The organism is Stenotrophomonas sp. GW821-FHT02D01 (assembly GCF_059421765.1).
Map to the genome: position 1 here is coordinate 169,345 of NZ_JBWKVP010000001.1, position 113,325 is coordinate 282,669.

Annotated in this window: 106 protein-coding genes and 5 tRNA genes (1 of these 111 only partly in view); 77 read left to right on the top strand and 34 right to left on the bottom strand. The window is 65.5% G+C overall.

Annotated elements, in window-relative coordinates:
* Positions 1-183: 183 nt before the first annotated feature.
* The 5 genes from AC07UW_RS00715 to ahpC form a co-directional block, all read right to left on the bottom strand.
* Positions 184-1,140, bottom strand: coding sequence for a transaldolase (locus tag AC07UW_RS00715; RefSeq protein ID WP_032977493.1), 957 nt, complete (start codon positions 1,138-1,140; stop codon positions 184-186).
* Between the two features lie 58 nt (positions 1,141-1,198).
* A complete protein-coding gene (rnk, locus tag AC07UW_RS00720) occupies positions 1,199-1,603 on the bottom strand; it encodes a nucleoside diphosphate kinase regulator (RefSeq protein ID WP_049468992.1) in 405 nt (134 codons plus the stop codon).
* A 123-nt stretch (positions 1,604-1,726) separates the two neighbouring features.
* A complete protein-coding gene (locus AC07UW_RS00725; protein WP_336024890.1) occupies positions 1,727-2,692 on the bottom strand; it encodes a LysR substrate-binding domain-containing protein in 966 nt (321 codons plus the stop codon).
* Positions 2,693-2,772: 80 nt separating this feature from the next.
* The gene (ahpF, locus tag AC07UW_RS00730; protein ID WP_495211229.1) at positions 2,773-4,365 is read right to left on the bottom strand and encodes an alkyl hydroperoxide reductase subunit F; all 1,593 of its coding nucleotides are present in this window, start codon (positions 4,363-4,365) and stop codon (positions 2,773-2,775) included.
* 214 nt (positions 4,366-4,579) lie between these two features.
* Entirely contained in the window at positions 4,580-5,143 is a 564-nt protein-coding gene (ahpC, locus tag AC07UW_RS00735; RefSeq protein ID WP_025877950.1) for an alkyl hydroperoxide reductase subunit C, read from the bottom strand.
* Between the two features lie 306 nt (positions 5,144-5,449).
* On the opposite strand from ahpC, the gene prmC reads away from it, so the two are divergent.
* The 3 genes from prmC (at position 5,450) to AC07UW_RS00750 (ending at position 8,060) form a co-directional block, all read left to right on the top strand.
* Positions 5,450-6,307: a peptide chain release factor N(5)-glutamine methyltransferase gene (prmC, locus tag AC07UW_RS00740; RefSeq protein ID WP_495211230.1), complete on the top strand. Its 858-nt coding sequence runs from the start codon at positions 5,450-5,452 to the stop codon at positions 6,305-6,307.
* Between the two features lie 49 nt (positions 6,308-6,356).
* Positions 6,357-7,298, top strand: coding sequence for a prolyl aminopeptidase (gene pip / locus AC07UW_RS00745; RefSeq protein ID WP_032977488.1), 942 nt, complete (start codon positions 6,357-6,359; stop codon positions 7,296-7,298).
* 165 nt (positions 7,299-7,463) lie between these two features.
* On the top strand, positions 7,464-8,060 hold the full coding sequence (locus tag AC07UW_RS00750; RefSeq protein WP_495211231.1) for a hypothetical protein: 597 nt from the start codon (positions 7,464-7,466) through the stop codon (positions 8,058-8,060).
* Positions 8,061-8,205: 145 nt separating this feature from the next.
* Here AC07UW_RS00750 and AC07UW_RS00755 read toward each other — a convergent pair whose 3' ends face one another.
* Positions 8,206-9,090: a LysR family transcriptional regulator gene (locus tag AC07UW_RS00755; RefSeq protein ID WP_495211519.1), complete on the bottom strand. Its 885-nt coding sequence runs from the start codon at positions 9,088-9,090 to the stop codon at positions 8,206-8,208.
* A 106-nt stretch (positions 9,091-9,196) separates the two neighbouring features.
* On the opposite strand from AC07UW_RS00755, the gene AC07UW_RS00760 reads away from it, so the two are divergent.
* Both AC07UW_RS00760 and AC07UW_RS00765 read left to right on the top strand, forming a co-directional pair.
* Positions 9,197-10,615, top strand: a complete 1,419-nt coding sequence (locus tag AC07UW_RS00760; RefSeq protein WP_313251275.1) for an MFS transporter — start codon at positions 9,197-9,199, stop codon at positions 10,613-10,615.
* Positions 10,612-10,791: a hypothetical protein gene (locus AC07UW_RS00765; RefSeq protein ID WP_495211232.1), complete on the top strand. Its 180-nt coding sequence runs from the start codon at positions 10,612-10,614 to the stop codon at positions 10,789-10,791. Before AC07UW_RS00760 ends, AC07UW_RS00765 begins: the two co-directional genes overlap by 4 nt.
* A 222-nt stretch (positions 10,792-11,013) precedes the next feature.
* Here the strand turns inward: AC07UW_RS00765 and AC07UW_RS00770 are convergent, their stop codons facing one another.
* The 4 genes from AC07UW_RS00770 to AC07UW_RS00785 are packed head-to-tail and all read right to left on the bottom strand — an operon-like array spanning position 11,014 to position 13,874.
* Positions 11,014-11,811, bottom strand: coding sequence for an N-formylglutamate amidohydrolase (locus AC07UW_RS00770; protein ID WP_495211233.1), 798 nt, complete (start codon positions 11,809-11,811; stop codon positions 11,014-11,016).
* On the bottom strand, positions 11,804-12,358 hold the full coding sequence (locus tag AC07UW_RS00775) for an NUDIX hydrolase (RefSeq protein ID WP_223494284.1): 555 nt from the start codon (positions 12,356-12,358) through the stop codon (positions 11,804-11,806). Before AC07UW_RS00775 ends, AC07UW_RS00770 begins: the two co-directional genes overlap by 8 nt.
* Positions 12,355-13,299 (bottom strand): 5'-3' exonuclease, encoded by a 945-nt coding sequence (locus AC07UW_RS00780; protein ID WP_313251270.1) that lies wholly within the window; start codon positions 13,297-13,299, stop codon positions 12,355-12,357. The genes AC07UW_RS00775 and AC07UW_RS00780 overlap by 4 nt, the downstream gene beginning before the upstream one ends.
* Positions 13,296-13,874 carry a nitroreductase family protein gene (locus tag AC07UW_RS00785; protein ID WP_223494286.1) on the bottom strand — a complete coding sequence of 193 codons (579 nt, stop codon included), beginning with the start codon at positions 13,872-13,874 and terminating at the stop codon, positions 13,296-13,298. Before AC07UW_RS00785 ends, AC07UW_RS00780 begins: the two co-directional genes overlap by 4 nt.
* Positions 13,875-14,206: 332 nt before the next feature.
* Between AC07UW_RS00785 and pacR the strand changes: the two genes are divergently transcribed.
* Together pacR and AC07UW_RS00795 are read left to right on the top strand one after the other, a co-directional pair.
* Positions 14,207-16,528 (top strand): PacR family protein, encoded by a 2,322-nt coding sequence (gene pacR / locus AC07UW_RS00790; protein ID WP_495211234.1) that lies wholly within the window; start codon positions 14,207-14,209, stop codon positions 16,526-16,528.
* Between the two features lie 52 nt (positions 16,529-16,580).
* Positions 16,581-17,660: an NAD(P) transhydrogenase subunit alpha gene (locus tag AC07UW_RS00795; RefSeq protein ID WP_032977478.1), complete on the top strand. Its 1,080-nt coding sequence runs from the start codon at positions 16,581-16,583 to the stop codon at positions 17,658-17,660.
* An 87-nt stretch (positions 17,661-17,747) separates the two neighbouring features.
* Here the strand turns inward: AC07UW_RS00795 and AC07UW_RS00800 are convergent, their stop codons facing one another.
* Genes AC07UW_RS00800 through AC07UW_RS00810 form a run of 3 tightly spaced genes read right to left on the bottom strand, consistent with a single transcriptional unit; the run spans position 17,748 to position 19,123 of the window.
* Positions 17,748-18,212, bottom strand: coding sequence for a DUF3106 domain-containing protein (locus AC07UW_RS00800; RefSeq protein WP_025877967.1), 465 nt, complete (start codon positions 18,210-18,212; stop codon positions 17,748-17,750).
* A gap of 3 nt (positions 18,213-18,215) precedes the next feature.
* Positions 18,216-18,542, bottom strand: coding sequence for a hypothetical protein (locus AC07UW_RS00805; protein WP_059066081.1), 327 nt, complete (start codon positions 18,540-18,542; stop codon positions 18,216-18,218).
* Positions 18,539-19,123 (bottom strand): RNA polymerase sigma factor, encoded by a 585-nt coding sequence (locus tag AC07UW_RS00810; RefSeq protein WP_495211235.1) that lies wholly within the window; start codon positions 19,121-19,123, stop codon positions 18,539-18,541. Before AC07UW_RS00810 ends, AC07UW_RS00805 begins: the two co-directional genes overlap by 4 nt.
* 97 nt (positions 19,124-19,220) lie before the next feature.
* Between AC07UW_RS00810 and AC07UW_RS00815 the strand changes: the two genes are divergently transcribed.
* Complete coding sequence (locus tag AC07UW_RS00815) at positions 19,221-19,541, top strand: NAD(P) transhydrogenase subunit alpha part 2 (RefSeq protein WP_223494292.1); 321 nt, start codon at positions 19,221-19,223, stop codon at positions 19,539-19,541.
* Positions 19,538-20,998, top strand: coding sequence for an NAD(P)(+) transhydrogenase (Re/Si-specific) subunit beta (locus tag AC07UW_RS00820; protein WP_495211236.1), 1,461 nt, complete (start codon positions 19,538-19,540; stop codon positions 20,996-20,998). Before AC07UW_RS00815 ends, AC07UW_RS00820 begins: the two co-directional genes overlap by 4 nt.
* Before the next feature lie 101 nt (positions 20,999-21,099).
* Here AC07UW_RS00820 and AC07UW_RS00825 read toward each other — a convergent pair whose 3' ends face one another.
* Positions 21,100-21,519 carry a hypothetical protein gene (locus AC07UW_RS00825; RefSeq protein WP_025877973.1) on the bottom strand — a complete coding sequence of 140 codons (420 nt, stop codon included), beginning with the start codon at positions 21,517-21,519 and terminating at the stop codon, positions 21,100-21,102.
* A 121-nt stretch (positions 21,520-21,640) separates the two neighbouring features.
* Between AC07UW_RS00825 and sufT the strand changes: the two genes are divergently transcribed.
* From sufT to AC07UW_RS00840, 3 genes are all read left to right on the top strand, one after another.
* On the top strand, positions 21,641-22,192 hold the full coding sequence (sufT, locus tag AC07UW_RS00830) for a putative Fe-S cluster assembly protein SufT (RefSeq protein WP_025877975.1): 552 nt from the start codon (positions 21,641-21,643) through the stop codon (positions 22,190-22,192).
* A gap of 59 nt (positions 22,193-22,251) precedes the next feature.
* On the top strand, positions 22,252-23,346 hold the full coding sequence (locus tag AC07UW_RS00835; RefSeq protein WP_117309605.1) for a branched-chain amino acid aminotransferase: 1,095 nt from the start codon (positions 22,252-22,254) through the stop codon (positions 23,344-23,346).
* A gap of 423 nt (positions 23,347-23,769) precedes the next feature.
* Positions 23,770-25,509, top strand: a complete 1,740-nt coding sequence (locus AC07UW_RS00840) for a S8 family peptidase (RefSeq protein WP_495211237.1) — start codon at positions 23,770-23,772, stop codon at positions 25,507-25,509.
* A 150-nt stretch (positions 25,510-25,659) separates the two neighbouring features.
* On the opposite strand, the gene AC07UW_RS00845 is transcribed toward AC07UW_RS00840, so the two are convergent.
* From AC07UW_RS00845 to wrbA, 3 genes are all read right to left on the bottom strand, one after another.
* Entirely contained in the window at positions 25,660-26,145 is a 486-nt protein-coding gene (locus AC07UW_RS00845) for an asparaginase domain-containing protein (RefSeq protein WP_033830416.1), read from the bottom strand.
* Positions 26,146-26,224: 79 nt separating this feature from the next.
* Positions 26,225-26,560 (bottom strand): DUF2069 domain-containing protein, encoded by a 336-nt coding sequence (locus AC07UW_RS00850; protein WP_025879136.1) that lies wholly within the window; start codon positions 26,558-26,560, stop codon positions 26,225-26,227.
* Positions 26,557-27,150: an NAD(P)H:quinone oxidoreductase gene (wrbA, locus tag AC07UW_RS00855; protein WP_025879137.1), complete on the bottom strand. Its 594-nt coding sequence runs from the start codon at positions 27,148-27,150 to the stop codon at positions 26,557-26,559. The genes AC07UW_RS00850 and wrbA overlap by 4 nt, the downstream gene beginning before the upstream one ends.
* Positions 27,151-27,227: 77 nt before the next feature.
* On the opposite strand from wrbA, the gene AC07UW_RS00860 reads away from it, so the two are divergent.
* Both AC07UW_RS00860 and AC07UW_RS00865 read left to right on the top strand, forming a co-directional pair.
* Complete coding sequence (locus AC07UW_RS00860; RefSeq protein ID WP_032977469.1) at positions 27,228-28,502, top strand: YihY family inner membrane protein; 1,275 nt, start codon at positions 27,228-27,230, stop codon at positions 28,500-28,502.
* Positions 28,499-29,062, top strand: a complete 564-nt coding sequence (locus AC07UW_RS00865; RefSeq protein ID WP_223494295.1) for a TlpA family protein disulfide reductase — start codon at positions 28,499-28,501, stop codon at positions 29,060-29,062. Before AC07UW_RS00860 ends, AC07UW_RS00865 begins: the two co-directional genes overlap by 4 nt.
* Before the next feature lie 663 nt (positions 29,063-29,725).
* On the opposite strand, the gene ppk2 is transcribed toward AC07UW_RS00865, so the two are convergent.
* Genes ppk2 through hemA form a run of 4 tightly spaced genes read right to left on the bottom strand, consistent with a single transcriptional unit; the run spans position 29,726 to position 34,610 of the window.
* The gene (gene ppk2 / locus AC07UW_RS00870; protein ID WP_223494296.1) at positions 29,726-30,508 is read right to left on the bottom strand and encodes a polyphosphate kinase 2; all 783 of its coding nucleotides are present in this window, start codon (positions 30,506-30,508) and stop codon (positions 29,726-29,728) included.
* A gap of 46 nt (positions 30,509-30,554) precedes the next feature.
* Complete coding sequence (locus AC07UW_RS00875; protein WP_495211238.1) at positions 30,555-32,261, bottom strand: O-linked N-acetylglucosamine transferase, SPINDLY family protein; 1,707 nt, start codon at positions 32,259-32,261, stop codon at positions 30,555-30,557.
* A gap of 5 nt (positions 32,262-32,266) precedes the next feature.
* On the bottom strand, positions 32,267-33,349 hold the full coding sequence (gene prfA / locus AC07UW_RS00880) for a peptide chain release factor 1 (protein WP_223494298.1): 1,083 nt from the start codon (positions 33,347-33,349) through the stop codon (positions 32,267-32,269).
* The gene (hemA, locus tag AC07UW_RS00885; RefSeq protein WP_223494299.1) at positions 33,327-34,610 is read right to left on the bottom strand and encodes a glutamyl-tRNA reductase; all 1,284 of its coding nucleotides are present in this window, start codon (positions 34,608-34,610) and stop codon (positions 33,327-33,329) included. Before hemA ends, prfA begins: the two co-directional genes overlap by 23 nt.
* A gap of 63 nt (positions 34,611-34,673) precedes the next feature.
* On the opposite strand from hemA, the gene AC07UW_RS00890 reads away from it, so the two are divergent.
* The 8 genes from AC07UW_RS00890 (at position 34,674) to ychF (ending at position 41,670) form a co-directional block, all read left to right on the top strand.
* On the top strand, positions 34,674-36,359 hold the full coding sequence (locus AC07UW_RS00890; protein ID WP_495211239.1) for a tetratricopeptide repeat protein: 1,686 nt from the start codon (positions 34,674-34,676) through the stop codon (positions 36,357-36,359).
* Entirely contained in the window at positions 36,356-37,015 is a 660-nt protein-coding gene (lolB, locus tag AC07UW_RS00895) for a lipoprotein insertase outer membrane protein LolB (protein WP_495211240.1), read from the top strand. Before AC07UW_RS00890 ends, lolB begins: the two co-directional genes overlap by 4 nt.
* The gene (ispE, locus tag AC07UW_RS00900) at positions 37,012-37,881 is read left to right on the top strand and encodes a 4-(cytidine 5'-diphospho)-2-C-methyl-D-erythritol kinase (RefSeq protein WP_495211241.1); all 870 of its coding nucleotides are present in this window, start codon (positions 37,012-37,014) and stop codon (positions 37,879-37,881) included. The genes lolB and ispE overlap by 4 nt, the downstream gene beginning before the upstream one ends.
* A gap of 11 nt (positions 37,882-37,892) precedes the next feature.
* Positions 37,893-37,969: transfer RNA gene (locus AC07UW_RS00905), tRNA-Gln, on the top strand.
* Positions 37,970-38,107: 138 nt separating this feature from the next.
* On the top strand, positions 38,108-39,067 hold the full coding sequence (locus AC07UW_RS00910) for a ribose-phosphate diphosphokinase (protein ID WP_025879147.1): 960 nt from the start codon (positions 38,108-38,110) through the stop codon (positions 39,065-39,067).
* A 106-nt stretch (positions 39,068-39,173) separates the two neighbouring features.
* Entirely contained in the window at positions 39,174-39,791 is a 618-nt protein-coding gene (locus tag AC07UW_RS00915) for a 50S ribosomal protein L25/general stress protein Ctc (protein WP_223494303.1), read from the top strand.
* Between the two features lie 50 nt (positions 39,792-39,841).
* Positions 39,842-40,420 carry an aminoacyl-tRNA hydrolase gene (pth, locus tag AC07UW_RS00920; RefSeq protein ID WP_089238967.1) on the top strand — a complete coding sequence of 193 codons (579 nt, stop codon included), beginning with the start codon at positions 39,842-39,844 and terminating at the stop codon, positions 40,418-40,420.
* A gap of 158 nt (positions 40,421-40,578) precedes the next feature.
* On the top strand, positions 40,579-41,670 hold the full coding sequence (gene ychF, locus AC07UW_RS00925; RefSeq protein ID WP_089238969.1) for a redox-regulated ATPase YchF: 1,092 nt from the start codon (positions 40,579-40,581) through the stop codon (positions 41,668-41,670).
* A 541-nt stretch (positions 41,671-42,211) separates the two neighbouring features.
* On the opposite strand, the gene AC07UW_RS00930 is transcribed toward ychF, so the two are convergent.
* The 6 genes from AC07UW_RS00930 to AC07UW_RS00955 form a co-directional block, all read right to left on the bottom strand.
* Entirely contained in the window at positions 42,212-45,466 is a 3,255-nt protein-coding gene (locus AC07UW_RS00930) for an autotransporter family protein (RefSeq protein WP_495211242.1), read from the bottom strand.
* Positions 45,467-45,728: 262 nt separating this feature from the next.
* Positions 45,729-46,370 (bottom strand): response regulator, encoded by a 642-nt coding sequence (locus AC07UW_RS00935; RefSeq protein ID WP_025879152.1) that lies wholly within the window; start codon positions 46,368-46,370, stop codon positions 45,729-45,731.
* Positions 46,367-49,567, bottom strand: coding sequence for a hybrid sensor histidine kinase/response regulator (locus tag AC07UW_RS00940; protein ID WP_495211243.1), 3,201 nt, complete (start codon positions 49,565-49,567; stop codon positions 46,367-46,369). Before AC07UW_RS00940 ends, AC07UW_RS00935 begins: the two co-directional genes overlap by 4 nt.
* A 126-nt stretch (positions 49,568-49,693) precedes the next feature.
* Positions 49,694-50,911, bottom strand: coding sequence for an EAL domain-containing response regulator (locus AC07UW_RS00945; RefSeq protein ID WP_025879154.1), 1,218 nt, complete (start codon positions 50,909-50,911; stop codon positions 49,694-49,696).
* Positions 50,908-53,673: a response regulator gene (locus tag AC07UW_RS00950; protein WP_495211244.1), complete on the bottom strand. Its 2,766-nt coding sequence runs from the start codon at positions 53,671-53,673 to the stop codon at positions 50,908-50,910. The genes AC07UW_RS00945 and AC07UW_RS00950 overlap by 4 nt, the downstream gene beginning before the upstream one ends.
* 177 nt (positions 53,674-53,850) lie before the next feature.
* A complete protein-coding gene (locus AC07UW_RS00955; protein ID WP_495211245.1) occupies positions 53,851-56,589 on the bottom strand; it encodes a TonB-dependent receptor plug domain-containing protein in 2,739 nt (912 codons plus the stop codon).
* Between the two features lie 170 nt (positions 56,590-56,759).
* Here AC07UW_RS00955 and AC07UW_RS00960 point away from each other — a divergent pair, with 170 nt between their 5' ends.
* The 47 genes from AC07UW_RS00960 (at position 56,760) to AC07UW_RS01190 (ending at position 93,347) form a co-directional block, all read left to right on the top strand.
* A complete protein-coding gene (locus tag AC07UW_RS00960; RefSeq protein ID WP_223494310.1) occupies positions 56,760-57,779 on the top strand; it encodes a cyanophycinase in 1,020 nt (339 codons plus the stop codon).
* Between the two features lie 111 nt (positions 57,780-57,890).
* Entirely contained in the window at positions 57,891-58,901 is a 1,011-nt protein-coding gene (locus AC07UW_RS00965) for an isoaspartyl peptidase/L-asparaginase family protein (RefSeq protein ID WP_223494311.1), read from the top strand.
* 142 nt (positions 58,902-59,043) lie between these two features.
* Positions 59,044-59,129: transfer RNA gene (locus AC07UW_RS00970), tRNA-Tyr, on the top strand.
* Positions 59,130-59,155: 26 nt separating this feature from the next.
* A tRNA-Gly gene (locus tag AC07UW_RS00975) sits at positions 59,156-59,229 on the top strand.
* Between the two features lie 48 nt (positions 59,230-59,277).
* Positions 59,278-59,353: transfer RNA gene (locus AC07UW_RS00980), tRNA-Thr, on the top strand.
* 39 nt (positions 59,354-59,392) lie between these two features.
* Positions 59,393-60,583: an elongation factor Tu gene (gene tuf, locus AC07UW_RS00985; RefSeq protein WP_032977440.1), complete on the top strand. Its 1,191-nt coding sequence runs from the start codon at positions 59,393-59,395 to the stop codon at positions 60,581-60,583.
* Between the two features lie 101 nt (positions 60,584-60,684).
* Positions 60,685-60,760, top strand: a tRNA-Trp gene (locus AC07UW_RS00990).
* A gap of 48 nt (positions 60,761-60,808) precedes the next feature.
* The gene (secE, locus tag AC07UW_RS00995; protein ID WP_100463179.1) at positions 60,809-61,222 is read left to right on the top strand and encodes a preprotein translocase subunit SecE; all 414 of its coding nucleotides are present in this window, start codon (positions 60,809-60,811) and stop codon (positions 61,220-61,222) included.
* Positions 61,223-61,232: 10 nt separating this feature from the next.
* Positions 61,233-61,793 carry a transcription termination/antitermination protein NusG gene (gene nusG, locus AC07UW_RS01000; RefSeq protein WP_025879350.1) on the top strand — a complete coding sequence of 187 codons (561 nt, stop codon included), beginning with the start codon at positions 61,233-61,235 and terminating at the stop codon, positions 61,791-61,793.
* 196 nt (positions 61,794-61,989) lie between these two features.
* Complete coding sequence (gene rplK / locus AC07UW_RS01005) at positions 61,990-62,418, top strand: 50S ribosomal protein L11 (protein WP_004145248.1); 429 nt, start codon at positions 61,990-61,992, stop codon at positions 62,416-62,418.
* 4 nt (positions 62,419-62,422) lie between these two features.
* Positions 62,423-63,121: a 50S ribosomal protein L1 gene (gene rplA, locus AC07UW_RS01010; protein ID WP_223494312.1), complete on the top strand. Its 699-nt coding sequence runs from the start codon at positions 62,423-62,425 to the stop codon at positions 63,119-63,121.
* Between the two features lie 387 nt (positions 63,122-63,508).
* Positions 63,509-64,045, top strand: a complete 537-nt coding sequence (gene rplJ / locus AC07UW_RS01015; RefSeq protein ID WP_223494313.1) for a 50S ribosomal protein L10 — start codon at positions 63,509-63,511, stop codon at positions 64,043-64,045.
* A gap of 63 nt (positions 64,046-64,108) precedes the next feature.
* Positions 64,109-64,474, top strand: a complete 366-nt coding sequence (gene rplL / locus AC07UW_RS01020) for a 50S ribosomal protein L7/L12 (protein ID WP_025879347.1) — start codon at positions 64,109-64,111, stop codon at positions 64,472-64,474.
* Between the two features lie 325 nt (positions 64,475-64,799).
* Positions 64,800-68,954, top strand: coding sequence for a DNA-directed RNA polymerase subunit beta (gene rpoB, locus AC07UW_RS01025; protein WP_025879346.1), 4,155 nt, complete (start codon positions 64,800-64,802; stop codon positions 68,952-68,954).
* Between the two features lie 89 nt (positions 68,955-69,043).
* The gene (rpoC, locus tag AC07UW_RS01030) at positions 69,044-73,285 is read left to right on the top strand and encodes a DNA-directed RNA polymerase subunit beta' (protein ID WP_223494314.1); all 4,242 of its coding nucleotides are present in this window, start codon (positions 69,044-69,046) and stop codon (positions 73,283-73,285) included.
* Positions 73,286-73,680: 395 nt separating this feature from the next.
* A complete protein-coding gene (gene rpsL, locus AC07UW_RS01035; protein ID WP_025879344.1) occupies positions 73,681-74,055 on the top strand; it encodes a 30S ribosomal protein S12 in 375 nt (124 codons plus the stop codon).
* Between the two features lie 12 nt (positions 74,056-74,067).
* Positions 74,068-74,535, top strand: coding sequence for a 30S ribosomal protein S7 (gene rpsG / locus AC07UW_RS01040; RefSeq protein ID WP_089238997.1), 468 nt, complete (start codon positions 74,068-74,070; stop codon positions 74,533-74,535).
* A gap of 138 nt (positions 74,536-74,673) precedes the next feature.
* On the top strand, positions 74,674-76,815 hold the full coding sequence (gene fusA / locus AC07UW_RS01045) for an elongation factor G (RefSeq protein WP_100463193.1): 2,142 nt from the start codon (positions 74,674-74,676) through the stop codon (positions 76,813-76,815).
* Positions 76,816-76,866: 51 nt separating this feature from the next.
* Positions 76,867-78,057 carry an elongation factor Tu gene (tuf, locus tag AC07UW_RS01050; protein ID WP_032977440.1) on the top strand — a complete coding sequence of 397 codons (1,191 nt, stop codon included), beginning with the start codon at positions 76,867-76,869 and terminating at the stop codon, positions 78,055-78,057.
* Positions 78,058-78,390: 333 nt separating this feature from the next.
* Entirely contained in the window at positions 78,391-78,702 is a 312-nt protein-coding gene (gene rpsJ / locus AC07UW_RS01055; RefSeq protein WP_010341589.1) for a 30S ribosomal protein S10, read from the top strand.
* 11 nt (positions 78,703-78,713) lie between these two features.
* Entirely contained in the window at positions 78,714-79,364 is a 651-nt protein-coding gene (rplC, locus tag AC07UW_RS01060; protein WP_025879301.1) for a 50S ribosomal protein L3, read from the top strand.
* A 12-nt stretch (positions 79,365-79,376) separates the two neighbouring features.
* Positions 79,377-79,982 (top strand): 50S ribosomal protein L4, encoded by a 606-nt coding sequence (gene rplD, locus AC07UW_RS01065; protein ID WP_025879302.1) that lies wholly within the window; start codon positions 79,377-79,379, stop codon positions 79,980-79,982.
* Complete coding sequence (rplW, locus tag AC07UW_RS01070; RefSeq protein ID WP_025879303.1) at positions 79,979-80,278, top strand: 50S ribosomal protein L23; 300 nt, start codon at positions 79,979-79,981, stop codon at positions 80,276-80,278. The genes rplD and rplW overlap by 4 nt, the downstream gene beginning before the upstream one ends.
* Before the next feature lie 10 nt (positions 80,279-80,288).
* Entirely contained in the window at positions 80,289-81,116 is an 828-nt protein-coding gene (gene rplB, locus AC07UW_RS01075; RefSeq protein WP_025879304.1) for a 50S ribosomal protein L2, read from the top strand.
* Between the two features lie 6 nt (positions 81,117-81,122).
* Entirely contained in the window at positions 81,123-81,392 is a 270-nt protein-coding gene (gene rpsS, locus AC07UW_RS01080) for a 30S ribosomal protein S19 (protein ID WP_004145340.1), read from the top strand.
* Positions 81,393-81,404: 12 nt separating this feature from the next.
* On the top strand, positions 81,405-81,740 hold the full coding sequence (rplV, locus tag AC07UW_RS01085; RefSeq protein WP_004145348.1) for a 50S ribosomal protein L22: 336 nt from the start codon (positions 81,405-81,407) through the stop codon (positions 81,738-81,740).
* An 18-nt stretch (positions 81,741-81,758) separates the two neighbouring features.
* On the top strand, positions 81,759-82,493 hold the full coding sequence (gene rpsC / locus AC07UW_RS01090; RefSeq protein ID WP_004145350.1) for a 30S ribosomal protein S3: 735 nt from the start codon (positions 81,759-81,761) through the stop codon (positions 82,491-82,493).
* 5 nt (positions 82,494-82,498) lie between these two features.
* Positions 82,499-82,912, top strand: coding sequence for a 50S ribosomal protein L16 (gene rplP / locus AC07UW_RS01095; RefSeq protein ID WP_025879305.1), 414 nt, complete (start codon positions 82,499-82,501; stop codon positions 82,910-82,912).
* On the top strand, positions 82,912-83,097 hold the full coding sequence (rpmC, locus tag AC07UW_RS01100) for a 50S ribosomal protein L29 (RefSeq protein WP_025879306.1): 186 nt from the start codon (positions 82,912-82,914) through the stop codon (positions 83,095-83,097). Before rplP ends, rpmC begins: the two co-directional genes overlap by 1 nt.
* 11 nt (positions 83,098-83,108) lie before the next feature.
* On the top strand, positions 83,109-83,378 hold the full coding sequence (gene rpsQ / locus AC07UW_RS01105; protein WP_004145355.1) for a 30S ribosomal protein S17: 270 nt from the start codon (positions 83,109-83,111) through the stop codon (positions 83,376-83,378).
* A gap of 12 nt (positions 83,379-83,390) precedes the next feature.
* The gene (rplN, locus tag AC07UW_RS01110; RefSeq protein WP_025879307.1) at positions 83,391-83,759 is read left to right on the top strand and encodes a 50S ribosomal protein L14; all 369 of its coding nucleotides are present in this window, start codon (positions 83,391-83,393) and stop codon (positions 83,757-83,759) included.
* Between the two features lie 16 nt (positions 83,760-83,775).
* On the top strand, positions 83,776-84,093 hold the full coding sequence (gene rplX, locus AC07UW_RS01115; RefSeq protein WP_025879308.1) for a 50S ribosomal protein L24: 318 nt from the start codon (positions 83,776-83,778) through the stop codon (positions 84,091-84,093).
* A gap of 11 nt (positions 84,094-84,104) precedes the next feature.
* On the top strand, positions 84,105-84,647 hold the full coding sequence (gene rplE, locus AC07UW_RS01120; RefSeq protein WP_025879309.1) for a 50S ribosomal protein L5: 543 nt from the start codon (positions 84,105-84,107) through the stop codon (positions 84,645-84,647).
* An 18-nt stretch (positions 84,648-84,665) separates the two neighbouring features.
* A complete protein-coding gene (gene rpsN, locus AC07UW_RS01125) occupies positions 84,666-84,971 on the top strand; it encodes a 30S ribosomal protein S14 (RefSeq protein ID WP_032977438.1) in 306 nt (101 codons plus the stop codon).
* A 235-nt stretch (positions 84,972-85,206) separates the two neighbouring features.
* Entirely contained in the window at positions 85,207-85,605 is a 399-nt protein-coding gene (gene rpsH, locus AC07UW_RS01130) for a 30S ribosomal protein S8 (RefSeq protein WP_025879311.1), read from the top strand.
* Positions 85,606-85,622: 17 nt separating this feature from the next.
* Positions 85,623-86,147 (top strand): 50S ribosomal protein L6, encoded by a 525-nt coding sequence (gene rplF, locus AC07UW_RS01135; protein WP_099782946.1) that lies wholly within the window; start codon positions 85,623-85,625, stop codon positions 86,145-86,147.
* 32 nt (positions 86,148-86,179) lie between these two features.
* Positions 86,180-86,533 (top strand): 50S ribosomal protein L18, encoded by a 354-nt coding sequence (gene rplR, locus AC07UW_RS01140; protein WP_025879313.1) that lies wholly within the window; start codon positions 86,180-86,182, stop codon positions 86,531-86,533.
* Positions 86,534-86,694: 161 nt separating this feature from the next.
* Complete coding sequence (rpsE, locus tag AC07UW_RS01145; protein ID WP_025879314.1) at positions 86,695-87,237, top strand: 30S ribosomal protein S5; 543 nt, start codon at positions 86,695-86,697, stop codon at positions 87,235-87,237.
* Complete coding sequence (gene rpmD / locus AC07UW_RS01150; RefSeq protein WP_025879315.1) at positions 87,230-87,421, top strand: 50S ribosomal protein L30; 192 nt, start codon at positions 87,230-87,232, stop codon at positions 87,419-87,421. The genes rpsE and rpmD overlap by 8 nt, the downstream gene beginning before the upstream one ends.
* Positions 87,422-87,425: 4 nt before the next feature.
* On the top strand, positions 87,426-87,869 hold the full coding sequence (gene rplO / locus AC07UW_RS01155) for a 50S ribosomal protein L15 (RefSeq protein ID WP_089239007.1): 444 nt from the start codon (positions 87,426-87,428) through the stop codon (positions 87,867-87,869).
* A 7-nt stretch (positions 87,870-87,876) separates the two neighbouring features.
* Positions 87,877-89,244, top strand: a complete 1,368-nt coding sequence (gene secY, locus AC07UW_RS01160) for a preprotein translocase subunit SecY (RefSeq protein WP_025879317.1) — start codon at positions 87,877-87,879, stop codon at positions 89,242-89,244.
* Positions 89,245-89,590: 346 nt separating this feature from the next.
* Complete coding sequence (rpsM, locus tag AC07UW_RS01165; protein ID WP_025879318.1) at positions 89,591-89,947, top strand: 30S ribosomal protein S13; 357 nt, start codon at positions 89,591-89,593, stop codon at positions 89,945-89,947.
* An 11-nt stretch (positions 89,948-89,958) separates the two neighbouring features.
* Entirely contained in the window at positions 89,959-90,348 is a 390-nt protein-coding gene (rpsK, locus tag AC07UW_RS01170; RefSeq protein ID WP_004145443.1) for a 30S ribosomal protein S11, read from the top strand.
* A 15-nt stretch (positions 90,349-90,363) separates the two neighbouring features.
* On the top strand, positions 90,364-90,993 hold the full coding sequence (rpsD, locus tag AC07UW_RS01175; protein ID WP_025879319.1) for a 30S ribosomal protein S4: 630 nt from the start codon (positions 90,364-90,366) through the stop codon (positions 90,991-90,993).
* A 55-nt stretch (positions 90,994-91,048) separates the two neighbouring features.
* On the top strand, positions 91,049-92,047 hold the full coding sequence (locus AC07UW_RS01180) for a DNA-directed RNA polymerase subunit alpha (protein ID WP_025879320.1): 999 nt from the start codon (positions 91,049-91,051) through the stop codon (positions 92,045-92,047).
* A gap of 197 nt (positions 92,048-92,244) precedes the next feature.
* Complete coding sequence (rplQ, locus tag AC07UW_RS01185; RefSeq protein ID WP_025879321.1) at positions 92,245-92,628, top strand: 50S ribosomal protein L17; 384 nt, start codon at positions 92,245-92,247, stop codon at positions 92,626-92,628.
* Positions 92,629-92,840: 212 nt separating this feature from the next.
* Positions 92,841-93,347 (top strand): disulfide bond formation protein B, encoded by a 507-nt coding sequence (locus AC07UW_RS01190; RefSeq protein WP_049470033.1) that lies wholly within the window; start codon positions 92,841-92,843, stop codon positions 93,345-93,347.
* A 165-nt stretch (positions 93,348-93,512) separates the two neighbouring features.
* Here the strand turns inward: AC07UW_RS01190 and AC07UW_RS01195 are convergent, their stop codons facing one another.
* The gene (locus tag AC07UW_RS01195; protein WP_495211246.1) at positions 93,513-95,639 is read right to left on the bottom strand and encodes a TonB-dependent receptor; all 2,127 of its coding nucleotides are present in this window, start codon (positions 95,637-95,639) and stop codon (positions 93,513-93,515) included.
* A gap of 223 nt (positions 95,640-95,862) precedes the next feature.
* Here AC07UW_RS01195 and AC07UW_RS01200 point away from each other — a divergent pair, with 223 nt between their 5' ends.
* Positions 95,863-97,254 carry a class II 3-deoxy-7-phosphoheptulonate synthase gene (locus tag AC07UW_RS01200; RefSeq protein ID WP_025879324.1) on the top strand — a complete coding sequence of 464 codons (1,392 nt, stop codon included), beginning with the start codon at positions 95,863-95,865 and terminating at the stop codon, positions 97,252-97,254.
* 657 nt (positions 97,255-97,911) lie between these two features.
* On the top strand, positions 97,912-99,051 hold the full coding sequence (locus AC07UW_RS01205) for a mechanosensitive ion channel family protein (protein ID WP_495211247.1): 1,140 nt from the start codon (positions 97,912-97,914) through the stop codon (positions 99,049-99,051).
* Between the two features lie 29 nt (positions 99,052-99,080).
* Here the strand turns inward: AC07UW_RS01205 and AC07UW_RS01210 are convergent, their stop codons facing one another.
* Genes AC07UW_RS01210 through typA form a run of 3 tightly spaced genes read right to left on the bottom strand, consistent with a single transcriptional unit; the run spans position 99,081 to position 103,071 of the window.
* On the bottom strand, positions 99,081-100,703 hold the full coding sequence (locus tag AC07UW_RS01210; protein ID WP_495211248.1) for an amidase: 1,623 nt from the start codon (positions 100,701-100,703) through the stop codon (positions 99,081-99,083).
* Positions 100,704-100,744: 41 nt separating this feature from the next.
* Positions 100,745-101,212 carry a DUF2127 domain-containing protein gene (locus tag AC07UW_RS01215; RefSeq protein ID WP_025879438.1) on the bottom strand — a complete coding sequence of 156 codons (468 nt, stop codon included), beginning with the start codon at positions 101,210-101,212 and terminating at the stop codon, positions 100,745-100,747.
* Between the two features lie 11 nt (positions 101,213-101,223).
* Positions 101,224-103,071, bottom strand: a complete 1,848-nt coding sequence (typA, locus tag AC07UW_RS01220) for a translational GTPase TypA (protein WP_025879437.1) — start codon at positions 103,069-103,071, stop codon at positions 101,224-101,226.
* 239 nt (positions 103,072-103,310) lie between these two features.
* Between typA and AC07UW_RS01225 the strand changes: the two genes are divergently transcribed.
* The 6 genes from AC07UW_RS01225 (at position 103,311) to AC07UW_RS01250 (ending at position 110,007) form a co-directional block, all read left to right on the top strand.
* A complete protein-coding gene (locus AC07UW_RS01225) occupies positions 103,311-103,802 on the top strand; it encodes a peptidylprolyl isomerase (protein ID WP_025879436.1) in 492 nt (163 codons plus the stop codon).
* Between the two features lie 126 nt (positions 103,803-103,928).
* On the top strand, positions 103,929-104,915 hold the full coding sequence (locus tag AC07UW_RS01230) for a malate dehydrogenase (RefSeq protein ID WP_025879435.1): 987 nt from the start codon (positions 103,929-103,931) through the stop codon (positions 104,913-104,915).
* A gap of 123 nt (positions 104,916-105,038) precedes the next feature.
* Positions 105,039-105,653, top strand: a complete 615-nt coding sequence (locus AC07UW_RS01235) for an RluA family pseudouridine synthase (protein WP_495211249.1) — start codon at positions 105,039-105,041, stop codon at positions 105,651-105,653.
* Between the two features lie 656 nt (positions 105,654-106,309).
* On the top strand, positions 106,310-108,190 hold the full coding sequence (gene prpE, locus AC07UW_RS01240; protein ID WP_495211250.1) for a propionate--CoA ligase: 1,881 nt from the start codon (positions 106,310-106,312) through the stop codon (positions 108,188-108,190).
* A 223-nt stretch (positions 108,191-108,413) separates the two neighbouring features.
* Entirely contained in the window at positions 108,414-108,917 is a 504-nt protein-coding gene (locus AC07UW_RS01245) for a hypothetical protein (RefSeq protein ID WP_495211251.1), read from the top strand.
* 46 nt (positions 108,918-108,963) lie between these two features.
* Positions 108,964-110,007, top strand: a complete 1,044-nt coding sequence (locus tag AC07UW_RS01250) for a suppressor of fused domain protein (RefSeq protein ID WP_495211252.1) — start codon at positions 108,964-108,966, stop codon at positions 110,005-110,007.
* A gap of 65 nt (positions 110,008-110,072) precedes the next feature.
* Here AC07UW_RS01250 and AC07UW_RS01255 read toward each other — a convergent pair whose 3' ends face one another.
* The 3 genes from AC07UW_RS01255 to AC07UW_RS01265 form a co-directional block, all read right to left on the bottom strand.
* Positions 110,073-110,684 carry a glutathione S-transferase N-terminal domain-containing protein gene (locus AC07UW_RS01255; protein WP_333623010.1) on the bottom strand — a complete coding sequence of 204 codons (612 nt, stop codon included), beginning with the start codon at positions 110,682-110,684 and terminating at the stop codon, positions 110,073-110,075.
* 86 nt (positions 110,685-110,770) lie between these two features.
* Positions 110,771-111,229: a cell wall hydrolase gene (locus AC07UW_RS01260; protein ID WP_025878087.1), complete on the bottom strand. Its 459-nt coding sequence runs from the start codon at positions 111,227-111,229 to the stop codon at positions 110,771-110,773.
* 298 nt (positions 111,230-111,527) lie between these two features.
* Positions 111,528-113,325, bottom strand: partial view of an FAD-dependent oxidoreductase gene (locus tag AC07UW_RS01265; protein WP_495211253.1) — the 3' portion only. The gene runs 233 nt beyond the window's last position; only the last 1,798 of its 2,031 coding nucleotides appear in the window; its start codon lies off the right edge, out of view — the gene reads right to left on this strand; the stop codon is at positions 111,528-111,530.

Genomic DNA, 113,325 nt, shown 5'->3' on the forward strand with positions numbered 1-113,325 from the left:
CAGGAAACTGTCGAAGGCAGGGTGGGTAGGCCGTGCAGGGGCGTGAGCCGCATGGATGCGGCGACCGAGCTTACATGGACGTACTTGCAGCGTCCCCTGCACGGCCTACCCACCCTGCCAAACGCATGACCCGCTCTTCGCGACCCAGCCCCCCGCCACGAGGGGCTCAGCCGTTGGCTGGAATCACAGTTCCGAGCGAATGCGCTCGCGCAGCGCCTGCAGATCCTTGGCAAACGCATCGATACCGGTCGCCAGCTTCTCGGTCGCCATCGGATCGGCCGCCAGGTCGGCTGCGAACTTCGCCGCGTCGATCGGCGTCACCTGCACCGCTTCAGCGGCACCGGCCACCAGCTTGCGCGGCAGCGCGCCGTGGTCGGCGTCGAGCTTCTCAAGCAGGTCCGGCGAAATGGTCAGGCGGTCGCAGCCGGCCAGCGCTTCGATCTGCGCGGTCGAACGGAACGAGGCGCCCATCACCACGGTCGGCGAACCGCGGCGCTTGAATTCGGCATACACCCCACGCACGAACACCACGCCCGGGTCCTCGTCGATGTTCGCCGGGGTCTGGCCGTTGGCCACGTACCAGTCCAGGATGCGGCCGACGAACGGCGAGATCAGGAACGCACCGGCTTCGCTGCAGGCCAGCGCCTGGGTGGGGTTGAAGATCAGGGTCAGGTTGCAGTCGATGCCTTCGGCCTGCAGCACGCGCGCGGCTTCCACGCCTTCCCAGGTCGCAGCGATCTTGATCAGGATCTTCTCGCGCGGCACGCCGGCATCGGCGTACATCTGGATGAACTGACGGGCCTTGGCCACGGTCGCGGCGGTGTCGTGGGCCTGGTCGGCATCCACTTCCGTGGAGACGCGGCCCGGCACCAGCGTGCTCAGCAGCGCACCGACGCCGATGGTCAGGCGGTCGGCCACGGCGTGCACCACGGCCTCGCGGTCGCCGCCCTGCTGGCGGCCCCAGGCCAGTTCGCGTTCGATCAGTTCCGCATAGACCGGCAGGTCCAGCGCCTTCTTCACCAGGGTCGGATTGGTGGTGCAGTCCACCGGCTGCAGGCGCTTGATCGCCTCGTAGTCACCGGTATCGGCAACGACCACGGACAGTTCGCGCAGCTGGGACAGTTTGGACGGGGTACTCATTACGGCTCCTGGTGCGGGGATTGCAGGGAAACTGATCGCGCGCGGTACGCAGCGCAGGTCAGGGACGGTCGTTGTGGACCGCGCTCACGCGCAGCCGCAGCTTGCGGCCGCCCGGGGCGGTCCAGTCGATGCTCTGGCCAACGGCCAGGCCAAGCAGGGCGCTGCCGACGGGCGCCAGCACGGACACCTTGCCTTCATCGACATTGGCTTCGCGGGGGAAGACCAGGGTCAGGACATGCTTCTCGCCCGACACTTCATCTTCGCACTCCACGCGCGAATGCATCATGACGATGCCTTCGGGAATCTGGTCTGGCGGCAACACGGTTGCCCGGTTGAGCTCATCGGCAAGCGCACGCGCGGCCGGCGTCTGGCTGTGTGCCGGGGATTCGAGCATGGCGTCCAGGCGGTCCATGTCGAGGGTGGAAACAGTGATCGACGGCGGCAGGCCGCTGGCGGTGTTCATGGTGACGCTCCTTGGTTGAAAGCCATGCAAAAGGCGGCACCTGCTGGCGCCGCCTGACTGTATTGTGGGGACAAATGCGGCCGGAATCGACTCCCGGCGGTTTCGATGCCCGGCTGCGGTGTCTCAGCCGTTCAGCACCGGCGTGGGCGGGGTAGCAGTATTGCCGTTTGCCGGGGCCAACGCCTCCAGCGTAAACAGCGCATCGGGCAGGCGCTTGAACTGCTCGGCCAGCTCCATCAGGAACTCGTTCATCGCCGAGCTGCGCCGCCAGATCATGGCGATGCGACGGCTGGGACGGCCCTCGCCGACGAAGTCGATCAGGCGGATGTTGTTCGAGCGTGGCACCGGCGGCTGTACCGACAGGCTGGGCAGCAGGGTGATGCCAACGTCGGCGGCGACCATCTGTCGCAGCGTTTCCAGGCTGGTGGCGCGGAATTCCGACTTTTCATTGGCGCCGAACAGGCGACAGACTTCCAGCGCCTGGTCACGCAGGCAGTGGCCGTCTTCCAGCAGCAGCAGCTTCTGCGTGGCCAGTTCCTGTACGTCCAGATGCTCGCGCGTGGCCAGCGGGTGGCGGCCGGAAACGGCCAGCAGGAACGGTTCCTCGAACAGGAATTCGGCGTGCAGCTGGTCGTCGATCACCGGCAGTGCCAACAGTGCAGCGTCCAGTTTGCCCTCGCGCAGGCGCTCCAGCAGCACATCGCTCTTTTCTTCCACCAGCAGCAGTTCCAGCTCGGGGAAGCGCGTGCGGATGCGCGGAATCACGTGCGGCAACAGGTACGGGCCCAAGGTCGGGAAGATCCCCAGGCGCACGGTACCCGCTTCGGGATCGCGGCTGCGTCGAGCCGCTTCCTTCAACTGCTCCACTTCGGCCACGATCACCCGTGCCCGCGCGGCTGCTTCGTGGCCAGCGGGGGTCAGCATCACCTTGCGCGGCGCGCGTTCCACCAACGGCAGGCCCAGCTCCTCTTCCAGCTTGCGGATCTGGGTCGACAGCGTGGGCTGGCTGACGAAGCAGGAGGCGGCGGCCCGGCCGAAGTGCTTGTGATCGGCCAGGGCCACCAGGTATTTCAGGTCACGCAGGTTCATCCTCAGACCTCTCGGGGTACTGCACCGGCAGGGCGTGCCCTGCCGGCTGATGGTGCTCCCGATGGCCTGGGAACATTGGATCAGGCCGCTTCGGCCACCGCGCCGCTGCTCTTGGGAACCGAGGAGCGGATCAGGTGATCGAAAGCGCTCAGTGCGGCGGTCGAACCGGCGCCCATCGCGATGATGATCTGCTTGTAGGGTACCGTCGTGCAATCGCCCGCGGCGAACACGCCCGGCAGATTGGTCTGCCCACGGTCATCGATGACGATCTCGCCACGCGGCGAAAGGGCCACGGTGTCCTTCAGCCATTCGGTGTTCGGCAGCAGGCCGATCTGCACGAAGATGCCTTCCAGTTCGACGCGATGGGAATCACCGCCGACACGGTCCTTGTAGACCAGGCCGGTGACGCGGCTGCCGTCGCCCAGCACTTCGGTGGTCTGCGCGCTGGTCAGCACGGTGACATTGGCCAGGCTGCGCAGCTTCTTCTGCAGCACTTCGTCGGCACGCAGGCTGGAATCGAATTCCAGCAGGGTCACATGCGACACGATGCCGGCCAGATCGATGGCCGCTTCAACGCCGGAATTGCCGCCGCCGATCACCGCCACGCGCTTGCCCTTGAACAGCGGGCCGTCGCAGTGCGGGCAGTACGCCACGCCCTTGTTGCGATACTGGTCTTCGCCGGGCACGTTCATCTGCCGCCAGCGGGCGCCGGTGGACAGGATCACCGAGCGCGACTTCAACACCGCGCCGTTTTCCAGCTGCACCTGCACCAGGCCGTCTTCGCCGGCCGGCACCAACGCACTGGCGCGCTGCAGGTCCATGATGTCGACCTCGTATTCGCGCACGTGCTGTTCCAGCGCCGTGGCCAGCTTCGGGCCCTCGGTCTCCTTCACCGAAATGAAGTTCTCGATCGCCATGGTGTCCAGCACCTGGCCACCGAAACGCTCGGAGGCGATGCCGGTACGGATGCCCTTGCGCGCGGCATAGATCGCCGCAGCGGCACCGGCCGGGCCACCACCGACCACCAGCACGTCGAAGGCGTCCTTGGCGGCGATCTTCTCGGCATCGCGCTTGCTGGCATTGGTGTCCAGCTTGGCCACGATCTGCTCGAGGGTCATGCGGCCCTGGTCGAACACCGCGCCGTTGAGGTAGACGGTCGGCACCGACATGATCTCGCGCTGCTCGACTTCCTCCTGGAACAGCGCGCCGTCGATGGCCACGTGCTGGATGCGCGGGTTGAGCACCGCGGCCAGGTTCAGTGCCTGCACCACGTCCGGGCAGTTCTGGCAGGACAGCGAGAAATAGGTTTCAAACCGGTAGTCGCCTTCCAGGTTCTGCACCTGCTCGATCAGCTCGGCAGTGGCCTTGGACGGATGCCCGCCGACCTGCAGCAGGGCCAGCACCAGCGAAGTGAACTCGTGGCCCATCGGCAGGCCGGCGAAGGTCAGGTGGATGTCCTGGCCCGGCGTGCCCAGGTCGAAGGATGGCACGCGGCCCTGACCGTCGCGCAGCACCTGCAGCGAGATCTTGTCCGACAGGCTTTCCAGGGTCTGCAGCAGTTCCAGCATCTCCTGCGACTTGGCACCGTCGTCGGCATGCGCGGTGATCTGGATCGGGCGGGTCACGCGCTCCAGATAGGTCTTCAGCTGCGACTGCAGGTTGGCGTCCAACATGGTCTTCTCCTGGCTTCAGGCAAAACGGGGGCGTGGCACCGCTGTAGAAGGTAGCGGACCAGCGAGGGGGTAGGGGTGAACCCAAGAGGGCAGCGCGGACCTGTGGAAGGGGCGATGCGGGCGCGGCCGTCTTGGGTTCACCCCCACGCCGGCGATGTGGCCGGCACGGGGGTGGGCGCGCCGCAGCGTGGGGCTGCGGCAGGCCGGTGCTGCTTTAGATCTTGCCGACCAGGTCCAGCGACGGGGTCAGGGTCTTCTCGCCTTCCTTCCACTTGGCCGGGCAGACCTGGTTCGGGTTGGCGGCGGTGAACTGGGCAGCCTTCAGCTTGCGCAGGGTCTCGGAGACGTCACGGGCGATCTCGTTGGAGTGGATCTCCAGGGTCTTGATCACGCCTTCCGGGTTGATGATGAAGGTGCCGCGCAGGGCCAGGCCTTCTTCTTCGATGTGCACGCCGAAGGCGCGGGTCAGCTGGTGGGTCGGGTCGCCGACCAGCGGGAACTGGGCCTTGCCCACGGCCGGCGAGGTTTCGTGCCAGACCTTGTGCGAGAAGTGGGTGTCGGTGGTGACGATGTAGACCTCGGCGCCGGCCTTCTTGAACTCGGCGTAATGGTCAGCGGCGTCTTCGATCTCGGTCGGGCAGTTGAAGGTGAAGGCTGCCGGCATGAAGATCAGGACCGACCACTGGCCCTTCAGGGTGCTGTCGGAGACCTTGATGAACTCGCCATTCAGGTAAGCGTTGGCTTCGAACGGCTGGATCTGGGTGTTGATCAGGGACATCGTTTTTCCTCTGGGTGAAGGGGAGTGGGTGAATCGACAGGACCTAGGTTACTGGTTCCATTTCGATAAAGACAATGAATTGATTACATCTATTTGATAGATGCAGTCTATTGATTTGCGCTGAGCCGACAATGAATCAGGCCACCTGCATCCTGCAACCCGCTGTATGACAAGGGAAATCGTCAGCGGCTGCGGAAACCGGTCGATAGGTCTCTCATATCCCACCGCAGCGAATCCCGCCCCAGCGAACCTGAACGGTTTCCAGACTCTACAATTGCGGGCCCACCGCCCGCGCCAGTGCCTGCCATGCCCGCCGATTCCGAACCGTCCCTGCGCCAGGTCGTGGCCGACGCCAGCGGCCGCCTGGGGGGCGCCGAGGCCCGTCATGAAGCGGAGCTGCTGCTGCTGCATGTGCTGCAGCGACCGCGCAGCTGGTTGTTCGCGCACGCTACCGATCTACTGCCCGCCGCCGAGCAGGCCGCGTTCGAGGCCTTGCTGGACCGGCGCCTGGCTGGCGAACCGGTGGCCTACCTGACCGGCCGTCGTGGTTTCTGGACCCTCGATCTGGAAGTCGACCCGGCCACCCTGATTCCGCGGCCGGAAACCGAACTGCTGGTGGAGCTGGCGCTGGATCGCCTTCCGCCGGACCGCACGCTGCAGCTGGCCGACCTCGGTACCGGCAGCGGCGCCATCGCCCTGGCCCTGGCCAGCGAGCGGCCGCAAGCGCAGGTGCTGGCCACCGACGCCAGTTCCGCTGCGCTGGCGGTGGCGGCCCGCAACGCCGCGCGCCACGAGCTGGGCAACGTGCGTTTTGCCGAAGGTGGTCTCGACTGGTACGCGCCGCTGCACGGTGAACGCTTCGACCTGATCGCCAGCAATCCTCCCTATATCGCCAGCGACGACCCGCACCTGCAGCAGGGCGACCTGCGCTTCGAGCCGGCCACGGCGCTGGCCTCGGGCGTTGATGGGCTGGACGACATCCGTCGCATCATCGTCGGCGGCGGCGACTACCTGCAGCCCGGCGGCTGGCTGCTGATCGAGCACGGCTGGGACCAGGGCGATGCCATCGGCGCGCTGTTCGAGCAGGCCGGCTACATCGACGTGCAGACCGTGCAGGACCTGGAGCAGCGCGACCGGGTCACCCTGGGCCGGCGACCGGCCTAGAATGGGGGTTCTCCTGCCAAGGGCAGGGCACCACCACGGAGCTGCAAGCATGCGTACGCTGTACCCCGCCATCACCCCTTATGACGTCGGCACCCTGAAGGTCGACGACCGCCACACGCTGTACTTCGAACAGTGCGGCAACCCGGACGGCAAGCCGGTGGTGATGCTGCATGGTGGGCCCGGCGGTGGCTGCAGCGACAAGATGCGCCAGTTCCACGACCCGGCCAAGTACCGCATCATCCTGTTCGACCAGCGCGGTGCCGGTCGTTCCACCCCGCACGCCGATCTGGTGGACAACACCACCTGGGACCTGGTGGCCGACATCGAGAAGCTGCGCGAGCACCTCAAGGTCGATCGCTGGCAGGTGTTCGGTGGCAGCTGGGGCTCGACCCTGGCGTTGGCCTATGCGCAGACCCATCCGCAGCGCGTGACCGAACTGGTGCTGCGCGGCATCTTCATGCTGCGCCGCTGGGAGCTGGAATGGTTCTACCAGGAAGGCGCCAACCGCCTGTTCCCGGACGCGTGGGAGCATTACCTCAAGCCGATTCCGGCAGTAGAACGCCATGATCTGATCTCCGCATTCCATCGCCGCCTGACCAGCGAAGACGAAGCAACGCGCCTGGACGCAGCCAAGGCCTGGGCGGTGTGGGAGGGCGCAACCAGCTTCCTGCACGTGGACGACGACTTCATCAACAGCCATGAAGACCCGCACTTCGCGCTGGCGTTTGCCCGCATCGAGAACCACTACTTCGTCAACGGCGGTTTCTTCGAAGTGGAAGACCAGCTGCTGCGCGACGCGCACCGCATCGCCGACATCCCGGGCGTGATCGTGCACGGCCGTTACGACGTGGTCTGCCCGCTGGCCAACGCTTGGGACCTGACCAAGGTGTGGCCGAAGGCGAAGCTGGAGATCACCCCGGCCTCGGGGCATTCGGCGTTCGAAGCAGAGAACGTCGACGCGCTGGTGCGTGCTACCGATAGTTTCGCCTGATCGGGCCGTGGTAGTGCCGGCCGCTGGCCGGCAACGCCTTACCGGTAGCGCCGGGCCATGCCCGGCGGCGATTCTCCCCTTGTTCAAGGCTGTCGCAATTTGCCTTGAACCGGGGCGAGGCGGGCTGGCACCGTGGACGTCTGTGCAATTTTCGGCGACCCCACCATGTACACCCGCCTGCTGTTGACCACGGGAAAGGCCTCTCCAACCGATGCATACGTTGGCGGCGGTGCGTTTCTTCCAGAGAACATACCTTGGCCAACCTGTGTTGAAGGTCGTGCGTTCTTTCACCTGATGGCACTCCCTGCACATTGGTTCTATCCGCAGGGCGTTGCTGAGGATTTCTGGTTCTCAGTCTTCATCCCCACCGATACCCAGGATCATTCCCACTTCCGTCGGCTGCGCGCGGTGCAGGGAACCAGCGAAGCAGTTGTGCTCGCATACAGGCGTGGCGCCGCATCCAGAAGCCGATGCATGAGCGACTCGCTTGAGCGCGGCCGTATCGAGCGTGTGGAGTGTTTGGAACCTGACGATGATGAGAACCTGGATTCCAAGCTGGATGGAGTCGATGCATGGCTGCAATCAACTTTGACGTGGAATGGCGGTCGCCGTCGCTTGATGCTCTACGGAGCGGACATCGACGGCATTCTGCCTTCGCACAAAGGCGTACTGTCCGACGGCATGGCGTATCTGTTCCTCCAGGATAAGCCTGATTTTTCTCTGGGAGGACGCGCCGGGGCGTTCTTTCTCCAATTGGGCTGAATCAGTTTTTGCTATGCCGCGCGCTGGCTCTGCACCGAAGTCCACATCCACGCGCGGCGTGGATTTAATGCGCTCCGTAGTGCCGGCCGCCGGCCGGCAATCCTTGAATGAGTGGATTTCTGCAGACGCCGGCCAGCGGCCGGCGCTACCAATCCCCGGCCAACAACGCGTTGGCCAGCACCTGCAGCTTCGGTGAGTGCTGGCGCGACGGCGGGTAGATCAACGACAGCGCACGGCTGCGGCCTTCGAACGGCTGCAGCACGCGCTGCAGGCGGCCATCGGCCAGCGCGTCGGCTACCGCGAAATCCATCACCTGCACGATGCCGATGCCCGCAATCGCTGCCTCCACCAGCGGGTCGCCGCAGTCAAACACCATCCGCGTCGGCGGCGTGACCTCGCGCAGCTGCCCGTCCTGCAGGAACTGCCAGTCCACCAGCCGGCCGCTGCGCAGGTTGCGCACCGCCAGGCAGGCATGGTTCTGCAATGCCGCCACATTGGCCGGCTCACCCTGCGCGGCCAGGTAGGCCGGGCTGGCCACGGTCACCCAGCGCAGTGGCTTCAACGGACGCGCCACCATGCGCTGGTCGGCGATGGTGCCAGTGCGCAGGGCGGCGTCGAAGCCTTCCTCCACCAGATCCACCAGGCGGTCGCTGAGCACCGCTTCCACCTGCAGCTGCGGATGCTGCTGCAGCAACGGTCCCAGCAACGGCACCAGCACCTTGCGCCCGAACATCGACGGAGCGCTGATCTTCAACGTGCCCGATGGCGTGCAGGGGCGGTCGGCCAGCAGCCGCTCGGCGTCTTCCATCCCGCACAGCAACGGTCCCACCTGCTCGACGAACTGCTGGCCATCCGGGGTCAGCGCGACATTGCGCGTATTCCGCTGCAGCAGCTTTACCCCCAGCGAGGCTTCCAGCCGGCCGATCGCGCGTGACAGCCCGGACTGGCTCAAGCCGAGCTGGCCGGCGGCGACGGTGAAGCTGCGCGCCTCAGCCACCTGCACCAGCATGCGCACCGCGTTGAGGTCCATCGAGGATCCATTCATGCGGAAAATCATGACAGAAATCGCGCTGAGGGGGTTTATTGATTCACCTGCATCAATGAGACTGCCGTCCCCCCTCCGAACCGGGCGCCGCATGCCTCCCCTGAAATACCCGCGCTGGGCGCTGACCCTGCTGGCCACCGCGCAGCTGATCATCGCTCTGGACGCCACCATCATCTTCGTCGCCCTGCACGACATGGGCCGCGCGCTGCAGATCAATGCGCAGCAGCTGCAGTGGGTGGTCAGCGCCTATACGGTGGCCTTTGGCGGCAGCTTGCTGCTGGGCGGGCGTGCGGCCGATCTGCTGGGCCGCCGCCGCTTCTACCGGCTGGGCATGCTGCTGTTCGCGCTGGCCTCGCTGCTGGGTGCGCTGGCGCCCAATGCCACGCTGCTGATCGTGGCACGTGCGGCGCAGGGCATCGGTGCGGCGCTGCTGTTTCCGGCCACCCTGGCCCTGATCAATACGCTGTATGCAGAAGGCCCGGTGCGCAACCGCGCGCTGGCAATCTGGAGCATGGCCAGTGCGGCGGGCCTCGCGCTGGGGACGCTGCTGGGCGGTGTACTGACCCAAGCCTTCGGTTGGCCGGCGGTGCTGGCGGTGATCGTGCCGTTGGCCGCCGCCTGTGCAGTTGCCGCGGGCGCGTGGCTGCCGGCCGATGGCCCGCGCGTGCGCGGCCGTTCCTTCGATCTGGCCGGTTGCCTCACCGTCACCGCCGGCGGCAGCCTGCTGGTCACCACCCTGGTGCAGGGGCCGGAATGGGGCTGGACCGCGCCGGCCACGCTCATCTGCCTGTTGCTGTCAGCCGTGCTGCTGACGGTGTTCGTGCAGATCGAAAAGCGCAGCCGCGACCCGCTGATGCAGTTCGCGCTGCTGCGCCTGCCCGGCCTGCGTGCAGCACTCGGCCTGACCTTCGCGTTCATGAGCAGCTATGGCGTGCAGTACTACTTCCTGGCGCTGTACTTCCAGGATGGCTATGGCTGGAGCCCGCTGCAGGCCGGCATGGCCTTCCTGCTGCCGACGCTGGTGTGCACCTTCGGCATCCGCATTGCCGAGCGCATGCTGCAGCGCCGTTCGCCGCGGCAGGTGCTGGCTTGGGGCTTCGCCGCCGGTGCAATCGGCATCACCGCAGTGGCGCTGGCGATGCCGCACGGCGCCAGCTACTGGCCGCTGCTGCCGGGCATCGTGGTGCTCAGCGTGGGCCAGGGCATGAGCTGGACGGCGATGTGGATCGTGGCCGGGCAGGGTGTGCCGGGGCCGCAGCAGGGTGTGGCGTCCGGCATGGCCGCTACCGCACAGCAGATCGGCGGCGCGTTGGGACTGGCAGTACTGGTGATGGTGGCCAACGCCGCACGCGGCACGCAGGCGGCAACCAGTCCTGATGCCCTGCAGGGCATGGTCAATGCACAGTACGGTGCTGCGCTGTTCGCCGCGCTCGGCGTGGTCATCGCGCTGGGCCTGCGTCCGGCACGGATAGACTGCAGCTCTCCCGACGCGCTGCCCAACGACGCATGATTGCACTGCTTGATCTTCGCCAGACGCTGGGCGCGTTTGCCGCCTGCAATGACGACCACGACGTATGGGAATCGTTCGGCTGGGTGCATGCCAGCGAGGGCGATCTGCTGACAGCGCGTTTCTGGTTGCCGGCAGATGAAGACGCCGCGTTCGATGATGACGGTGAGGTGCCCTAGGTCGTGCAGGCGTTCCCGTGGATGGATGTGCCGCTGCTGCGGTAGTGCCGGCCGCTGGCCGGCAACTGCAATGATCCAGCTGCCCTGAGGTTGCCGGCCAGCGGCCGGCACTACCAATCCCGGGCAGATCCACACCATGCGTGGATGTACCAATCCCGGGCAGATCCACACCATGCGTGGATGTACCGATCCCGGGCAGATCCACGCCATGCGTGGATGGGGTCATCCGAACGCCAACAACTGCGGCTGCAACGCGCTGAAAATACGCGCCAGCCGCTCCGCCCACGCCTGTTGCCCGGCGGCATCGGCGATCAGGTCCTGGCGGATCTCCAGTTCCACATGCACCAGGCCGCGACCTTCGCCATGCACCGGCACCGCGTAGTCGCTGCTGCTGTTGACCGAATACGGTTCGTTGTCGCCCACCACCAGGTCGCCTTCATCGCGCAGCGCCTGCAGCAAGGCGTGGGCAAAGCGGGTGTCCTGGTGGTACAGCACGCCGGCATGCCACGGACGCTGCATGCCGTTCATCACCGGGGTGAAACTGTGCATCATCACCAGCAGCGTCGGCCGTGCCGCATCGCGGCGTGCATCCAGTTCGGCATCGATGCGTGCATGGTAGGGCGCGTGGATCGCATCGATGCGCTGCTGCCGCTGTGCGGGCGACAGCCCGGCATTGCCCGGCACCACGGTATGGTCGCTGACCTCGGGGATCAGCGTCGGCGAAACCAGCGGGCGGTTGCAGTCGATCAGCAGCCGCGAATAGGTCTGCTCGATCGCCCACGCATCCAGCCGCTCGGCCAATGCACGGGTGGTGCCGCCGATGCCGATGTCCCAGCCGATATGCCGGTCCAGTTCGGCCTGCGGCAATCCAAGGTCGGCCAGTGCACGCGGCACCTGTTGGCCGGCATGATCAGCCAGCAGCAGGAACGGCGAGGCGCCCTGCGCACGGTGCACGCTGAAGATCGCCGGATCGTCGGCGCCCAGCAGTGCCGGCAGCGCGTGCAGGCCGGCGTCAGCCACGGGGCCGTCCATCCAGGTGGTGCTCGATCATCCACAGGCCGGCCCACAGCTTGGCATCGGCTTCATAGCCTTCGGCCATTTTCTGCACCAGCCAGGCGGCCGCCTGCGTGCGCGGCACTTCATGCACGGTGATGTCCTCGCTCTCGTCGCCGCCGCCTTCGCCGATGCGACGCAGGCCGGTGGCACGCACGAAGGCGATCTTCTCGCTGCTGGCACCGGAGGAGGTGGGGCCGATCATCAGCACTTCGGCGTGCTCGGCGGTCCAGCCGGTTTCCTCTTCCAGCTCGCGTACAGCGGAAACTTCGATGGACTCGCCCGCATCGATGTCGCCGACCAGCCCGGCCGGCATCTCGATGGTCGACGCCTGCAGTGGTACGCGGAACTGTTCGACGAACAGCACGTTGTCCTCGGGGGTGACGGCAATGATGATCGCGGCCAGGCCGCCGGCGTGGGTGCGTTCGCTGTATTCCCAGCTGCCGCGCACGACCATGCGCTGGTACTTGCCTTCGTAGACGACACGCGGTGCTTCGGTGTTGCGCTGGCTCATGCGGGCTCGCTGGAAGTAGGGACGGGGTCGGAAATGCCGGCGGCACTGAACAGCCGGCGGCGGGTCATGGGGCCGAAGCGCAGGGTCTGGCACAGGCCGCCGAGCAGCTCTGGATCGGCCGCCTGGCGCGGCATGCCGGGCTGGCAACCTTCCAAGGGTGCGTCCAGGGCGATGGTGGTCAGCTGGCGCCAGAGCTGGGCGTGCTCGCGCTGCTCGCGCAGGCGCACGGCCATCTGGGCCGCGCCGCGCAGGCGCAGGAACGGCACTTCGTCCAGGCGTTCGTACAGCACGTCCATGCTGCCGAAATGGGCCAGCAGCACGGCCGCCGACTTGGCGCCGACACCGCTGATGCCCGGAATGTTGTCGACCGCATCGCCGCACAGCGCCAGGTAATCGGCAATCTGGTGCGCGTGCACGCCGTGCCGGGCCTTGACTCCGGCCACGTCCCAGCGCTGGTTGCGTGCGTAATCCCATTGCTCGTCATGGTCGAGCAGCAGCTGCGACAGGTCCTTGTCGGCGGAAATGATCATGCCGCGATGGCTGCTGCGGTGGCCATGCAGGGCGCTGCCGATCAGGTCGTCGGCTTCGTAATCATGATGCGCCAGTACCACCAGGCCGAGCGCTGCGCACAGCGCCTTGCAGTGCACGAACTGGCGCTTGAGCGCTTCCGGCGCCGGGTCCCGGTTGGCCTTGTAGGCCGGGTACAGGCGGTGACGGAAGCCACTGTCCAATGCCTCGTCGAAGGCGATGGCGATGTGCCGGGGGCGTTCGCGCTCCAGCAGGTCCAGCAGGAAACGGGCGAATCCATGCACGGCGTTGGTCGGCCAGCCCTGGCTGTCCTGGAATTCGTCCGGCAGCGAATGCCAGGCGCGGAACACGTAGATGCTGGCGTCGACCAGGTACAGCGGCGGCGGTATCGCCACGGGAATCACGGCGCTCACTGGCCGGTCCAGTCCTGCAGCAGGGCCGCGGCATCGGGGCGCTCGCGTTCGGGCACTTCGGCCTTGGGCGTGCCGATGTGGATGAAACCGGCAATGCCTTCGCCCTCGGCCAGCCCGAGATGGGCGTGCACGGCGGGATCGAAGGCCATCCATGCGGTCAGCCACTGCGCGCCGAAGCCCAGCGCCTGGGCGGCCTGCAACAGGGCAAAGCACACGCAGCCGGCGGTCATCAGCTGTTCCTGTGCGGGAACTTTCGGGTCCGGGCGGGGGCTGGCCACCACCACGATCACCAGCGGTGCATGGCTGAAGCGCTGGCGGTCCTTCTCGAACACGGCGTCGCCGGCATGTGGATCGCGCTCACGGCTGCGCGCGGCCAGGAAGTCGCCCAGAGTGTGACGCGCATCGCCGGCGATCTTCAGGAAGCGGAACGGTACGCGCTTGCCGTGGTCGGGCACGCGGACCGCCGAGGTCAGCATCCGCTGCAGGGTGGCCGGATCCGGTCCGGGCTCGCCCAGTTGCCGCGAGGGCACCGAGCGGCGGGCATCCAGGGCAATCAGGGCAGCAGGGTCGGGCATGGAGTCTGAACCGGTCATCACGGGTCGCTGATTATAGTCGGGGAGGTAGATGACGCCGTTTGTGTCGCGTCAGACCCCTGAATAGCAAACTGTGATGAACATCATGCCACTGGCGGATCACGGAGCCCCGCTTCCCCTCGCCTCGCAGGCCCTGCACGGCTTACGATACGTAATATTGCCGGGCCGCCGTTCATGAGGTTTGAAGTGAGGACTGTTTCACTGTCCGCGATGGGCTGGGCGGCCTACCATCGAGGGACCGGTGCATGGGGTGTACCGGCCGTCGCGATGTCCATGATGTCTGTCGCACCAGAGAAGGTGGGGAGCCTTCCCGAATGATGAGCGCGCCCACTCCGATGGGATCGCCGGGCCGTGACCCGGCCCAGCTCCAGCTTGCCCGGGACATCGTCCTGCCGGCGTTGTGCCAGGCCTTTGGCGCGGCACTGGCCCGCTTCGATGATGCCCTGTTCGACCGTGCCGGCAATGCCGGCTCGTCGCAGTTGCTGTTCCTGGACGCGATGCGCGAGCTGCGCCGCCGCCGTGAGGAGATTGCCGGTGCTTTTGCCGCCCATCTTGGCCATGCCTGGGCCGGTCTGGCTGCGGGCGAGCCCGTCTCCGCCGAGCTGACCCTGTCCGGGCAGGCCCAGGACGGCCTCAGCCTGGTGCCGGAACATGTACTGGAATCGCGGTTGGCGGTGCGCAACTTCGCCACCGTGCTGCTGCGCGACTTCAAGCCGGTGCTGGCGCGGCTCGACCGCCGCCTGGGCTGGCTGGGCGGCGGTATCGAACTCGACGCCGACCGCAACCCGATCAGCCCCGAACACCTGGGCGTGGCCATCCACGAAGCCTTTGCCGGCTGCGAGCTGGCCCCGGAAGTCCACCTGGTGCTGATCAAGCTGTGCGAGCGCGATATGCGTGCGCCGGTGGGCCGCATCTACGAGAAGCTGGACGAGCACCTGGCCGCGGCCGGGGTGATGTCGCAGATGGGTGCGCCGCGCCGACCACTGGCGTCGGCCCCGGCGCAGCACGTTCCGCATGGCCTGGATGATCTGGTCGAGCAGCGCGCGGCACCGGGCGTTGACAACGAATTCAAGGACGACGAACAGGCCGCCCCGGCTTGGGCGCAGCGTTTCGCCGCGCGCTGGTCCGAGCGTCGTGGCCATATGCAGCAGCATGCGGGTGGTGAAGAGAGCCCTTCCGGTGAAGCCTATTCCGGCCAGCAGGGCATGTTGCTGGAAGCCCTGCACGAACTGCTGCAGCAGACCCGCCACGTGCGCGAGGACGCAACCTCTGCGGCTCAGGTCGCGGTCGGCCAGCATCGTCCGTTGAGCCAGCGCGAAATGATGTCGGTGCTGTCGCTGCTGCAGGCCACGCCCAGCGCAACCCTGCGTGCGGCGATCGGCGAGGACGGCGAATCATTGGCGCAGCGGCTGAAGAGCGAAGTGTTGTCCAGCGCCACGCGGCTGGGTGTCGATCCGGGCCAGACCCGGCTGGACGCGCAGGACGAGGATGCGATCGACCTGGTCGGCATGCTGTTCGACGTGATGCTCGATGAGCGCGAACTGGAAGGCCGCTCGCGTGAGCTCATTGGCCGCCTGGTGGTTCCGTTCGTGAAGGTGGCGATGCTGGACCGCCGCATGTTCGTGCAGAAGACCCACCCGGCGCGCAAGCTGCTGAACTCGCTGGCCGAGGCCTGCGAGGGCAACACCGGGGAAAGCCAGGCCGAGCGCATGCTGATGGCCAAGGTGGAAGAGATCGTCGAGCGGTTGGTGGCCGAGTTCAACGAGAACCTGGCGATCTTCCTGACCCTGGAAGAAGAATTCCGCGATTTCCTGGTGCAGCACCGCCGTCGCGTGGAAATCGCCGAGCGGCGGGCCGCCGAGACCCAGCGCGGCCAGGAAAAGCTGGAGATGGCCCGTACCCGTGCCGGTGCCGAACTGGATCGCCGCATCGGCGATGCCACCCTGCCGTCGGCGATCGCCGAATTCCTGCGCCAGCCCTGGCAGCACCATCTGACCCTGGCGCTGCTGCGCGAGGGCGAGGAGGGGGCTTCGGTGGCCGAGGCGCTGACGTTGGCCGATGGCCTGCTGGAGGAAGTGGCCGAGGCCCGCCGGCAGATTGTCGGCAAGCCGTGGCTGCAGGCCTGGCAGCCGTTGCTGGCCAAGGTGTTTGCCAGCGTCGGCGTGCATGGCGACGCAGCCACCGCAGCCATCGATGCGCTGCACGACACATTGCAGGGCATCGCCGAATCGCGACCGGAGCTGCAGCGCGCGTTGCCCGAGCTGCCGCAGGTGGTGCTGCCCGCACCGCCGGCTCCGGAAACGCCGGCTGTCGAGCTGGGCGGTACCTTCAATACCGACGATTTCGACAACGCCGATGCCGATCGCTTCCGGCGGATGGAGATCGGCAACTGGCTGGACTTCGTCGACAAGGACGGCAAGGTGCAGGCGGGCAAGTTGTCCTGGATCAGCCCGATTTCCGCGCGCCTGCTGTTCGTCAACCGTCGTGGCGTGCGCTTCTGCGTGGCCTCGCCCGAGGAGCTGGCGGTGATGGTGCGGTTGGGTCGCTTGCGTCCCCATATCGACGATGGCGCCTTCGACAGCGCCATGCAGGGCGTGCTCGACCGCCTCGACCCGGGTGGTGCGACGCTGCACTGAGCCACGTACGCCTGCTAGGATCGGACCCACTCACCGATCAGCGGGAATCTGCATGGCCGTGGCGTTGCTGGGGATCAAGGAGACCGCGCCGGGCGAACGACGCGTTGCGCTCACGCCGGAAACGGCGCGCAAGCTCGGTGCGCTGGGCATCACCGTGTGGTATCAGCCGGGTGCGGGCCAGACGGCCGGTTTCACCGATGCCGCCTACGACGACGCAGGTGCCCGCGCCTTCGACGCCGCCCGTTGGGCCGAGATCGACATCCTGCTGTGCGTGCAGGCGCCACCGGCCGAGGTGCTGGCCCAGCTCAAGCCGGGCGCCAGTGTGGTCGGCCTGCTGACCCCGGCGGCCGACCCTGCGTTGGCCGCATTGGCCTCCGATGACCGCCTGCACCTGTTCCCGCTGCAGCAGTTGCCGCGCACCACGCGCGCACAGGCGATGGACGTACTCAGTTCGCAGGCCGGCATGGCCGGCTACAAGGCGGCATTGATTGCTGCCGAACGCGCGCCGCGCTTCTTCCCGATGCTGACCACGGCGGCCGGTACCGTGCGTCCAGCCAAGGTGCTGGTGATCGGCGCCGGTGTCGCCGGCCTGCAGGCCATTGCCACCTCGCGCCGCCTGGGTGCGCAGGTGGAGGGCTTCGACGTGCGCCCGGAAACCCGCGAACAGATCCAGTCGCTCGGTGCGCGCTTCCTCGACCTGGGGGTGAGCGCGGTAGGCGAGGGCGGTTATGCGCGGGCGCTGACCGATGAAGAGCGTGGTGAACAGCAGCGCCGTCTTGGCGACCACCTGCGCAGCGTGGACGTGGTGATCTGCACTGCCGCGGTGCCGGGGCGTCAGGCGCCGACGATCGTCACCGCCGCGATGGTCGAAGGCATGGCCGCCGGCAGCGTGATCGTCGATCTGGCCGCCGAGAGCGGTGGCAACTGCGCGTTGACCGAGCCCGGCCAATGCATCGAGCACCAGGGCGTGACCATCGATGGCCCGCTGGGTCTGGCCAGCCGAGGTGCAACCCAGGCCAGCGAGATGTATGCGCGCAACCTGATGAACTTCGTCGCTCTGTTCGTACGTGATGGCCAGCTGGGCTTCGACTGGGAAGACGAGCTGCTGGCGAAAACGCGCTGGCAGGCCTGAGTCGGTAGCGCCGGGCCATGCCCGGCGAGCGCAGCGGCATCCGGTGAATCCGCCGGGCATGGCCCGGCGCTACCGCTTCGATAGGGGTTACCGCGGCTTCGCCGGCGGCGGGTTGTCCCGCACCCATTCCCTGCGTTCGTCTGCGGTCATCTGCGACCAGCGCTCGCGCATGGCATCGCGCTGGGCCGGGCTGAGGTCACGCATCTGGCCGAACAACGCCCGGGCCTGCTCGCGCTGCTCCGGGCTCATGTGTTCGAAGCGGCGCAGGCCACGGCGGGCCTTGTCGCGCTCTTCCGGGCTCATCGACTGCCAGCGCTGGCCGTGCGACAGCATGCGCTGGCGCTGCGCGGGATCGGCGCCGTTCCAGCGGTCACGCAGCGGGGCCAACAGCGCTTCGCGCTGGGCCGGGCTCAGCTGTTCCCAGTTCGGCAGCGGCGCGGCAGCAGGTGCCGGCCGCGCGGCAGGCGCCGGCGCGGTGGCCTGCGCCAGTGCCGATGCAGCGGGCAGCAGGGTCAGGGCGATCAGCAGGGGCAGGGAGGGGTATCGCAGCATGGTTCACTCCATCGCCAGGTCGTTGTCGCCCAGCCACAGGTACAGATCGGGATTCTCGTCGTACAGCACGCCATTGTCTTCTTCCGCAGCGACGATCGGCGTGCTGATCGGGCCCTGATGATCGCCCGGACCGACGAACTGGACGCCGATGCCCAGCGCGATCACCAGCGAACAGGCGCTGGCCAGCCACCAGCGCCAGCGACCGGCGTGCGCCGCACCGGCGTTGTGACGGGCACTGCGCAGGCGTGCCAGGGTGGCCGGCGACAGCGCCTGCAGCGACTGCGCGTGCAGGCTGCGCAGGGCGTCATCGGAAGGCAGGGGGCGGTTCACGGGTGCATCTCCAGTTGATTCTGCAGCGCCTGTCGGGCGCGCGCCAGATGGGTCTTTACCGCGCCTTCGCTGCAGCCCATGGCGCGGGCGGTGGTGGCCCCGTCCAGGTCCTGCAGCACGCGCAGGGTGAATGCCTCGCGCTGGCGGGCGGGCAGGTCGCGCAGTGCCCGCACCAGCTGCTGGTACTGCTGGCGCTGCTCGTGCGCCTGCGAGGGGTCCGGGCCGGGGTCGGCCCAGTCGATCTCGCCACCGTCGGCGTCCTGGTTGTCGCGCCAGAACGGCAGGCGGAAGCGGCGGCGGCGCTGCACGTCAATCACCCGCCGGCGCAGGATGCTCCAGAACAACGGCGCCCACTCGGCGGCCGGCTTGTCGGCGTAGTCCAGCATGCGCAGCAGCGCGTCCTGCACCGCATCCAGCGCGTCATCACGCTGGCGCAGGCCGGCCTCGGCGAAGCGGAAGGCGCGCGGCCCGACGCTGGCCAGGAACGCTTCCAGCGAGGCCGGAACGGTGTCGGCATCGGTGGTTGAGGGGACAGGGCTGCTCACCAGCACAGGGTACGGTTCCTCGGCAGGGGTCACCATCGACAACGCGTGAGCGCGGCCGTGGTTGACCGGAACGCGCGCAGGGTTCAGCCCGTGGTTATGATGGGACGACGAAGACAGAGCAGGAGCGTTGCCGGTGAGTGACGGGTTCGTGGCGCTGTACATCTTCATGCTGGCCGCCATTGCCGGCCACGTGATCATTTCCCGGGTCCCGGTGATCCTGCATACCCCGCTGATGTCGGGCTCCAACTTCATCCATGGCATCGTGCTGATCGGCGCGATGGTGGTGCTGGGGCACGCGCAGACGCCGTTGGAGAAGGTGCTGGGGTTCATTGCCGTGGTGCTCGGCGCCGGCAACGCAGCCGGTGGCTATGTGGTCACCGCGCGCATGCTGGAAATGTTCAAGCCGAGCGTGCGCAAGGCCGGCAACGATGAACCGAAGGAGCCGCAGGCTTGAACATCAGCACCGTCGAACTGCTCGATTGGCTGGTCAAGGCCAGCTACCTGGTCGCCGCCACCCTGTTCCTGCTCGGCCTGCAGCGCATGGCCTCGCCGATGACCGCGAGCAGCGGTATCCGCTGGGCGGGGCTGGGCATGCTGCTCGCCACGGTGGCGACCTTCTTCCTGCCCGAACTGCACAACGTGCCGCTGATCCTGGTGGCACTGCTGCTGGGGGCCGGCCTGGCCTGGTGGTCGGCGGGCAAGGTCGCCGTCACCGACATGCCGCAGATGGTCGCGCTGTACAACGGCATGGGCGGCGGCTCGGCGGCCGCCATCGGTGCTGTGGAACTGCTGCGTTATGCGTTCCTGGCCAACCGCGATACCACCCACTGGAGTGCGCAGGCGCTGGCCGATCTGGCCGCGCGGCAGCCGTCCGGCACGGTGCTGGTGCTGGCGGTGGTGGGCGCGGCGATCGGTGCGGTGTCGCTGTCCGGCTCGGTGATCGCCTGGGCCAAACTCGATGGCCGCCTCGACAAGCGCGTGACCTGGCCGGGCCAGCAGGTGATGAACCTGCTGGTGGCGCTGGCCGTAGTGGTGCTGGGCATCATCGCCGCCAGCACGCTCAGCACCTGGGCCATCGTTGCCTTCTTCGTGCTGGCACTGGCGCTGGGCGTGTTGATGACGTTGCCGATCGGTGGCGCCGACATGCCGGTGGTGATCTCGCTGTACAACGCGTTCACCGGCCTGGCGGTGTCGTTCGAAGGCTACGTGCTGGGCAACGAGGCGTTGATCATTGCCGGCATGATGGTCGGCGCAGCGGGCATCCTGCTGACCCGGTTGATGGCCAAGGCGATGAACCGGCCGATCCGCAACGTGCTGTTCTCCAACTTCGGTGGTGGCGCCGGGGGAGAAGCGCAGGCGATCTCCGGTGCGCAGAAGCCCATCGAAGCGGCCGACGTGGCGGCGATGATGGGCTTTGCCGAACGCGTGGTGATCGTGCCCGGTTATGGCATGGCCGTGGCCCAGGCCCAGCACAAGATCTGGGAGCTGGCGCAGCGGCTGATCACGCGCGGGGTGAAGGTCAAGTTCGCCATCCACCCGGTGGCCGGGCGCATGCCCGGGCACATGAACGTGCTGCTGGCCGAAGCGGGGGTGCCGTATGACCTGATCGCGGACATGGACGACATCAATCCCGAGTTCGCCACTACCGACGTGGTGCTGGTGATCGGTGCCAACGACGTGGTCAACCCGGTGGCGCGCACCGATCCGGCCAGTCCGATCTACGGCATGCCGGTACTGGACGTGGTCAATGCCCGCAACGTGGTGGTGATCAAGCGCGGCAAGGGCACCGGCTTTGCGGGTATCGAGAATGCGCTGTTCTACGCCGACAACACCCGCATGCTGTACGGCGATGGTGCAGGGGCGGCGGCGTCACTGGTCAGCGAACTGAAGGCGCTTGACGGCGGGCATTGAGGGTTGGGGTCGGATCCCTTTCCGCAGGAAAGGGCTCTGACCCCGGATCCAACCACCCCATCCACGCATGGCGTGGATCTACCAGGGCATCACCGGCGCGATCAACGCGCCAGCCAGGCGCCTACGGCGACGCCCACCGCCAGCCACAGCCACTCGACCACGCCATTGGCCAGGGTGATCAGCGTCCAGGCCAGGTGCGGGCCCATCCGCAGCGAGGCGTCCCAGGGGTTCAGGCCCATCGAGCCGCCCATCCAGGCACTGGCGATGGCCCAGTTCGAGATCGCGGCCACCAGCAGCGTGCCCAGCACGACCAGGGCGATACGCAGCTTGCCGGGACCGAGCGTGCCCAGGCGCAGCATGAACACCAGTTCCAGGGCGGTCAGGACCGCCATCCAGCCGACGGGGCGGCCGGTGAACAGGGCGATCAGCATCCAGGCGAGGGGGGCGGTGGCCAGCGCCAGCAACAACATGAAGGGCCAGAGCCAGGTAACGGTCCTGGCGCGTGCGGCATTGGAGGACATCGAAGCTCCTGAAGGTCGCCCACAGGATACTGTGGTTTGCCGCAGTGCACCGGCGAGGGCGGGGCGCCTACGCTAGAATGGCCGCTTGCGTGGCTTATGCCGCAGCCCCATATCGGTCCCCATGTATTCCCGTAGCAGCGAACCTGTCCACTTCGAACGCGATTGCGAGGCCGTGATGGTCCCGCAGGGCGACACCGTGACCTTGCCCGCCGGCAGCTATGGGTACATCACCCAGGCGCTGGGCGGCAGCTATTCGGTGTTCGTCGAGGGCAATCTGTTCCGCATCGCCGGCAAGGATGGCGATGCCATCGGCAAGGAGGCGCCGGCACCGCTGGAGCTGCCCGACGATGCCAGCGACGAGCAGGTTGAACAACTGGTGTGGCAGCAGCTGCGCACCTGTTTCGACCCGGAAATTCCGGTCAACATCGTCGAACTGGGCCTGGTCTACGAGGTGGAGATCAAGCACCTCGACGAAGGGCAGCGCGAGATCGACGTGAAGATGACCCTGACCGCGCCTGCGTGCGGCATGGGCGACATCCTGGTCGACGACGTGCGCAGCAAGCTTGAAATGATCCCGACGGTGGCCGAGGCCGACGTCGAGCTGGTCTTCGACCCGCCGTGGAACCAGCACATGATGTCCGAGGCCGCGCGCCTCGAAACCGGCATGCTTTGACCCACGGCCCGCAGTGACGCGGGCCCGGCATTACCCGCAACCAGAACAGGAAATCTCCGGTGTCCCAGTCCATTCCCAGCTTCGCCGTCACCCGTTCGGACCACCCGCGCAGCGCTGAAGAGCGCGCCCAGATCCTGGAGAAGCCGGGCTTCGGCCTGCACTTCACCGACCACATGGTGGAAGTGCGCTGGGACAAGGATGCCGGCTGGCACAACGCCAGCGTGCGTGCCTATGGTCCGCTGCAGCTGGACCCGGCCGCGGCCGTGCTGCACTACGGCCAGGAGATCTTCGAGGGCATCAAGGCCTACCGCCATGCCGATGGCTCGATCTGGACCTTCCGCCCCGATGCCAACGGCCGTCGCCTGCAGCGTTCGGCGCAGCGCCTGGCGCTGCCGGAGCTGCCGGTGGAGATCTTCGTCGAATCGCTGAAGCAGATGATCGCCGTCGACAGCGCCTGGGTGCCGTCGGCCGATGAGTCGAGCCTGTATTTCCGTCCGTTCATGATCGGCGATGAAGCGTTCCTTGGCGTGCGCGGCGCGCACAAGGCCGGCTACTACGTGATCGCCAGCCCGGCCGGCCCGTACTTCGCCAAGGGCGTCGCCCCGGTGTCGATCTGGCTGTCCACCGAGTACGCGCGTGCGGCCAAGGGTGGCACCGGTGCGGCCAAGTGCGGTGGCAACTACGCCGCCTCGCTGCTGCCGCAGCAGAAGGCGCAGGCACAGGGCTGCTCGCAGGTGCTGTTCCTGGACCCGGTCGAAGGCAAGTACCTGGAAGAACTGGGCGGCATGAACGTGTTCCTGGTCTACAAGGACGGCACGCTGGTCACGCCGGAACTGTCCGGCAGCATCCTCGAGGGCATCACCCGCGAGAGCATCCTGCAGCTGGCCCGCGACCGCGGCATGAAGGTCGAAGAGCGCAAGGTCACCATCGATGAGTGGAAGCAGGGCGTGACCTCCGGCGAGATCGCCGAAGTGTTCGCCTGCGGTACGGCGGCGGTGGTCACCCCGATCGGCCAGCTCAAGGGCGAGGGCTTCTCGGTGGGCGATATCAACGCGCCGGCCGGTGAAGTGACCATGTCGCTGCGCAAGGAACTGACCGACATCCAGTACGGTCGCCTGCCGGACCGCCACGGCTGGCTGGTCAAGCTGGGCTGATCGCCTGCGCTGAATATCGGAGCCGGGCCATGCCCGGCTGCCTTCCTGGAAAGCCCGTCCTCGTGACGGGCTTTCTGCGTTTGGGGAGGCGCGCGCCATGCCTTGCAAATCACACCCGCCGATGTCGGCAAAGACATGGCGGGACAGGACATTCCGCAGTCAGGTACGTGCAGCTGACGCGAAAGTTCCTTCACCTTCACAAACCCTCGACCCGGAAAGTCTCAGATCCAACATTTCATCTTGCTGAAAAGACGCTGAAAATCTTGTGGTGTCCGGTTTGAGCCACTAGCGTCATCAACACAGCGGATGGACAGGGGAATCCGCTGGCTCGCCGGACCCGAACCTCGCCATCGCAAGCCAGCCCACGGTTCAGGCCGGTGCTTCTGCCGATTCCGGCATTCCTACCATTAGAAGGGAAATCCGATGTCCCAGGTAACGCAACCGCGTGTGCGTCGTGTGTGGGTGGTCCTTGGTGCGTCCGTCCTGTCATCGCTGCTGCTGGCCACGCCTGCGCTGGCCGGTGATGTCCAGCTCAGCGGCCTGCAGTCCGCGCAGACCCACCAGCGCTTCATCGTCAAGTTCCGCGACGGCAGTGCGCCGGTGGCCAACACCACCGCGCTGGCCTCTTCGCTGAAGACGGCCGCTGCCGGCATCGCCAGCAGCCAGGGCCGCGCGCTGGGCCTGCAGCAGGTCCGCAGGCTTGCCGTCGGCTCCACCGTGGTCAGGACCGACCGTGCGCTGGACCAGGCCGAATCCGAGCTGCTGATGCGCAAGCTGGCCGCCGACCCGAACGTCGAATACGTCGAAGTCGACCAGATCATGCGCGCGACGCTGACCCCCAACGACACCCGTTTCAGCGAGCAATGGGGCTTCGGTACGTCCAACGCCTCGATCAACGTGCGTCCGGCCTGGGACAAGGCCACCGGCACCGGTGTGGTCGTGGCCGTGATCGATACCGGCATCACCAACCATGCCGACCTCAACGCCAACATCCTGCCCGGCTATGACTTCATCAGCGACGCGGCGATGGCGCGCGATGGCGGTGGCCGTGACAGCAATCCCAACGATGAGGGTGATTGGTACGGTGCCAACGAGTGCGGCTCGGGCATTCCGGCCTCCAACTCCAGCTGGCATGGCACCCACGTGGCCGGCACGGTCGCTGCGGTGACCAACAACAGCACCGGCGTGGCCGGTACCGCATTCAATGCCAAGGTCGTGCCGGTGCGCGTGCTCGGCAAGTGCGGCGGCTATACCTCCGACATCGCCGATGCCATCGTCTGGGCCTCGGGCGGCACGGTCAGCGGTGTGCCGGCCAACGCCAATCCGGCCGAGGTCATCAACCTCTCGCTCGGCGGCGGCGGCAGCTGCTCGACCACCTACCAGAACGCCATCAACGGCGCGGTCGGCCGTGGCACCACCGTGGTGGTCGCTGCCGGCAACAGCAACACCAACGTATCCTCGTCGGTACCGGCGAACTGCCCGAACGTGATCGCGGTGGCGGCGACCACCTCGGCAGGCGCACGTGCCAGCTTCTCCAACTACGGCACCGGCATCGATATCTCCGCACCGGGCCAGAGCATCCTGTCCACCCTCAACAGCGGCACCACCACCCCGGGCAGCGCCAGTTACGCGTCCTACAACGGCACCTCGATGGCGGCGCCGCACGTGGCAGGCGTGGTTGCACTGATGCAGTCAGTGGCACCGAGCCCGCTCAGCCCGGCGCAGGTGGAGAGCATCATCAAGAGCACCGCGCGTCCGTTGCCGGGTGCGTGCTCGGGTGGTTGCGGCGCCGGCATCATCGACGCCGATGCCGCGGTGACTGCCGCGATCAACGGCACCACGCCCAACCCGGGTGGCACCGTGCTGCAGAACAACGTGCCGGTTACCGGCCTCGGCGCAGCCAGCGGCGCATCGCTCAGCTATACCGTCAACGTCCCGGCTGGCAGCACGCAGCTGCGCGTGGCGATCAGCGGCGGCAGCGGTGATGCCGACCTGTACCTGCGCCAGGGCAGTGCCCCGACCGACACCGTCTACACCTGCCGCCCGTACCTGAGCGGCAACAACGAGACCTGCACCGTCAACAGCCCCACCGCCGGTACCTGGTACGTGCGGGTGAAGGCGTACAGCACCTTCTCGGGCGTGACCGTCAACGCCCAGTACTGAGCCCAAGCCCCTCTCCATGGGCACGCCCCGGCTTCGGCCGGGGTGTTTTTTTGACCTTGCTGGCCGCGCACCGGCATCTGTCTGGAGAGCCTGAGCCTCTCACCAGTACAGCAACCGAAACGCCGACGCGCGACAGCGCGCCTTAATCCCTCAAACCGACTCGAACCGGTTCGCCGCCACGTTCTTGCGCACATGCTGCGGGTCGAAGATCCGGCCGTTCATCGCGATGAACACTCCCGCCGGCAGCGACTGCACCGCACCGATCGCACAGCCGATGTTGAACTCCGCATCCGAACCACGGAACCGTGCCGGGCTCAGCGCACCGGTCATCACGATGGTCTTGTCCGGGATCGTCGCCAGCACCTTGCCGGTCTGCACCATCGAATCGGTGCCGTGGGTCACCAGCACGTGGCGGGTGGGCTGCGCAGCGATCGTCGCGCGGATCAGCTCACGATCGTCGTCGTTGATGTGCAGCGAATCCTTGCGCAGGATCGGAATCACGTTGAAACGGAACGTAACCCCCAGTTCGCGCAGGATCATGCCGATCTGCGGGTCGCCGATCTGGTAGTCCGACTTGTCGTCGAAATAGATCTTGTCGATCGTGCCACCGGTGGTGACGACCAGGAGCTCTTCCATCATGTGCATGCGCGAAACCAAGGCAGGTACAGCGGCGCGGGGCCGGGAACGCAGATGATACGGCCCACCGGGCGCAGCGTCAGCGCCGCCGCCCGAAACGGGCGCGCAGGCCGGGCAGGCTGGCCGAAAAGATCACCAGCAGCGCCAGCACGATTTCGATCAGTGCCAGCCAGCGGGTCTCGGGATGGCTCCAGGCGCTCATCACGCCGTGGCTGAACCAGCCCAGCGCCAGCACCGCCGCCCAGAACCCGGCCTTGCGCCAGCCCAGCCGCAGGGCGATGGCCAGCGCCAGCGGCGGCGCAGTGAACACCAGCTGGGTGGCCAGCCAGTGCCTGTCGTTGATGAACCAGCCGGCAAACAGCGCCGCCAGCCCCATCAGGGCCAGCAGCAGCACGGTGCGCGGAGCGGTGCTCATCGCGCCAGCCGCTGCGCGATGTCGGCCACGCGCCGGCCCAGCGCCCGCGCCAGTACCGCCTCATCGTCGGTGGGTTGCGGGTCGTCGGCGGCGCCGGCCACGTGGCTGGCGCCATACGGCGTGCCGCCACTGGTGGTGTGGCTCAGCGCCGGCTCGGTGAACGGAATGCCGACGATCAGGCAGCCGTGGTGCAGCAGCGGTACCTGCATCGACAGCAGGGTCGACTCCTGGCCGCCATGCATCGACGCAGTGGACGTGAACACCCCGGCCGGCTTGCCGGCCAGCGTGCCGTTCACCCATTCGGCGCCGAGGCCGTCAAGGAAATGCTTGACCGGCGCGGCCATGTTGCCGAAACGGGTGGGGCTGCCCAGCAGCAGTCCCTGGCACTCCGCCAGGTCCTGCACGCTTACATAGGGCGCGCCATCGTCCGGCACCGGAGGTTGTGCAGTCTGGGTGACGGCAGCCACCGGCGGCACCGTGCGCAGCCGCGCAGCCATGCCCGGCACCTCGCCGATGCCCCGCGCGATCTGGCGCGCCAGCCGTGCCACCGAACCGCCGCGGCTGTAGTACAGCACCAGGATTTCGCCCATCGCGCCCAGCTCTCCTCATCGTGTGGACGCCAGTATGGCTATCCTGCATCGATTCCGCATCGGGTACCCTTGCGCCGATGGAACCTTTGGATACGCTCAATTTGTGGATGGAGCGCGCGCGGGATCGCGCACGCGCCGCCAGCTTCGGCCGCTTCCTGTGGCGCCGCTTCCTCGATGACCGCCTGTTCCAGGCTGCCGCGGCGCTGGCCTACACCACGGTGTTCGCGCTGGTGCCGCTGGCGATCGTGGTATTTGGCGTGCTCTCGGCCTTCCCGGTGTTCGATCGCTGGAGCGACCAGCTCAGTGACTACGTCTTCTCCAACTTCGTGCCCAATGCCGCGCGCGCCGCCGAAGGCTACCTGCGGCAGTTCTCGGCCAGCGCGGGCCAGCTCACTGCCGCTGGCTTCATCGCCTTGGTCATCTCGCTGCTGATCACCCTCAACAGTGTTGAAGAGACCTTCAACCAGATCTGGCGCGTCGGCAGCAGTCGGCCGCGGCTGACCCGCTTCCTGGTCTACTGGACGGTGCTGACGCTCGGCGCGATGCTCGCCGCTGCGTCGCTGGCGGTGTCTGCGCGGGTGTTCGCGATGCCGTTGTTCGGCACGCAGGAGGGACGCTGGCTGGCCGATCTCGCCTTGCGGCTGGCGCCGATCCTGATCGAATTCGTCTGCATCACCCTGATGTTCCGGGTGGTGCCACATCACACCGTGAAATGGCGCCACGCGGTTCCGGGTGCGATTCTCGCCGCGGTAATCCTGGAGCTGGTGAAGTGGGGCATCGGCGCCTACCTGGGCAGCTTCCAGTCCTACCAGAAGCTGTATGGCACGGTGGCCTTCGTGCCGATCCTGCTGCTGTGGATCTACCTGTGCTGGGTGGCCGTGCTGCTGGGTGCATCACTGGCGTCGTCGATGGCGGCCTTCCGCTACCAGCCGGTGGAACTGCGCCTGCCGCAGGGCTACGAGTTCTATGGCCTGCTGCGCCTGCTCGGGCGCTTCCAGCACGCACGCGCCAAGGGCAGGGGCCTGGCCGACGACGAGATCCTGCGGCTGGAACCGATGCTGACCGACTCGCTGCTGCAGGACCTGGCCTGCCACCTGGAGGGCATCGGCCTGCTGCGCCGCGATGAGCGCGGCGAATGGCTGCTGGCCCGTGATCTGGACCAGGTCAGCCTGGGCGATCTGTACGAATGCACGCAGCTGCGCATTCCGGTGGCCGAACAACACCTGCCTTACCGCGATGACAGCCTCGGCCGGGCTGCCTTGGCCGCACTGGATGAACTGCGCCTGCCGCTGCGTGAACGCCTCAAGCGTCGCGTCAGCGACATCTACCCTGATTCTGGAGACGCCCCATGACCTGCAAGACCCCGTTGCTGCTGGCTGCGCTGCTGGCCCTGGCCGCCTGCAAACCCGCGCAGGAGCCGACCCCGGCCAGCAGCCAGCCGCCGGCACAGGCACCGACCCCGGCCGCGCCGGCGACGGTCGAGGACACGCCCGCCGAACGCGTCACTGCCGAGTTCCCGTCGCTGAAGATGAAGGCGGTCGATGGCAGCGATTACGACCTGGCCGCGCATCGTGGCAAGTGGGTGGTGGTGAATTTCTGGGCGACCTGGTGCGCGCCCTGCCGCAAGGAAATGCCCGAGCTGTCGGCGTTGCATGCCATGCGCAGCAACATCGAAGTGGTTGGCCTGGCCTACGAGGACATCGAGACGCCGGAGATGCAGGCGTTCCTGACCAAGCATCCGGTGACCTACCCGATCGTGATCGTTGATCCGTTCGACCCACCGGCCGACTTCGCCACCCCGCGTGGCCTGCCGCTGACCCATCTGATTGACCCGCAGGGCAAGCTGGCCCACAGCTTCCTGGGCCCGGTCACCGCGGCGGACATCGAAAAGCAGATTGCTGCTGCCAAATAAGGGGAGGGGCAGGGCTGCGCCCTGCACCTGCTGTAGTGCCGGCCGCTGGCCGGCAACCTCAACAGCAACAGCAACAGCAACAGCAACAGCCAAAGCGGGTTTCCTGAGGGTAGGCGGGGTGGGTCCGGTTACGGGGGACGCCGTAAATACGTCCTTGTAGGTTCGGTCGCCGCTTGCTCGTGTGCGCTGTCCTGCGCACACGGCAAGACCCGGGTTGGGCGTCCTGCCCAACCCGCCCGAGGCATGCCTCGGGCCCATGGCGCTCACGCCCCCGCAACCGGACCCACCCCGCCTTCGACAGTTTCTGGCGACCTGCCGGAATGACATGGCCTGCTCTTGGTGGGTGTCGACCTTGGTCGACACGTAGATCCACGCCATGCGTGGATGCTCTTCGTTCAATTGTCGAAATATTCGATTTCGATGGACATACATTCACGCGTGGCGTGAATCCATCACCCACCGGAAATCTGTCGAAGGTGGGGCGGTGTCGGATTGCGGGGTGTCAGCCGCATGGATGCGGCTGCCAAGCCTACAGGGACGTACTTGCGGCGTCCCCGCAGTCCGACACCGCCCCGCCATCCCACGCAATGCCGCTTTTGCTGTTGCTTCGGCCGTTGCTTGAAGCCTCTGCAGGTGCAGGGCCGCAGGCCCTGCCGACCAACCCTATTCTTCGACCGGGAAATCCTCGATCGGCTTCAGCACGTCGTAGTGCTCGCGATGCAGCTTGCCCTTCAGTTTCGGCAGCTCCGGCAAGGGCGCATCCACCCGTGTGTCCGGCAGCCGGTCCAGCAGATTGCGGACCAGAGTCAGGCGACCCAGCCGCTGGTCGTTGAAATCCACCAGCGTCCACGGCGCACCGTCGCGATGGGTCGCGCGCAGCATCGCCTCGCGCGCTTCGGTGTACGCGCTGTACTTGCTGCGCGACTTCAGATCCACCGGCGACAGCTTCCACCCCTTCAACGGATCAAGATGGCGTTCGGCGAAACGCTTCTCCTGCTGCTCCTGGTCCACGCACAGCCAGTACTTGAACAGCAGGATGCCGTCATCCACCAGCAGTTGTTCGAACACCGGTGCCTGGCGCAGGAACTGCTGGTATTCGGTCTCGCTGCAATACCCCATCACCCGCTCAACGCCGGCGCGGTTGTACCAGCTGCGGTCCATCAGCACGATCTCGCCGGCGGCCGGCAGATGCGTGGCATAGCGCTGGAAGTACCACTGCGTGGCTTCGCGGTCGGTGGGTTTGGGCAGCGCCACCACCCTGCATTGGCGTGGGTTGAGGTGCTCGCTGATGGTCTGGATCGCGCCACCCTTGCCGGCGGTATCGCGTCCTTCAAACAGCACCAGCAGGCGTTGTCCGCTGTGCTGCACCCAGCGTGCCATCGCCGCCAGTTCCAGCTGCAGCGGCTGCAGCAGCTCGTCGTATTCCTTGCGCTTGAGCTTGGCCATCGTCATACCACGCGGGAAGAAAGCCCGAGCGTAGCGCAGGGCGATGTCAGGGCGTGTCGAGGCCCTGCCAGCCCTGTTCGCGGGCCAGCTGCTGAAGCAGTGAGGACAGATCGCGCGCGAAGGCCGTCATGTCGAACAGGCCGCTGCGCTCGCGTGCCTGCGCCAGTTCGGCACGCAGGGCAGCCAGCGCGGCCGGGTCGTTGCCGAGTGCACTGGCGGTGGCGACGAAGGCCGCATCGTCGGCGACGTTCATGTGCTCCAGCCCCAGCTGATGGTTGAGGCTGCCGGCCACGCGCGCAGCGAAGGTAGCGCCGGGGCAGGCCAGCACCGGGCAGCCGGCCCACAGTGCATCCGATGCGGTGGTGTGCGCGTTGTACGGGTTCGTATCCAGGAACAGGTCGGCCAGCTGATAGCGGGCCAGATACTGCGGATGCGGCAGCTTGGCCATGAACACCAGGCGCGCCGGATCCAGTCCTGCAGCCTGGGCGGCGGAACGCAGCCGTGCATCGGCCTGGCCGGGGCCGGACAGCAGCCACAGCACGCTGCCAGGTACTGCCTGCAGCACCGCGAACGCGCGGCCCATGCTGCGCGGGTTGAGTTTGTAACTGTTGTTGAAGCAGCAGAACACCGTGCCCTGCGCGGGCAGCCCACACGCCGCACGGTCCGGCGCCGGTTCCAGCACGCGGGTGTTGTCGGAGGGCTGGAACGCGCGCGGCAGGCGCAGCACGCGTTCGCTGTAGTGCGGTTCCAGCGAGAACGGCAGCGCGAAGTCGTCAGCGATCACTGCATCCAGCCACGATGCACCGGAGGTGCCGGGGTAGGCCAGCCAGTTCAACTGCAGCGGGGCAGGGCGCATCGCCAGTACTTCCGGCGTGCCGCCACCGCCCCAGCCGCGCAGGTCCAGCAGCAGGTCGATGCCCTGTGCACGGATGCGCGCGGCCGTATCGGCGTGGCGCAACCCCACCACGTCATGCAGCCGGGTGGCGGCCTGCAGGCGTTGGCGGATGCGGCTGCCATCGTCCGCGTTGAGCGCGAACAGATGCAGTTGCAGGGCCGGGTCCTGGCTCATGTGCTCCAGCAGCGCCACCGTCAGCAATCCGGTGGGGTGGGCGCCGAAGCCGTTGGACAGGAAGCCCACGCGAAGTGGGCCTCGTTCGCGCAGCTTCGCCGGCGGCAGTGGCCGTACCGATGCCGCCACCGAGGCGGCACGTGCACGTGCGCAGGCCAGCTGTTCGGCCGCGCTGGCGTCTTCGCTGAGAAACGCGAAGGGTTCTACTACGCCCTGGCCGGACACCAGTGCACCGCGCACCTGATCGGCCAGCGCATCCACGTCCTGCCAATCGCACAGGCGACGCTGCCAGGCGAGGCGCTGCGCGGCGATATACGGCTCATCGGGCATCAGTGCATGTGCGCGGCGATAGGCCGCTGATGCGCCTTCTGCATCGTTGGCATCTTCCAGCGCGTGCCCCAGCCACAACGCGATGCCCGGGTGCTCCGGTGCCAGCGCCGAGGCCTGGCCCAACAGCTTGGCGGCGTCGGCATGCGCTCCTGCCATCCACGCTACCCGGCCCAGCCGGGCAAGTGCTTCAGGATGATTGGGCCGCAGCTGCAGCGCGCGTCGCGCGGCCTGCTCGCCGGCCGCAATGTCGCCGGCTTCCAGTTCCAGGTCGGCCAGCATCACCCAGGCGACAAAGTCGCCGGGCTGGCGCGTGATCGCCTGCTGCAGTTGCTGCCGCTGCTGCCAGGCCGACATGCTGGTCAACCCGCCGAAAGCTGGGCCAGGGCGTCGACCTGGTGCTCGTGGCTCAATCGCTGCAGCAGCGGGTCCAGGTCGCCGGCCAGTACGTTGGGCAGGTCGTACAGGGTCAGCCCTTCCACGCGGTGGTCGGTGATCCGGCCCTGCGGGAAGTTGTAGGTGCGGATGCGCTGGCTGCGGTCGCCGCTGCCGACCTGCAGGCGCCGTGATTCTGCCTGCGCCGCGTCGTGGCGCTGGCGTTCGGCATCGAGCAGCTGCGCCTTCAGGCGTTTCATCGCCTTGTCCCGGTTGGCGTGCTGGCTGCGCTCGGTCTGGCATTCCACCACCACGCCGCTGGGCACGTGGGTGATGCGGATCGCCGATTCGGTCTTGTTGACGTGCTGGCCACCGGCGCCGGAGGAGCGGTAGGTATCAACCCTCAGGTCAGCCGGGTTGATGACGATTTCATCGACTTCGTCGGCTTCCGGGATGATCGCCACGGTGGCCGCCGAGGTGTGGATGCGGCCCTGCGATTCGGTGGCCGGCACGCGCTGCACGCGGTGCGTGCCCGATTCGAATTTCAGGCGCGAGAACGCGCCGCGGCCGACCACGCGTGCCACCACTTCCTTGTAGCCGCCATGTTCGCCGGGGTTGTCCGATTCGATCTCGACCTTCCAGCCCTGTCGCTCGGCGTAACGGGCGTACATGCGGAACAGGTCGCCAGCGAAGATTGCCGCCTCGTCGCCACCGGTGCCAGCGCGTACTTCCAGGAACAGGTTGCCTTCATCGCGCGGGTCGCGCGGCACCAGCAGCAGTGCCAGCTCCTGCTCCAGTTCCTGCAGGCGGGCCTGTGCGGCAGCGATTTCCTCGTCGGCCAGTTCGCGCAGGTCCGGGTCCGCACGCATGCTCTCGGCCGCGGTCAGGTCGGCCTTGGCGCGTGCTTCATCGGCCAGCGCGGTGGCGATCGGTTCGAGCTGGGAAAACTCGCGCGAAAGATCGCGGAAGCGCGCGTTGTTGGCGACCACCTCCGGTTCGGCGAGCAGACGTTCCAGTTCTTCGCGGCGCTCGGCCAGCGCTTCCAACTTACGGCGCAGGGTCGGCGTCATCGGTTCTCACAGGTGGGTGGCGGTAACCCGGCGTCGCCGGGAACAGGCGCTCGGCGGCGCGGGTCAGGTCGGCATCGCCGCTGAGCGCGGCCGCACGCAGGGCGGCGGTCGGCGGGTGCAGCAGGCGGTTGGTCAATCCATGGGCAAGCAGTTCCAGCACTTCGTCGGCCGGCTTGCCGTTGGCCAGCTGCTGGCGCGCGCGCTCCAGCAGTTCGGCACGGGTGGCCTCGCCGAAGGCGCGCAGTTGCCGCAGCGGTGCCTGGTGGGCACTGGCCTGCAGGGTTTCGACGAAGCGCGAGACCTGCAGGTCGATGATCGTTTCCGCTTCCGCGGCCGCCTCGCGGCGGCTGCGGCGGTTGTCTTCCACCGCACGCTCGAGATCGTCCACGGTGTACAGGAACGCATCGTTGAGACTGGCAACGTCGGCTTCGATGTCGCGCGGCACGGCCAGGTCGAACAGCAGCATCGGTTTGTGCCGGCGTGCACGCAGGGCATTGGCCACCGCGGCACGGTGGATCACCGGTTCACGGGCAGCGGTGGCCGAGAACACCACATCGGCCTCGGCCAGGTGGCGCTCCAGTTCGGTCAGCGGCAGCGCCACACCGCCATGGCGGCTGGCCAGTTCCTGCGCATGGGCGAGGGTGCGGTTGGCGATCAGCAGCCGCCGCACCTTGCCTTCGCTGAGGTGGCGTGCGGCCAGTTCGATGGTCTCGCCGGCGCCGACCAGCAGCACGGTGGAATCGTCCAGGCGGGCAAATGCGTTCTGTGCCAGGCGTACCGCTGCCGAGGCCACCGATACAGGGTTGGCGCCGACCTGGGTATCGGTACGCGCGCGCTTGGCCACCGAGAACGTCTGCTGGAACAGCCGGTCCAGGCGCTGGCCGAGCAGGCCGTGGTCGCGCGCGGTCGACCAGGCGTCCTTCACCTGGCCCAGGATCTGCGGCTCACCCAGCACCATTGAATCCAGCCCCGTCGCCACCCGGAACAGGTGGCGCACGGCATCGGCATCGGCGTGCTGGTACAGGTAACCCTGCAGGTCGCCGGCCTGGCTCTGCAGCCACTGGTCCAGCGCCTGCGCGGACTCGGCCACGGCATACAGTTCGGTGCGGTTGCAGGTGGACAGCAGCACCGCCTCGGCGATCTGCGGGGTATCGCGCAGCGAACCGAGCGCGCGCGGCAACGCGTCACCGGCGAAGGCTGCGCGTTCGCGCAGTTCCACCGGTGCGGTCTGGTGATTCAGTCCGAGCACCCACAGGGTCATTGTTCAGTTGCTTGCGATAAGCTGCTGGCCATTGGACGACATTTTAAGGCCCCGATGCCGACGATGCCCGCATTGATTCGCATCCCCAGTGTTCTGCTGCTGTCTCTGGCCTGTGCCCAGGCCCTGGCGGCGGTGCCCGCCAAGGCGCCTGCACAGCCTGCGGTGACTGAGGAACTGGCGCTGGAACCGGTCCTGGCTGGCGAGTTCGCCCTGCAGGCGGGCAAGCTGGCCGAGGCCGCGCGCTGGTACCTGCAGGCCGCCCAGCAGACCGACGGCGACGCCGGCTTGGCCGAGCGGGCGACCCGCATCGCCATGCTGGCCAACGAGGATGATGCTGCGGCCAAGGGCCTGGCCCTGTGGCAGCAACGTGCGCCGCGCTCATTGGCGATGCGCAGCGCCGCCGGTGCGCTGGCGATGCGCCAGGGCGATGTGAAGGCCGCGCGCAGCGAGCTTCAGGCCTTGTTGCAGGACCCGGGGGATGAGGGCTGGAAGTTCGCCCTGGGCGCCTTGATCGGCGGTGGCCGCGATCCGGCCGTGCCGGCCCAGGTACTGGGCGACCTGGTCGATGCCAACGCCATTCCCCAGAAGATCGAGGCCTGGCAGGAGTTTGGACGCCTGGCGTTGCGCATGGAAAAGCCCGAGCTGGCGCGGCGCATGATCGATGAGGTGGTCAAGCGCTTCCCCGAGGAGCCGCGCGTCGCCTTGCTGCGCGCCAGCCAGCTGCAGCAGGCCGGGCAGACCGACCAGGCACTGTCGCTGCTGCGTGGGGTGGAACCGAAGACCCGTCAGGATCCGGAACTGCGCAATGCGGTGGCCATCGCCTATGACAGCCTTGGCCAGCCGGCAGCGGCCGAGCGCGTGCTGGCGGTCGGACCGCAGAATGTGCAGACGTGGGGGATGCGCGCGTCGCTGCTGGCCAAGCAGGGCGACAAGGCCGCGCTGTCCAATCTGTATAACGAACTGTCGCGGCAGGCGGCCAAGCCGGACCCGGCGCAGCGCCTGTTGCTGGGCAAGATCGCCGAGTACCTCAAGCGCTACCCGGAGGCGGTCAACTGGTATCACAGCGTTCCTGGCGGCGATGAGCTGAATGAAGCGCGCCTGCGCGCGGCCAATGCGCAGGGTCTGGCGGGCCGGCAGTCGCTGGCGCTGGATGAAGTGCATGCCATCCAGTCCGATGCCAGCGTGGATGACGATGTGCGGCGCGATGCGTATCTGCTGGAAGCCGAGCTGCGCCAGCGCGCTGACGACCTTCCCGGCGAGATCGATGCACTGGCCCGTGGCCTGGCTGCGTATCCGGACGAAAACGGTCTGTTGTATGCCCGTGCGCTGGCCTGGGAGCGCCGCGATGACATCGCCCGTGCCGAGGCCGACCTGCGCAAGATCCTGGTGACCGAGCCGGAGAACGTGCCGGCACTGAACGCACTGGGCTACACCCTGGCCGACCGGACCGGTCGCTACCAGGAAGCGCTCGAACTGATCGACCGCGCGCGCGTGGCCGAGCCGGACAACGCCGCCATCGTCGACAGCTATGGCTGGGTGCTGTATCGGCTGGGGCGCAACGCCGACGCGCTGGTGCAGCTGCGCCACGCCTGGACGCTTGCCAAGGATCCGGAAATCGCCGCCCACGTGGGCGAGGTGCTGTGGGTGCTGGGCAAGCACGATGAAGCCCGTCACTTCTTCGAGGAAGCGGCCAGGCTCGACCCTGAAAACCGCGCGCTGCTGCGCGCCCGCGAGAAATTCAATCCATGAGCGTTTCCACGATCCGGCCGTTGCTGCTGGTGGCCGTGACCCTGGCCCTGAGTGCCTGTACCACCGTTGGCCGGCAGAAAACGCCGGCGCCGGCCGTGGTCACCGCCGTTTCCGCCGAAGCGGCCGCCGCCGAGGCCGCGCGCGTGGACGCGCTGCGATCGGCGTCGGAGTGGAATTTCCAGGGCCGGGTGGCGGTCAGCAAGGGCAAGGATGGTGGCAGCGGCCGCATCGACTGGAAACAGGAAGGCCAACGCTATGTCGTCGAACTGAGCGCGCCGGTCACCCGCCAGAGCTGGAAGTTGAGCGGTGACAGCCATCATGAAGCCGGCCGTCTGGAAGGACTGGCCGGTGGTCCGCGAGACGGTGAAGACGCGCAGGCCCTGTTGCTGGAAGCTACCGGCTGGGACATCCCGGTCAACCAGCTGCCGGACTGGGTACGCGGCCTGGTCGCCGGCGACAGCGCTGGGCCGGAAAAGATCGAGCGTGATGCCGATGGCCGTCCGCGGCGCATGCAGCAGATGGGGTGGGTGATCCAGTATCTGGACTGGTATCCGGCCGAAGCAGGGCGTCCGGCCCTGCCGCGCAGGGTCGAGGCGGTCAATGGTGACGCCAAGGTGCGCCTGCTGGTCGACCAGTGGGGGCAGGGCGCGCCATGAACGCGCGGGTGGATGACGCGGGCTGGTCCTGGTGGCCGGCCCCGGCCAAGCTGAACCTGTTCCTGCATATCACCGGCCGCCGTGCCGACGGCTACCACGAGCTGCAGACCGTGTTCCGCCTGCTCGACTGGGGCGACCGGATCGGCCTGCACCTGCGTGAAGACGGCCAGGTGCGGCGGCAGGGCGATGGCCTGGCCGGTGTCGCGGAGGCGGATGATCTGGCGGTTCGCGCAGCGCGATTGCTCAAAGAGGTGGCGAATGTCGAGAAAGGTGTCGATATCGTCGTCGAAAAGCACGTTCCTGCGGGCGGCGGTTTCGGCGGCGGTTCGTCCGATGCGGCCACCGTGCTGGTGGTGCTGAACCGGCTCTGGGGCGCGGGGCTGGACGAAAATACGCTGGCGGCGCTGGGCTTGCGCCTCGGCGCCGATGTGCCGGTGTTCGTGCGTGGCCACAACGCCTGGGCCGAGGGGGTGGGCGAGCGGCTGCGGGCGATCACCCTGCCGCAGGCCTGGTATGTGGTCGTTGATCCGGGCGTTCATGTGCCGACCCCGCTGCTGTTCGCAGATCCGGATTTGACGCGCGACAGTCCACAGGCGAAAATAGAGGACTTCGCTTCCGGCTTGCTGGTCGGGAACGTGTTCGAACCGGTGCTGCGCCGCCGTGAGCCTGCCGTCGAGGCGGTGCTTGCTGCGTTGAGCGACATCGGCACGGCACGACTGACCGGTTCGGGAAGTGGTTGTTTCGTCGAGTTCGATTCGCAGGCTGCCGCCGAGCAGGGACGAGCGAAGTTGTCGAAGGAGTTGCGGGCAAGGGTGGCTGCGGGCGTTGCACGTTCGCCACTGCTGGATGCACTCGAGCAACACTGATTCATCAATGCAGGGGCGTCGCCAAGAGGCCCAAGGCACCAGGTTTTGATCCTGGCATTCGGAGGTTCGAATCCTCCCGCCCCTGCCAATGCGGCTGCGTCCGCGCCTTCCAGCGCATCACCTGCGCGGGACGTGGGAACAGCCGCGGTGTTGTCAGCAGCAGGGGCCGACGTGGTCCTTGCCGCTACCGGATCCCCGCCACTCGTCCCCGCCCGAGACAATCATGATGCAAGAGTCCCCGAACCTGCTGGTCTTTTCCGGCAACGCCAACAAACGTCTGGCGCAGAACATCTGCAAGGAACTGGGAGTCCGCCCGGGCAAGGCGCTGGTCTCGCACTTCTCCGATGGTGAAGTGCAGGTGGAAATCGAAGAGAACGTCCGCAAGCAGGACGTGTTCGTGATCCAGCCGACCTCGGCGCCGAGCGCGGAAAACCTGATGGAACTGCTGGTGCTGATCGACGCGCTCAAGCGCGCATCGGTGGCCAGCGTGACTGCCGTGGTGCCGTACTTCGGCTACTCGCGCCAGGATCGCCGCATGCGTTCCTCGCGCGTGCCGATCACCGCCAAGCTGGCGGCGAAGATGTTCAGCACCGCCGGCGCTGATCGCGTGCTGACCGTCGACCTGCACGCCGACCAGATCCAGGGCTTCTTCGATATTCCGGTCGACAACGTATATGCCTCTCCGCTGCTGCTGGCCGACATCTGGCGCGCCTACGGCACCGAGAACCTGATCGTGGTGTCGCCGGACGTGGGCGGCGTGGTCCGCGCCCGTGCAGTGGCCAAGCGCCTGGATGACGCCGACCTGGCGATCATCGACAAGCGCCGTCCGCGCGCCAACGTCTCCACCGTGATGAACATCATCGGTGACGTCGAGGGCAAGACCTGCGTGATGGTCGATGACATCGTCGACACCGCCGGCACCCTGTGCGCCGCTGCTGCTGCCCTGAAGGCGCGCGGTGCGCTGAAGGTCGCCGCTTACTGCACCCACGCGGTGCTGTCGGGCCCGGCGGTGGACAACATCACCAATTCCCAGCTCGATGAGCTGGTGGTGACCGACACCATCCCGCTGAAGGACGCCGCGCGGGTGTGCAGCAAGATCCGCCAGCTGAGCGTGGCGGAAATGCTGGCCGAAACGATGCGCCGCATCGCCTTCGGCGAGTCGGTCAGCTCGCTGTACGTGGATTGATTTTTCGTCCCCGCCGGCAACGGCAGGGACACACCGGGCGCTTCTGGTCGCGGAAGTGCCTTCAACCGCCAAGCCGGAAGGCAAGGCAACAACCGAGTAGTCGAAAATGTCGAAGACCCATGAAATCAAGGTCACCAAGCGTGAACTGCAGCGTAAGGGTGCGAGCCGCCGCCTGCGTACCGCTGGTGTGATCCCGGCAATCGTGTACGGCGGCAACGCCGAACCGGTCGCCATCAGCCTGGACCACAATGAAATCTGGCTGGCCCAGCAGAACGAGTGGTTCTATGCCTCGATCCTGGACCTGAACCTGGACGGCCAGGTGCAGAAGGTGCTGCTGCGTGACATGCAGCGCCATCCGTACAAGCAGCTGATCATGCACCTGGACTTCCTGCGCGTGAACGAGAACGAGAAGCTGACCGCTTCGGTTCCGCTGCACTTCATCAACGAAGACACCTCGCCGGCTGGCAAGGCTGCCGACGTCGTGGTCACCCACGAACTGAAGGAAGTGGCCATCAGCTGCCTGCCGAAGGACCTGCCGGAGTCGATCGAAGTCGACCTGGGCGAGCTGAAGGCTGGCGACGTGGTGTACCTGTCGGACATCAAGCTGCCGAAGGGCGTGGAAATCCCGGCGCTGGCGCTGGGCAAGGACCACGACGACGCCATCGTCACTGCCAAGCACGGCAAGCAGGACGCTGCCGACGCTGAAGAAGCAGCGGCCGAGTAATACCCCGCGGCGCCTGTCCTTCGGGGCAGGCGCCGTATCTGGATGGAACGATGGCAGGATTGCGACTGATCGTCGGTCTGGGCAACCCCGGATCGGAGCACGCCCGGACCCGGCACAATGCCGGGTTTCATTTCGTTGAGGCCCTGGCTGAAAAGGCCGGTGCGCGATGGAACGTGGACAGCAAGTTGTTTGGCGAGACTGCCAAGGTCGACATTGCCGGACAGACCGTGTGGCTGCTCAAGCCGGCCACCTTCATGAACCTCAGCGGCAAGTCGGTCACCGCCGCGCAGCGGTTCTGGAAGATCGAGCCGGAGGAAACCCTGCTGGCCCACGACGAACTGGACCTGGCGCCCGGCGTGGCGCGCTTGAAGTTCGACGGTGGACACGGTGGACAGAACGGTCTGCGTGACACCATCCGGTTGCTCGGCCACGGCAAGTTCCATCGCCTGCGCGTGGGCATCGGCCATCCCGGCCACAAGGATCGCGTGGTGGGCTGGGTGCTGGGACGTCCCTCCAAGGACGATGAAGTACTGATCTCGCGCGCCATCGACGATGCGATCGACGTGCTGCCGTTGGCGGTGCAGGGCGATTTCAGCGAAGCGATGAAGCGGCTGCACACCCCGAAATAGCCGGTAGTGCCGGCCGCTGGCCGGCAACGGGTGCCAACCGGCCCCGGTAGGTGCCAACCTTGGTTGGCACAGATGTTGATCGACGACACCGAGATGGATTGGCCAAGCGGCGCGTGCGCTGTTTCACCAATCACTTTCACCCCAGAGAGCTGTCACCCATGGGTATCAAATGCGGCATCGTCGGCCTGCCCAACGTCGGCAAGTCGACCCTGTTCAACGCGCTGACCAAGGCGGGCATCGCCGCGGCGAACTTCCCGTTCTGCACCATCGAGCCCAACGTCGGCATCGTGCCGGTGCCGGATCCGCGCCTGAACGAGCTGGCGGCGATCATCAACCCGCAGAAGGTCATCCCGACCGCGGTGGAGTTCGTCGACATCGCCGGCCTGGTGGCCGGTGCGGCCAGCGGCGAAGGCCTGGGCAACAAGTTCCTGGCCCACATCCGCGAAGTGGATGCGATCACCCACGTGGTGCGTTGCTTCGAGAACGCTGACGTCATCCACGTCAACAACAAGGTCGACCCGATCTCGGACATCGATACCATCGATACCGAGCTGGCCCTGGCCGATCTGGACAGCGTCGAGAAGGCACTGAACCGCGCCGAGCGTGCGGCCAAGGGCGGTGACAAGGACGCAGCGGCACGCAAGCCGGTGCTGGCCAAGCTGCAGGCTGCGCTGGCCGACGGCAAGGCCGGCCGTTCCGCTGGTCTGGACGAGGAAGAGAAGGCGCTGGTGCGCGATCTGTTCCTGCTGACCCTGAAGCCGGTGATGTACATCGCCAACGTGCTGGAAGACGGTTTCGAGAACAATCCGCACCTGGACGCCGTGCGCGCCCGTGCCGCCGAAGAAGGCGCGCAGGTGGTGCCGGTGTCGGCGGCGATCGAAGAAGAGCTGTCGCAGCTGGACGACGAAGACCGCGATACCTTCCTGGCCGACCTCGGCCTGAGCGAGCCGGGCCTGAACCGCGTGATCAACGCGGCTTACAGCCTGCTCGGCCTGCAGACCTACTTCACCGCTGGTGTGAAGGAAGTCCGCGCGTGGACGGTGCGCAAGGGCGCCACCGCGCCGCAGGCTGCCGCGGTCATCCACACCGACTTCGAGAAGGGCTTCATCCGCGCCGAAACCATCGCGTATGACGACTTCATCAAGTACAAGGGCGAAGCCGGTGCGAAGGAAGCGGGTCGCCTGCGCCTGGAAGGCAAGGAATACCGCGTGCAGGAAGGTGACATCCTGCATTTCCGCTTCAACGTCTGATCGACGCAGCGCAGTGATTGCCCACAGGACCCCGCAATGCGGGGTCTTGTTGTATCGGGCGCCTGTCAGAACGGGCGCACGACGACTGTGGCATTGCACGTTTCCGCTGCGGAAGCGCCAGCCCACTGCTGCGGGTGGCAGTGGACAGAAATTCACCACGCGTTGAAACGCTTGGCCTGCATGGCTCGCGGCTACTTGTCCACATCAAACCCCCACGGCTTTCCACGTGGCGTGTGGAAAACCGATGAGGCCACTGGACAAAAAACAGCCACGCCTTGAAACGCTTGCGGCGTAATGTTCAAGGCGGGTTGTCCACATCAAGTTCGCATCGCTTTCCACCTGTCGTGTGGAAAACACACACCTGCCCGCATTCTGGGTAGGCTGGACAAAAAATGACCAGTGCTGAAAACGCTTGTGGTGCATGGCTCATGGCCACTTGTCCACATCCAACCCCCATCGATTTCCACGCATGGTGTGGAAAACAACAAGGGGCCCGACGACGCATCGCCGGACCCCTCTCTGGGATCACCCGTCGCAGCGCTTACCAGCGGTAAGAGACACCCAGCTGACCGCTGGTATCGCGGAAGCCCATGCCGCCGGTCTGGTGGCTGATCTCACCCCAGCCGCGCCAGCCACCCGACAGATTCACCTGCACGCCGGCCTTGGCTTCGTAGATGTCACGCGGTAACTGCCGGCGCAGGCGTTCTCCATCCACCGCGATGGTCGCGTCGTTGCCACCGGACCACCAGTTCACCGCGACGAACGGCTGTACCTGCCCCTGGCGCTGCGTCAGCGAACGCGTGTACAGGCGCAGTCCCACACGCGTGGTGGTGCTGTCCTTGTCGCGCCCTTCAACCACCGTGCCGTTGGCCTCGACCACGCGGTCGGCGTCGTAGCGGCTGTGGATCACCTGCAGCTGCGGTTCCAGGTAGACACCGCGCTGGGCCGTGCGCTGCACGGGCAGCACGTAGCCCGCCTCGGCCGAACCGGTCCAGCTGTGCGAACGATAGTGCTCCTTCTGCAGCCCTTCGCCCTGCACGCTGTTGCGGAAACGCCCGTACTGCAGCCAGCCGTCCACATACGCACCGTGCTCCATCCGCGCGTCCTGCAACCAGGTGGCATACAGGCCCAGGCTGGTGCCGTTGACCACGCCGTGCGCGGTGTAACCGGTCACCTGCGAACGACTGTCATTGCGTGCCCGGCCCTGGCCAGCCATCACACCTGCCTGCAGCTGGCCGCCGGCATTGGCTTCGAAGCGACGACCGACGCCCAGCAGTACGCTGTTGAGTTCGCTGTCCACATCCACCTGGTGGCCGCGGCTGCCGGGCGCGCTGCTGCGCACCTGTGCCCATGCAATGGCGTCGCTGCCACCGTCGGTCGCAGCGGCAGGATCACCGCTGCGGTCGTACAGGCTGTGCCGGAACATGCCCAGCGCACTGCTCTGGTTGGCCATGTACACCGCCGGCTCCGGTCGCTCCACGCGCGGCGGGGTCGGCGGAAGCGGCGGATCGACCGGCGGGACCACTGGCGGATCGATCGGCGGATCGATCGGCGGAGTCGGCGGATCAATCGGCGGATCAATCGGTGGCTCCGGCGGGTCGGGCGGTTCCGGCGGATCGACCGGCGGTACGTATTCCGAGCGCAGGTACCAGTTGCCGTCGTTCGGCGTGGAGACGCCACCCTTGTACAAGAAGTAGTCGTAAGCGCCGGCCACCGCGCGTCCCTGCAGCGAGAACTGCGCATCGGACTGGCCGCCCACGCTGATCAGGCGGATGCCTTCGCTGGTCAGGGCGCCTGCGCCCCCTGCGTTGCGCACGCTGACGGAGGCGGTGCCACTGCTGTTGCCCTGGATCACCAGCTGGTCACCCAGCGAGGCATCGTCGCCCAGCGCGCGGTTGAACAGCCAGTGGCCATCGATGCCGACATAGTCGCCGGTGACGGTCAGGGTCTTGAAGTCGTCGGTGGTGGGGGCGACGAAGGCGATGGTGCCGGCATGGTCCAGCGAACCGACGCTGGAACTGGAACGCACGTTCCATTGGCTGCTGCCGTCCATCGCCAGCTGCGCGACCTGGTAGCCCGAATCGTTGCGCAGCGCGCCGTTGAACACGGTGCCGTTGCGCAGCGTCATCTGCACGTTGGCGGTGGCGCTGTCGACCACCACATCGCCGGTCAGGCGGCTGTTGTCGGCAGTGAACAGAATGTCTGCGGTGGCGACCGAGCTTCCGTCGGTGAACACCGTGTCGCTCACCCGCAGCAGGCGGCCACCGTCGAGGTTGCCCTGCTGGCGCGCGATGACATCGGTGTTGTTGAGCGTCAGCTCGTGGTTGCTGCCCTGCAGCCACAGCGCGGGGCCGTCCTGGGTCTGCAGGCTGCTGTTGTTGAACACCAGACGGTCCCAGTACGGCCCGAACACGGTGATGTAGGAGCGATAGGCACCCGAATTCGTGCCCTGCGCATGGATGCTCAGGTTGTCGGCGGTGAGCTTGGCCGTGTTCATCTGCACGATGCCGAACGAGGATGCACCCAGTGTGGTGATCGAGCCTCCGTCCAGCTGCGCATCGGCCGTGCTGCCGCCAAGGAAGACGCCGCCGCCGCCGGTGCCGTAAGTGGTGATGTCCAGGTTCTTGGCGCGGATGCGCGAGTAGGGCGTCGGTGGATTGCTGCCCGAGGCGCGCAGGCCGTAGACACCATCGCCGTGGGTATCGATGCTGCCGCCGGTGATCGTGGCGGTACCACCCCAGACGTCCACGCCATGGCCGTAGCCGTTGTCGCCATAGGTGCTGATCGTGGTATCGGTGAGGTCGGCCAGCGAGTCCGCGCCGGACAGCCAGATGCCGGAATAGCCGTCGCGTACGGTGAAGTGGGCACCGTTGGTGGTCAGCTTGGACCAGCTGTTGACGTTGACCCCGTAGCCGCCGACGGTTTCGAAACGGCCGCCGGTGATATCGGCGGTGGAGTACACGCGGTTGCCACTGTTGCCGAGCAAGCGGATGCTGCTGCCGCTGCTGCTGGCACTGCCGCCCACGATCTGCAGCCTGCCACCGTTGTCGATGTCGAAGTAGCCGTTGACCACGTCCACGTCGCGCAGCGAAAGCACGCTGCCGCTGCCGCTGGAGGACAGACGGCCGCTGTAGCCGCTGCTGGCTTCGGCGAAGGTCATCTCCAGCGATTCCAGCGACAGCAGCGCGCCACCCTCGGCGTACACCGCGCTGTTGGCACCGTTGTTGATCTCCGTACCGGTCACGTGCAGTTCGCTGCCACGCCCAGTGGAGTACAGAGCATGTCCGGCGCTGCTCACACTGCCGCCATTCAACCAGAGCTTGCCACCACCGGTGGCATTGACCGTGCCGTAGCCCGAACCGTTTCGGTAAGCATTGATGACCAGGTTGTTGGCCCGGATCACGCTACCCGCACCGCTGGCGTTCAGCGCATAGCCGACGGTGGTGCTGCCATTGCCGACCTGCAGGATGCCGCCCTCGATCACGACGCTGCCACCGGCGCTGGCAAGGATGCCGCTGCCGCCGCCGGTGCTCGAGATCCAGCTGCCATCGACCGTAATGGTGCTGCCCACACCGTTGGCCTCCAGCGCGTAGCCGCTTGCACTGTGCTGCAGGGTGTCGTCGGCGCCCAGCTGCAGGCTGCCACCATCGGTAACCTTCAACGGCCCCTGCAGTTCGGCCGCATGCACGGGCAGGGCGGCCCACAAGGCGCTGGCCAGCAGGCTGGGAATCAGGGGAAGGCGCGCAACGCGCGCGCAGGCGGGCGCACGGCGGCGCCGTTGGGGAGAGGCGTTCATGCTGTTGGATTCCTGTGGCAGGGCGCAGCGCGGCTGCGCGATCTGGCGCGGCAGGGCCGCGTCGCTGTGGAAACCGCGTGCGATGGCCGCTGCAGGCGCCATCCGGTTTCCCTCCCGCCGGTAACGCGATGACGATGGGACGTCGTCACCGTGGCGGGATGCATCCAGACTAGAAATCAGCCCTGTCCTATGGAATCAGGCGTTTCCTAAAGCACTTCGTGCCCGGCGCATGGGCCGGGCACGGTTCAGCGTTGTGGACGCCTCAGGCGAACAACGAGGCCTGCAGGCAGTACTCGATCAGCGCCTGGTCGCTGTCCACTCCCAGTTTGCGCATCGCGCTGATCTTCTGGGTGCTGACCGTCTTCGCGCTGCGCTGCAGTTGGCGGGCGATGTCGCCCACGCTCATGCCGCCGGTGAACAGGCGGATCACTTCCAGTTCCCGTGGGGAAAGGCGCGCCAGCACCACCGCGGCATCGGCCGGTTCCGCCGCGGCAACCGGCATCAGTCCGGGCGGGCGATAGATGCGGTCGGCCAGCACCGTGCGCAGCGCCTGCACCAGGCTGCCCAGGCCGTGGCTCTTGAGCACCACGCCGCCCGCGCCAGCGGCATACATGGCTGCCACCAGCGAAGGGTTGGAGACCATCGTCAATACCAGTACATGCGTGTCCGGGAAGCTGCGGCGCAGGAACGAGATCAGCTTGATGCCATCGCCGAAGCTGTCACCACCGGGCATGCTGTAATCGGTGATCACCGCATGGGGCTGGGTGCTCGTCATCAGCTCGATCAGGGTCGCCGGATCGGCGGCCTCGCCGACCACGTCCAGGTCCAGTTCGCCGGCCAGGACATCGCGGATGCCGGCAAGCACGATCGGGTGGTCGTCAGCGATGAGGATGCGGGTGGTCATGGCAGTGTCGGGTTGCGGGAAGGTGAGGGGGCGGCGACGTGCGTCAATGGTTCCAGCAGCCGCTGCAGGCGCCGTTGGAAATGGTCGAGCGCCCCGGCCAGCGCAGGCAGCGTGTCGCCGTCGCCGATCTGTTGTTCGATCTGCTGGCCGTGTGCCACCAGTGCCGGTGCGCCGACGATCACCAGTGCGCCGCGGATGCGGTGCAGCACCTGTGCCACGCGTTCGGGCGAGGCATCGCCGATCGCCCGCTGCAGGCTGTCCAGGTCGGCCTGCATGGTCTGCACGAACAACGCCTGCATCTTTTCCGGAACCTGCAGGGGAGCATCGGCCTGGTCGTTGCTGGGTTCGCTGTGCGGCCCGGCCGCAACCTGGGTCAGCAGGCGCTGCAGTGCTGCCAGGGTGATCGGCTTGACCAGCACCCCCTGCATCCCCGCCTCATGGCAGCGTTGCCGTTCGGCCGGGTCGGCGTTGGCGGTTGCGCCATGGATCGGTACGCCAACCCCCCGCGAGCGCAATGCACGGGACAGACCGTAACCATCCAGTCCCGGCATGTTGAGGTCGGTCAACACCAAGGCGAAGGGACGCTGCGGCCAATAGTGCAGGGCTTCATTGCCGTCACTGGCGACCACGGCGTGGCAGCCGAGCTGCTCCAGCTGGCCACGCAATATCGCTTGGTTGATCGGGTTGTCTTCGGCGACAAGTACCTGCAGCCCGAACCTGCGTGGCGCCGGCAGACGCCCGTTGACCTCGGCGGTCAGTGCCCGCCCGGCCGCAGCCGCCAGCGCCATCACGATCGCATCCAGGCGATGCACGCCAACCTGCCAATGCCCCTGAACGTGCTGGGGCTGCATTCCGCCTTCGCGACAGGCCACCACCTGCGGTCCACTCCACGCAGGCGCACCCTCGTCCAGCACAAGGTCGAGCATCACCGTGGCAGGGTCGGCAAGCGCCGGCGCATCGTCGCGGTGCACGCTGGCCTGTGCGCCACGCTGCTGCAGCCGATCGCATATCGATTGTGCAAACTCGCGAACGCTGCCGCGAACCTGCACCGGCAGCCCTGCCGGCAACCGCGGTGAGGCCGCCTGCAGCGGATCGGGTATTGCCTCAGGCAGCGGCAGTTCGACCGAGAAACTGCTGCCCAGGCCGCTTTCGCTGACCACCCGCAGGTGGCCGTCCATCATCGCGGTCAGGTGTGCACAGATCGCCAGGCCCAGTCCGGTGCCACGCATGGCATCGGTGCCCGGGTTGGCCTGGAAGAACGGTTCGAACAGATGTGCCTGGTGCTCGCTGGCGATGCCGATGCCGGTATCGGCCACCTGCCAGCGCAGCCAGCAGCGATCGTCGACGTGCTGTGCACCCAGGCGCACCACGACCCGACCGCTGTCGGTGAACTTCAGCGCATTGCTGATCAGGTTGTTGAGGATCTGGCGGATGCGCGCGGCATCACCATTGACCGCAGCCGGCACGTCCGGGTCGATGCAGGCGTAGAACTGAAGGCCCTTGTGCGCGGCGGCTGCGGCGTAGGAGTCCAGTGCGTCCTCGGTCAACCGCACCGGATCGAACGCGCCGGGTTCCAGGCTCAGTTGGTCGGCCTCGGCCTTGCTGACATCCAGAATGTCGCTGATCAGCTGCATCAATGTCGATGACGAGCGCTGGATCGTGTCCAGGTAGTCCTGCTGGCGCGCATCCAGCGGGGTCAGGCCAAGCAGTTCCAGCGTGCCGAGCACACCGTACAGCGGGGTGCGTATCTCATGGCTCATGGTGGCCAGGAACTGGCTTTTGGCGCGATTGGCCTGGTCGGCCGCACGCCGTGCCTGCTGCAGCACCTGCTCGGCCTCGTGCTGGCTGCTGAGGTCGATGAACAGGCACAGCACAGCGGGTTCGCCGCGATAGCGCGCGGGCGTGGCGGTGATCAGCAGGTGGCGGTTGTCCGGCGTGGTGTAGGCCAGGCCGTCGCCCGTGGCGGTGCCGCCGGCGGCGAGCACGCTGCGTCGCCAGGGCCCGTGCCAGCCACCCTCGTCGTGGTCTTCCCCCAACCACTGACGCGCCAGCGCGTTGTCCAGCAGCACGCGGCCATCGGTGCGACGCAGCAGGCACAATCCGATCGGTGCGTTGTCGAGGATGGTACGGCTGAAGGCTTCGCTTTCCAGCAACCGCGCATGGTTGCGGCGCAGGGGTTCGATCACCGAACGCCGGTAGGCACGCAGGATCAGCACGCCACCGGTGGCCAGCAGCAGTGCCACCACCATGCTGCCCAGCAGGGGCCCGCGCGGGTGCTGGAACACCTGTTGCCAGCCCACGTGATACACCGCCAGCCAGCCGTGTTCGCTGCGCATGCGGAACAGCAGGCCGTCCAGTCCCGCGCGCCAGGACGTAGCGGCGCGGCTGGCATCGCTGGCATCACCGAGCAGCAGGCGGCCGTTGCCATCGAACAGTGACATCCGTTCGAACACCGGCGCACCCATCACCTGGCGGTAGTCATCGACGCGGCCGGGATCCAGCAGGCAGGCCACGGCGGCCAGTGACTCGTCCTCGTTCTCGCCCCACAGGCGGGCATCCTGCGGCGCGTGCGCGATGGCAAGCAGCCGGGTCTGGCCTTCGCGCCAGGCCACCGGTGTCCAGACCACGCTGCCGCGGCGCAGCGCTGGACGTTCGCGCAGGACCTGGTGGATGGCGGCCAGTGCCGGATGCAGGTGATGCGGGCTGCTCTGGCCCGGATCACCACGCGTTGTCTGGATCGGCGCAAGCAGGCCACGGCGGCCCTGGCCATCGACCAGCAGGCATTGCGGAGGCGGAAACCGGGAAGCCGCCCAGAAGGCGCCGTAGAAACGCAGGAAGCGGTCGCCCAGTTCGTCCGCTGCCTGTGCCGAAGCGCCGCTGTCGGCACCGATCCGGGCGAAACTGGCGAACAAGGGGCTGGGCGGCGCACGCGAGGCAGATTCGTCCACTGGCTGCCCGCGACTGCCCACGTCATGCAGGCGCCATTGCCGCAGGAAGCGGTCCTGTTCCTGCAGCGTGCCGTCCAGGCGACGGAAGTGATAGCGGATCTTGCTCTGTTCTTCGTTGAACAGCTGGCTGCCGGTGGACAGCAGCAGGCCGGCCTGCAGGGTTGCCAGCACCACCACGCCAATCAGCAGGGCATGTACGCGCAGGGAGCGGCGGGCGAGTCGGCGTACGGGAGCGGCCTCGGCCGGCATGGGCAGGTCTCGGAGCAGTAGGCGGTCGATGGCGGCCCGAAGGGCCCGGGGCACGGCCGGTACCGCCGCGCAGAGAGGATCGTCAATGACTCTTGATGGGATTGTGAAGCCTTTCAGCCTCGACTGTCAGCGCGATGCTGCACGGCTGCCGCGCGCGCCCTCATCCGGAGCATCTTCGTCCAGCAGTCGAGTGAAGTCGTCCGAGGGCAGCGCCTGCGAAATCAGGAAGCCCTGCACCTGGTTGCAGCCGAGCTGGCGCAGCGCGGCCAGATCGGCATCGCTCTCCACGCCTTCGGCAACGATGGTCAGGCCGAGCTGGTTGGCCAGCGCGATCACGGTGGTCAAGGTCAGGTGCAGGGCGGGATCACGCGCGCAGCCGCTGACCAGCGCACGATCGATCTTGACCTCGGTGAAGGGGGTGTTGACCAGGTTGTGCACCGAGCTCAGGCCTTGGCCGAAGTCGTCCTGGGCCAGGCCGAACCCCTTCATCCGCAACCGGCACGCGCCTGCATAGAAGTCGCTGACGTGGCGGGTGGTGCTGTTCTCCATCAGTTCGAAGCACAGGTCAGCCGGGTTGCCGCCGGCGGCCAGGGTCAATGCCAGCAGCTCATCGGGAAGATCGGACTGCTCCAGCAGATGCGGCGGCAGGTTGATCGATACCGGCACGCGGAATCCCTGGGAGCGCCAGCGCGCCTGCGCCTGGATGCTGGCGGTGAGCATCGCGCGCAGCAGTTCGCCCTCCAGGCCATGGCGGCACAGTGCCGGCAGGAAGCTTCCAGGCGCCAGTGTTCCGAGCTGCGGATGGCGCCAGCGCACCAGTGCCTCGGCGGCAACCACGCGCCCGGACTGCAACGATTTCTTCGGCTGGAACCAGGCAGTCAGGCTGCCGTCGGCCAGCGCCTGCCGCAGCTGCACCGCGTCCGGCTCGGGTGTCAGCGCGGCCGGGCTGGTGCGCACGGCTGGCCGGGTCTGCGCCAGTGCATCGAGCAGCGCATCGACATCGCTGGCGGCGACCGGCTTGGCCAACAGCCCGACCACGTCCAGGCCCAGTGATTCAGCCATCAACCGTGCCGAACTCATCATCCGCCGCGAGGCTGCGCTGACCACGGCAAGCCGAGGCGGACGCGGCTGCGCGGCCAGTGCCTGGATGAACTGGATGCCATCCTGGCCGGGCATCAACAGATCGCTCACCACCAGGTCATAGGCCTGGCAGGCACACAGGGCGATAGCCGCGTCCACATCTTCGCAGGCGTCGACCTGCACGCCGGCGCGCGCGCTGAACAGATTGACGAGATAGCCGCGTTGGAACGGCTGGTCTTCCAGGATCAGGACACGGCGGGTCATGCGGGATCTCCTTGGCGAACGGCGGAAAGCGCCTGACGCAGGCGTGCGATGTCGATGGGTTTGCTCAGATAGCCCTGCATGCCACTGGCCAGGCAGCGCTCGCGCTCCTCGGCGGTAGCGTTGGCGGTGGCGCCGATCACCGGCAGCAGAACGCCCTCCGCCCGCAGCCGGCGCGCCAGGGTGTGGCCGTCCATGCGCGGCATGTTGATGTCGGTGACCACCAGGTCGAAGTCATGGGTCTGGCACAGCTGCAACGCCTCGACCCCATCCTGCGCAAGCTCCACCTCGCAGCCCAGGGCCTGCAGCTGTTCGGCCAGGATCACCCGGTTGATGGGATTGTCTTCCACGGCCAGCACCCGTAGTCCCAGCGGGCCTGGCTGCACATCGCGCGCTGCGGTCGGCAGCGTTGCGCATTGGCGCTGCTGGCGTGCCACCGCCAAGGCGATCGAGGACATGCCATGCAGGGTGACCAGCAGCGCGCCATCGGCGGCAGGTGCCGGTTGGTCGCCACCATCGATCGAGGCCAACACCCGCGGTCCCTGCCAGGCCAACGGCTGTTCCGCCTCGCCATCCATCAGGATCGCGCCGGCGTGGTCGAGCAGGGCAGGATCGCCCCGCAGCGGCTGCGCATTGGCACCCCAGCGGCGCAGCCAGCCACAGGCACTATCGACCAGCTCGCGATCGCGGCCGCGCACGTACACCGGCGGTTCGGCCAGCAACGCGGGGCCATCCTCGGTCGCGGCCAGCACCGGCAAGGGCAGGCGCACGGTGAAACTGCTGCCCAGTCCCGGCTCGCTGACCACGCGCAGTTCGCCACTCATCAAGCGCACCAGACGATCGCTGATCGACAGGCCCAGCCCGGTGCCCTGCGCACTGGCAGCGCCACGGACCTGACGGAAGGGCTCGAACAGGCGTGCCTGTTCCTCGGTGGCGATGCCCACGCCGGTATCGGTGACCTGCCAGGCCAGCACGCTCGACTCGCCTTCGCGCTGCACCAGTCGTGCGCGCAGCACCACCCGGCCATGCTCGGTGAACTTGATGGCATTGCTGAGCAGGTTGCCGAGCACCTGGCGGATCCGGTCGGCATCACCGAGCACCCGTGTCGGCAACCGGGGATCGGTGCAGACCAGTACCTGCAGGCCCTTGCGCGTCGCCGCAGCGGCGAAGCTGCGCAGCACGCTCTCGGTCAGCTCGCGCGGCGAGAACGATGCCGGCTCCAGGCTCAGCTGGCCCGACTCGATCTTGGACACATCCAGCACGTCGCTGATCAGTTGCAGCAGCACCGACGAGGAACTCTCGATGGTGCGCAGGTACTGCGACTGGCGCGCATCCAAGGGCGTGCGGCCGAGCAGTTCCAGCGTGCCAAGCACCCCGTACAGCGGCGTGCGGATCTCATGGCTCATGGTCGCCAGGAACGCGCTCTTGGCCTGGTTGGCGGCGTCGGCCGCCTGCCGCGCCGAGGACAGCGCCGCCTGCGCCTGGCGATGGCGTGAGATGTCATGGAACACGCACAGCAGCACGTCGTCATCCTGGTAACGGCAGGCCGCATGCAGTACCTGCAGCTGGCGACCGTCGCGTGCGGTGAACTCCAGCCCGCGACCGCGTTCGCCGGCATGCCCGCGCCACGGTGCCTGCCAATCGCTGTCCGTGCCTTCCTCGCCCAGCCAGTCGCGCAGCAGCTGGTTGGACAGCAGCAGCTGGCGGTCGCTGCGGCGCAGGACACAGATGCCGACCGGCGCCAGGTCGATCACGGTGGAACTGAAATCCAGGCTTTCCAGCAGTCGTCGGTGCTGCAGCAGGGCCGGCTGGATCAACTGGCGGTCGACACGATGCCGCAGCAGGCGCAGCGCGATGCCCGCCAGCAGCAGCAACGCACTGCTGATCAGCAGCGAGGTCGCCATGTCGCCGAGCAGCAGGCGTGGAGGCAGGTGATAGACCAGCCGCCAGCCGTCATTGCCTACGCCCTTCACCAAGGCCACGCCGCGTGGCAGGCCTGTGCTCCAGAGCACGCCGAAACTGTCGTCCTGGCGCTGCTGCAGTGCTTTCCAGCCTGCGCTGTCCAGGCGCGGAGCCAGGCTCGACAGGGCGGGCTGCCCGTCGCGGTCCAGCAGGGCGTAGCCGCCGATGCCCTGGCCATCGATCATGTCCGAGGCGGCCGCACTGTCCAGCAGCAGCATCAACCACTGGCCCGGTTGCGGTCCGGCCTGTACCGGTTGTGCCAGGGCGACCCCGGCGTCGCCCGCGCGCAGCCAGTACACCGGGTCGGTACCGGCAGGCGTGCCGCTGCGCTGCTGCAGTACATGCAGCGTGGGCAGGCCGGCGATGTCCACGTCGGCCTGGCCGCCGGCCAGCCAATGCGTTCCCTGCGCGTCGACCAGCAGCAGATGGGTCTGCAGGGTCTGCAGCGTGTGTTCTGCGCGTGGGGACAGCAGCAGGCGCTGGCCCGGCTTTCCACCCGGCCCGTCCAACGGCAGCTGGCGTACGCCCTCGCTGGACGGCGCTGACGGATCACCCACCACCACCGAATCGCCCAGATAGCGCAGCAGGGCCTCACGCTGGTCGAAGTAGATCTGCGCCCTGTACGCGGCGGCATTCATGTCGCGGCGGTGGCTGGAGATATCTTCGGTCAACGCGGTCAGCAGGTAGAAGCCGGTGGCGGCAGCCAGGCACAGGAACACACACACCGTCAGCCAGCGCAGCAGCACCGAGGCGGTGGTCGGCGGTGCGACCAGGGGCAGGGAAGGGCGAGGGAATCGGAACATGCACCGATCCTAGGGAGGACGGTCACCCGCCCGGAATCAGCCATGTCCTAAAAAGCGGCGCGCCCGCCGTGGAGGCCGCCGCCGGCGGGGAACCGTTCAGGCTGGGGCAGCGGCAGGCGGTCAAAAAAAGACCCCCGCCGAAGCGGGGGTCTGTGGCGAGCCAGCAGCAGGGCGTCCTTACAGCGCGCTGCCACCGAACTTGTGGGTGTACTGCAGGTTGATGGTACGGCCGACGCTGTCGAACCAGGACACGTCGTAGTACGGGTACGCCGTATAGGTCTTGTCCTTGGGCGGCATCTTGTTGAACACATTGACCACCGACAGCGACAACCGCGAGTGATCGTCGAAGCGGTACTGCAGCGAAGCGTTGTAGCGGTAGGTCGCCTTGATCCACGGGCTGTCGCCGCTTTCCTCGTCGAACACCTGGTCGTAGCTGTCCGAGGTCGGCAGCTTGCCCAGGCGCGAGCCGTACACGGTGGCCGACCAGGCGTCCTTTTCCCAGGTCACGCTGACGCTGGTCTTGGTGCGGGGAATATCGAAGCCGCTGTTGATCGCGAACTGGTCTTCGGTCACATCGCCGGCATAGCGCTGGAAGTCATGCTTCTTCACCCAGGTGTGGGTGCCATTGAAGATGAAGTCGCCGATGCCGGTCTGCAGGCGGTAGCGCAGGCCGACGTCGATGCCAGAGGTGGACTCGCGCGCCACGTTGATCGGATTGACGTGCACACCGTACAGACGGCCGTCGGCGGTGCGGGTGATGCGGGCCAGGGCATCCACGCAGGTCGGCGAGCCGATGTCGGCGCTGCCCAGCCGGCAGTTCGCTTCGTTGGCCAGGATCGTACGCACGTCCATGTCCTGCACCTGGTCGCGCATGTCGATGTTGAACCAGTCGGCCGACAGATCCAGGCCGGTGGCCGGCGACCACACGAAGCCCGCGCTCCAGGAGGTGCTGGTTTCCGGTTCCAGCTCGCGGTTGCCACTGCGGCTGCGGATCACGTTGCGCTCGTAATCGGCGCAATCATCGGCGGCGTCGGCGCGGCAGTTGTACAGATCTTCCGCGCTGGTCTCGTCGTTGCCCGGGCCGGCGAACACATAGTGCAGATCCGGCGCACGGAACGCGGTGCCGTACGAGCCGCGCACCAGCAGCGTGTCGATCGGGCGCCATTCCAGGCCGCCGCTCCAGGTCGCCTTGCCGATGGTGTGGCCCGAATAGCGATACTGGTCGTAACGGCCGGCCACGCTCAGGTTGACCGTCTCATGCAGCGGCATGCGCAGCTCGGCGGCAGTCGCCCAGCGGTTGCGCGAGCCCTTGCCGTCCGAATCCTTCCAGCTGTAGTAGTAATAGCCGGTCGCCAGCGGGTCCGGGTTGAGCGCGTAGGCCTGCTGGCCCACTTCCACCGTCGCGGCAAAGCCGGCATCGCCACCGGGCAGGGTGAACAGCGACCCATTGGTCAAGGTCAACGCAGCCGTCTCGGTGCGCGACTTCGGCGTATAGGTGGTGCGTGCGGCGATCGAATCGTACTCGGCACGGGTCAGCGGCCGGTACAGGCGCGACGGATCGGCGTTGTAGATCGGGAAGCCGTCCTCGTCCTCGCCTAGCTGCGGGCCCAGGAACAGGTCGTTGGCCTTGGATGCGATGATCTGCGCCCAGCTGATCCGCGACTGGTACTGCGAATGGCTCAGTGCTGCTTCGTAGTCCCAGTTGCCGGTCAGGTTGCCCTTGAAGCCGGTGGTCACGCTGAAGGTCTTCTGCGTGCTGCGCACCATCGCATTGTCCAGCCCGCCCATTTCCTCGGGCGAGAACTGGCGCTGCCAGAACTCGATCTCGCCGGTGGCTTCATTGTTGAAGTAACCCGACTCATCGCCGTCGGCGGCCATGCGGCCCCACTTGGTGACATCGCGCATCAGCGACATCGTGTGGTAGCCCAGCTGCACGTCGGCGAACCACTGCTGGCCGTTGTCGAAGTCGTAGCTGAGCGAGGCATAGCCGTTGGTGCCGCGGCGCTTGCTGAGGATCGTGCCGTAGCCGATCGAGCTGTCGCTGCCGCAGTAGTAGCCGTAGCGCGGACGGAACGCGCGGTAGGTGCTGCCCTGGTTCTGCCCGGCCAACGCCTCGCAGGTCGCCGCGCCCGGGTCCAGGTAGTCATCGTTGTAATCGGTGCGCAGGTAGGAACGACGGGCGATGCGCGCGCCTTCGGTCGGGCCGTCCTGCGTCGAGTCCTGGATGTCGCGGTCGTAGGCCCACAGCGGCGTCTGCGACTGCAGTTCGACGCTGTACACCGCGTTGAAGTTGCCGCTGCTGAAGCCGCTGGCCAGGCTCATGTCGAACGACTCACCACCGCCTTCGGTGGTGGTGCCCATGCGCATGTCGATGGTGGTGCCATCGGCCTTCTTCTTCAGGATGAAATTGACCACGCCGGCGATTGCATCCGAGCCGTAGATCGCCGACGCGCTGCCGGTCAGCACTTCAATGCGGTCGATCATGCCCAGCGGAATGTTGGACACATCGGTGAAGTTGCTGCGGCCCTTGAACGGCATCGGGAAGTCGGCGATGCGACGGCCGTTGACCAGCACCAGGGTGTGGTTCGGGCCCAACCCGCGCAGGTCGACCTGCTGCGCACCCGGCGAGAAATCGGCCCCTCCGGAGGATTGCTGGCTCTGCGTCTCACCGCCGTTCTGGGTCATCGCGCGCAGCACGTCCGGCACGGTGGTGAAGCCGCTGGAGCGGATCTGCTCTGCGTTGATGACAGTGATCGGCGCCGGTCCTTCCACCTGGGCGCGCGGGATGCGTGAGCCGGTCACCTGTACCGCATCCAGCTGTTGTACCGAAGAGGAAGCGGGAGTCTGTGCCGCCGCCGAAGCAGCAACGCCCATCAACGCCAGCTGGATCGACCACGCCATCGCCTGTCTACGCATGAGAAATTCTCGGAAGTAATGCCGGCCCACAGAGGAGGGGCCCTGTCCCCCATTCACATTTCAGGAATGGGCGCGCGCATTTAACGCCTTTTTCATGTCCTTGACTACTGGGGATATGTCTGGCAAAGAGTGAAAACGGTTGCAGGTCGTTTTTGTTCAGGGAGATCAAAATGCGACGCCTTCGCTACGGGCTGCGTGGCCCGCTCATCGCCTTGCTGCTGTCGGCGCTCTTCTGGTCATCGCCAGCGGCGGCACAGGAACTGATGGACCCGGGCTTCGCCTACTACGAAGTGGGCGATCTGGATGCACCGCGGCCTGGCCCGCGAGCCCCCGCGATGATGCTGATGGGCGGTGGCGAATGGGTGCCTGAAGCCTTCCAGTGGTGGCTGCGCCAGGCCGGCAATGGCCGTGTGCTGATCCTGCGCGCCTCCGGTACCGATGAGCTGCAGGACCGTCTGTACCGGGAGATTGGCGGCACCACCGCCGTGCAGACCCTGGTGTTCGACAACCGCCGCGGCGCCGATGACCCGGCCGTGCTGCGGGTCGTGGCCGCAGCCGATGCGATCTTCATCGCCGGCGGCGATCAGTCCCGCTACATCCGCTTCTGGAAAGGCACCGCGCTCAATCGCGCGCTGAATGCCCACGTGCGCGCCGGCAAGCCGATTGCCGGCACCAGCGCCGGGCTGGCCATCCTCGGCGGCTACGCCTATGGCGCGCTGGACGGCGGCAGCATCGATTCGGCCAGCGCCATGGCCGATCCGATGGGCGAGGCCGTCACCCTGGATCGCGGCTTCCTGCAGTTGCCCTATCTGCAGCGGGTGGTCACCGACACCCACTTCGACAAGCGCGACCGTCTCGGTCGCCTGATCGTGTTCGTGGCCCGCGCCGCGCATGACAGTGGTGACCCGGACATGGTCGGTATCGGCGTCGACGAAAACACGGCTCTGTGCGTAGAGCCTGATGGCCAGGCCCAGGTCTACAGTGCCGACGGCGAAGGCAAGGTCTGGGTGGTCAGCCCCGGACGCGATGCCGATCGGTTGGTGGAAGGTGAACCCCTGCGCTTCCATGCGGTGCCGGTGACTGTGGTTGCCAGCGGCAGTCGAATGCGCCTGGATGACCTGCAGGCCGACGCGGCCTACGAGGCCTTGGCTGACATCAACGACGGCGAGATTGAGGTGGTCCGCCGGTAGTGCCGGCCGCTGGTCGGCCGCCCCTGGATGCATCATTGGCAAGGCGTTGCCGGCCAGCGGCCGGCACTACCAGCACAGCCCATTCCCTGAACTACCCTGGAGACGTACCCGATGAAACTGCGCCTGGCGTTGTCCGCGCTGTTGTCCCTGCCACTGCTGGCCCAGGCCGCACCAGCTGCATCACCGCTGCTGGTCATCCACGGCGGTGCCGGCGTGGAGCGCAAGGATCTCTCTCCGGCAGAAGAGCAGGCCGCGCGCGCTGCGCTGAAGGCTGCATTGCTGAAGGGCCATGCCGAACTTGCAGCCGGGCGTCCGGCACTGGCGGCGGTCACCGCGGCCATCACCGTGCTCGAGGACGATCCGACCTTCAACGCGGGCAAGGGCGCGGTGTTCACCCACGAAGGCCGCAATGAACTGGACGCGGCAGTGATGGACGGTGCCACCCAGGCGGCCGGAGCAGTGGCCGGCGTGCAGCGCGTGCGCAACCCGATCCTCCTGGCGCAGGCGGTGATGCAGAAGTCCAGGCACGTGATGATGGTGGGGCAGGGCGCCGAAGCCTTCGCCACCGAACAGGGCGTGACCCTGGTCGACCCCTCCTACTTCCGCACCGACAAGCGCTGGCAGCAGCTGCAGCGTGCATTGAAGGAAGAGGCGGGCGGGCAGGCGCATGCCGACCTGGAAACCGCAAAGCACTTCGGCACGGTCGGTGCGGTCGCCCTGGATGCACAGGGGCATCTTGCTGCAGGCACCTCCACCGGCGGCATGACCAACAAGCGCTATGGACGTGTCGGCGATTCGCCGATCATCGGTGCCGGCACCTGGGCCGATGCGCGTTGTGCGGTGTCGGGTACCGGTTGGGGCGAGTACTACATCCGTACCGCGGCAGCCCATGAGATCTGCGCGCGCATGCGCTACCTCGGTCAGTCGCCGGAACAGGCGGGCAAGGGCGTGATCAACGACGCGATTCCGCAGATGGGCGGCGACGGCGGGGCGATCGTGCTCTCTGCAGATGGAAAAGCGGCAGCGCCGTTCAACACCCAGGGCATGTATCGGGGCTGGATCGGGGCCGATGGCGTTGCCCATGTGGCCATCTTTGCCGACGAGACAATCGCGCTGCCTTGAGCAGACCCTTGCGTATCAAGGGGTTTGCGACGCGCGTGAAAAAAAGTGAAAAAAAGCGTTGACAGACCCCCGCTTCATCTCCAGAATTGCGGGCTCACCACCACACACCGCAACGCTTCGGCGGCACGGAATGGGGTGGTAAGGAGGGATACCCAAGCGGCCAACGGGGGCAGACTGTAAATCTGCTGGCTTACGCCTTCGGTGGTTCGAATCCACCTCCCTCCACCAGCTTCACGTTGTGGCACATTCCCGGTGCGGGAGTAGTTCAATGGTAGAACCTCAGCCTTCCAAGCTGATGGTGCGGGTTCGATTCCCGTCTCCCGCTCCATTGAATGAACTTTGAATATTATCGAGTTCATGCCATAATGCAAAACTCGCTCACATAGCTCAGTCGGTAGAGCACTTCCTTGGTAAGGAAGAGGTCGAAGGTTCGATTCCTTTTGTGAGCACCATCTTCAGCACCACACCAGACGAATTCGAGATAAGCAGCCATGGCCAAGGGTAAGTTCGAGCGCACCAAGCCGCACGTCAATGTCGGCACCATCGGTCACGTCGACCACGGCAAGACCACGCTGACCGCCGCACTGACCAAGATCGGTGCCGAGCGCTTTGGTGGCGAGTTCAAGGATTACTCCGCGATCGACGCTGCGCCGGAAGAAAAGGCACGTGGCATCACGATCTCGACCGCGCACGTCGAATACGAATCCACCGTTCGTCACTACGCCCACGTCGATTGCCCGGGCCATGCTGACTACGTCAAGAACATGATCACCGGTGCTGCCCAGATGGACGGCGCGATCCTGGTGTGCTCGGCCGCTGACGGCCCGATGCCGCAGACCCGCGAGCACATCCTGCTGTCGCGTCAGGTCGGCGTGCCGTACATCGTCGTGTTCCTGAACAAGGCCGACATGGTTGACGATGCCGAGCTGCTGGAACTGGTCGAAATGGAAGTCCGCGAGCTGCTGAGCAAGTACGACTTCCCGGGCGACGACACCCCGATCATCTCGGGTTCGGCCCGCCTGGCGCTGGAAGGCGACCAGAGTGACATCGGCGTGCCGGCCGTCATCAAGCTGGTCGAGGCGCTGGACACCTGGATCCCGACCCCGGAGCGTGACGTCGACAAGGCATTCCTGATGCCGGTCGAAGACGTGTTCTCGATCTCGGGCCGCGGCACCGTGGTGACCGGTCGTATCGAGCGCGGCGTGATCAAGGTCGGCGAAGAAATCGAAATCGTCGGCATCCGTCCGGTGCAGAAGACCACCGTGACCGGCGTGGAAATGTTCCGCAAGCTGCTGGACCAGGGTCAGGCAGGCGACAACGCCGGTCTGCTGCTGCGCGGCACCAAGCGTGACGACGTCGAGCGTGGCCAGGTTCTGGCCAAGCCGGGTTCGATCAAGCCGCACACCAAGTTCGACGCCGAAGTGTACGTGCTGTCGAAGGACGAAGGCGGCCGTCACACCCCGTTCTTCAAGGGCTACCGTCCGCAGTTCTACTTCCGTACCACCGACATCACCGGTGCGGTCGAGCTGCCGGAAGGCGTCGAGATGGTGATGCCGGGCGACAACGTGAAGATGGTTGTCACCCTGATCAACCCGGTCGCCATGGACGCCGGCCTGCGCTTCGCCATCCGCGAAGGTGGCCGTACCGTCGGTGCTGGCGTGGTTGCCAACATCCTCGAGTAAGCCTGCATGCCGGCGGTCGCATAGCGCTGCCGGTCTGGCGAGTGGCGGGCCGGGAACCTCGGTCCGCCTTCGCCGTCTAAGGGAAGGCAAGTTTTCTACGTACGCCAGTAGCTCAATTGGCAGAGCAGCGGTCTCCAAAACCGCAGGTTGGGGGTTCGAGTCCCTCCTGGCGTGCCATCTGCCCACCTTACCGAGCGGCCCTGCCGCTAAAGCAGACACAGCCTGATGAATAGCAAGATCGAACATTCCAAGGACACCTCCGCGCAAGGCGGGGATATCGTCAAGTACGTCCTCGCATCGTTGCTGGTGCTGGCAGGTCTGTTCGTCTGGTTCTGGTTCTCCGCCGATTCCGGTCGCGCCGCCCAGCTGGGCTCGTGGACGGGTCAGCTGCGTGCGTTGGCGGTCGTGGTCGGCCTGGTTGGCGGTATCGGCGTGTTCATGCTGACCGGCAAGGGGCGCGATACCCGCGAATTCCTCTCCGAGTCGCGTTTCGAACTGCGTAAAGTGGTTTGGCCGACCCGCCAGGAAGCCATCCGCATGACCTGGGTGGTGATTGTCGTCGTCCTGATTCTCAGCTTGCTGCTGGGCGGGTTCGACTTCTTCATCCAGAAACTGACTCAGTGGTTCCTGAGCCGCTAAGGAGAAATGCATGAAGCGTTGGTACGTCGTTCACGCCTATTCGGGCTTCGAGAAGTCGGTGGCGCAGGCTCTGCGCGATCGCATCGTCCGTGACGGCATGGAAGAGCGCTTCGGCGACGTCCTGGTTCCGACCGAGGAAGTGATCGAAATGCGCGCCGGCCAGAAGCGCCGTTCCGAACGCAAGTTCTTCCCGGGTTACGTGCTGGTCCAGATCGAGACCCACGAAGAAGCTGGCATTCCGCGCATCGACAACGAAAGCTGGCATCTGGTCAAGGAAACCCCGCGCGTCATGGGCTTCATCGGCGGAACCGCTGATCGCCCGCTGCCGATCGCCGATTCCGAGGCCGAGGCAATTCTGAACCGTGTCCAGGAAGGCGTCGAGAAGCCGCGTCCGAAGGTGCTGTTCGAGCCGGGCCAGATGGTCCGCGTCACCGAGGGTCCGTTCAACGACTTCAACGGTGTCGTCGAAGAAGTCAACTACGAGAAGAGCCGTCTGCGCGTCTCGGTGCTGATCTTCGGTCGCGCCACTCCGGTCGAACTCGAGTTCGGCCAGGTCGAAAAGGCCGTCTGATCTGTATTCACATGCTGCTTCAGGCATGTGAAGAAAAAACCTGATATGCTGCGCGGCTCCCGTTGGGAAGCTGGCGGGACGAGGCCACCGAAAGGTGGCCTTCGGCATGATTTCAAAACGCGATGCCGGGACGCGTGATTCCCGGTCCGATGGGGAGCCTGTTGTCGCAAGGCGCTAGCACCCGGAGAGTACTCACATGGCAAAGAAAGTTGTCGGTTATATCAAGCTGCAGGTGAAGGCCGGTCAGGCCAACCCCTCGCCGCCGGTCGGTCCTGCGCTGGGTCAGCGCGGCCTGAACATCATGGAATTCTGCAAGGCCTTCAATGCCGCCACGCAGAAGCTCGAGCCGGGTCTGCCGGTTCCGGTGATCATCACGGCCTATTCGGACCGTACGTTCACCTTCATCACCAAGAGCACCCCGGCCACCACCCTGCTGAAGAAGGCCGCTGGCATCTCGTCGGGCTCCAAGCGCCCGAACACCGAGAAGGTCGGCAAGGTCACCCGTAAGCAGCTGGAAGAGATCGCCAAGGCGAAGGAACCGGATCTGACTGCCGCCGACCTGGACGCCGCCGTGCGTACCATCGCTGGCTCTGCCCGTTCCATGGGCCTCGTGGTGGAGGGTTAAGAAGATGGCACAGACCAAGCGTGAGAAGGCCATCAAGGCCGCTATCGTTCCGGGCAAGGCATACGCCTTCGAGGACGCAATCAACATCCTGAAGACCGCCACCAAGGCCAAGTTCGTCGAGTCGATCGACGTTGCTGTGCGCCTGGGCGTCGACGCGAAGAAGTCCGACCAGCAGGTCCGTGGCTCCACCGTGCTGCCGGCTGGTACCGGCAAGTCGGTCCGCGTCGCTGTCTTCGCTCCGGCCGGTGCCAAGGCTGATGAAGCCCTGGCCGCTGGCGCCGAAGCCGTCGGTATGGACGACCTGGCCGAGAAGATGCAGGCCGGCGATCTGAACTACGACGTCGTGATCGCGACCCCGGACGCAATGCGCGTCGTCGGCAAGCTGGGTACCGTGCTGGGCCCGCGCGGCCTGATGCCGAACCCGAAGGTCGGCACCGTCTCCCCGAACCCGGGTGAGGCTGTGAAGAATGCCAAGTCGGGTCAGGTGCGTTACCGCACCGACAAGGCCGGCATCATCCACTGCACCATCGGCAAGGCCGACTTCGCCGAAGACGCGCTGAAGTCGAACCTGACCGCGCTGCTGCTGGACCTGATCAAGGCCAAGCCGGCTACCTCGAAGGGCCTGTACCTGCAGAAGGTGTCGGTCAGCTCGACGATGGGCCCGGGCGTCACCGTCGACCAGTCGTCGCTGTCGCTGAAGTAATTGTTTGAGACGGTCACGGGTCCCTCGGGCTCCGTGACCGTGACATTTGAAGGCATCGCCGGCAACCCATCGCCGGTGGTAGCCGTCAAAGACCGCAGGTGCGGTCGTGGCATGTCGGCGACGGGCACGGAAGCTCGAATTGGCAGGGAGTCGCCGCCGAAGCAGCCATGACCGCTTAATCGATTCCCCGGAATCACCCTGCGTAGATGGTGCCCTTCTGGAGTTTTTCTGGTTCACGCACGTCTGGGATTTCCCAGGTTGGCCCACTCCAGGTCTAGAACGGCCCACCCCCGGAACATCATTCCGATGTTCCCGGCGTCCAGGACGGATGCTGCACAGGACCGCACACGGCAGGAGCCGTAAGCGGAGTTCAATTGGAGGAGTGCAATGGCTCTCAATCTGTCCCAGAAGCAAGAAGTAGTCGCGGAGCTGGCAGAAATTGCTGGTAAGGCACACTCCTTGATCGCAGCCGAATACGCTGGCACCACGGTCGCTCAGATGACCGCGATGCGTAAGCAGGCGCGTGAAACCGGCGTTTTCTTGAAAGTTGTCAAGAACACCCTGGCGTCGCGTGCTGTTGAAGGCACCGAGTTCGCAGTCGCACAGGACCAGATGGTTGGTCCGCTGCTGTACGCGTTCTCGCTCGAGGAGCCCGGTGCTGCCGGTCGCCTGATCAAGGATGCCGCCAAGGGCAACGACAAGCTGAAGGCCAAGGTCGTCGCAATCGGTGGTGAAGTGTTCCCGGCAAGCCATGTCGACGTGTTGGCCTCGCTGCCGACCCGCGACCAGGCCCTGGCAATGCTGGCCCGCGTCCTGACCGAGCCGGTCACGATGTTCGCCCGCGCCATCAAGGCAATCGGCGACAAGCAGAATGGTGGCGACGTCGCCGCCGACGCTGCTGAACCGGCCGCCGAGACCGCCTGAGTTTCGACTAATCGTGGTTCCTGACGGAACCTCAATCCAGAAAAACATCCAAAGGTAATTATCATGTCCCTTACCAACGAACAGATCGTCGACGCCATCGCCGAGAAGTCCCTGATGGAAGTGATGGAGCTGGTCAAGGCCATCGAAGAGAAGTTCGGCGTCTCCGCCGCTGCTCCGGTCGCCGCTGCTGTGGCTGGCCCGGCTGCCGTCGTTGAAGAGCAGACCGAATTCGTCGTCACCCTGAAGACCGCTGGCGACAAGAAGGTCGAAGTCATCAAGGCCGTCCGCGCCATCACCGGCCTGGGCCTGAAGGAAGCGAAGGACCTGGCCGAAGCCGGCGGCGTCCTGAAGGACAACGCTTCGAAGGACGAAGCCGAGAAGATGAAGAAGGACCTGGAAGCTGCTGGCGCGACTGTCGAAGTCAAGTAAGCACTTCCTTTGCGTCGCCATCGAAATCCGGCGATGCAGCCAAGGCTGGGGGCGTAAGCCCCCGGCCTTTGGTCGTTGTTGTAGGGCCGGCCAATCGTGGCGCGGTTCTACGGAAATACGGTGAAAAGCCCAACACGGGCTGCGGTCAAACCCTGGTCGGCCAGCGCTACGCGCGGCGGCGGGGGAGTGGATGCAGACGAGTTGGCAGTTGGAAGTAGCGGGAGAAGGCGTGCTGGTGCCGGCAATACCAGCGACTTCCAACTGACAATTTCAAGTTCCCTTCGGGTCGTGGGCGCACGACTCGCACAACAAGGTGGAAGACCTCATGACGTCCTATTCGTTCACCGAAAAAAAGCGTATCCGCAAGGATTTCGGCAAGCAGCGTTCGATTCTCGAAGTGCCGTTCCTGCTCGCCATCCAGGTGGATTCCTACCGTGAATTCCTGCAGGAAAACGTCGATCCGGCCAAGCGCACGGACCACGGCCTGCACGCTGCACTGAAGTCGGTCTTCCCGATCGCCAGCTACAGCGGCAATGCCGCCCTGGAATACGTCGGCTACAAGCTGGGCGATCCGGTCTTCGACGAGCGTGAATGCCGTCAGCGTGGCATGAGCTACGGTGCGCCGCTGCGCGTGACCGTGCGCCTGGTGATCTACGACCGCGAGTCGTCGACCAAGGCCATCAAGTACGTGAAGGAGCAGGAGGTCTACCTCGGCGAAATCCCGCTGATGACCGACAACGGCACCTTCATCGTCAACGGCACCGAGCGCGTCATCGTCTCGCAGCTGCACCGCTCGCCGGGCGTGTTCTTCGACCACGACCGTGGCAAGACCCACAGCTCGGGCAAGCTGCTGTACAGCGCCCGCATCATTCCTTACCGCGGCTCCTGGCTGGACTTCGAGTTCGACCCGAAGGACGCGCTGTTCACCCGTATCGACCGTCGCCGCAAGCTGCCGGTGTCGATCCTGCTGCGTGCGCTGGGCTACAGCAACGAAGAGATGCTGGCCGAGTTCTTCGAGATCAACACCTTCCACATCAACCCGGATGAAGGCGTCCAGCTGGAGCTGGTGCCCGAGCGCCTGCGCGGCGAAACCCTGGGCTTCGACCTCGCCGACGGCGACAAGGTCATCGTGGAAGCCGGCAAGCGCATCACCGCGCGCCACATCAAGCAGCTGGAAGCCTCGGGCATCGCCGCCCTGGCCGTGCCGGACGACTACATCGTCGGCCGCATCCTGTCGCACGACGTGGTCGATGCCTCGACCGGCGAACTGCTGGCCCAGGCCAACGACGAAATCACCGACGAACAGCTGCAGGCCTTCCGCAAGGCCGGCGTCGATGCCGTGGGCACCCTGTGGGTGAACGACCTGGATCGTGGCCCGTACCTGTCCAACACCCTGCGCATCGATCCGACCAAGACCCAGCTGGAAGCCCTGGTCGAGATCTACCGCATGATGCGTCCGGGCGAGCCGCCGACCAAGGATGCCGCGCAGAACCTGTTCCACAACCTGTTCTTCACCTTCGAGCGCTACGACCTGTCCGCAGTCGGCCGCATGAAGTTCAACCGTCGCGTGGGCCGCAAGGAAACCACCGGCGAAGCCGTGTTGTACGACCGCAAGTACTACGGCGAGCGCAACGACGAAGAGTCCAAGCGCCTGGTTGCCGCACACGGCGACAGCTCGGACATCCTGGACGTGATCAAGGTCCTGACCGAGATCCGCAACGGTCGCGGCGTGGTCGATGACATCGATCACCTGGGCAACCGTCGCGTGCGTTCGGTCGGTGAAATGGCCGAGAACGTGTTCCGCGTGGGCCTGGTCCGCGTCGAGCGCGCGGTCAAGGAACGCCTGTCGATGGCAGAGTCGGAAGGCCTGACCCCGCAGGAGCTGATCAACGCCAAGCCGGTGGCTGCGGCGATCAAGGAATTCTTCGGCTCCTCGCAGCTGTCGCAGTTCATGGATCAGAACAACCCGCTGTCGGAAGTCACGCACAAGCGTCGCGTCTCGGCCCTGGGCCCGGGCGGCCTGACCCGTGAGCGCGCCGGCTTCGAAGTGCGCGACGTGCACCCGACCCATTACGGCCGCGTCTGCACCATCGAAACGCCGGAAGGCCCGAACATCGGCCTGATCAACTCGCTGGCCGTGTACGCACGCACCAACCAGTACGGTTTCCTCGAGACCCCGTACCGCAAGGTCGTGGACGGCAAGGTCTTCGACGAAGTCGAGTTCCTGTCGGCCATCGAAGAAAACGAGTACGTCATCGCCCAGGCAAACGCCCTGACCGATGCCAACAGCGTGCTGACCGAGCAGTTCGTCCCCTGCCGTTACCAGGGCGAATCGCTGCTGAAGCCGCCGGCGGAAGTCCACTTCATGGACGTCTCGCCGATGCAGACCGTGTCGATCGCGGCCGCGCTGGTTCCGTTCCTGGAGCACGATGACGCCAACCGCGCACTGATGGGCGCCAACATGCAGCGTCAGGCCGTGCCGACCCTGCGTGCGCAGAAGCCGCTGGTCGGTACCGGCATCGAGCGCGCCGTGGCGCGTGACTCGGGCGTGACCGTGAACGCCCGTCGTGGTGGTGAGATCGTGCAGATCGACGCCGCCCGCATCGTGGTCAAGGTCAACGAAGCCGAGATCACCGACGCGTCCGACGCCGGCGTCGACATCTACAACCTGATCAAGTACACCCGCTCCAACCAGAACACCTGCATCAACCAGCGTCCGCTGGTGGAAGTGGGCAACGTGGTGGCGCGTGGCGACGTGCTGGCCGATGGTCCGTCCACCGACATCGGTGAACTGGCCCTGGGCCAGAACATGCTGATCGCCTTCATGCCGTGGAACGGCTACAACTTCGAAGACTCCATCCTGCTCTCCGAGCGCGTGGTGGAAGAGGATCGCTACACCACGATCCACATCGAAGAGCTGACCTGCGTTGCGCGTGACACCAAGCTGGGGCCGGAGGAAATCTCGGCCGACATCCCGAACGTTTCCGAGCAGGCGCTGAACCGCCTGGACGAAAGCGGCGTGGTGTACATCGGTGCCGAAGTCCGCGCCGGCGACATCATGGTCGGCAAGGTCACCCCGAAGGGCGAAAGCCAGCTGACCCCGGAAGAGAAGCTGCTGCGCGCGATCTTCGGCGAGAAGGCTTCGGACGTGAAGGACAGCTCGCTGCGCGTGCCGCCGGGCATGGACGGCACCGTCATCGACGTGCAGGTCTTCACCCGCGATGGCATCGAGAAGGACAAGCGCGCCCGTCAGATCGAAGAATCTGAAATCAAGCGCGTCAAGAAGGACTTCGACGACCAGTTCCGCATCCTGGAAGCAGCCATCTATGCCCGTCTGCGTTCGCAGATCGTCGGCAAGGTGGTCAACGGCGGCGCCGGCCTGAAGAAGGGCGACGTCATCTCCGACGCCTACCTGGATGGCCTGAAGAAGGCCGACTGGTTCGTGCTGCGCATGAAGGACGAGGACGCTGCCGAAGCCATCGAACGCGCCCAGAAGCAGATCCAGGCGCACGAGAAGGAATTCGAGCGTCGCTTCGCCGACAAGCGCGGCAAGATCACCGCGGGCGACGATCTGGCTCCGGGCGTGCTGAAGATGGTCAAGGTGTTCCTGGCAGTGAAGCGCCGCATCCAGCCGGGCGACAAGATGGCAGGCCGCCACGGCAACAAGGGTGTGGTGTCCAACGTGGTGCCGGTCGAGGACATGCCGTACATGGCCTCGGGCGAAACCGTGGACATCGTGCTGAACCCGCTGGGCGTGCCGTCGCGTATGAACATCGGGCAGATCCTGGAAGTGCACCTGGGCTGGGCAGCCAAGGGTCTGGGTCGCAAGATCCAGGCAATGCTGGAAGCCCAGGCCGCGGTCGCCGACCTGCGCAAGTTCCTGGACGACATCTACAACCACGATGACACCAACGTGGCCAACCGTGTCGACCTGTCGCAGTTCAGCGACGAGGAACTGCTGCGCCTGGCCCGCAACCTGTTCGACGGCGTGCCGATGGCAACGCCGGTGTTCGACGGTGCCACCGAAGCGGAAATCAAGCGCATGCTGGAACTGGCCGACCTGCCGAGCAGTGGCCAGACCCAGCTGTATGACGGCCGCACCGGTGAAGCCTTCGATCGCCACACCACCGTGGGCTACATGCACTACCTGAAGCTGAACCACCTGGTCGACGACAAGATGCACGCCCGTTCGACCGGTCCGTACTCGCTCGTCACCCAGCAGCCGCTGGGCGGCAAGGCGCAGTTCGGCGGTCAGCGCTTCGGTGAAATGGAAGTCTGGGCGCTGGAAGCCTACGGCGCGGCCTACACCCTGCAGGAAATGCTGACGGTGAAGTCCGATGACGTGCAGGGCCGCAACCAGATGTACAAGAACATCGTCGACGGTGAGCACGAGATGGTCGCGGGCATGCCGGAATCCTTCAACGTCCTGGTGAAGGAAATCCGCTCGCTGGCCATCAACATGGAACTGGAAGACAACTGATCCATGCCGGCGCGGCGGCCACTGCCGCCGCGCCGCTGGCAGTCAACTGAAAGCCCATCGACACAGCATTCCTCCTTCTGGAGAACACCATGAAAGACCTGCTCAACCTCTTCAACCAGCAGCGCCAGACGCTGGACTTCGACGCGATCAAGATCGCGCTGGCTTCGCCGGACCTGATCCGTTCGTGGTCCTTCGGCGAAGTGAAGAAGCCGGAAACCATCAACTACCGTACCTTCAAGCCGGAACGTGACGGCCTGTTCTGCGCCGCCATCTTCGGACCGGTCAAGGACTACGAGTGCCTGTGCGGCAAGTACAAGCGCATGAAGCACCGCGGCGTGGTCTGCGAGAAGTGCGGCACCGAAGTGACCCTGGCCAAGGTGCGTCGTGAGCGCATGGGCCACATCGACCTGGCCTCGCCGGTCGCGCATATCTGGTTCCTGAAGTCGCTGCCGTCGCGCATCGGCCTGATGCTGGACATGACCCTGCGCGATATCGAGCGCGTGCTGTACTTCGAAGCCTACGTGGTGACCGAGCCGGGCCTGACCGCCCTGGAGCGCCGCCAGCTGCTGACCGAAGAACAGTACCTGCAGGCCCGCCAGGAGCATGGCGACGACTTCGACGCCGCCATGGGCGCCGAGGCCGTGTACGAACTGCTGCGCACCATCGACCTGCAGTCGGAAATGACCCGCCTGCGCGAAGAGATCGCCAGCACCGGTTCGGAAACCAAGCTCAAGCGACTGACCAAGCGCATCAAGCTGATCGAAGCCTTCCTGGAATCGGGCAACCGTCCGGAGTGGATGGTCATGACCGTGCTGCCGGTGCTGCCGCCGGACCTGCGTCCGCTGGTTCCGCTGGATGGTGGCCGCTTCGCGACCTCCGATCTGAACGACCTGTACCGCCGCGTCATCAACCGCAACAACCGCCTGCGCCGCCTGCTCGAACTGAGCGCGCCGGACATCATCGTGCGCAATGAAAAGCGCATGCTGCAGGAATCGGTCGATGCGCTGCTGGACAACGGCCGTCGCGGCCGTGCCATCACCGGCACCAACAAGCGCCCGCTGAAGTCGCTGGCCGACATGATCAAGGGCAAGCAGGGTCGCTTCCGTCAGAACCTGCTCGGCAAGCGCGTGGACTACTCGGGCCGTTCGGTCATCGTGGTCGGTCCGTACCTGCGCCTGCACCAGTGCGGCCTGCCGAAGAAGATGGCGCTTGAGCTGTTCAAGCCGTTCGTGTTCGCCAAGCTGCAGCGTCGTGGCCTGGCCACCACCATCAAGGCCGCCAAGAAGCTGGTCGAGCGCGAAGAAGCCGAAGTCTGGGACATCCTGGAAGAGGTCATCCGCGAACATCCGGTGATGCTGAACCGTGCGCCGACCCTGCACCGTCTGGGCATCCAGGCGTTCGAGCCGGTGCTGATCGAAGGCAAGGCCATCCAGCTGCACCCGCTGGTCTGCACCGCGTTCAACGCCGACTTCGACGGTGACCAGATGGCCGTCCACGTGCCGCTCTCGCTGGAAGCCCAGCTGGAAGCGCGTGCGCTGATGATGTCGACCAACAACATCCTGTCGCCGGCCAACGGCGAGCCGATCATCGTGCCGTCGCAGGACGTCGTGCTGGGTCTGTACTACATGACCCGCTCGCTGGAAAACAAGAAGGGCGAGGGCATGGCCTTCGCCAACATCGCCGAAGTCAAGCGCGCCTACGACAACCGCGTGGTGGAACTGCACGCGCGCGTCAAGGTCCGCATCACCGAGGTGGTGACCGACGAGGAAGGCAACAAGCAGAGCAAGACCTCGATCGTGGATACCACCATCGGTCGCGCCCTGCTGGCTGAAATCCTGCCGGAAGGCCTGCCGTTCGCGCTGGCCAACACCGAGCTGACCAAGAAGAACATCAGCCGCCTGATCAACTCCAGCTACCGCCAGCTGGGTCTGAAGGACACGGTCGTGTTCGCCGACAAGCTGATGTACACCGGCTTCGCCTACGCGACCCGTGCCGGCGTCTCGATCGGCATCGACGACATGCTGATCCCGGACGAGAAGAAGGGCATCCTCACCGAGGCCGAAGCCGAAGTGCTGGAAATCCAGGAGCAGTACCAGTCGGGTCTGGTCACCGCCGGCGAGCGCTACAACAAGGTGGTCGACATCTGGTCGCGCACCAATGAGCGCATCGCCAAGGCGATGATGGACACCATCGGTACCGAGAAGGTCATCAATGCCAAGGGCGAGACCATCGACCAGAAGTCGATGAACTCCCTGTACATCATGGCCGACTCCGGTGCACGAGGCAGCCAGGCGCAGATCCGTCAGCTGGCCGGCATGCGTGGCCTGATGGCCCGTCCCGATGGCTCGATCATCGAGACGCCCATCAAGGCGAACTTCCGCGAAGGCCTGAACGTGCAGGAGTACTTCAACTCCACCCACGGTGCCCGTAAGGGTCTGGCCGATACCGCGCTGAAGACGGCGAACTCGGGTTACCTGACCCGTCGTCTGGTCGACGTGGCGCAGGACGTGGTGATCACCGAGGTGGACTGCGGTACCTCCGAAGGCCTGATCATGACCCCGATCGTTGAAGGCGGCGACGTGGTCGAGCCGTTGAAGGATCGCGTGCTGGGTCGCGTGGTTGCCGAGGACGTGTTCCTGCCGGGCAACGACGAAGATCCGATCGTCACCCGCAACACCCTGCTCGACGAAGCATGGGTCGCCAAGCTTGAAGAGGCCAGCGTGCAGACCATCAAGGTCCGCTCGACGATCTCCTGCGAATCGGCCTTCGGCGTCTGCGCTCGCTGCTACGGCCGCGATCTGGCCCGTGGCCACCTGGTCAACATCGGTGAAGCGGTCGGCGTCATCGCCGCGCAGTCCATCGGTGAGCCGGGTACCCAGCTCACCATGCGTACGTTCCACATCGGTGGTGCGGCATCGCGAGCTGCTGCGGTCGACAACATCACCGTCAAGACCACCGGCTCGGTCAAGTTCAGCAACCTCAAGTCGGTTGCCCATGCCAACGGCTCGCTGGTCGCGGTGTCGCGCTCGGGTGAAATGTCGGTGCTCGATGCGCACGGCCGTGAGCGTGAGCGTTACAAGCTGCCGTACGGTGCGACCATCACCTCCAAGGACGGTGATGCGGTCAAGGCTGGCCAGACCGTGGCCAACTGGGATCCGCATAACCATCCGATCGTTTCGGAAGTGGCCGGTTTCATCCGCTTCATCGACTTCGTCGACGGCATTACCGTCATCGAGAAGACCGATGAGCTGACCGGCCTGGCGTCGCGCGAGATCACCGACCCGAAGCGCCGCGGCGCCCAGGCGAAGGATCTGCGCCCGATCGTCCGCATCGTCGATGGCAAGGGTAACGACCTGTCGATTCCGGGCACCGACCTGCCGGCGCAGTACCTGCTGCCGCCGCGCTCGATCGTCAACCTGCAGGACGGCGCTGCCGTCGGCGTGGGTGACGTGGTTGCCAAGATCCCGCAGGAAGCTTCGAAGACCCGCGACATCACCGGTGGTCTGCCGCGCGTGGCCGATCTGTTCGAAGCCCGCAAGCCGAAGGATCCGGCAGTGCTGGCCGAGCGTTCGGGCATCATCAGCTTCGGCAAGGACACCAAGGGCAAGCAGCGCCTGATCATCAAGGACACCGATGGTTCGGAGCACGAAGAGCTGATTCCGAAGTACCGTCAGGTCATCGTGTTCGAAGGTGAGCACGTGACCAAGGGCGAAACCATCGTCGACGGCGAGCCGAGCCCGCAGGACATCCTGCGTCTGCTGGGTGTCGAGCCGCTGGCCGCCTACCTGGTCAAGGAAATCCAGGACGTGTACCGCCTGCAGGGCGTGAAGATCAACGACAAGCACATCGAGGTGATCACCCGCCAGATGCTGCGCAAGGTCGAGATCACCGATCAGGGCAGCAGCAAGTTCCTGAACGGCGAACAGGTCGAGCGCCAGCGCGTCATCGAGGAAAATGCACGCCTGACCACCCGCAACGAGCTGATTGCTCGCTTCGATCCGGTCCTGCTGGGCATCACCAAGGCATCGCTGGCTACCGAATCGTTCATCTCGGCTGCTTCCTTCCAGGAAACCACCCGCGTGCTGACCGAGGCTGCCGTCCGCGGCACCAAGGACAACCTGCGCGGCCTGAAGGAAAACGTGATCGTCGGCCGTCTGATTCCGGCCGGTACCGGTCTGACCTACCACGCCAACCGCCGCCGCAACGCGAGCGGGCTGACGGACTCGGAAATGCAGACCCTGGCCGGCACCCCGGCAGCTGCAGCCGCCGTGGCCGTGGCAGCACCGGAAGTGGTGGTGGAATCGACCGACGCCGAGCAGGCCGAGGATTGATCGGCCGGTCCGGCTCAGGCCGGACCTCGATCGGGCAGGGGGCGGCCATCGGCCGGTCCCTGCTTCATGGTCCGGCCCCGTGCCGGACACGTATCACGCAGGACCCGCTTCGGCGGGATCTGCACTCGAGGGCCCAGGCCGCTGGTCTGTTCGCCGTCGATGAGGTAGGATGCCGCCCCGGCCCAGCGATGGGTCGGGCGACAACCTGAACGGGGGGCATGGAGAAGGCTCCCCTGTAACGGCCCAGGATCAGGGCTGGCTTGGCGCGTGCGCATTTGACCGCGTTTTCGCCAGGTTGCTACAATCGTCTGTCTCAGCAGGCCGGTCTTTCGCCTGCTCGCACATATCCGCATTCATGGCCGGTTTTTTTCGGCCTCTCTCAGAAGAACATACTGATGGCGACGATCAATCAGCTTGTCCGCAAGCCGCGGCAGGCAACCACTTATAAGAGCGCCTCGCCGGCTCTCGAAAAGTGCCCCCAGCGCCGTGGCGTCTGCACGCGCGTTTACACCACTACTCCGAAGAAGCCGAACTCGGCCCTTCGCAAGGTTGCCAAGGTTCGCCTGACCAACCAGGAAGAAGTGATTTCCTACATCGGCGGTGAAGGCCACAACCTGCAGGAGCACTCCGTGGTCCTGATCCGTGGCGGTCGCGTCAAGGATCTGCCGGGTGTGCGTTACCACACCGTTCGTGGTTCGCTCGACGCCTCCGGCGTTGCCAAGCGTCGCCAGGGCCGTTCCAAGTACGGCGCCAAGCGTCCGAAGAGCTAAGGGAAAGCACACATGTCTCGTAAAGGTAATACGCCGCAGCGCGCAGTCCTGCCGGATCCGAAGCACGGAAGCGAAACCATCGCCCGTTTCATCAACATGGTGATGCTGAGCGGCAAGAAGTCGGTCGCTGAAAAGATCGTCTATGGCGCCATGGACGTGATCGGTGAGAAGAACCCGAATTCCGTCGAGCTGGTTCAGAAGGCTCTGGAAAACGTGGCTCCGTCGGTCGAAGTCAAGTCCCGCCGTGTCGGTGGTGCCACCTACCAGGTGCCGGTCGAAGTGCGCGCCTCGCGCAAGATGGCCCTGGCCATGCGTTGGCTGATCGACTCCGCGCGCAAGCGTGGTGAGAACACCATGCCGAAGAAGCTGGCCGCTGAACTGATCGACGCTGCGGAAAACCGTGGCGGCGCCATCAAGAAGCGCGAAGAAACCCACCGCATGGCCGAAGCCAACAAGGCATTCGCCCACTACCGCTGGTGAGTTTGACGGCCTTGTAAAACAGGCAGGGCAGCACCATCTCGGTGCTGCCTCGCGGCCCCAGAAGGGCTGCGCCAATCCGAAGGCCGCCGAAAGGCGGCGTTCGGCCATCCGAAATCCAAGAAATCTGAGAGGCTCCCCGTGGCCCGTTCCACTCCCATCGAGCGTTACCGCAATTTCGGCATCATGGCTCACATCGATGCCGGCAAGACCACCACGTCCGAGCGCATCCTGTTCTACACCGGCAAGAGCCACAAGATCGGTGAAGTGCATGACGGCGCCGCCACCATGGACTGGATGGAGCAGGAGCAGGAGCGTGGCATCACGATCCAGTCCGCTGCGACCACCGCGTTCTGGAAGGGCATGGACAAGTCCCTGCCGGAGCACCGCTTCAACATCATCGACACCCCCGGGCACGTCGACTTCACCATCGAAGTGGAGCGCTCGCTGCGCGTGCTCGACGGTGCCGTCTTCGTGCTGTGTGCCGTCGGTGGCGTGCAGCCGCAGTCGGAAACCGTGTGGCGCCAGGCCAACCGTTACAAGGTGCCGCGCATCGCGTTCGTCAACAAGATGGACCGTACCGGTGCCAACTTCAGCAAGGTCGTTGGCCAGCTGAAGGCGAAGCTGGGTGCCAAGGCCGTTCCGATGCAGCTGCCGATCGGCGCTGAGGAAGGCTTCAAGGGCGTCGTCGATCTGCTGAAGATGAAGGCCATCCATTGGGATGAGGCTTCGCAGGGCATGAAGTTCGAGTACAGCGATGTGCCGGCCGACCTGCTGGCTGAAGCAACCGAAGCCCGTACCTTCATGATCGAAGCGGCTGCCGAAGCCAGCGAAGAGCTGATGGACAAGTACCTGGGCGGCGATGAGCTGACCGAGGCCGAGATCATCGAAGCACTGCGCGTGCGCACCCTGGCGACCGACATCGTGCCGATGTACTGCGGCTCGGCGTTCAAGAACAAGGGCGTGCAGGCCATGCTGGACGGCGTGATCCAGCTGCTGCCGTCGCCGATCGACGTGCCGGACGTGACCGGTACCGACGTTGACGATGAAACCAAGGAAATGAGCCGCAAGTCTGACGACAAGGCTCCCTTCTCGGCGCTGGCCTTCAAGATCATCACCGATCCGTTCGTCGGCGCGCTGACCTTCTTCCGTGTCTACTCGGGCACGTTGAATGCAGGCGACCAGCTGCTGAACTCGGTGAAGGGCAAGAAGGAGCGCATCGGCCGTATCCTGCAGATGCACTCCAACAACCGCGAAGAAATCAAGGAAGTGCTGGCGGGCGACATCGCCGCTGCCGTGGGCCTGAAGGACACCACCACGGGTGACACCCTGTGCTCCATGGATCAGCCGATCATCCTCGAGCGCATGGTGTTCCCGGAGCCGGTCATCTCGATGGCTGTCGAGCCGAAGACCAAGTCCGACCAGGAAAAGATGGGTCTGGCACTGGGTCGTCTGGCGCAGGAAGATCCGTCGTTCCGCGTCAAGACCGACGAAGAATCCGGCCAGACCATCATCTCGGGCATGGGCGAGCTGCACCTGGACATCATCGTTGACCGCATGAAGCGCGAGTTCAACGTTGAAGCCAACGTCGGCAAGCCGCAGGTGGCGTACCGCGAAACGATCACCATGTCGGACGTGAAGTCGGACTACAAGCACGCCAAGCAGTCCGGTGGTAAGGGTCAGTACGGTCACGTCGTGATCGAGCTGTCGCCGATCACCGAAGCCGATCGTGCAGATCCGAAGATCGCCGCTGGCATCAAGGACGACTTCCTGTTCATCAATGACATCACCGGTGGCGTGATTCCGAAGGAATTCATCCCGTCGATCGAAAAGGGCCTGCGCGAAACCATCACCAGCGGTCCGCTGGCTGGCTTCCCGGTCGTGGACGTCAAGGTGAAGCTGGTGTTCGGCTCGTACCACGACGTCGACTCCTCGGAAATGGCGTTCAAGCTCGCTTCCTCGATGGCCTTCAAGGAAGGCTTCCGCAAGGCCAAGCCGGTCCTGCTGGAGCCGATCATGAAGGTCGAGATCGTGACCCCGGAGGATTACCAGGGTGACGTGATGGGCGACGTCAGCCGTCGTCGTGGCGTTCTGCAGGGTTCTGATACCACCGGTGACGGTTCGGCCAGCATCATCAACGCGATGATCCCGCTGGGCGAAATGTTTGGCTACGCGACCTCGCTGCGTTCGCAGACCCAGGGCCGCGCCACCTTCACGATGGAATTTGACCACTATGAGCCGGCGCCGAACAACATCGCCGACGAAGTCATGAAGAAGGCCTGAGCGTAACGCTCAGGTCCTCCAAACCACTTACGAACTAAAAGGTAGAACGAAATGGCAAAGGGTAAGTTCGAGCGCACCAAGCCGCACGTCAACGTCGGCACCATCGGTCACGTCGATCACGGCAAGACCACGCTGACCGCCGCACTGACCAAGATCGGTGCCGAGCGCTTCGGTGGCGAGTTCAAGGATTACTCCGCGATCGACGCCGCGCCGGAAGAAAAGGCACGTGGCATCACGATCTCGACCGCGCACGTCGAATACGAATCCACCGTTCGTCACTACGCCCACGTCGATTGCCCGGGCCATGCTGACTACGTCAAGAACATGATCACCGGTGCTGCCCAGATGGACGGCGCGATCCTGGTGTGCTCGGCCGCTGACGGCCCGATGCCGCAGACCCGCGAGCACATCCTGCTGTCGCGTCAGGTCGGCGTGCCGTACATCGTCGTGTTCCTGAACAAGGCCGACATGGTTGACGATGCCGAGCTGCTGGAACTGGTCGAAATGGAAGTCCGCGAGCTGCTGAGCAAGTACGACTTCCCGGGCGACGACACCCCGATCATCTCGGGTTCGGCCCGCCTGGCGCTGGAAGGCGACCAGAGCGACATCGGCGTGCCGGCCGTCATCAAGCTGGTCGAGGCGCTGGACACCTGGATCCCGACCCCGGAGCGTGACGTCGACAAGGCATTCCTGATGCCGGTCGAAGACGTGTTCTCGATCTCGGGCCGCGGCACCGTGGTGACCGGTCGTATCGAGCGCGGCGTGATCAAGGTCGGCGAAGAAATCGAAATCGTCGGCATCCGTCCGGTGCAGAAGACCACCGTGACCGGCGTGGAAATGTTCCGCAAGCTGCTGGACCAGGGTCAGGCGGGCGACAACGCCGGTCTGCTGCTGCGTGGCACCAAGCGTGACGACGTCGAGCGTGGCCAGGTTCTGGCCAAGCCGGGTTCGATCAAGCCGCACACCAAGTTCGACGCCGAAGTGTACGTGCTGTCGAAGGACGAAGGCGGCCGTCACACCCCGTTCTTCAAGGGCTACCGTCCGCAGTTCTACTTCCGTACCACCGACATCACCGGTGCGGTCGAGCTGCCGGAAGGCGTCGAGATGGTGATGCCGGGCGACAACGTGAAGATGGTTGTCACCCTGATCAACCCGGTCGCCATGGACGCCGGCCTGCGCTTCGCCATCCGCGAAGGTGGCCGTACCGTCGGTGCTGGCGTGGTTGCCAACATCCTCGAGTAATCTGCTAGACTCTGCGCCCCGATGTTGCCTGGGTAGGGCATCGGGGCGTATCAAACGGGAAAGTAGGCACAGGATGTGCCTTGTGTTCCCCGGACCAGGAAGGGTCAATGCCATTCAGGCGGCGTCAACAGGAGACTGTTGACAGCTGCCTTGCGTGCCATTATGCTTCTCCGTCTGGGCAGGCCGGTTTCACGGGTCTGCCTATGCATTTGGGGTCTACGGATTGACCTTGTCGGCCTGCGGGAATGCGGGCCGTCTGTATTCAGGGATTTCATGGGGCAAAGCAACCCAGAGGCTTTGTCTGTCGCTCTTTTATCGAAGGAACCTACCGCCATGGCGGACCAAAAGATCCGGATCCGGCTGAAAGCGTTCGATCATCGTCTGATCGACCGTTCGGCCAGCGAGATCGTTGAGACGGCGAAGCGGACCGGCGCGCAAGTGCGTGGCCCGATCCCGCTGCCGACCAAGATCGAGCGTTACACCATCCTCGTCTCCCCGCACGTCGACAAGGACGCGCGTGACCAGTACGAGACCCGCACGCACAAGCGCGTGCTCGATATCGTTGACCCGAATGACAAGACCGTGGACGCGCTGATGAAGCTCGAACTGGCTGCCGGCGTCGACGTTCAGATCAAGCTGACCTGAGGACTACGACCATGACGAAGAAGTATTCGTTGGGCTTCGTGGGCCGCAAGGCTGGCATGAGCCGCGTGTTCACCGAAGATGGCCGTTCCATCCCGGTGACCCTGATCGAAGCAACCCCCAACCGCATCGCGCAGATCAAGACCGTCGAAACTGACGGCTACAGCGCCGTGCAGGTGACCGTCGGTGCGCGTCGCGCTGCCCTGGTCAACAAGCCGGAAGCCGGCCACTTCGCCAAGGCGAAAGTGGAAGCGGGCCGTGGCCTGTGGGAATTCCGCGTTGAAGACGCCCAGCTCGGCGATTTCGCCGTGGGTGGCGAAGTCAAGGCGGACATCTTTGAAGTCGGCCAGATCGTCGACGTCCAGGGTGTCACCAAGGGTAAGGGCTTCCAGGGCACCATCAAGCGCTACAACTTCCGTATGGGTGACGCTACCCACGGCAACTCGCTGTCGCATCGCGCGCCGGGTTCGCTGGGTCAGCGCCAGACGCCCGGCCGCGTGTTCCCGGGTAAGAAGATGTCCGGTCACATGGGCGCCGTGCAGCAGAGCACCCAGAACCTGGAAGTTGTCAAGGTCGACGTCGAGCGCGGTCTGATCGCAGTTCGCGGCGCCGTTCCGGGCGCGGCGGGTGGCGACGTGATCGTCCGTCCGGCGAGCAAGGCATAAGGAGAGATGACGATGGAACTCGTTATCACGGGTAGCAATAACAAGGTCTCGGTCTCCGACGCCGTGTTCGGTCGCGATTTCAGCGAAGATCTGGTTCACCAGGTTGTCGTTGCTTACCGCAACGCCGGTCGCGCCGGCACCAAGGCGCAGAAGACTCGCTCCGAAGTGGCAGGTACCACCAAGAAGTCGAAGAAGCAGAAGGGCGGCGGCGCGCGTCATGGCGCACTGACGGCTCCGATCTTCGTCGGCGGCGGTGTCACCTTCGCGGCAAAGCCGCGCAGCTTCGAGCAGAAGGTCAATCGTAAGCAGTACCGTGCCGCCATGTGCGCGATCCTGTCCGAGCTGAACCGTCAGGGCCGTCTGACCATCGTGGAGTCCTTCGATGTCGAAGCGACCAACACGAAGGCTCTGATCGCCAAGCTGGCCGGCCTGGAAGTGGGCAAGCGCCCGCTGATCGTCACTGAAGAAGCCTCCGAGCACCTGTACCTGTCGGCGCGCAACATTCCCTACGTGGAAGTGCGTGACGTCCAGGGCCTGGATCCGGTGTCGCTGGTCGGTGCCGACACGGTCGTCATCACCGCTGACGCGGTCAAGAAGGTCGAGGAGTGGCTGGCATGAACAGCAACGAAAAAATCTTCAGCGTGCTGCTCGCCCCGCGTGTCTCCGAGAAGACCGCGCGCCTGCAGGAACTCTCCAATCAGTACGTCTTCGAAATTTCGAACGAAGCCACCAAGGCCGATGTAAAGGCCGCGGTTGAGCAGCTGTTCGACGTCAAGGTCGAAGCAGTCAACGTGGTCAACGTCAAGGGCAAGAACAAGTCCTTCCGTAACCGTGCTGGCCGCCGCGGCGATTGGCGCAAGGCGTACGTTCGCCTGGCCGACGGCCAGTCGATCGATGTAACGGCCAAGGCCTGAGGTACATCCCATGCCATTGATGAAATTCAAGCCCACTTCTCCCGGTCGCCGTTCGGCCGTGCGCGTGGTTACTCCCGACCTGCACAAGGGCGCTCCGCACGCTCCGCTGGTCGAGTCGCAGAGCCGTTCCGGTGGTCGTAACCACCACGGCCGCATCACCGTGCGTCACGTCGGTGGTGGCCACAAGCAGCACTACCGCCTGATTGACTTCAAGCGCAACAAGCTGGGCATCCCGGCGCGCGTGGAACGCATCGAATACGATCCGAACCGCACCGCGCACATCGCCCTGCTGTGCTACGTCGACGGCGAGCGTCGCTACATCATCGCCCCGAAGGGTCTGAAGGCTGGCGATCAGGTGATCGCTGGTTCGGATGCTCCGATCAAGGCGGGCAACACCCTGCCGCTGCGCAACATCCCGGTCGGTACCACCATCCACTGCATCGAGCTGAAGCCGGGCAAGGGCGCTCAGATCGCTCGCGCTGCAGGTGCTGCCGTGCAGCTGGTTGCTCGTGAAGGCATCTACGCCACCCTGCGCCTGCGCTCGGGTGAAATGCGCAAGGTTCCGGTTGAGTGCTGCGCGACCATCGGCGAAGTCGGCAACGACGAGCACAGCCTTGAAAAGCTGGGCAAGGCCGGTGCCAAGCGCTGGCGCGGCGTCCGCCCGACCGTTCGTGGTGCTGCCATGAACCCGGTTGACCACCCGCACGGTGGTGGTGAGGCGAAGGCCGGCCAGGGTAACCCGCATCCGGTCACCCCGTGGGGTGTTCCGACCAAGGGTTACAAGACGCGCCATAACAAGCGCACTCAGCAGTTCATCGTCCGCGATCGTAGGGGCTAATCGACCATGGCACGTTCACTCAAGAAGGGCCCGTTTGTCGATCACCACCTGGTTGCTAAGGTGGCTGCCGCTGCGGGTAGCAAGCGTCCGATCAAGACCTGGTCGCGTCGTTCGATGATCCTGCCTGACATGGTAGGCGTCACCATTGCCGTGCATAACGGCAAGAACCACATCCCGGTTCTCGTCAACGAGAACATGGTCGGCCACAAGCTCGGCGAATTTGCCATCACCCGGACCTTCAAGGGTCACGGTGGTGACAAGAAGTCGGGCAAGTAAGGAGAGATGACAATGGAAGCGAAAGCCATCCTGCGCACCGCGCGCATCTCCCCGCAGAAGGCACGTCTGGTCGCTGACCAGGTGCGCGGTCTGCCGGCCGAGCGTGCCGTCAACCTGCTGAAGTTCTCGGACAAGAAGGCTGCCCACCTGATCAAGAAGGTGGTGGAGTCGGCTATTGCAAATGCCGAGAACAACCAGGGCGCCGACGTCGACGAGCTGAAGGTTCAGACCATCATGGTAGATGAAGGTCCGACCCTGAAGCGTTTCATGGCGCGGGCGAAAGGCCGCGGTACCCGCATCCTCAAGCGCACCAGCCACATCACTGTGGTTGTGGGCGCCGCCAAGTAAGCGGATAAGGAAAAGACCATGGGTCATAAAGTTCATCCGATTGGTATCCGCCTCGGCATTTCCAAGGACTGGAACTCCAAGTGGTACGCCAACAAGGCCGAGTTCGCTGGTTACCTGGCAGCCGACCTGAAAGTGCGCGAAATGCTGCGCAAGAAGCTGGCGCAGGCCGGCATCAGCAAGATCCTGATCGAGCGTCCGGCAAAGACCGCTCGCGTGACGATCCACACCGCCCGTCCGGGCGTGGTGATCGGCAAGCGCGGTGAGGACATCGAGAAGCTGCGCAAGGAAGTGAGCGAGATGATGGGCGTCCCGGCGCACATCAACGTCACCGAAGTGCGCAAGCCCGAGCTGGACGCACAGCTGGTTGCCGAATCGATCGCGCAGCAGCTGGAGCGTCGCATCATGTTCCGCCGCGCAATGAAGCGCTCGGTCGGCAACGCGATGCGCCTGGGTGCCCTGGGCATCAAGGTCAACGTCGGTGGCCGCCTCAACGGTGCAGAAATCGCCCGTTCGGAGTGGTACCGCGAAGGCCGCGTGCCGCTGCACACGCTGCGTGCCGACATCGACTACGGTTTCGCTGAAGCCAAGACGACCTACGGCATCATCGGCATCAAGGTCTGGATCTACAAGGGCGAGGTCTTCGATTTCTCCCAGGTTGGCCAGGAAAAGCAGGACGACACCCCGTCGCGCAACGATCGTCATGATCGCGGCGACCGCGGTGACCGTCAGCGCCCGGCTCGTGAAGCGAGGTAACGACAATGTTGCAACCCAAGCGAACCAAGTACCGCAAGGTGCACAAGGGCCGTAACGAAGGCCTCAGCTGGAGCGCAAACGCTGTCAGCTTTGGCGAGTACGGCCTGAAGGCAACCGCCCACGGTCAGCTGACCGCGCGTCAGATCGAAGCGGCTCGCCGTTCGATCAGCCGCTACGTGAAGCGCGGCGGCAAGATGTGGATCCGAGTGTTCCCCGACAAGCCCATCACCAAGAAGCCCATCGAAGTTCGAATGGGTTCGGGTAAGGGCAACGTGGAATACTGGGTGGCCCAGATCCAGCCCGGCCGCATGATCTATGAAATCGAGGGTGTTACCGAGGAAGTGGCACGCGAGGCGTTCCGCCTGGCCGCTGCCAAGCTCTCGGTCACCACCACTTTCGTGACCCGGACGGTGCGCTGATGGATATCAAAACTCTCCGTGAAAAGTCGGCTGACGACCTCAAGGCCCACCTGATCGACCTGCGTAAGGAACAGTTCTCTGTCCGTATGCAGCAGGTCACCGGCCAGCTGCCGAAGACACACGACATCCGCCGGGTGCGTCGCGAAATTGCTCGCGTCAAGACCCTGCTCGGCAGCACGAAGTAAGGATGGCCGCTATGAGCGACAATACTGAAAACAAAGCGCTGCGCACGGTCGAAGGCCGTGTCGTCAGCAACAAGATGGACAAGACGGTTACCGTCCTGGTCGAGCGTCAGGTCAAGCACGCACTGTACGGCAAGTACATCAAGCGCTCGACGAAGCTGCACGCCCACGATGCCGACAACGCCTGCAAGGAAGGCGATGTCGTCCGCGTGACCGAGATTGCTCCGATGTCCAAGACCAAGAACTGGCGCGTGGTGGAAGTCATCACGCGTGCGGCTGAATAAGGAGTCTGAATCATGATCCAGATGCAGAGCTACCTTGACGTCGCCGACAATTCTGGTGCCAAGCGAGTGATGTGCTTCAAGGTGCTGGGTGGTTCCAAGCGCCGTTACGCCGGCATCGGCGACATCATCAAGGTCACCGTGAAGGATGCGATTCCGCGCGGCAAGGTCAAGAAGGGTGAAGTGTATGACGCCGTCGTGGTGCGTACCCGCAAGGGTGTGCGTCGCGCCGACGGCTCGCTGATCCGCTTCGACGGCAACGCTGCCGTTCTGCTTAACAACAAGCAGGAGCCGATCGGGACCCGTATCTTCGGGCCGGTGACTCGTGAACTTCGTTCGGAGAAGTTCATGAAGATCGTCTCGCTCGCTCCCGAAGTGCTGTGAGCGACAGGAGATAATCATGGCTAACCGTATCAAGAAGGGCGACCAGGTTGTCGTCAACGCTGGCAAGGACAAGGGTAAGCAGGGCGAAGTCGTCCGCGTCGATGGCGACCGTCTGGTCGTCGCCAACGTGAACATCGTCAAGCGCCACACCAAGCCGAACCCGCAGGCAGGTGTTGCCGGCGGCGTGGTCGAGCGTGAAGCGTCGATCCATATCTCCAACGTGAATGTGCTGAACCCGGCTTCGGGCAAGGGCGAGCGCGTTGGCTTCAAGGTGCTGGAGGATGGACGCAAACTGCGTGTGTTCCGCTCCAGCGGTGAGGCGCTCGACGCCTGAGGAATGAGAAGATGACTTCCCGTCTCGAAAAGTTTTACAAGGAAGAAGTGGTGCCGGCGCTGATGAAGCAGTTCGGTTACACCAATTCCATGCAGGTGCCGAAGCTGGTCAAAGTCACCCTGAACATGGGTGTCGGCGAAGCGGCCACCAACAAGAAGATCCTGGAAAACGCCGTTGGCGACATGACCAAGATCTCGGGCCAGAAGCCGATCGTCACCAAGTCGCGTATCTCGGTGGCATCGTTCAAGATCCGTGATGGTTGGCCGATCGGCTGCAAGACCACGCTGCGTCGCCACAAGATGTACGAGTTCCTGGACCGCCTGATCAACATCTCGCTGCCGCGCGTGCGCGACTTCCGTGGTGTTTCCGGTCGTTCCTTCGACGGTCGCGGCAACTTCAACATGGGTGTGAAGGAACAGATCATCTTCCCGGAAATCGACTTCGACGCTGTCGACGCGATCCGCGGTATGGATATCGCCATCACCACCACTGCGAAGACCGACGCGGAAGCGAAGGCGCTGCTGGCAGCGTTCAAGTTCCCGTTCCGTAACTGATTCGTCGAGGAAACCGAAATGGCAAAGACCTCCATGGTCAACCGCGACATCAAGCGGAAGAAGCTGGCTGAAAAGTTCGCTGTCAAGCGTGCTGCTCTGAAGAAGATCGTGTCCTCCCCGGACGCGAGCTACGAAGAGAAGATCGAGGCCGCCACCAAGTTGTCGAAGCTGCCGCGCGATTCGTCGCCGAGCCGCCATCGCAACCGTTGCGAACTGTCTGGCCGCCCGCGTGGCGTGTACAGCAAGTTCGGCCTGGGTCGCAACAAGCTGCGTGAAGCCACCATGCGTGGCGACGTTCCGGGCCTGCGCAAGGCCAGCTGGTAACCCCAGCCGGTCCTGCCAGCGAGGGCTCCCCCCGGGGGGGGCTTCGCAGCCGGGGAGGGGAGGCGTTCAGCTTTCCCTCTGCAAAAAACCGAAGAGCCCGGCGCAAGTCGGGCTCTTTTGGCGTATACTCCCGCGTCTTGCTCTGCGCAACGCGTAGGGGTAGGGGGCCTGGCCCGTTTCCAGGAGACAACAGATTTTCGCGAAAGCGGATATCGGTGCACTCAAAGGTACTCATATGAGCATGACTGATCCCATCGCCGACCTGCTGGTCCGCATCAAGAATGCGGCAGCGGTTGGCAAGCAGACGGTGAAAGCCCCGTCGTCCAAGATCAAGGTTGCGATCGCCCAGGTCCTGAAGGACGAGGGTTACATCGCCGACCTGCGCGTGACCGCGCTCGAGAACAACAAGTCCGAGCTGGAAATCGTGCTGAAGTATTTCGAAGGCAAGCCGGTCATCGCGACCCTGAAGCGCTTCTCGCGTTCGGGCCTGCGCCAGTACCGCGGCAAGAGCGAACTGCCGAAGGTCATGAACGGCCTGGGCATTTCCATCATTTCCACTTCCAAGGGCATCATGACTGATGCGCAGGCGCGCCAGTTGGGCGTCGGCGGCGAAGTCCTGTGCTTCGTGGCCTAAGGCGAAAGGAGTAGACCATGTCCCGTGTAGCCAAGAAGCCGATCGACCTGGGTAAGGTTGAACTGAACGTCCAGAACGACAACGTCATCGCCAAGGGCCCGAAGGGCACCCTGTCGCTGGCCAAGCCGGCTGGCATCAACATCAATGTCGAAAACGGCGTTGCCACCCTGAGCACCGACAACGTGGAGCTGATCCCGCTGACCGGTACCGTCCGCGCCATCCTGTCCAACATGGTCAAGGGTGTTTCCGAAGGCTTCGAGCGCAAGCTTGAGCTGGTCGGCGTGGGTTACCGTGCCGCGATGCAGGGCAAGGACCTCAGCCTGTCGCTGGGTTACTCGCACCCGATCGTGTTCGTGGCGCCGGAAGGCATCACCATCACCACCCCGACCCAGACTGAAATCCTGGTGCAGGGCGCTGACAAGCAGGCCGTCGGTGAAGCTGCCGCCAAGATCCGTGCGTTCCGCAAGCCGGAGCCGTACAAGGGCAAGGGCGTGAAGTACTCCGACGAAGTCATCATTCGCAAGGAAGCCAAGAAGGCCTAATTAGGACCTTCCGCTTTCCAGGGAAAAAGATCATGAACAAGAACATCGCCCGCCTGCGTCGCGCCAAGTCGACCCGTGCCCACATCCGTGTGCTCGGTGTGGCCCGCCTGTCGGTGCTGCGCACCGGCCAGCACCTGTATGCACAGGTCTTCACCGCTGACGGCTCCAAGGTGCTGGCTGCCGCCAACACCACCCAGGCCGACATCAAGGAAGGCCTGAAGAACGGCAAGAACGCCGATGCCGCCGCCAAGGTTGGCCGCATCGTCGCTGAGCGTGCCAAGGCCGCCGGCGTCGAGAAGGTTGCCTTCGATCGTTCGGGTTACCGTTACCACGGCCGCATCAAGGCCCTGGCTGACGCTGCCCGCGAAGCCGGCCTGCAGTTCTAAGGGATCAGGGCAGGGGACTCCGGTCCCCATGCCCGCCTGCTCGCCAGCCTGAGTGAGGCTGGGCGGCGCCGCTCTTCTGCAGCGGCCCACCGCAACAACGCACCACTCCACAACCATAAGCGGCCTCGAGCCGTACATAACCCAACAACCAAGGAATAAACATGGCAGAAGAACGTCAGCAGCGGGGTCGCGATCGCGACCGTAACCGCGAAGAGAAAGTCGATGACGGCATGATCGAAAAGCTGGTCGCGGTCAATCGCGTCAGCAAGACCGTCAAGGGTGGCCGTCAGTTCACCTTCACCGCCCTGACTGTTGTCGGCGACGGCGAAGGCAAGGTCGGTTTCGGTTATGGCAAGGCACGCGAAGTGCCGGTCGCCATCCAGAAGTCGATGGAGCAGGCTCGCAAGAACCAGGTCACCGTCGATCTGAACAACGGCACCCTGTGGCACACCATCAAGGATGGTCACGGCGCAGCGCGCGTGTTCATGCAGCCGGCTTCCGAAGGTACCGGCGTCATTGCCGGTGGTGCCATGCGCGCCGTGCTGGAAGCAGTTGGCGTGAAGAACGTGCTGGCCAAGGCCACCGGTTCGCGCAACCCGATCAACCTGGTGCGTGCCACCGTGAAGGGCCTGACTGCAGCGCAGTCGCCGGCTCGCATCGCGGCCAAGCGCGGCAAGAAGGTGGAGGATCTCAACCATGGCTAATGAAACCAACAAGACCGTCAAGGTCCGTCTGGTTCGCGGCCTGCGTGGTGCCCAGGCGCGTCATCGCCTGTCGGTGCGTGCGCTGGGTCTGGGCAAGCTCAACGATGTGCGTGAACTGAAGGACAGCCCGCAGGTTCGCGGTCTGATCAACAAGGTCCACTACCTCGTCAAGGTTGAGGAATAATCCAATGACCATGCATCTGAATGAATTGAGCCCGGCACCGGGCGCTCGTAAAGAGCGTACCCGCGTCGGTCGCGGTATCGGCTCCGGCCTGGGCAAGACCTGCGGCCGCGGCCACAAGGGTTCGTTCGCCCGTAAGGGTGGCGGCAAGATCAAGGCTGGCTTCGAAGGCGGCCAGACCCCCATGCAGCGTCGTCTGCCGAAGATCGGCTTCCGTTCGCCGATCGCCAAGGACACCGCTGAAGTGCTGCTGTACCAGCTGGACAAGCTGCCGGCCGGCGAGATCGACTTCGCTGCCCTGCGTGCGGCCAAGCTGGTCCCGAGCACTGCCAAGAAGGCCAAGGTCGTCGTCAAGGGCGAAGTGACCAAGGCGTTCACCCTGAAGGGTGTTGCTGCCACGGCCGGTGCCAAGGCTGCGATCGAAGCTGCCGGCGGCAGCGTAACGGAGTAAGAGAATCATGGCGCAAGCTGGCATCGGTAACCTCGCGGGCGGAATGGGCAAGTTCACTGAACTTCGCCAACGTTTGCTGTTCGTCGTCGGGGCTTTGATCGTCTATCGCATCGGCTGCTACGTGCCGGTGCCGGGCGTCAATCCCGATGCCATGCTTGCCATGATGCAACAGCAGGGCGGCGGCATCGTGGACATGTTCAACATGTTCTCGGGCGGCGCCCTGCACCGTTTCAGCATTTTCGCGCTGAACGTGATGCCGTACATCTCGGCATCCATCGTGATGCAGCTGGCTGTGCACATCTTCCCCGCCTTGAAGGCGATGCAGAAGGAAGGTGAGTCCGGCCGCCGCAAGATCACCCAGTATTCGCGCATCGGCGCTGTGCTGCTCGCAGTGGTGCAGGGCGGTTCGATCGCGCTGGCACTGCAGGGCCAGGTGTCGCCGACCGGCGCGCCGGTCGTTTACATGCCGGGCATGGGCTTCGTGCTCACTGCCGTGGTCGCACTGACCGCCGGCACCATGTTCCTGATGTGGGTTGGTGAGCAGGTGACCGAGCGCGGCATCGGCAACGGCGTCTCGCTGATCATCTTCGCCGGTATCGTGGCGGGCCTGCCGGGTGCGGTCATCCACACCTTCGACGCCTACCGCGACGGCAACATCCAGTTCATCCAGCTGCTGCTGATCGCCATCGTCGTGCTCGCCTTCACCTTCTTCGTGGTGTTCGTCGAACGCGGCCAGCGCCGGATCACGGTGAACTACGCGCGCCGCCAGGGCGGTCGCAACGCGTACATGAACCAGACCTCGTTCCTGCCGCTGAAGCTGAACATGGCCGGCGTCATCCCGGCGATCTTCGCCTCGAGCCTGCTGGCCTTCCCGGCCACCCTGGCCATGTGGTCGGGTCAGGCTGCCAACCAGAGCACCTTTGGCCAGACCCTGCAGAAGGTCGCCAATGCCCTGGGCCCGGGCGAGCCGCTGCACATGATCGTGTTCGCTGCGCTGATCACCGGTTTCGCGTTCTTCTATACCGCGCTGGTGTTCAACTCGCAGGAAACCGCCGACAACCTGAAGAAGTCGGGCGCGCTGATTCCGGGTATCCGTCCGGGCAAGGCCACCGCCGACTACATCGACGGCGTGTTGACCCGACTGACTGCTGCCGGTTCGGCTTACCTGGTGATCGTCTGCCTGCTGCCGGAACTGATGCGCACGCAGCTGAACGCCTCGTTCTATTTCGGCGGTACTTCGCTGTTGATCGTGGTGGTGGTGGTGATGGACTTCATCGCCCAGGTGCAGGCGCACCTGATGTCCCACCAGTACGAGAGCCTGCTGAAGAAGGCCAACCTGAAGGGCGGCAACCGCGGCGGTTTTGCTCGCGGCTGATTAGCCTGTTATACTTTCGTCTTCCTGACGTGATGGTCCTCCGCTTCGCGGACTCTGGCCACACAAACGAAGGGCGGCCCCCGCAGCGGTTCCGGGTGGGGGTGTGATGAGGTGGTCCCGCGCTGGAGTAGCGCGGGCGGCCCGGGAGGCAACTCCAGGTCCAACCCCATCCGGCGCCGGAGCCTGGGCACACTCCCCGGGCCGGGTTCATGAAACCTCTGGTTTCACGGGCTTCCAAGTAAACCGGAACCTTGTTAGTATCACTGGTTCACTTTTTTGATCCATCCTGCCGGATCGGCGTGCCTTGAGCGCGCTGTCGGCCATCACTCAGCTGGAGAACCGCGTCATGGCGCGTATTGCAGGCGTCAACCTGCCAGCCCAGAAGCATGTCTGGGTCGGGTTGCAAAGCATTTACGGCATCGGCCGTACCCGTTCGAAGAAGGTCTGCGAAGTCGCAGGCGTCACTTCGACCACCAAGATCCGCGATCTGTCGGAGCCGGAAATCGAGCGCCTGCGCGCCGAAGTCGGCAAGTACATCGTGGAAGGCGATCTGCGCCGTGAAATCGGTATCGCGATCAAGCGCCTGATGGACCTGGGCTGCTACCGCGGCCTGCGTCACCGTCGCGGTCTGCCGCTGCGTGGCCAGCGCACCCGTACCAACGCCCGCACCCGCAAGGGCCCGCGCAAGGCGATCAGGAAGTAAGGGACATATAAATGGCTAAGCCTGCTGCTAAGACCAAGAAGAAGATCAAGCGCGTCGTCACCGACGGCGTTGCTCACGTCCACGCTTCGTTCAACAACACCATCGTGACCATCACCGACCGTCAGGGCAACGCTCTGTCGTGGGCGACCTCCGGTGGCGCTGGCTTCCGCGGTTCGCGCAAGTCGACCCCGTTCGCAGCCCAGGTGGCTGCCGAAAAGGCCGGTCGTGCTGCGCTGGACTACGGCGTGAAGTCGCTGGAAGTCCGCATCAAGGGTCCGGGTCCGGGCCGTGAGTCGGCCGTGCGTTCGTTGAACAACGTCGGCTACAAGATCACCAACATCATCGACGTGACGCCTATCCCGCACAACGGGTGCCGTCCGCCGAAGAAGCGTCGCGTCTAAAGGGAGCGATAAGAAATGGCTCGTTATATCGGTCCTACCTGTAAGCTCGCCCGTCGCGAAGGCGCCGACCTGTCCCTGAAGAGCCCGGCGCGTGCGCTGGACTCCAAGTGCAAGTTGGAGCAGAAGCCCGGCCAGCATGGCGCCACTGCCCGCAAGGGCAAGCTGTCCGACTACGCTACCCAGCTGCGTGAAAAGCAGAAGGTCAAGCGTATCTACGGTCTGCTGGAGCGTCAGTTCCGCAACTACTACAAGAAGGCCTCGACCAAGAAGGGCAACACCGGCGAGAACCTCCTGCAGCTGCTGGAAACCCGCCTGGACAACGTTGTCTACCGCATGGGCTTCGCCGTGACCCGTCCGGCTGCCCGTCAGCTGGTGTCGCACCGCGGCGTCACCGTGAATGGCAAGTCGGTCAACCTGGCCTCGTACCAGGTCAAGGCTGGCGACGCCATCGCCCTGTCTGAAAAGGCTGCCAAGCAGCTGCGCGTCCAGGAAGCCCTGACCGTCGCCGCCCAGCATGACCTGAGCCCGTCGTGGGTTGAAGTGGATTCCGGCAAGTTCTCCGGCATCTTCAAGGCTGTTCCGGATCGTTCGGATCTGCCTGCGGACATCAACGAAGCGCTGATCGTCGAGCTGTATTCGAAGTAATTCACATTGGAGAGCCCCCGGCGACGGCCGGGGGTTCACTAGGAGAACCCGCAACATGACGGTTACCGCCAACCAGGTTCTGCGTCCTCGCGGTCCGCAGATCGAACGCATTACCGACACCCGTGCAAAGGTCGTTATCGAACCTTTGGAGCGGGGTTACGGGCATACGCTGGGTAATGCCCTGCGTCGCGTGCTGCTGTCGTCCATCCCGGGCTTCGCCATCACGGAAGTCGAAATCGACGGCGTGTTGCATGAGTACACCACGGTCGAAGGTCTGCAGGAGGACGTGCTGGAAGTCCTGCTGAACCTGAAGGACGTGGCCATCCGTATGCACTCCGGCGACAACGCGACTCTGTCCCTGTCCAAGCAGGGTCCGGGCGTTGTCACCGCTGCCGACATCAAGGTCGACCACAATGTGGAGATCTTGAACGGCGACCACGTGATCTGCCACCTGACCAAGGACACGGCAGTGAACATGCGTCTGAAGATCGAGCGTGGTTTCGGCTATCAGCCGGCAGCTGCGCGTCGTCGTCCGGACGAAGAAACCCGTGCCATCGGCCGTCTGGTCCTGGATGCCTCGTTCTCGCCGGTCCGCCGTGTCGCCTATGCCGTGGAAGCGGCTCGTGTCGAACAGCGCACCGACCTGGACAAGCTGGTCATCGATATCGAGACCAACGGCACCATCGACGCCGAAGAAGCAGTGCGTACCGCTGCCGACATCCTCAGCGATCAGCTGTCGGTGTTCGGTGACTTCACCCATCGCGACCGCGGTGCGGCGAAGCCGGCCAACAACGGCGTGGATCCGGTGCTGCTGCGCCCGATCGACGATCTGGAGCTGACCGTGCGTTCGGCCAACTGCCTCAAGGCCGAGAGCATCTACTACATCGGCGATCTGATCCAGAAGACCGAAGTCGAGCTGCTGAAGACCCCGAACCTGGGTAAGAAGTCGCTCACCGAGATCAAGGAAGTGCTGGCCCAGCGTGGCCTGTCGCTCGGCATGAAGCTGGAGAACTGGCCGCCGGCCGGCGTCGCCAGCCACGGCATGCTGGGCTGATACCGCCTTTCTGCAAGACCGCATGGCCCCGTCGGCAACGGCGGGGCCATTGCACCCAGGCAACACCGCCACGACGAACGAAGGTTCGCGGGCAGGTCGTCCAGGACGGATGGCCAGGACCAACCGCAGTCCGAGCAGCAACGCCAGGAAGGCGACAACGATCCGCAAAGCCACATCATTAACCAAGGAATATCACCATGCGTCACCAGAAATCCGGCCGTAAGTTCAGCCGTACCAGCGCCCACCGCGAAGCGATGTTCAAGAACATGGCCGCCTCGCTGTTCAAGCACGAGCTGATCAAGACCACCCTGCCGAAGGCCAAGGAACTGCGCCGCGTCGCCGAGCCGCTGATCACCCTGGCCAAGGTCGACTCCGTCGCCAACCGCCGTCTGGCCTTTGCCCGCCTGCGCGACAACGAAGCCGTCGGCAACCTGTTCACCATCCTGGGCCCGCGCTACGCGAACCGTCCGGGCGGTTACCTGCGCCTGCTGAAGTGCGGCTTCCGCGCCGGCGACAACGCGCCGATGGCCTACGTTGAGCTGGTTGACCGTCCGGTCGTGGCTGAAGCCGTCGAAGAGTAATCGACGCGCGACACCCGTCATTCGGTGAAGAACCCGGCCTCGTGCCGGGTTTTTCCGTTTCTGGGCGACGGATGGAGATCCACGCCGGGCGTGGATGATCCCGCATGTTGCGGCGCGCGCGCCGGCATGTTCCGACGGGCGCGACGTTGTGGCGGTTCGAACGGCGCGCACTCTCGGTTACGCTTGTGGTCCGTACTACACGAGCGTTGCCGATGAATCCTCTGCGCTGGCCTTTCCGCGCCCAGTTCCTGTTGGGCTTCCTGATCTGCGCGGGCCTGCTGGGCTACGCGATTTTCCTGCAGCTGAAGATGGGGCTGGAGCCGTGTCCGCTGTGCATCTTCCAGCGCCTGGCGTTCGCGGCCCTGGGCCTGCTGTTCCTGATCGGCGCCCTGCATGGGCCGTCCAACCGTCCGGGGCGGGCGACCTACGGCATCCTCGCTTTCATCGCTGCCGCCGTGGGTGTGGGTATCGCCGCGCGCCATGTCTACGTGCAGATGCTGCCGCCGGAAATGGGGGCGACCTGTGGCCCGCCACTGGCCTTCCTGCGCGAGACCATGGGGCCGCTGGAAGTGTTCCGCACCGTGCTAACCGGCACCGGCAACTGCGGCAACATCGACTGGACGTTCCTTGGCCTGACCATGCCGATGTGGTCGGGCGTGTGGTTCGTGCTGCTGGCCCTGTGGGCGCTGGTCGTGTCGCTGCGCAAGGTCAAACGCTGATCCAGTCTGGAGCCACGCATGGCGTGGCTCTACTGCGTTCCGGTAGTGCCGGCCGCTGGCCGGCAATCCCAGGGGCGGTTGAGTTCCGGTAGTGCCGGCCGCTGGCCGGCAACCCCCTGGGGGCGATGCAGTCCCGTGCAATGCCGGCCAGCGGCCGGCACTACCTCAGAAGTCCTGCTGCAGGCTCAGATAGGCGCCGCGACGCGGCCCCCACTGCGGTGCGAACACGCCGATGCCGCCGCCATCGCGCAGCTGGTAGCTTCGGTCCAGTGTGTTGAGCACGGCCAGTTGCACATGCAGCGGATGACCGCTGTCGGCGTTGAAGTCATGCGCGGCGCTGAGATTGACCTGCAGGTACGACGGCAGTTCGCCGCCATTGGGCACGCCCTCGATGTCCGAACGCAGGCCGCTGCCGTACACGTAGTTCGCACCGACCCGATTGTGGCCAGCGAACGCATAGCTGACGCCGCCGGAAGACGTCAGCTTCTGGTCGTGGTCCAGATGGATCCAGTTCTGCTGTACGTAGGCCAGTGCATCCGGATCGAGGTTGTACTGGCTGGTGATGACCTGGGTGCCCATGGCCTTGTTGTAGGCCGCGTTGAAGTACGCGCTGATGGGCCCGTTGCTGTAGTCGGCGCTGAACTCCAGGCCGTGGATGTGCCCGCGACAATAATTGAAGGTGGAATAGATGTAGGCGGCGCCGAACTGGCCTTCGTCCTGCAGGCGGTGCACGCGTCGGTCGTAGGCATCCAGGCCGAGGGTGAGGTGGTCGCCGACCTGCTGTGACACGCCGATATCGTAGTAGTCGCTGCGCTCGGACAACGGCGTGGTGCTGCCACCGGCCGGTTGCTGGTTGCTGGTGCCATCGAACAGGGCCAGATCGCTGCCGGCAACCAACTCACTGGCAGGCGGGGTGAAGTAGCGCGAATAGCCGGCGTGCACGGTGGTGCTGTTGCTGGCGTTCCAGACCACGCCCAGGCGTGGGCTGAGCTGGCCCTCGGTGTGACCGAAGGCCTTGAAGCGGTCGCCGCGCAGGCCGTAATTGACGGTCCAGTCATCGCCGATCCGCCACTCGTCCTGCACGTACAGGGCTGCGGTGCTGGCGTGGAAGGCATTGCGGTCCGGGATCAGCTGCGGCGTGGTGCTCGTCTGCCGCCCATCGGTGTCGACCGGGAAGACCCAGCTGCTGTTGTTGGCGGCGGCGTGTTCGTAGTTGCCATACAGGCCATAACGCAGGGTGTGGTTGTCGCCCAGGGGGGTGGAGAAATCGGCCTGCACGGTGTTGGCGCGGTTGCTGCGCCGGACCTGGGAGGCGACGCCGCTGAACACCAGGTCGCCAACGACGTCCGGGTTGAAGGCCACATCGCTGTAGCGCTGGCCGGCCGAGAGCTGGTACGCCGTCTGACCGAGCGTGCCCTGCAGCACCAGCATGCCGAAGCGGGTGGTCTCGCGCTGGGTTTCGTCCAGCTGGCTGGAATCGAAGGTGGTGGTGTCCAGGTAGCCGAACTGCGGGGTCTGCCCCGGGTTGACCGGGATCTGGAAGCGGTTGTTGGCAAAGCCGGCGAACACGCTCAGGCGGGTGCTGTCGTTGACCAGGTAGGTCAGGTCGGCAAAGGCCTTGCCTTGATGGGTATCGTCATGCAGCGGCTTGCGTGCGCTGGTGGGGTTCTCCAGGCCGACCTCGTTCTGATCGTAGTTGCCGGTCAGGAACCAGCTCCAACGGTCCTGGTTGCCCCACCAGGAGGCATTCGGATTGACCTTGCCGAACGAACCGGCGGTGATGCCAGCGCTGCCGCCGTTGCCCAGCTCGGCGCCACTGCGGGTCGTGATATCGACCACCGCGGCGGTGCGTTCACCGAACTGGGCCGGCAGCGCGCCATCCATCAGGCGGATGCTCTTGATGGTGCGGGCATCCAGGGTCTGGCCGAAGCCGGAGATCGATTCGGGCAGCAGTACGCCGTTGATGCGGTACTGCAGGTTGGCGTGGTCGCCGCGCACGTGTACGCCGCCGTAAGAGTCCTGGACCACGCCCGGGGCCTGCAGCAGCACCTGGCTGAGCGGGGCGGAGGCGCCCAACGGCTGCTTCTGGATGTCCTCGGCGGTGATCTGGTACTGGCTGCTGCCGATGTCCGGTGACAGGGCGTTGCGGGCCTGGTCGAGCTGAGCACTGACGGTGACTACGTCGAGGTCCTTGACCGCAGCCGCGCTGGCATCAGCGTCGGCGGCAAGCACGGACTGGCTGGTCAGGATCAGGGCGAAGGTGATGGCGGTGGTGAGCAGGGAGGGCTTCATGGGAAATGGGCAGGGAAGAGGAGAGGGGCCGGTCCATGAGAGAGTGTTACTCCGTAACAACTGCGTGCCGATCATGCGCCTGTCCGGCGACGGCCACCATGCCGTTTCTGGCCGATCACACGGCCCCTTTCCACGCCGTTCAGGCAGTCATGACCGGGCCCGGCCCTTTGCGCCAGCGGCTGGCTCTGCGACCATGACCGCCCCCCACCCCCGGATGTCCGTGATGAGCCTGTCCGCCGTTCCGCCCGCCCCCGATCCTGCCGCCATCGCTGCTGGCGCCGCCTGGTCACCGGAGAGCTGGCGGGGCAAGACCGCGCTGCAGATGCCGACCTATCCCGATCCGGTGGCACTGGATGCCGCGCTGCACGAGTTGAAGCGGCTGCCGCCGCTGGTGACGTCGTGGGAGATCCTGGCGCTGAAGCAGCAGCTGGCCGACGCCCAGGAAGGCAAGCGTTTCCTGCTGCAGGGCGGCGACTGCGCGGAGAACTTCAGCGACTGCGAATCGGGCACGATCTCCAACCGGCTGAAGGTGCTGCTGCAGATGAGCCTGGTGCTGGTGCACGGCCTGCGCCAGCCGGTGATCCGCGTCGGCCGTTTCGCCGGCCAGTACGCCAAGCCGCGCTCGGCCGATACCGAGACCCGCGACGGCGTGACCCTGCCCAGCTACCGTGGCGATGTCATCAATGCGCCGGCTTTCACCGAGGCGGCGCGGCTGCCCGACCCGAAGCGGATGCTGCAGGCCCACGCGCATTCGGCGATGACGATGAACTTCGTGCGGGCGCTGATCGATGGTGGCTTCGCCGACCTGCACCATCCCGAGTACTGGAACCTGGAATGGGTGAGCCATTCGCCGTTGGCCGCCGAATACCAGAAGATGGTGGCCTCGATCGGTGATGCCGTGCACTTCATGGAGACCCTGGCCGGGGCCCGCGTGCACAACCTCAACCGCATCGATTTCTACACCTCGCATGAAGCGCTGCTGCTGCCCTACGAGCAGGCGCTGACCCGGCAGGTGCCGCGCCAGCAGGGCTGGTTGAACCTGAGCACGCACTATCCGTGGATCGGCATGCGTACCGCCGCGCTGGATGGCGCGCACGTGGAGTACCTCCGTGGCGTGCGCAATCCGATCGCGATCAAGGTGGGCCCGTCGGTGACGCCGGACCAGTTGCTGCGCCTGATCGATGTGCTCAACCCGGATGACGAGCCGGGCCGCCTGAGCTTCATCCATCGTATGGGCGCGGCGCAGATCGCGCAGAAGCTGCCGCCGTTGCTGGACGCGGTCAAGCGCGATGGCCGTCGCGTGCTGTGGGTGTGCGACGCGATGCACGGCAATACCGAAAGCACCGCCAACGGCTTCAAGACGCGGCGCTTCGACAACGTGCGTGGTGAGGTCGAGATGTCCTTCGACCTGCATGCGGCGGCAGGCACCCGTCTGGGTGGCGTGCATCTGGAGCTGACCGGTGAGGATGTGACCGAATGCACCGGCGGTGCGCGCGAACTGACCGAACGTGACCTGGAACGTGCCTATCGTTCGACCGTCGATCCGCGATTGAACTACGAGCAGTCGCTGGAGATTGCGATGGCGATCGTGCGCAAGCAGGAGCAAGTGCGGTAAGGGTTGGCTTCTGCAGGGCTGCGCCCTGCACCTGCAGAGGCCACTGCCAGAGCAACAGCAAGGGCGGCATTCCGTGGTTGGCGGGGCGGTGTCGGATTGCGGGGACGCCGCAAGTACGTCCCTGTAGGCTCAGCCGCGGCATCCATGCCGCGGATGCCCCGCAATCCGACACCGCCCCGCCTTCGACAGTTTTCCGGTGTCTGTTGGATTCACGCCATGCGTGGATGAATCTCCATCGGAATCGAATATTTCGAATTGAATTTGAAGAGCATCCACGCATGGCGTGGATCTACGTGTCGACCAAGGTCGACACCGACCAACAGCGGGCCATGACATTCCGACAGATCGCGGGAAATTGTCGGAGGCGGGGAGGGGACAGATGGCGGGGGCGTGAGCGCCATGGATGGCGCGACCGAGCTTACATGGACGTACTTGCAGCGTCCCCCACCATCTGTCCCCTCCCCGCCATCCCAAGGAATGCAGGCTTTTGCTCTTGCTGTTGCTGTTGAGGTTGCCGGCCAGCGGCCGGCACTACCGCGGGTGCAGGGCGCAGCCCTGCCGAACACCCCCGCCTACATTCTGCTTACGAACGGCTGACATCGCGCTCATGGTGCATGCGCCACGCTGGCTCCTTGATGCAGACAGCGAGAATGCGCAGTGATATGGCAACACCTGCAGCAGTATCTGTGGCCGATCGGAACCGCTTTGGTGGTCGGTGGCCTGGGCGCTTGGGTCGTACTGGCACTGTACCGCCGCCTGCGCGGGCGTGACCGGCGCCGTGCGCGCATCGGCCGGGTGATCGGACCGCCGCTGGCCCTTGCACTGCCCGTGCTGTTGCTGGTGCCGGCGCTGCAGGCCACGCCATTGCCGGAACACACGCTCGATCAACTGCTGCGCGTGCTGCACATCGCCCTGACCGCCTGCTTCATCTGGTTGCTGGTGCGCGGCGTTGCGGCGGGTGAGCGGGCGATCCTGCGCAGCCATCCGATCGATGTCTCCGACAACCTCGAAGCGCGCCGCATCCAGACCCAGACGCGAGTGCTCAGCCGCGTGCTGATGGGCGGCATCATCGTGCTCGGTGCTTCGCTGGTGCTGCTGACCTTCCCGATGGTGCAGAAGATCGGCACCGCGCTGCTGGCGTCGGCGGGTTTGATCGGCCTGGTGGCGGGTATCGCCGCCAAACCGGTGTTCGGCAATCTGATCGCCGGCCTGCAGATTGCGGTGACCCAGCCGATCCGGCTCGATGACGTGGTGATCGTCGAGGGCGAATGGGGACGCATCGAAGAGATCGGCAGCAGCTACGTGGTGGTGCGTATCTGGGATGAGCGGCGGATGGTGGTGCCGCTGACCTGGTTCATCGAGCACCCGTTCCAGAACTGGACGCGGCGCAGTGCCGATCTGCTCGGCACGGCGTTCCTGTGGTTGGACTACCGTGCGCCGATCGCGGCGATACGTGCCGAGCTGGAACGCATCTGCCAGGGCCAGCCGCTGTGGGATGGACGGGTGTGCGTGACCCAGGTGACCGAGACCAGCGAGCGCGCGATCCAGGTGCGGTTGCTGGTCAGTGCGCGCAGTTCCGGTGATGCGTTCGACCTGCGCTGCCTGGTGCGCGAACGCATGCTGGATTTCCTTGCGCGCGAGCATCCGCAATCGCTGCCGCAGGTGCGCGCGCGCCTGCAGCGCGACGATGAGCTGGATATGCCGCGGATGCGGCGTGCAGGCAGCGCCGATGTGCGCTCGCCGGGTGCGGAGGATGGTGAGGCGGCCATCGCGCCAGTGGAGCCGTCGGATCGGTAGTGCCGGCCGCTGGCCGGCAGTTCCGGATGTCAGGGGTCGCCGGATTCGATCAAGGCATCGGTATCGAAGTGCGGTGGGCGCCGGGCGCGCGTGCGCTGCTCATACGCGTAGGCCATCTCGATCAACTTCGGCTCGCTCCAGGCCGTGCCCATGAACAACAGCCCTGCAGGCAGGCCATCGATCTGGCCCATCGGTACGCTCAGGCTGGGGTAGCCGGCGACGGCGGCGACGCTGTAGCTCTCGCCGGGGAAGTCATCGCCGGTGCTGCGCAGGGGCCAGGCCACACCGGTCGTCGGTGCGACCAGCGCATCCAGCTTCTGCGATGCCAGCACGGCGTCGATGCCTTCCGGGCCCGCCAGTCGCCGCGCATCGCTGCGCGCGCGGATGTAGACGGGATCGCCCAGGCCAGGAGTCGCCTGGGCTTCCTGCAGCAGCTCCTGGCCGAACAGCCCCAGTTCCTGGCCTTTGTGCGCCTCGTTGAAGGCGATCAGCCCGGCCAGGCTGCGCAGTGGCGCCTGGTAGGTGTTGAGGTAGCGCTCCAGACCCGCCTTGAATTCGTACAACAGCACGATGCGCTCGGCATCGGCCCAGGCGCCCTGGTTGGGTAGTTCCACCGGTACCACCACGGCGCCGGCGCGGCGCAGTTCAGCGACAGCCTGTTCAACCAGCGGTGGCATCCCGCGATATTTCAGCAATGGTGTCTGCAGCAGGCCGATGCGCTTGCCGCGCAGGCCCTGCGGATCCAGCCGTGCGGTGTAGTCGTAGACTGCGCGGCCGGGCATGGTCGCAGTGGCGGGATCGGCGTCATCGCGGCCAGCGATGGCGGTCAGCACGGCGGCGGCGTCGGCGACGCTGCGGGTCATCGGGCCCGCGGTGTCCTGGCTGAAGGAGATCGGGATGATGCCTTCGCGGCTGACCAGGCCGACGGTCGGTTTCAGGCCGACCACGCCGTTGATCGCTGCGGGGCAGACGATGCTGCCATCGGTTTCAGTGCCGATGGCCACGCTGGCCAGGTTGGCGGCCACGGCCACCGCGCTGCCGCTGCTGGAGCCGCAGGGGGAATGACTGAGGCGGTAGGGATTGCGGGTCTGTCCGCCGCGCGCGCTCCAGCCGGAGATGGAGTCGTTGCCGCGGAAGTTGGCCCACTCGCTGAGGTTGGTCTTGCCCAGCACCACTGCGCCCGCTTCGCGCAGGCGCCGGACCAGGTAGGCATCGCCGGGGCGGAAGCCCTGCAGGGCCAGCGAGCCGGCACTGGCGGCCATCGGTGCGGCGTTGATGTTGTCCTTCAGCAGGATCGGGATGCCATGCAGGGGGCCGCGCAGGCGGCCGGCACGGCGCTCCTGGTCGCGCTGTGCGGCTTCCTTGAGGGCATCGGGGTTGAGTTCGATCACCGCGCGCAGGCGTGGCCCGGTGCGGTCCAGGGCCGCGATGCGCTTGAGGTAGGCGCCGGTCAGGGTGACGCTGTCGAGCTCACCGGCGACCATCCGCGCCTGCAGGTCGGAGACTTCGGTCTCGGCGTAGGGGAAAGGCATAGAGCTGTTGCCGGGTTCACCGGCATGCGCGGTGGACGCGGCCGGGCTGCAGCCAGCAGCGAGCCCCGCAGGCAACGCGGTGATCAGGAAGGACAGGAGGGGCGGCAAGGACAGGCGCATGGGGCAGCTTCGACGGCTCCGATCCCCAGTGTAGCGGCTGCTCAGCGACGGCGCTTGCGCAGGTCGCGCGCCAGCACGTAGACGACGATCAGGTTGATCGCCAGCACCGTCCACGAGGCCCAGCCGGGATGGCGGACGATCGCGTAGATATCGAAGGGCAGGTAGATGGAGGCGGTCAGGCAGCCCAGCCAGGAAGCCCATGCCTTGGCTTTCCAGAGGCCCCAGGCCTCGACCAGGTGCAGCAGGCCGTAGCCGATCATCGCCGCCGCAGCCAGGTGCACCGCGTCGGGACTGATTGCATTCAACAGCGAGGGCAGGGTGCCGTGATCCGGGTCCAGGCTGAAACGCCGGATCAGGGCATTGACGCCGTCGCGAAGCGGCTGCGGGCCGAGGATTTCCAGCCCGGTGGCCGCCAACAACGCCAGCATCGCCTTGCTCGCTTCGAGCAAGGCGATGACATGGAGGCCCGGATGCCGGTGTGGATCCGGGTTGTAGCCGTTCTGGCTCACGGTTCGCTGGATCAGCCGCCGCGCGAGTTCTTCTTGCGGTCGCTTTCGGTCAGGAACTTCTTGCGCAGACGGATCTCCTTCGGGGTGATCTCGACCAGCTCGTCGTCTTCGATGAAGTCCAGGGCCTGTTCCAGCGAGTACTTGATCGCGGGGGTCAGCTGGATCGCATCGTCCTTGCCCGAAGCGCGCATGTTGGTCAGCGGCTTGGTCTTGATCGCGTTGACGGTCAGGTCGTTGTCCTTGGAGTGGATGCCGACCAGCTGACCTTCATACACGTTGTCGCCTTCAGCAGCGAACAGCTTGCCGCGTTCCTGCAGCGGGCCCAGCGAGTACGCGGGGGTGGTGCCCGGCGCATTGGCGATCATCACACCGTTGATGCGCTTGGCGATGGCGCCCTGTTCCTTCGGACCGTAATGGTCGAACACGTGGAACAGCAGGCCCGAGCCCTGGGTGAGGGTCTTGAACTCGTTCTGGAAGCCGATCAGGCCACGGGCCGGGATCTGGTATTCCAGGCGGACACGGCCCTTGCCGTCCGATTCCATGTTCTTCAGCTGGCCCTTGCGGGTGCCCAGCTTTTCCATCACGCCGCCCTGGTGGACTTCTTCGATGTCCACCACGAGCTGCTCGATCGGCTCCATGGCCTGGCCGTCGATCTGCTTGATGATCACTTCCGGGCGCGACACGGCCAGCTCGTAGCCTTCACGACGCATGTTCTCGATCAGCACCGACAGGTGCAGTTCGCCACGGCCGGAGACCAGGAACTTGTCGGCGTCTTCCAGCTGTTCGACCTTCAGGGCCACGTTGTGGACCTGCTCGCGGTCCAGACGGTCCTTGATCTGGCGGCTGGTCAGGAACTTGCCACCGGACAGGTCCTTGTTGCCGGCGAACGGCGAGTTGTTGACCTGGAAGGTCATCGAGATGGTCGGCTCGTCGACGGTCAGTGCCGGCAGGGCTTCCGGGGTTTCCGGGTGGCACAGGGTGTCGGAGATGGTCAGCTCCGGAATACCGGAGATGGCGACGATGTCACCGGCTTCGGCGGTGTCCTGCTCGATGCGCTCCAGGCCCAGGAAGCCCAGCACCTGGGCGACCTTGCCGTTGCGCTTCTTGCCTTCACGGTCGATCACCGCGACCTGCATGTTCTTCTTCAGGGTGCCGCGCTGGATGCGGCCGATGCCGATCACGCCCACGAAGTTGTTGTAGTCCAGCTGGCTGATGCGCATCTGGAACGGACCTTCCGGGTCCACTTCCGGCTTCGGCGCGTGCTGCATGATCGCTTCGTACAGCGGGGTCATGTCGCCGTCGCGCACGGTGTCTTCCAGGCCGGCGTAGCCGTTCAGGGCCGAGGCGTAGACGATCGGGAAGTCCAGCTGCTCATTGGTGGCGCCGAGCTTGTCGAACAGGTCGAAGACCTGGTCGATCACCCACTCCGGACGCGAGCCCGGACGGTCGACCTTGTTGACCACGACGATCGGCTTGAAGCCCATCGCGAAGGCCTTCTGGGTGACGAAGCGGGTCTGCGGCATCGGGCCGTCCATCGCGTCGACCAGGATCAGCACGGTGTCGACCATCGACAGCACGCGCTCGACCTCGCCGCCGAAGTCGGCGTGTCCGGGGGTGTCGACGATGTTGATCCGGTTCTTGATACCGGTCTTCTTGTCTTCCCAGGTGATGGCGGTGTTCTTGGCCAGGATGGTGATGCCGCGTTCCTTTTCCTGGTCGTTGCTGTCCATCACGCGCTCGGCGAGGACGGTACGCTCGGACAGGGTGCCGGACTGCTTCAGCAGCTGGTCGACCAGGGTGGTCTTGCCATGGTCGACGTGAGCGACGATGGCGATGTTGCGAAGGTTTTCGATGGACATACGAAAGGGGGCCAGTCGGCGCCGGATTTGGAAAAAGAAGTCCAACATTATACGTCGAACTTGACGATTGGCGAAAACCTGGATTTCAGGACTGCTGAGGCCCCCATTCAGCCTGCCCCCCGGCGCTGCCCGTCCGCAGGCTGAAGACCCTGCCTGCGCACATGGTCGAAGCCGCCCATGCCACGGGGGAGGTGTATCCTTATGGGGCTGATTACACACCCCGCATCCCAAGGATCTGCATGTCCCTCATCGCCACTTTCGACACCACCCAGGGCCCGATCAAGGTCGAGCTGTTCGCCGACAAGGCGCCGCTGACGGTCGCCAACTTCGTGAACCTGGTCAAGCGCGGCTTCTATGACGGCCTGATCTTCCACCGCGTGATCCCCGATTTCATGATCCAGGGCGGCTGCCCGCAGGGTCGTGGCACCGGCGGCCCGGGCTACAAGTTCGAAGACGAGAAGAATGGTGTGAAGCACCAGATCGGCTCGCTGTCGATGGCCAACGCCGGCCCGAACACCAATGGCAGCCAGTTCTTCATCACCCACATCAAGACCGATTGGCTGGACGGCAAGCACACCGTGTTCGGCCAGGTCCTGGAAGGCCAGGCGATCGTTGATTCGGTCAAGCAGGGCGACGTGATCCATTCGATCACCCTGGAAGGCGACACCGACGCCGTGCTCGCCGCCCAGGCAGAGCGCGTGGGTGAGTGGAACAAGATCCTCGCCGCCTGATCCAATACCCGGACGGCCCCCTGCAGAGGGGGCCGTTTCCATGTTGCGGCCGCCCCGCCAGGCCTGTCCCCGCCCGCGCGGCCATCTCCCACAACGCTACTTAGCTTCTTAGCAGAGGAAATCCCCATGAAAGCACCTGTTCGTGTTGCCGTGACCGGCGCCGCCGGCCAGATCGGCTACGCCCTGCTGTTCCGTATCGCCTCCGGTGAAATGCTGGGCAAGGACCAGCCGGTCATCCTGCAGCTGCTGGAGCTGCCGGTCGACAAGGCCCAGGCCGCCCTGAAGGGCGTGATGATGGAACTGGAAGACTGCGCGTTCCCGCTGCTGGCCGGCATGGTCGGTACCGACGACGCTGAAGTCGCCTTCAAGGACGCCGACATCGCCCTGCTGGTCGGCGCACGTCCGCGCGGCCCGGGCATGGAGCGCAAGGATCTGCTGCTGGAAAACGCGAAGATCTTCACCGCCCAGGGCGCCGCACTGAACAAGGTCGCCAAGCGTGACGTGAAGGTGCTGGTGGTCGGCAACCCGGCCAACACCAACGCCTACATCGCCATGAAGTCGGCGCCGGACCTGAACCCGCGCAACTTCACCGCCATGCTGCGCCTGGACCACAACCGTGCGCTGAGCCAGCTGTCGACCAAGCTCGGCAAGCCGGTCGCCGGCATGGAGAAGCTGGTGGTGTGGGGCAACCACAGCCCGACCATGTACCCGGACTACCGTTTCGCCACCGCCGATGGTGCGTCGATCGCCGATGCGATCAACGACCAGGAGTGGAATGCCAACACCTTCATCCCGACCGTCGGCAAGCGCGGCGCGGCGATCATCGAAGCCCGCGGCTCGTCCTCGGCAGCTTCGGCGGCCAACGCAGCGATCGACCACGTGCGTGACTGGGTGCTGGGCAGCAACGGCAAGTGGGTCACCATGGGCGTGCCGTCCGACGGTTCCTACGGCATTCCGGAAGGCGTGATCTTCGGCTTCGCGGTCACCACCGAGAACGGCGAGTACACCCTGGTCAAGGATCTGCCGGTCGACGACTTCAGCCAGAAGTACATCGACAAGACCCTGGCCGAGCTGGAAGAAGAGCGCGCCGGCGTCGCCCACCTGCTGGGTTGATGCGGTCGGTGCCGGCACCCTGCCGGCACCTTTCCATCAGGGTAGGTACCGGCCGTTGGCCGGTACGCAGGAAACGGGGAGGCTTCGGCTTCCCCGTTTTCGTATGGAGTACCTGGCAACGACATGATCCTTCTGCATTACATCGACGACGCGCTGCTGGTGGCCGAGAAGCCGGCCGGCCTGCTGTCCGTGCCCGGCCGCTCGGCGGAGAACCAGGACTGCGTGGTCGCACGGCTGCAGGCGGTGTATGCCGATGCGCTGACCGTGCATCGCCTGGACCAGGTCACCTCTGGCCTGCTGCTGCACGCGCGCGGCAAGGACATGCAGGTAGCGCTGTCGATGCAGTTCGAGAAGCGCCAGGTGGGCAAGCGTTATGAAGCCATCGTGCAGGGGCTGCTGGAAGATGATGCCGGTGAAGTGGACCTGCCGCTGATCGTCGACTGGCCGAACCGGCCCAAGCAGATGGTCGACCACGAACGCGGCAAGCCGGCACTGACCCGGTGGCGGGTACTGTCGCGTGACACCGCGGCGCAACGCACGGGCGTTGAACTGGAACCGGTCACCGGCCGCAGCCATCAGCTGCGCCTGCACATGGCCAGCCTGGGTCATCCGATCGTCGGCGACGTGCTGTATGGCGCAGAGGCCGCGCAGCGCGTGTGCCTGCATGCGCGGAAGCTGCAGTTCACTCACCCGGTGACGGGCGAGGCGCTCGCGTTCGAGTCTACGACTCCGTTCTAGAAAGGTAGGGTGTTCGGCAGGGCTGCGCCCTGCACCCTGCACCCGCGGTAGTGCCGGCCGCTGGCCGGCAACCTCAGCAGCAACAGCAACGGCAACAGCGGGGTTCCGTGGGATGGCGGGGCGGGTCCGGTTGCGGGGGACGCCGTAAACCCATCCCTGAGGGCTTGGCCGCGGCATCCATGCCGCGGACACCCCCGCAACCGGACCCACCCCGTCTTCGACAGATCTTCGGTGACGGATGGTCTATCCACGCTTTGCGATGGATCAAATCCATCGGAATCGAATATTTCGACAATTGAACGAAAAGCATCCACGCATGGCGTGGATCTACGTGTCGACCAAGGTCGACAGCTACCAACAGCAGCCCAACAGCAGCGGGAAATTGTCGAAGGCGGGGTGGGGCCGGTTGCGGGGGCGTGAGCGCCATGGATGGCGCGACCGAGCCTACATGGACGTATTCACGGCGTCCCCCGCAATCGGACCCACCCCGCCATCCCAAGGAATGCTTGCTGTTGCGGTTGCGGTTGCGGTTGCCGTTGCTTCGGCGGGTGCAGGGCGCAGCCCTGCCGGCAACACACCCCCTACCAAGGTAGGGCGGCCCACGCGCCAGCGCCGGACTATGCTCGAACCATGACTTTGTCTGGGAGGGCTGCGTCATGAACTACGAGGAAACCTACCGCCGTTCTATCGACGAGCCGGAGGCATTCTGGGGCGAGGAAGCCAAGCGCATCCATTGGCACACGCCGCCGCAACAGGTGCTCGACTACAGCAACCCGCCGTTCCGGCGCTGGTTCGTGGGTGGTGAAACCAACCTCTGCTACAACGCCGTCGACCGGCATCTGGCCGACCGCGCGGACCAGCTCGCACTGGTCGCCATCTCCACCGAAACCAACAGCACCCGCGAAATCACCTATCGCCAGCTGTATCGCGAAGTGAACGACTTCGCCGCCGTGCTGAAGCACCTTGGCGTCGGCCACGGCGACCGCGTGGTGATCTACATGCCGAACATGGCCGAGGCCGTGTTCGGCATGCTTGCCTGTGCACGTATCGGTGCGGTGCACTCGGTGGTGTTCGGTGGCTTCGCTGCGCACAACCTCGCGCTGCGCATCGACGATGCCAGGCCGAAGCTGCTGATCGCTGCCGATGCCGGCATGCGTGGCGGCAAGCTCATTCCGTACAAGGTGATGGTCGATGCCGCCTGCGCCGAAGCCAGCAGTCCGCCGCCGCACGTGCTGATCGTTTCGCGCGGGCTGGACCCGGCCGAGCCACGCATCGAAGGGCGCGACGTCGAGTACGCCACCCTGCGTGCGCAGATCGGGCAGACCGATGTGCCGGTGCAATGGCTGGAATCGAGCGAGCCCAGCTACCTGCTGTATACCTCCGGCACCACCGGCAAGCCGAAGGGCGTGCAGCGCGATGTCGGTGGCTATGCGGTGGCGATGGCACAGTCGATGCAGACCGTGTTCGACTGCAAGCCGGGACAGGTAATGTTCTCCACCTCCGATGTCGGCTGGGCCGTGGGCCATTCCTACAACGTGTATGGCCCGTTGATCGGCGGCTGCACCTCGCTGCTGTACGAAGGGCTGCCGACCAACCCCGATCCGGGCATCTGGTGGGCGCTGTGCGAGCAGTACAACGTGCGCACGATGTTCTCTTCGCCGACGGCGATCCGCGTGCTGAAGAAGCACGATGCCGATTTCATCCACCGCCACGACCTGGATGCGCTGAAGTATCTGTTCCTGGCCGGCGAGCCGCTGGACGAGCCGACCGCGCACTGGATCAGCGACGCGCTGGGCAAGCCGATCATTGACAACTACTGGCAGACCGAAACCGGTTGGCCGGCATTGACCCTGCTGCCTGGGCTGGACATGAAGCCAGTGCGGTTCGGCTCGCCCGGGTTCCCCAATCTCGGCTACCGGATGAAGGTGATCGACGAGAACACCGGTGAAGAGGTGGCTGCCGGGCAGAAGGGTGTGCTGGTGATGACGCCGCCGTTGCCGCCGGGCTGCATGAGCACGGTCTGGAATGACGACAGCCGCTTCCTGCAGAGCTACTTCAGCCACTTCAAGGAACTGCTGTACAGCTCGCTGGACTGGGCCATCCGCGATGACGATGGCTATACCTTCATCCTCGGCCGCACCGACGATGTGATCAACGTGGCCGGGCACCGTCTGGGCACGCGTGAGATCGAAGAGGCCATCTCCAGTCACCCGCGCGTGGCCGAGGCGGCGGTGATCGGGGTGAAGGACGAATTGAAGGGGCAGGTGCCGCTGGTGTTCGTCACCCTCAAGCAGGGGCTCGATGGCGAAGACCCGGCCGCAGTGGTGGCCGAGATGATGGCCACGGTGACCACCTCGCTGGGTGCGGTGGCGCGACCGGCGCACATCCATGTGGTCAACGCGCTGCCCAAGACCCGTTCGGGCAAGCTGCTGCGTCGCTCGCTGCAGGCATTGGCCGAGCAGCGCGACCCCGGCGACCTGTCGACGCTGGACGACCCGGGCGCGCTGGAAGAGATCCGCCGCGCGCTGGGACGCTGATCAGAGGTGGTACCGGCCGCTGGCCGGCAACCTCGGGATTGGCGGGCTGCCGGCCAGCGGCCGGCACTACCCCTCGGGCGAAGGACATGCGCTAAGCTCCGGCTGTCATCGACCTGCAACACGCGGTACGCGCCGGGGAACGCGCGTGCCATCCGGGGATGGCGAACAGGGGAGCGTGCCCGCAAGGGCGCGCATGCGTATCGCATCTTGGGAAGGGGGAGCTATGGCACTGCTGCATGCCAAGACGGCCGCTGGCCGCCAGGAAATCGAAGATCGTGCCCGTCGCCTGCCGGCGGCGCTGCGTTCGATCCTGTTGATGGTTGACGGCCAGCGCGATGAAAGCGAACTGCGCGGCTTGTTCGAAGGACTGCGCGCGCCGCCGGATGCGCTGCAGCAGCTGGTAGCACTTGGCCTGATCGAAGTGGTCGGCGGCAGGGCCGAACCTGTGCCGCAGCGCGGGCTGTGCAGCGGCCGTGAGCAGGATCCGGCGCTGTACCAGCAGTTGTACGACGCGATGAGCGATGCCGTGCGCCGCCATCTGGGCCTGAAAGGCTACTTCATGCAGTTGAAGATCGAGCGCTGTACCGACGCGGTCGCCCTGGAAAAACTGTGCCCGGAAATGATCGCCGCGATCGGCAAGGCACGCAGCCCGGCGCTGGCCCAGCGCTGGTGGCAGGAGATCCAGATCTCGATGGCACCGGTCACTGCCGAGGTCGTGCCCGGCTGACGCGCGGGGTAAAGTGGTCCGCTCTTTTCCCGCCCAGGAGCCCCGCATGCAGGACGACACCGATACCCCCGGTTGGGATGCGATCAATGCCGCGCTGGCACCGCTGTACGCGGGCCAGGAGCCGCGTCACTTCGGTACCGCGCTGCCGTACACGCTGGGTGGCCAGGATCCGCTCGACGGCATCAGCGTCTACTGGGCGGAATCACCGGTTCCGCATTGGCACTACGTCACCTACGGCCTGTCAGAACTGTATGCAAAAGAGAGCAGTGATGCGGCCACCAGTGGCTATGGTTTCGAGCTGACGTTCCGCCTGGCTGCGGACAAGGGGGAGGATGCAGGCAGCACGCCGCCTGCGTGGCCGATGAATCTGCTGCAGAATCTGGCGCGCTATGTGTTCAGCAGCGGCAATGTGTTCGAGGATGGCCACCACCTCAACGCCAATGGCCCGATCGCGCTGGAGACCGACACCCGTCTCTGCCATCTGGCATTCGTTGCCGACCCGCAGTTGCCACCGCGCGACACTGCCAACGGGCAACTGCAGTTCCTGCAGGTGGTGGGGCTGACCGACGAGGAAATGGACGCGATCAAGCGCTGGTCCACGCGCGGTGTCCTGCAGGTGCTTGAGGAAGCGATGCCGCTGTGGATCACCGATCTGCATCGCGGCAATCTGCTGGACGATCCGGCGCTGGCCGAGCGGGTGGAGGCCGGCAGCGAGCGTGAGGGGTCCAGTACCGGCATGTTGTTCATCGAGACGCTGGACTGGCGGCAGACGGCGGGTATCACCACGCTGGTGCTGGGGGCCGGGCAGGTCGGCAGTGTGGGTGAGCTGCTGCCACTGCGCCTGCGCCACGGCAAGGCACTGACGCTGGTCAGCCGCGAACGGCAATGGGAGTTCATGCCGGCCACCGATGGCGCGGTCGCGGTCGAGGACGACAACGTGCGCTGGGTACTGGACGACGCGGCGTTGCAGGCCTGGCATGACGTGCGGCCGCAACGCGGGACCTACCCGGTGTCGAATACGTTGCAGGTTGAAGTGGTGCCGACGTTCCTGCGCGATGCGAAGGGCGAAGTGATCCGCGAAATCGGCTGACCGCGCCGATGGCACCAATGGGGTCGGAGCCGCCTGCTGCGCAGACGTATCCGACCCCGGTTCCATCAGGCCAGGCCTTCGGCCTTCAGCACCGCCTGCACGCCCGGATCGGCGTCCATGCGCGCCTTGTAGGCGGCCAGGTTGTCCAGGCCCGACAGGTCGATCTTGGTGCCGGCCGCCCAGCGCAGGGTGATGTAGAAGTAGGGATCGGCGAAGCTGCGGAAGCCGGCCAGCCACGGCTTGTCGGCCAGCTGCCTGTCGGCGGTCTCGAACAGGGCGCGCAGGCGCTTGTGCGCGGCGGCGCGGATCGCGTCGTACTGGCCTTCATCGGCGATGAACTTGCCCGGCGCGAACAGCGGCGAGAACGCCGGGTGCACGTCGGAGTTGACGAAGGCCAGCCAGCGGGTGGCTTCAGCGCGCTGGCGCGGGCTGCCATCGCCGCCGAGACCGGCCTGCGGGTAGCTGTCGGCGATGTAGCCCATGATCGCCGCGTTCTGCACCAGTACGAAGTCGCCATCGACGATCGCCGGTACCGCGCCGGCCGGATTGATCTTGAGGAATTCCGGACCCTTCAGGGTGTCCTTGTTCAGCAGTTCAACCTCGAACGGCTGGCCGGTCCACTGCAGGGCGATGTGGTCGGCGGTGGAACAGGCACCGGGCTTGCTGTACAGCTTCATGGGAACTCCAGGCGGGGTGTGGCGGGAAACCACCACTATCCCAGAGCCCAGCTGCACGCGGCAACGCTGCCACCGGCAACGGATCGTTACGACTGCCGGGGCTTGAGGTTCTGCACTTTGTAGAAGGTGTGATCGCCGATGGTGGCCACCTGGTAGGCGTTGCGCCAGTTCGGGCTGGCGATGGCCAGCGCAGCGAAGTGGCTGGCGCCAGGCACGATCTCGCGGCGCTCGCCGGCTGGCAGCGCCCAGTTGCGCTCGGCGTCGAAGGCCACGTCCATCGCCTCACTCCACGCCGCATCGTTGCCCAGCTGGGTGCCGGGGGAGACGATGGTGGGGGCGAACTGCTTGCGCGCGGTCACCACCTGGCACATCGAGTCGCCCCACAGGCCACTGTCGAGGCGACGCAGGGCGACTTCGGCCACCGCCTGCTGGCCACGCAGGGTCTGGTCGCGGGCTTCCAGGTAAACGGTGGTGCTCAAACACAATGAATCAGCGGCCGGCTGCGGCAGCAACTGCGACAGCCAGAGAATCCAGGCCAGTTTCATATAACTCCTTGCTCCGTGTGGGACGCACCTGGCGGTTCCGGCAGCGCAGGCTGCTGGAGGCGGGGTACGACTTGGCGTCATGGGGAGGCGGCCATCGGGGCTGCCCCGTGGGCGGCCCCAAGAACACGATCGTGGATCGATCGGCGGGGGCCGCACCGGCTCACCGGAAACTGGCTGGTGAGCAGAAGTCGGCGCAAGGTAGGGGGGGATTGCCGAACGCATCCTGAATCGTCCGGCTTGACATTCAGCTTGGGGGCCGGTGACGGAAATCACATTCCGGCCCCCATTCAGGTGCTCATCAGAGGGCGGCGGCGAGCCGGCTGCCCTGATCGATCGCACGTTTCGCATCGAGTTCGGCGGCCACGTCTGCACCACCGATCAGGTGTGGGGCGATGCCAGCAGCCTGCAGTTCGGCCTGCAGCGCGCGCTGCGGTTCCTGGCCGGCACAGATCACCACGTGGTCGACCGGCAGCAGCTGTTCGCTGCCGTCCACGCGGATGCGCAGGCCCGCATCGTCCACGCCCAGGTACTCGACACCACCCAGCATGCGCACGCCCTTGGCCTTCAGCGTGGCGCGGTGGATCCAGCCGGTGGTCTTGCCCAGGCGTGCACCGGGCTTTCCGGCACTGCGCTGCAGCAGCCACAGCCTGCGCGGCGACGCCTCCACGGCCGGGTGGGCCAGTGCACCGCGGGCCTCGAAGGTGGCATCCACGCCCCATTCGGCCATCCAGCGTTGCGGGTCCAGCGATGGCGAGGGGCCGTCATGGGCAAGGAACTCGCCGACATCGAAGCCGATGCCACCGGCGCCGATGATGGCGGCGCTGCCACCGACCTCGACCCGGCCCAGCAGCACATCCAGGTAGTTGACCACCTTGGCGTGGTCGGCACCGGGGAAGTCGACCTTGCGCGGCAGGATGCCGGTGGCCAGTACGACCTCGTCGAAGCCGGCCAGGCTGGCCGCGTCGGCACGGGTGCCCAGGCGCAGCTGCACGCCGGTCTCGCCCAGCTTGTGGCGGAAGTAGCGCAGGGTCTCGTGGAACTCTTCCTTGCCGGGAATGCGCTTGGCCACGTTGAACTGGCCACCGATCTCCTCGCTGGCGTCGAACAGGGTGACCTGGTGGCCGCGTTCGGCAGCGACCGTAGCGCAGGCCAGGCCGGCCGGGCCGGCGCCGACCACGGCCACCCGCTTCGGTGCGGTGGTCGGGGTGTAGACCAGCTCGGTCTCGTGGGCGGCACGCGGGTTGACCAGGCAACTGGCCAGCTTGTTTTCGAACACATGGTCCAGGCAGGCCTGGTTGCAGGCGATGCAGGTGTTGATGGCCTCGGCACGGCCGGCGCGGGCCTTGTTCGGCCACTGCGGGTCGGCCAGCAGCGGACGGGCCAGCGACACCATATCGGCACCGCCATCGGCGAGGATGCGTTCGGCGACATCGGGCATGTTGATGCGGTTGGTCGCCACCAGCGGCAACGACACATGCGGCTTGAGCTTGGCGGTGACCGCGGCGAATGCGCCACGCGGTACCGAGGTGGCAATGGTCGGAATGCGCGCTTCATGCCAGCCGATGCCGGAATTGAGGATCGTCGCACCGGCGGCCTCGATGGCCTGGGCCTGCTGCACGATCTCTTCCCAGTTGCTGCCGTCTTCGACCAGGTCGACCAGCGACAGGCGGTAGATGATGATGAAATCCGGGCCGCAGGCTTCGCGGATGCGGCGCACGATCTCCACCGCGAAGCGCATGCGCTGTGCGGCATCACCGCCCCAGCGATCGTTGCGCTTGTTGGTGCGCGGGGCGATGAACTCGTTGATGAGGTAACCCTCCGAGCCCATCACTTCCACGCCGTCGTAGCCGGCTTCGCGGGCCAGCTTCGCGCTGCGTGCATAGTCGGCGATGTGCCGCTCGACGCCGCTGGCCGACAAGGCGCGCGGGGTGAACGGATTGATCGGCGCCTTCAGCTTCGACGGCGCTACCGACAGCGGGTGATAGGCGTAGCGCCCGGCATGCAGCAGCTGCAGGCAGATCTTCGCGCCGTGCTGGTGCGCAGCGGCGGTCAGCTGCCGATGCGGGCGCACTTCCCAAGGCCAGGACAGCTTGCCG

Bases quoted from the DNA above. Each gene is read 5' to 3' on its own strand.
- AC07UW_RS00715 (WP_032977493.1), bottom strand. From the start codon at position 1,140: ATGAGTACCCCGTCCAAACTGTCCCAGCTGCGCGAACTGTCCGTGGTC.
- rnk (WP_049468992.1), bottom strand. From the start codon at position 1,603: ATGAACACCGCCAGCGGCCTGCCGCCGTCGATCACTGTTTCCACCCTC.
- AC07UW_RS00725 (WP_336024890.1), bottom strand. From the start codon at position 2,692: ATGAACCTGCGTGACCTGAAATACCTGGTGGCCCTGGCCGATCACAAG.
- ahpF (WP_495211229.1), bottom strand. From the start codon at position 4,365: ATGTTGGACGCCAACCTGCAGTCGCAGCTGAAGACCTATCTGGAGCGC.
- ahpC (WP_025877950.1), bottom strand. From the start codon at position 5,143: ATGTCCCTGATCAACACCCAGATCCAGCCGTTCGAAGCCAACGCTTAC.
- prmC (WP_495211230.1), top strand. From the start codon at position 5,450: ATGCCCGCCGATTCCGAACCGTCCCTGCGCCAGGTCGTGGCCGACGCC.
- pip (WP_032977488.1), top strand. From the start codon at position 6,357: ATGCGTACGCTGTACCCCGCCATCACCCCTTATGACGTCGGCACCCTG.
- AC07UW_RS00750 (WP_495211231.1), top strand. From the start codon at position 7,464: ATGTACACCCGCCTGCTGTTGACCACGGGAAAGGCCTCTCCAACCGAT.
- AC07UW_RS00755 (WP_495211519.1), bottom strand. From the start codon at position 9,090: ATGGACCTCAACGCGGTGCGCATGCTGGTGCAGGTGGCTGAGGCGCGC.
- AC07UW_RS00760 (WP_313251275.1), top strand. From the start codon at position 9,197: ATGCCTCCCCTGAAATACCCGCGCTGGGCGCTGACCCTGCTGGCCACC.
- AC07UW_RS00765 (WP_495211232.1), top strand. From the start codon at position 10,612: ATGATTGCACTGCTTGATCTTCGCCAGACGCTGGGCGCGTTTGCCGCC.
- AC07UW_RS00775 (WP_223494284.1), bottom strand. From the start codon at position 12,358: ATGAGCCAGCGCAACACCGAAGCACCGCGTGTCGTCTACGAAGGCAAG.
- AC07UW_RS00785 (WP_223494286.1), bottom strand. From the start codon at position 13,874: ATGCCCGACCCTGCTGCCCTGATTGCCCTGGATGCCCGCCGCTCGGTG.
- pacR (WP_495211234.1), top strand. From the start codon at position 14,207: ATGATGAGCGCGCCCACTCCGATGGGATCGCCGGGCCGTGACCCGGCC.
- AC07UW_RS00795 (WP_032977478.1), top strand. From the start codon at position 16,581: ATGGCCGTGGCGTTGCTGGGGATCAAGGAGACCGCGCCGGGCGAACGA.
- AC07UW_RS00800 (WP_025877967.1), bottom strand. From the start codon at position 18,212: ATGCTGCGATACCCCTCCCTGCCCCTGCTGATCGCCCTGACCCTGCTG.
- AC07UW_RS00810 (WP_495211235.1), bottom strand. From the start codon at position 19,123: ATGGTGACCCCTGCCGAGGAACCGTACCCTGTGCTGGTGAGCAGCCCT.
- AC07UW_RS00825 (WP_025877973.1), bottom strand. From the start codon at position 21,519: ATGTCCTCCAATGCCGCACGCGCCAGGACCGTTACCTGGCTCTGGCCC.
- sufT (WP_025877975.1), top strand. From the start codon at position 21,641: ATGTATTCCCGTAGCAGCGAACCTGTCCACTTCGAACGCGATTGCGAG.
- AC07UW_RS00840 (WP_495211237.1), top strand. From the start codon at position 23,770: ATGTCCCAGGTAACGCAACCGCGTGTGCGTCGTGTGTGGGTGGTCCTT.
- AC07UW_RS00845 (WP_033830416.1), bottom strand. From the start codon at position 26,145: ATGGAAGAGCTCCTGGTCGTCACCACCGGTGGCACGATCGACAAGATC.
- AC07UW_RS00850 (WP_025879136.1), bottom strand. From the start codon at position 26,560: ATGAGCACCGCTCCGCGCACCGTGCTGCTGCTGGCCCTGATGGGGCTG.
- wrbA (WP_025879137.1), bottom strand. From the start codon at position 27,150: ATGGGCGAAATCCTGGTGCTGTACTACAGCCGCGGCGGTTCGGTGGCA.
- AC07UW_RS00860 (WP_032977469.1), top strand. From the start codon at position 27,228: ATGGAACCTTTGGATACGCTCAATTTGTGGATGGAGCGCGCGCGGGAT.
- AC07UW_RS00865 (WP_223494295.1), top strand. From the start codon at position 28,499: ATGACCTGCAAGACCCCGTTGCTGCTGGCTGCGCTGCTGGCCCTGGCC.
- ppk2 (WP_223494296.1), bottom strand. From the start codon at position 30,508: ATGGCCAAGCTCAAGCGCAAGGAATACGACGAGCTGCTGCAGCCGCTG.
- AC07UW_RS00875 (WP_495211238.1), bottom strand. From the start codon at position 32,261: ATGTCGGCCTGGCAGCAGCGGCAGCAACTGCAGCAGGCGATCACGCGC.
- prfA (WP_223494298.1), bottom strand. From the start codon at position 33,349: ATGACGCCGACCCTGCGCCGTAAGTTGGAAGCGCTGGCCGAGCGCCGC.
- hemA (WP_223494299.1), bottom strand. From the start codon at position 34,610: ATGACCCTGTGGGTGCTCGGACTGAATCACCAGACCGCACCGGTGGAA.
- AC07UW_RS00890 (WP_495211239.1), top strand. From the start codon at position 34,674: ATGCCCGCATTGATTCGCATCCCCAGTGTTCTGCTGCTGTCTCTGGCC.
- lolB (WP_495211240.1), top strand. From the start codon at position 36,356: ATGAGCGTTTCCACGATCCGGCCGTTGCTGCTGGTGGCCGTGACCCTG.
- ispE (WP_495211241.1), top strand. From the start codon at position 37,012: ATGAACGCGCGGGTGGATGACGCGGGCTGGTCCTGGTGGCCGGCCCCG.
- AC07UW_RS00910 (WP_025879147.1), top strand. From the start codon at position 38,108: ATGCAAGAGTCCCCGAACCTGCTGGTCTTTTCCGGCAACGCCAACAAA.
- AC07UW_RS00915 (WP_223494303.1), top strand. From the start codon at position 39,174: ATGTCGAAGACCCATGAAATCAAGGTCACCAAGCGTGAACTGCAGCGT.
- pth (WP_089238967.1), top strand. From the start codon at position 39,842: ATGGCAGGATTGCGACTGATCGTCGGTCTGGGCAACCCCGGATCGGAG.
- ychF (WP_089238969.1), top strand. From the start codon at position 40,579: ATGGGTATCAAATGCGGCATCGTCGGCCTGCCCAACGTCGGCAAGTCG.
- AC07UW_RS00930 (WP_495211242.1), bottom strand. From the start codon at position 45,466: ATGAACGCCTCTCCCCAACGGCGCCGCCGTGCGCCCGCCTGCGCGCGC.
- AC07UW_RS00935 (WP_025879152.1), bottom strand. From the start codon at position 46,370: ATGACCACCCGCATCCTCATCGCTGACGACCACCCGATCGTGCTTGCC.
- AC07UW_RS00940 (WP_495211243.1), bottom strand. From the start codon at position 49,567: ATGCCGGCCGAGGCCGCTCCCGTACGCCGACTCGCCCGCCGCTCCCTG.
- AC07UW_RS00945 (WP_025879154.1), bottom strand. From the start codon at position 50,911: ATGACCCGCCGTGTCCTGATCCTGGAAGACCAGCCGTTCCAACGCGGC.
- AC07UW_RS00950 (WP_495211244.1), bottom strand. From the start codon at position 53,673: ATGTTCCGATTCCCTCGCCCTTCCCTGCCCCTGGTCGCACCGCCGACC.
- AC07UW_RS00955 (WP_495211245.1), bottom strand. From the start codon at position 56,589: ATGCGTAGACAGGCGATGGCGTGGTCGATCCAGCTGGCGTTGATGGGC.
- AC07UW_RS00960 (WP_223494310.1), top strand. From the start codon at position 56,760: ATGCGACGCCTTCGCTACGGGCTGCGTGGCCCGCTCATCGCCTTGCTG.
- AC07UW_RS00965 (WP_223494311.1), top strand. From the start codon at position 57,891: ATGAAACTGCGCCTGGCGTTGTCCGCGCTGTTGTCCCTGCCACTGCTG.
- tuf (WP_032977440.1), top strand. From the start codon at position 59,393: ATGGCCAAGGGTAAGTTCGAGCGCACCAAGCCGCACGTCAATGTCGGC.
- secE (WP_100463179.1), top strand. From the start codon at position 60,809: ATGAATAGCAAGATCGAACATTCCAAGGACACCTCCGCGCAAGGCGGG.
- nusG (WP_025879350.1), top strand. From the start codon at position 61,233: ATGAAGCGTTGGTACGTCGTTCACGCCTATTCGGGCTTCGAGAAGTCG.
- rplK (WP_004145248.1), top strand. From the start codon at position 61,990: ATGGCAAAGAAAGTTGTCGGTTATATCAAGCTGCAGGTGAAGGCCGGT.
- rplA (WP_223494312.1), top strand. From the start codon at position 62,423: ATGGCACAGACCAAGCGTGAGAAGGCCATCAAGGCCGCTATCGTTCCG.
- rplJ (WP_223494313.1), top strand. From the start codon at position 63,509: ATGGCTCTCAATCTGTCCCAGAAGCAAGAAGTAGTCGCGGAGCTGGCA.
- rplL (WP_025879347.1), top strand. From the start codon at position 64,109: ATGTCCCTTACCAACGAACAGATCGTCGACGCCATCGCCGAGAAGTCC.
- rpoB (WP_025879346.1), top strand. From the start codon at position 64,800: ATGACGTCCTATTCGTTCACCGAAAAAAAGCGTATCCGCAAGGATTTC.
- rpoC (WP_223494314.1), top strand. From the start codon at position 69,044: ATGAAAGACCTGCTCAACCTCTTCAACCAGCAGCGCCAGACGCTGGAC.
- rpsL (WP_025879344.1), top strand. From the start codon at position 73,681: ATGGCGACGATCAATCAGCTTGTCCGCAAGCCGCGGCAGGCAACCACT.
- rpsG (WP_089238997.1), top strand. From the start codon at position 74,068: ATGTCTCGTAAAGGTAATACGCCGCAGCGCGCAGTCCTGCCGGATCCG.
- tuf (WP_032977440.1), top strand. From the start codon at position 76,867: ATGGCAAAGGGTAAGTTCGAGCGCACCAAGCCGCACGTCAACGTCGGC.
- rpsJ (WP_010341589.1), top strand. From the start codon at position 78,391: ATGGCGGACCAAAAGATCCGGATCCGGCTGAAAGCGTTCGATCATCGT.
- rplC (WP_025879301.1), top strand. From the start codon at position 78,714: ATGACGAAGAAGTATTCGTTGGGCTTCGTGGGCCGCAAGGCTGGCATG.
- rplD (WP_025879302.1), top strand. From the start codon at position 79,377: ATGGAACTCGTTATCACGGGTAGCAATAACAAGGTCTCGGTCTCCGAC.
- rplW (WP_025879303.1), top strand. From the start codon at position 79,979: ATGAACAGCAACGAAAAAATCTTCAGCGTGCTGCTCGCCCCGCGTGTC.
- rplB (WP_025879304.1), top strand. From the start codon at position 80,289: ATGCCATTGATGAAATTCAAGCCCACTTCTCCCGGTCGCCGTTCGGCC.
- rpsS (WP_004145340.1), top strand. From the start codon at position 81,123: ATGGCACGTTCACTCAAGAAGGGCCCGTTTGTCGATCACCACCTGGTT.
- rplV (WP_004145348.1), top strand. From the start codon at position 81,405: ATGGAAGCGAAAGCCATCCTGCGCACCGCGCGCATCTCCCCGCAGAAG.
- rpsC (WP_004145350.1), top strand. From the start codon at position 81,759: ATGGGTCATAAAGTTCATCCGATTGGTATCCGCCTCGGCATTTCCAAG.
- rplP (WP_025879305.1), top strand. From the start codon at position 82,499: ATGTTGCAACCCAAGCGAACCAAGTACCGCAAGGTGCACAAGGGCCGT.
- rpmC (WP_025879306.1), top strand. From the start codon at position 82,912: ATGGATATCAAAACTCTCCGTGAAAAGTCGGCTGACGACCTCAAGGCC.
- rpsQ (WP_004145355.1), top strand. From the start codon at position 83,109: ATGAGCGACAATACTGAAAACAAAGCGCTGCGCACGGTCGAAGGCCGT.
- rplN (WP_025879307.1), top strand. From the start codon at position 83,391: ATGATCCAGATGCAGAGCTACCTTGACGTCGCCGACAATTCTGGTGCC.
- rplX (WP_025879308.1), top strand. From the start codon at position 83,776: ATGGCTAACCGTATCAAGAAGGGCGACCAGGTTGTCGTCAACGCTGGC.
- rplE (WP_025879309.1), top strand. From the start codon at position 84,105: ATGACTTCCCGTCTCGAAAAGTTTTACAAGGAAGAAGTGGTGCCGGCG.
- rpsN (WP_032977438.1), top strand. From the start codon at position 84,666: ATGGCAAAGACCTCCATGGTCAACCGCGACATCAAGCGGAAGAAGCTG.
- rpsH (WP_025879311.1), top strand. From the start codon at position 85,207: ATGAGCATGACTGATCCCATCGCCGACCTGCTGGTCCGCATCAAGAAT.
- rplF (WP_099782946.1), top strand. From the start codon at position 85,623: ATGTCCCGTGTAGCCAAGAAGCCGATCGACCTGGGTAAGGTTGAACTG.
- rplR (WP_025879313.1), top strand. From the start codon at position 86,180: ATGAACAAGAACATCGCCCGCCTGCGTCGCGCCAAGTCGACCCGTGCC.
- rpsE (WP_025879314.1), top strand. From the start codon at position 86,695: ATGGCAGAAGAACGTCAGCAGCGGGGTCGCGATCGCGACCGTAACCGC.
- rpmD (WP_025879315.1), top strand. From the start codon at position 87,230: ATGGCTAATGAAACCAACAAGACCGTCAAGGTCCGTCTGGTTCGCGGC.
- rplO (WP_089239007.1), top strand. From the start codon at position 87,426: ATGACCATGCATCTGAATGAATTGAGCCCGGCACCGGGCGCTCGTAAA.
- secY (WP_025879317.1), top strand. From the start codon at position 87,877: ATGGCGCAAGCTGGCATCGGTAACCTCGCGGGCGGAATGGGCAAGTTC.
- rpsM (WP_025879318.1), top strand. From the start codon at position 89,591: ATGGCGCGTATTGCAGGCGTCAACCTGCCAGCCCAGAAGCATGTCTGG.
- rpsK (WP_004145443.1), top strand. From the start codon at position 89,959: ATGGCTAAGCCTGCTGCTAAGACCAAGAAGAAGATCAAGCGCGTCGTC.
- rpsD (WP_025879319.1), top strand. From the start codon at position 90,364: ATGGCTCGTTATATCGGTCCTACCTGTAAGCTCGCCCGTCGCGAAGGC.
- AC07UW_RS01180 (WP_025879320.1), top strand. From the start codon at position 91,049: ATGACGGTTACCGCCAACCAGGTTCTGCGTCCTCGCGGTCCGCAGATC.
- rplQ (WP_025879321.1), top strand. From the start codon at position 92,245: ATGCGTCACCAGAAATCCGGCCGTAAGTTCAGCCGTACCAGCGCCCAC.
- AC07UW_RS01190 (WP_049470033.1), top strand. From the start codon at position 92,841: ATGAATCCTCTGCGCTGGCCTTTCCGCGCCCAGTTCCTGTTGGGCTTC.
- AC07UW_RS01195 (WP_495211246.1), bottom strand. From the start codon at position 95,639: ATGAAGCCCTCCCTGCTCACCACCGCCATCACCTTCGCCCTGATCCTG.
- AC07UW_RS01200 (WP_025879324.1), top strand. From the start codon at position 95,863: ATGAGCCTGTCCGCCGTTCCGCCCGCCCCCGATCCTGCCGCCATCGCT.
- AC07UW_RS01210 (WP_495211248.1), bottom strand. From the start codon at position 100,703: ATGCGCCTGTCCTTGCCGCCCCTCCTGTCCTTCCTGATCACCGCGTTG.
- typA (WP_025879437.1), bottom strand. From the start codon at position 103,071: ATGTCCATCGAAAACCTTCGCAACATCGCCATCGTCGCTCACGTCGAC.
- AC07UW_RS01225 (WP_025879436.1), top strand. From the start codon at position 103,311: ATGTCCCTCATCGCCACTTTCGACACCACCCAGGGCCCGATCAAGGTC.
- AC07UW_RS01230 (WP_025879435.1), top strand. From the start codon at position 103,929: ATGAAAGCACCTGTTCGTGTTGCCGTGACCGGCGCCGCCGGCCAGATC.
- AC07UW_RS01235 (WP_495211249.1), top strand. From the start codon at position 105,039: ATGATCCTTCTGCATTACATCGACGACGCGCTGCTGGTGGCCGAGAAG.
- prpE (WP_495211250.1), top strand. From the start codon at position 106,310: ATGAACTACGAGGAAACCTACCGCCGTTCTATCGACGAGCCGGAGGCA.
- AC07UW_RS01245 (WP_495211251.1), top strand. From the start codon at position 108,414: ATGGCACTGCTGCATGCCAAGACGGCCGCTGGCCGCCAGGAAATCGAA.
- AC07UW_RS01250 (WP_495211252.1), top strand. From the start codon at position 108,964: ATGCAGGACGACACCGATACCCCCGGTTGGGATGCGATCAATGCCGCG.
- AC07UW_RS01255 (WP_333623010.1), bottom strand. From the start codon at position 110,684: ATGAAGCTGTACAGCAAGCCCGGTGCCTGTTCCACCGCCGACCACATC.
- AC07UW_RS01260 (WP_025878087.1), bottom strand. From the start codon at position 111,229: ATGAAACTGGCCTGGATTCTCTGGCTGTCGCAGTTGCTGCCGCAGCCG.